The sequence below is a fragment of the Sphingobium sp. SA2 genome (assembly GCF_032227065.1).
GTDB lineage: Bacteria > Pseudomonadota > Alphaproteobacteria > Sphingomonadales > Sphingomonadaceae > Sphingobium.
Window position 1 is genome coordinate 2,716,817 of the sequence record NZ_JAPMXX010000006.1, and the last position, 113,148, is coordinate 2,829,964.

The following is a 113,148-nucleotide window of genomic DNA, read 5'->3' on the forward strand; positions in this document are numbered from 1 at the left end:
CACCAAAAGCGGTGGCTGCGCTGGATTGCGTATAAGCAAAGGAATTGAGCGCGGTGTGAAAAGCAAGCGTCTGTTGCGCGGTGAATTGTGAAAAGCCTTCATTCTGGGCACTGATGGTATCGCCGTCAGCGTCAGAATTATAGCCAGCCTGATAATCAGCGGCGGAATCCGTGTCGCTATAGTAGATTGTCTGGGCGGGATCCCATTTGATGCCGCTGAACAAGCCGTCGATGATCTGGTTGCCCGTAGCCGCCTGCGCTAGCGTCGTGTTGCCATTGCCATTTTCCTGCGGCGCGTCGAGGTCGCCCGGCGCGCCGGTGCTGACCGGTTCGGGCATGACGTCCTGCGGATAGAGCAGCCGGATTTCGCTGCGCACTTGTTCGTTGTTCGAAAGAGACCAGATGTCCGATACATCCGTGAAAGAGGACGGCGTGTCGAATGGCGACACTATGTCATCTTCGTCTCTCAACTTGGCCATTAGGGGGCCGCCCTCGGTGATCCTAAGCATACATCCTCCTGCAAAACTGCGTTGGATGACACGTTCACTGTGCCTTTTTTAGGCGACCACTATGGAGCGACGTAATGGCACCATTATAGGCAACTTCCAAGCGATAGATTTCTCAATCATTACAATATGATGCTAATTCAATATTTCTATGCTATTGAAATTCAACCTATTATTTCAAGGGCATGACCCGCCGAAAATGGAATTTATTTCAAAGATGTTGGGCGCGACTGGACCATGATGGGTCACTTCCGAAAACGGATAATGATCAGGATCGAAAACCGCGGGTGATGACGTGGCGAGACCTAATGCGGTCCGTCCTGGCGCAGACGCTCCGCCCGCCGTTCGGCTTCGCGCGCCAAGGCATGGCCAGGGTGCCGTTCGGCAAAGAGGCGATAGGCTGCCTCGCTATTGCGCCGTTGTGCGTCCTCAAACTGTTCGCGAACGGCGACTTCCCGGTCGCCGGGTGGTCGCATGATACCGCCTGTGCCAGGCGGCGCTTCATAAGATTGCTGGCGTGGGGCAGCCGGTCGCGCTGCGGCGCAAGCGGACAGGCTCAGGCATCCCGCTATCAAAACGAAACGAGCAATAAGATGACGCATAGGAAAATCCCTCGACAAGGGAGTGCGGCTTTACCAGATTTCGACGCCGCGCTCAATGAACGCCCCTATTCGCGAAACGCCGTTTCGCTCAGGCGGGTGATGGGGGTGAAGATGTAGGCGAGGATCGAGCGCTTGTCGCCCAGCAGATTGACTTCGGCCCCCATGCCGGGACCGATGGGCAGGTCGCGCCCGGCCGAGTCCTTCATCCCCGTGGCCGTGGTGCGAACGCGCACGACATAATGGCTTTCGCCCGTGCGTTCGTTCACCACCGCGTCGGGCGACACGGCAATGACGGCACCGGGCATCGATCCATAAACCGCGCTATCATAGGCGGAGATATGGACCTTTGCCCGCTGGCCGAGCTTGACCGACGCGATGTCCTTGGCCGCGACCATCGCCTCGACGATCAGCGTATCGCGCGCGGGCACCATTTCGAGCAGCGGGTCGCCGGGGCGCACGCTGCCGCCGACCGTCGTCACGAAGACGCGGTTGATACGCCCGTCCATCGGCGCCTTCAGCGTCGTGCGTTCGAGCCTGTATTTATAGGCCGGCATAGTCGCCTGGCGTACGGACATCTCCGCGCGCGCGGCGGTCAGTTCCCCAGCGGCGCGCGCCAGCCAGTCGCGCTTCTGCTGGAGCGCGCTGGCCTGCGCCTCGGCCAGCAGCGAATGGGCGCGGCTGAGTGCCGCAGCAGCCCCCTGCGCATCGCTGGTCGACATGCTGAAGGCATTTTGCGCCTGCAACAAGGTGCGGCGCGGCTCGATCCCCTCCTGCACCAATGGCCGCACCAGGTCGAGATCGGCGCGCGCGGTTTCGCGGGCGGAGATGCGCGCGTCCTGCGCGGCGCTGGCTTCGGCGATGGTGCGCGATGCCTGCGCGATGCGGGCGGTGCCGACGCTGGACAGGGCGGCAAGTTCGGCCATGCGCGACCGATAGAGGCTTTGCTCGACTTCGATCTGGCTCGCCATCTGGGCGTTGCGCGGCTGCGGGAAGCGCGGCGCGCGGCCCGTAATTTCGGCTTCCAGGCGGATGATCTTGAACTGCAGCGAATCGCTGCTGGCACGATTGCTCTCCAGCTCCGCGCCCGGCTGGATCGGGCTGAGCCGGACCAGCGCCGTGCCCTGCTTCACATCCTGGCCCGTGCGCACCATGATCGATTCGACCACACCGCCTTCAAGATTGGAGATGATCTGCAATTGCGAGCTGGGGATGACCCGACCATTGGCGCGGACGGTCCGGTCGATTTCCGTGAGCCAGGCCCAGAGCAGAAATATCAACACGAAGGCGGCGATGGTCCACAGGATGATGTTCGCGGGCACGCGGGGCTTGATATAGGTCGCAGGCTCCTGCGTCAGTGCCCGGCCGGTCATGCCGCTTTTCCTCTGGTCAGTTTTTGCAGCACGGCATCGCGCGGACCATCCGCCACGATCCGCCCCTTGTCGAGCACGACGATCCGGTCGACCAGCGCCAGCAGGGAGGTGCGATGGGTGATCAGCATCAGCGTGCGCCCCTGCACTTCGGGATGCAGGCGGGTGATGAGTTCGGCCTCGGTCTGCGCGTCCATGGAGCTGCTGGGTTCATCGAAGATCAGGATTTGAGGGCGACCCGCCAGCGCGCGGGCGATCGCGATCGACTGGCGCTGGCCACCCGACAGGCCATCGCCGCGATCGGTCAGGCGCAGGTCATAGCCATTGGTGATCGGCCCCATGAAACGATGCGTGCCGCTGATCTCCGTCGCGCGGATCATCTCCTCCTGATCCACGACGGCGCGGTCCAGGCAGATATTCTGGCGCACCGTCCCGGCGATCAGCACATTGTCCTGCATCCCCGCGCCGATCAGGCGGCGCAATTCGATGGGGTCATATTGGCGCACATCGATGCCATCGATCATGACGACGCCATCTTCGGGTTCATAGAGGCCGAGAACCAGTCGAGCGAGCGTGGACTTGCCGGACCCGACCCGCCCCAGAAAGCCGACCCGTTCGCCCGGTGCGATCGTCAGGTTGACCTGTTCCAGCGCCTTTTCGGGCGAACCGGGATAGCGGAAGCCGACATTGCGCAATTCTATCTGCCCACGCAGCACGCCGGGGTGGAGCGCATCGCCCTGCGGCCCTTCGCTCGGCGCATCCATCAGCGCGTTGATCTGCCGATAGGCGACGCGCGTCGCGGACAGACGCGACAGCAGCGTCGCGATCTGCGCCAGCGGCGCAAGCGCACGGCCACACAGGATGGAGCAGGCGAGCAGCGCCCCGGTCGTAATCTCGTTACTGCGCAGCAGGCCGACGCCCACGATGATGATGCCGCAATAGGCAATGGTCGATGCGCTGTTGGCGACCGTCATCGGGATGGAGGAGATCAGCCGCTGGCCAAGCGAGCTTTCCGAATGGCTGATCAGCGCCTTGCGCCAGCGGCCGCTCAGCATCGGTCCGGCCCCGATCGCCTTGACCGTTTCCAGGCTGCCGATGGTTTCGACCAGCACCGATTGCTTGAGCAGGCCATCGCCCAGGCTGCGCGACGACATGCGGTCGAGCGCGGGGGTGGTGACGATGCCCGACAGGATGACGAGCGGGATCATCGCCAGCGGCAGCACCACCAGCACACCGCCCAGCATGGCGATCACCGCGAGGGTGACGAAGATGAAGGGCACATCGATCAGCGCGGTCAGCGTCACCGAGGCGAAGAAGTCGCGCAACGTCTCCAACTCGCGCATCAGCCCGGTGAGCGCGCCGGTCGATCCCCGCCGATGGTCGAGCCGCAGCGCAAGCAGCTTGGCGAACAGCGTTTCGCCGACATCATGATCGATATTGGCCCCGGCGACATCAACGAAATAGACGCGCAGCAACCGCAGTACGAAGTCGAAGATGATGACGAAGACCAGACCGATGCTCAGCCCCACCAGCGAGGCCGCACCGTCATTGGGGACGATCCGGTCATAGACGGTCATGGTAAAGAGCGCCGACACGAGCGCGAAGATGTTGATCAGCGCGGCAGCGACCGCGACCTTCATATAGATGCCGCGATTGCGCATCATCGGTGCAATCAGCCAGGGGGCGAAGCGGCGCTTGCCGGTGGCGAGCAGAGGCTCTTCATTCATGGTCTGGCGGCCCCGTCGGAGGAATCGACCGCGATCGACAGTTCGTCCAGCAACTGGCCCGCTCTGGCCAGCAGGACGAAGCGCGACAGGTCGCGCTCCGCCAATGTCTGCACATAGGTCGCGATGGATGCGAAATAATTGTCTTCGGACGTGATGACATCGAACAAGGTGCCGCCCGACGATGCGAAGCGTGCGGCATAGACGTCGCGGCTGTCGCGGCTGGCGAGGTAGGTCGCCTGCGCCGCCTTCAACTGCGCGTCGAGCCCGCGCACGTCGCCCCAAGCCATCTCGGCATCGCGCAGCGCCTCGCGCCGGACGCGCGCGGCATAGGCATCGGCGGCATCGGCGCGCGCGGTCGCCTGATCGGCCTTCGCATTGATCCCCGCACCAAGCTGGGCGCGGATGATGAGGCGGCCGCGAATGTCATAGTCGCCGGGATTTTCGAACACGCCATAGCGGCCCGCATCCACCCCGGCGGCAATCGTCGGCAGTCGGTCGGACCGGACCGCACGCGCATCCTGCCGCGCGGCGCGCGCTTCGGCCTCGGCCTTCAACACGGTCGGCGAGCGCAGGATCAGCGTTTCCAGCGATTCGCGGCTGCTGGCGTCCATCGGCGGCAAGGGCGCGCGCATCAGGTCGACGGGGGCGTCATGCCCGGCCAGCGCGCGATATTGCGCTTCGGCACTGGCCCGGTCACGTTGATACATGGCGAGCCGGGTCTGGACCGAGGCGATCGAACTGTCGATGCGGGGCAGGTCGCCGCGCGCGGAGAAGCCCTGCTCGATGCGGCGCTCGACCGCGGCCCGCAGGCGCATCTGCCGCACGCCATAATCGATCGCTGCCCGCTCCATCAGCCGCTGCGCCAGGATCGAATACCAGGCGGTCACGGTGCGCAATGCGACATCGGTGCCATAGCCCATGATGCCGGACCGCGCCGCCTCGACCCGCGCATTGCCTGCATTGATGCGGCTCGACGCCGCGCCGAAATCGAGGAGCCGCTGCCGTAGCGAGGCCGTGGCGTCGGTACGCCCTTCGGGGCGGGATCGTTCGACGATATTGCCGGGATCGTTGGAGAAATTGCGCGCGAACGAGCGATGCGCGTCCACGCTGAGGTCCAGCGTCGGGAAGATCGCCGAGCGCGCCTGCACCCGCGCCGCCTGCGCCTCGCGCTCGCCCGCGCGGGCCTCGTCCATCAGCGCATTGGTCTGGACCGCCGATTCGATTTCCGCGCGAAACTGGTCCGGCGGTCCGACACGATCGACCAGATCGATCAATGGATCGGCCTGTACCGGATGGCTGAAAGGCGTGGGATTGGGCGGGAGGATGAGGCTGTCCTGCGCCCATGCGCCGGACGTACAGCCGCAGCAGGCCAACAACGCCATGCGCGTCATCATGCCCCTATGCCACCGGCCCAACAGGTTGGACCGCCCCCCAGGCAGCCTAGCGATCGACAAAAAACCCCACCCCAAAATCACATAATGGTTATCCCAACATGAGCTTTGCGACCCCAGTTAAGACCATGTTCGGGTGTAGTGCGACGCTATATGCCTGATGTGACGATTCCGCGCAACTTGGATCGCCAGCGAGAATAGCCGGTAATCATGCGGCTATTCAGGGGCTTTTCGTCAGGCTGCGACCTTCTCCAGCGCGGCCTTGACCGCCTCCAGCGCGGCCTGTGCCTTGTCGCCATCGGGGCCGCCGCCCTGCGCCATGTCGGGACGCCCGCCGCCGCCCTTGCCGCCCAGCGCCTCCACGCCGATACGGACGAGATCGACGGCGCTCAGCGTGCCGGTCAGGTCGTCGGTGACGCCCACGGCGATGGTCGCGCGACCATCGACCACGGCGAGGATGGCGGACACGCCGCTGCCCAGGGCCTTCTTGTTGCCATCAACGATGCCGCGCAATTCCTTGGGGTCGAGGCCGTCGATGACCTGACCCAGGAAGCTGACATTACCCACCTGCTCCGGCCCGGCCGCCTGAGCCGCCCCGCCGCCGCCCAGCGCAAGCGCCTTCTTGGCTTCAGCGAGTTCACGCTCCAGACGGCGGCTCTGGTCGACCAGCGCGGCGATGCGCGTCGGCACATCTTCGGGCGTCGTCTTGAGCGCCGCGGCCGACTGGCGCAACTTATCGTCGCGATCGGCCAGCCACAGGCGCGCCGCCTCGCCGGTCAGAGCCTCGATCCGGCGGACGCCGCTCGACACGGCGCTTTCCGATACGATCTTGAACAAGGCGATATCGCCCGTTGCGCGGACATGGGTGCCACCGCACAGTTCGACCGAATAGTTGGCGTCATCGCCGCGCCCCATCGAAAGGACGCGGACTTCGTCGCCATATTTCTCGCCGAACAGCGCCATCGCGCCCGCGCCGATCGCATCGTCGGGGGTCATCAACCGGGTGGTGACTTCCTCATTATGGCGGATCTGCGCGTTCACGTCCGCCTCGACCTGCGCGATCTGCGCGTGGGTCAGCGATTCGGGGTGCGAGAAATCGAAGCGCAGCCGATCGGGCGCGACCAGGCTGCCCTTTTGCGTGACATGGCCGCCGAGGCGATGGCGCAGCGCCGCATGGAGCAGGTGGGTCGCGCTATGGTTGGCGCGCACGCGGTCGCGATGATCGACATCGACCGTCAGTTGCACCGTGTCGCCGACCTTGACGCTGCCCGCCTCGATCGTCGCACGGTGCGCATGGAGGCGGCCGAGCGGCTTGGCGGTATCCTCGACATTGGCGATCAGGCCGCCCTGCGTGCTGATGCGGCCGGTATCGCCCATCTGCCCGCCGCTTTCGCCATAAAAGGGCGTCTGGTTGGTGAGGATGATGACGCTGTCGCCGACGGTCGCGGAGTCGACGTTCGCACCGTCCTTGACGATGGCCTGCACCTCGCCCTCACCCACGGTCGAGCTATAGCCGATAAACTCGGTATTCCCCGCCTTCTCCGCGATATCGAACCAGATTTCATCCGATGCCTTGTCGCCCGACCCCTTCCAGGCAGCGCGCGCAGCGGCCTTCTGTTCGGCCATGGCGCTGTCGAAGCCGGTACGATCGACGCCAAGGCCACGCGAACGCAGCGCATCTTCGGTCAGGTCATAGGGGAAGCCGAACGTGTCATAGAGCTTGAACGCGGTTTCGCCGGGCAAGGTGCCGCCCTCGGCCAGATCGACCGTCGCTTCGTCAAGCAGGCGCAGGCCATTTTCCAGCGTCTTGCGGAAGCGGGTTTCCTCCCGCAGCAAGGTTTCCTCGATCAGCGGCTGGGCGCGCACCAGTTCAGGGTAAGCCGCGCCCATTTCGGACACGAGGCTACCGACCAGACGATACATTAACGGGTCTTTGGCACCGATAATATGCGCGTGGCGCATGGCGCGGCGCATGATCCGGCGCAGCACATAGCCGCGCCCTTCATTGGCGGGCAGCACGCCATCGGCGATCAGGAAGCTGGTCGAGCGCAGATGATCGGCGATGACGCGGTGGCTGGCCTGATGGTCCCCATCGGTCGCGGTGCGCGTGATCGCGCCGGACGCTTCGATCAGCGCCTTGAACGTGTCGGTATCATAATTGTTATGCACGCCCTGCATGACGGCGGCGATGCGTTCCAGGCCCATGCCGGTGTCGATCGAGGGCTTGGGCAGCTCGCTGACGATCTCATTGGCTTCCTGCTCATATTGCATGAAGACGAGATTCCAGATCTCGACGAAGCGGTCGCCATCCTCCTCCGGGCTGCCGGGAGGGCCACCCCAGATATGGTCGCCATGGTCGTAGAAGATTTCCGAACAGGGACCGCACGGGCCGCTGTCGCCCATCGCCCAGAAATTATCCTTGGTCGGGATGCGGATGATGCGGTGATCGGGCAGGCCCGCAATCTTCTTCCACAGCGCGAACGCCTCGTCATCGGTATGATAGACGGTGACGGTCAGCTTGTCGGCGGGAAGCCCCCATTCCTTGGTCAGCAACGTCCAGGCATGGGTGATCGCCTGTTCCTTGAAATAATCGCCAAAGCTGAAATTGCCGAGCATTTCAAAGAAGGTGTGATGCCGCGCCGTGTAACCGACATTGTCCAAGTCATTATGCTTGCCACCGGCGCGCACCGACTTCTGGCTCGACGTCGCCGTCTTGTAGGGGCGGGTTTCAAGCCCGGTAAAGACATTCTTGAACGGCACCATGCCCGCATTGACGAACATGAGCGTCGGATCGTTGTGCGGCACCAAAGGCGCGGACGGGACGATGGTGTGGCCGTTAGCCCCGAAATAGTCGAGGAAAGAGCGGCGAATGTCGTTGGTCGAGGTCATGATGGCGATTTAGGGGGAAGCGGCCCATCGCACAAGCGGGGCTTTTCGGCGTTTCCCTTTAACGCCGTCCCGGTCTCCCTTCTGCCCCCACCCAGGCAAAGGCTCAAAAACGACTAGACGCCCGGCCCCCAAAGCCGCTACACCCTGCTCATCATGCAGAGCGCGACGCTTCTTCCCCTGCTACGACTTACACGCCCTTAGGCGTGGTTTTTGTGTTGCCTTTCGATTATGGGCAGCGACGATACGCCTAAGGGCTTCCTTTTCGCTGATAGTCGTTAACCGGGCCGTTCCTGCACGCCCGTTCGCATAAAGAAGTAGCTGTCCCATGATGCTGACCGATCCTGCCCAGAAATACCGCGCCTTTCCGCAAGTCGACCTGCCCAATCGCCAATGGCCCTCGCAAGTCATCACGTCGCCCCCGCGCTGGCTCTCCACCGACTTGCGTGACGGCAATCAGGCGCTGATCGACCCCATGAACGCGGAGAAGAAGAGCCGCTTCTTCGACCTGCTGGTCCAGGTCGGCGTCAAGGAGATCGAGGTCGGCTTCCCGTCGGCCGGCGCGACCGAGTTCGACTTCATCTCCAGCCTGGTGAAGGAAGGCCGCATCCCCGACGATGTGATGGTCCAGGTGCTCACGCAAGCCCGCGAAGACCTGATCGCCACCACCTTCGAATCGCTGCGCGGCGCGGAGCGGGCGATCGTCCATGTCTATAACGCCGTCTCGCCCGCCTGGCGGCGGATCGTGTTCGGCATGGACCGGGCGCAGGTCAAGGACATCGCCGTCCATGCCGCCAAGCTGCTGCGCGACAATGCCGCCAAGCAGCCCGACACCGACTGGCATTTCGAATATAGCCCGGAAACCTTCTCGACCGCCGAGCTGGATTTCAGTCTGGAGTGTTGCGAGGCGGTGATGGACATTCTCCAGCCCACGCCAGAGCGGCCGCTGATCCTCAACCTGCCCGCGACGGTCGAATGCGCCACCCCCAACATCTATGCCGACCAGATCGAATGGATGTGCCGCCATATCAGCAAGCGCGACAGCGTGGTCATCTCGCTGCACCCGCATAATGATCGCGGCACCGGCGTCGCGGCGGCGGAACTCGGCCTCATGGCGGGTGCCGACCGGGTCGAAGGCTGCCTGTTCGGCAATGGCGAACGCACCGGCAATTGCGATATCGTGACCGTAGCGCTCAACATGTACACGCAGGGCATCAATCCCGGCCTCGATTTCAGCGACATCGACAACGTCATCCAGACGGTCGAATATTGCAACCAGCTGCCCGTCCACCCGCGCCATCCCTATGCCGGCGAGCTGGTGTTCACCGCCTTTTCCGGCAGCCATCAGGACGCGATCAAGAAGGGCTTTGCCGCGCAGGAAGCGCGCAATGACCTCATCTGGGACGTGCCCTATCTGCCGATCGACCCCAAGGATCTGGGCCGCGACTATGAAGCGGTGATCCGCGTCAATTCGCAGTCGGGCAAGGGCGGCGTCGCCTGGGTGCTGCAACAGGATAAGGGCTTCAAACTGCCCAAGCGGATGCAGGCCGACTTCTCCCGCGTGGTGCAGGGGCTGGCCGACCAGTCGAGCCGCGAACTCAACGCCGCCGACATCTGGGCCGCCTTCCAGGACCATTATCGCCTGGCCGGGGATCAGGCCTATGCGCTGATCGACTATCATGAAAGCGGCGCGGCGGGCGACCGCATCTTCACCGGCAAGATCGCCTATAAGGGCGGCGAACGCAGCATCTCCGGGCGCGGCAATGGCCTGCTCTCCTCGGTGCTGGCCGCACTGCGCGACGAACTGGGCGTGGAGCTGGAAATCGCCGACTATAGCGAACATGCGATCGGTGCAGGCAGCAACGTCAACGCGGCCGCCTATGTCGAATGCCGCACGCCGGACGGACGGACGGTGTTCGGCGTGGGGACGGACGCAGACGTCGCGACGGCTTCGGTGCAGGCGGTCTTGTCGGCGGCCAATGCGGTGGCAGTGCGGACCTAAAACTCCGTCATCCCAGCGAAAGCTGGGATCTCTCTTTTCTTCCGCGCATGGTTGAAGAAAGTGAGATCCCAGCGTCCGCTGGGATGACGATGCATTTGCCCCTGGTTACTTCGCCAAAGCCCGCAACACAGCATCCCACTGCGCCAGCGCCGCGCCGATCCCCGCGACCGGCGCCCGCTCGTTCAGCCCATGGGCAAAGCCGTCCTCCGCCTTCATGAACAGGCTCGACACGCCATAGCTCGGCACGCCAAGCGCGCGGAAATGCACGCTGTCGGTGGCGCCGCCGGACATGCTCGGCATGATCGGGATGCCCGGTGCTCGTGCGGAAACGGCCGCGACCACTGCCTGCATCACATCCGCGCGCAGCGGCGAGGCGTCGCTCGCCAGCGGATCGCCCAGCGTCGTGACGGTCGCGCTCTCGTCCGCCACCACCCGCACCAGTTCCGCCTTCACCGCGTCGATCGCCACGCCCGGAAAGATCCGGCAATTCACCTGCACCTTGGCGCTCTGCGGCAAAGCGTTGAGCGCATGGCCCGCCTGCGCCATCGTCGCGACGCAGGTCGTGCGCACCTGGCCGACAAATTCCGGTCGGCCCGACAGCAGGTCCGCCGCCGCCGCGTCCCCCGTTTCTGCATAGCGCTTCATCGCCGCACCGACTTCGCCACCGATCCGGTCGGCCGACAGCGCCAACGACGCCTTGGTCAGTTCATTGCGCATCGGCGCAAACTGGTACGCCGCGATCCTGTCGATCGCCCGCGCCAGCCGATAGAGCGGATTGCCCGCCGTCGGCGCGCTCGAATGGCCACCAGGATCGGTAAAGCCGATCTCGAAATCGGCATAGGTCTTCTCGCCCGCCTGCAACTGATACAGCACCGGCTCGCCCGCCTCGTTCAGCAGCCCGCCGCCGCCATCGCCGTTCAGCAACAGTTCCGCGTCCTTATATTGCGCCGCCAGCGCCCGCGTCGTCACCATCGCGGTCTCTTCGTCGCCCGACAGCAGTAGCGTCACGGTGCGGCGCGGCGTCCACCCGTCCTTCTTCAACTGCGCCAGCGTCGCGACCATCATCGCGACATCATATTTATTATCCTCCGCGCCTCGCCCGAAAATATAGCCCTTCTCTTCCACCGGCACGAACGGGTCGCGGGTCCAATCCTTCGGGTCGGCCGCCACCACATCCATATGGCCGATCATCAGCAGGGGCTTGAGCGTCGCATCCCGCCCCCGGATCGTCGCAGCAAAGGTCGCCGTCTCCCCCATCGGCGTGATGACGATGTCCGCATCGGCAAAGCCCGCCGCCTTCAGCACCGACGCATAATAGGCCGCGAGCTTCGGCACCTCGCCCGCCCCCTCGACGGTGCGAAAGGCGACGGAGCGCATCAAGATATCCTTCGCCACCACCGGGTCCGCCGCCGCCATAGCCACCTGCGGCAGCATCACCGCCACCCCCGCCAACAACCCGCACCGCCACCCCATAAACCTGCCCCTCGATTTCGTCAGGCAACCAATGTGGCACAGGCACAAGCCCCCGCCAATCCTCCGCACCCATCCTCCCCTGGCAGGGGAGGTGGCTGGCCGCAGGCCAGACGGAGGGGTGTCACCCTCTCGATAGGGCAACACCCCTCCGTCAGCACTACGTGCTGCCACCTCCCCCACCGGGGGAGGATGTAAAGACCACCCCCCGCCAAAAACTAAACCCCGCCCAACTATTGCTTGCGCGCAATCCCGCGCCACTCCCCCATATGCTACGCCGTTCGCCCAAAGGATTTGCGCCCATGACCCTCCCCTATCGCAGCTTCGGATTCCAGGTGCTGGTCGGCATGGTCGCAGGGCTGGCGCTCGGCCTCCTCGCCCGCACCATGGGCACGGGGCCGGATGGCGACCTCAACTGGCTCGCCACCGCGCTCCAGACCGTCGGCACCATCTTCGTCGCGCTGCTCAAAGCGATCGTCCCACCGCTCGTCTTCGCCGCCATCGTCGCGTCGATCGCCAATCTGCGCGCGCTCGACAATGCCGCGCGGCTGGCGGGGCAGACCTTGCTCTGGTTCGCCATCACCGCACTCATCGCGGTCAGCATCGGCCTTGCCATCGGCATCATCGTCCAGCCCGGCATGGGCCTTGGCACCGCCGCGCTCGCCGCCAAACAGCCCGATGCGGTCGGCGGCTGGCTCGATTTCCTCAAGGGTCTCGTCCCCGGCAACAGCCTGGCGCTGAGCGGCAGCACCAAGATCGCGCCAGACGGCACCGCCAGCACCAGCGTCTCCTTCAACATCCTGCAACTGCTGGTCATCGCCATCGCGGTCGGCCTCGCCACGCTCAAAGTCGGGGAGAAAGCCGAACCCTTCCTCGCCTTCGTTCGCTCGCTACTGGCGGTCGTGCGCGCGCTGCTCGGCTGGGTCATCCGCCTGACGCCGATCGGCTCGGCGGGCCTGATCGGCGCGGCGGTCGCCACCTATGGCTGGGACGCACTCGCAAGGCTCAGCGTCTTTACCGGCGCCATCTATCTGGGCCTCGGCATCGTGCTACTGATCGTCTATCCGACGCTGCTGCTCGCCCATGGCCTCAAGCCCCTGCCCTTCTTCGCCAAGGCCTGGCCCGCCATCCAGTTGGGCTTCGTCTCGCGCTCCTCGGTCGGCACCCTGCCCGTCACCGAAGCCGTCACCGCACGGCTCGGCGTGGACAAGGCCTATGCCGCCTTCGCGATTCCCCTCGCGTCCACCACCAAGATGGACGGCTGCGCGTCGATCTACCCCGCGCTCGCCGCCATCTTCGTTGCAGGCTTCTACGGCATTCCGCTTGGGGTACTCGACTATGCCCTGATCGCCCTCGTCTCGGTCATCGGCTCCGCCGCGACCGCAGGCCTGACCGGCGCCGTCGTGATGCTCACCCTCACGCTTTCGACGCTGGGCCTACCCCTGGAAGGCGCAGGCCTGTTGCTCGCCATCGACCCCATCCTCGACATGGGCCGCACGGCCGTCAACGTCGCGGGGCAAGTGCTGGTCGGCGTGGTCGTCGCGAAACGCGAGGGGATATTGGACGAAGCGGCTTATTATGGGGAGGGGGCGTTGGTGGCGGCCGAATAAGCCAGCCCCCTCATGCCGCTTCGACGACCCTGATTTCCAGCGTCAGGCCCGATTGCGTGGCCAGATTGACCAGCGCATCGAGGGAAAATTTGCCCAGCTTCCCCCGCAGCAGATCGTTCAGGCGCGGGCGCGTGATGCCCAATCGCGCCGCCGCCGCTTCCTGCGACATGTCCCACGCCTGGATGCGCCGTTTCAGCGCCGACAGCAATTCGGCCCGCGCCTTCATATTGGCGGCCTCCACCGGCGTATCGGCCAAGGCGTCGAACACGCTGTCAAATGTCTGAATGTCCATCGCCTATTCCTTTTCTCCCCAGGCCCGCAACCGCTTTGCGGCCAGATCAATGTCCTTCTGCGCCGTCGCCTGGCTTTTCTTCTGAAAGGCGTGGAGCACCAGCACCACGTCCTCCACCGTCGCCAGATCGATCACCCGGAACGCGCCAGACTTGTCCCTGATCCTGATTTCACGCACACCCGGACCAATGCTCTTCATCGGCTTCCAGTCGTCAGGATCATGGCCGCTCTGGACTTCGCTTAACTGATAGCCAGCCTCCGACCGCGCCTCATCGGGAAAATCCCGAAGCCGCGCGAGGCTGTCCCCAAGAAACGCAATTCGCTTCATGACAAGGGTGTATCAAATTCGATACATTTTTGCAAGTCGTGTGTTCTGGGAGACCGCTTCAGATGGAGAGGTGACAATCGCCCTCGTAACGCCCACTCTGTCAACGTTCGGACTCCGCTCGAAGGCGCAGGCCTATTGCTCGCCATCGACATCATCCTCAACATAGGCCGCGCAGCGGTCCACGTCGCGGGCAAAGTGCTGGTCAGCGTGGTCGTCGCGAAGCGCGAGGGATATTGGACGATGCGGCTTATTATGGACAGCGAGATTTGGTGGCGGCTTGAGGGGCAATTATACAAGGCCGTGATATTTCGAGATACTCCTGTGAGTGGAGTCAACAAATCTGGAAAGGGAAGGGCACCCTTACGGGCGCCCTTTTTCTTAACTATCCGCGATTGGAACCGCCCTTCGCCAATCGAGCGAAGATTGAGGTGATTTGATGGAGGGTGGAGTAGCATGCCTTGCTCTTCCCCATCGTCTGGGGATTACTGCCAGCAATCTCCATATAAGCCTGCTTCGCAACATCGATCAGTTCAGCATCTGTCAGTGCGTCGGGTTTGCGCATCACCCACGCGCTCTTCTTAGGCTTTACAACGAAAGCTGAATGGGCCGCTAGAATGGGAAAAATGACTCCATCTGGCACTTCTACTATCACACCGTCTTCCCTTGTGATCGAGCGGATGCGCGTTCCTTTGAAGCCCTGATGAGATTTCCACTTTTCATATAAGCCCCATGCAGTAGGTGCGAGGTCCATGAAGGCCTCATACACTTCTACTGGACCGTTATCGACAACATTCTGAAACAACTTAAGGCAGCGAGTTTTCTGCGAATAAGTAAAAACCTTATTTGCGCTATCAAGGCGGTCCAATTTATCCAAAACTTCTTCCGGAAGAATAGCAAAAAGAACTTGTATCAGCTTTTCTGTATCGATGTATTCGCCATCATTTGTGAGATCAGTTTCAGATTTACGTAACTTAGCCTTTGGATACACAGCCTGAAGCGCGGACTCAAGTTCATCAAGCTGCCCACGACGACCAGCGATTGATATTGCGCGAACGTCATTCTGGAAGTTACGGGCGATCGAAATCTCTGCGATCAAATCCCGGTCCTTCGTTATGATCAGTTCAAACTTAACGCTTGGATCAACGCCAGTTTCATCTTTTACATGATCGTTAAAGAAGCGCTTCAATTCACCTTGCGTCTGAGAGCCATTAATAATGCTCGGCTTCTCAAGACGAACGATCTTTTTCGCATCGTCGACGGTTGCACTCCGCGCCACGATTACGAGGCCTCCATTGAGGATATTAAACTGATCCGGATGGTCCCGAAGAGTTTTCCGAATAGCCTGATGGACCAATGTGGGAGAGTGCTTTTGCTTCCCCTTGGCTTCCACTAAATATTCTCGGACGTTTTCATCGTCTTCAAGGTCGAGAAGGCTGGATGCCGGCGCTTGTCCGGTATAGACCTTACGATCATCTGCATCGTCTTCGGGTGCGCTTATGTTCCGAAGGACACGATACTCTAGGGTATAGCTCTCTTGCTTGGCAGTAGAAGCCATTTCATATTCCTTTCATCTAACGATCGCCCACTGCTTGGCGCATCCACCAGGATGACCGGAACGAATCGTGTTTATTCCTATCGGCTTATTTACCTCATCTCTCAAGGCCTTATTAGGGATGCTGCTTATTTTTCGCCTTGCCCTCTACACTCGGTAAAAATCAGCCTCGTTCGCGGAAAAGAAGCCGCCCCCACACTTCGCAAAAACCCTCCTATTGCGAAGTCCGTCCTGCAAACCCCAACCCCAGCAAAATCGAACCCTGCAACGGTGTGAACTTCACAAGCTTCGCACAGCACCACCCCCCCCGCCACCCCACCCCAAAAGCCACCCACGCCGCCCTGTCCTACTGCGCGCCCATCGGCTATAGGCCTTGGCCCGAACGGCAGAATTGCGACATCAAGGCGAATATCAGTGGCAGACTATCAGGTGCATATCATCGGCGGCGGGCTCGCCGGGTCCGAAGCGGCGTGGCAGTTGGCGCAGGCGGGGATCAAGGTGCGCCTGTCGGAAATGCGGGGCAGCGGGGACATGTCGCCCGCACACCAGACCGAAGGCTTGGCCGAACTGGTCTGCTCCAACAGTTTCCGTTCCGACGATGCCGACAAAAATGCCGTGGGCCTGCTGCATCAGGAAATGCGGCGGCTGGATTCGCTCATCATGGCGAGCGCCGAACCGGCCAAAGTGCCCGCAGGCTCGGCGCTGGCGGTGGATCGCCATGTCTTTTCCGGTGCCGTCACCCGCGCGTTGGCCGATCACCCTAATGTCGAGATCATCCGTGAACGGATCGACACGCTGCCCACGACAGGCATGACCATCATCGCCACTGGCCCCCTCACCGCGCCCGCGCTCGCGACCAGCATTGGCCAGGCGGCGGGGATGGAGCATCTCGCTTTCTTCGACGCGATCGCCCCGGTCATCCACCATGACAGCATCGACATGGACCAGTGCTGGATGGCCAATCGCTGGGACAAGATCGGCCCCGGCGGCGGCGAGGGGAAGGATTATATCAACTGCCCGATGGACAAGGAGCAATATCAGGCCTTCGTCCAGGGGCTGCTCGACGGCGAAAAGACCGAGTTCAAGGAATGGGAGGCCAACACCCCCTATTTCGAAGGCTGCATGCCGATCGAGGTGATGGCGTCGCGCGGGCCGGAAACGCTGCGCCATGGGCCGATGAAGCCGATGGGGCTGGACAATCCGCGCACCGGCCGCTGGCCCTATGCCGTGGTGCAGTTGCGGCAGGATAATGCGTCGGGCACGCTTTGGAACATGGTCGGTTTCCAGACCAAGCTGAAGCACGGCGCGCAGGTGGAATTGTTCCGTACTATCCCCGGCCTCCAGAACGCCGAGTTTGCGCGGCTGGGCGGGCTGCACCGCAACACCTTCATCCAGTCGCCAAAGCTGCTCGACGCCACGCTGCGCCTCAAAAGCGCCCCGCATATCCGCTTTGCCGGGCAGATGACGGGCTGCGAAGGCTATGTCGAAAGCGCGGCAATCGGCCTGATCGCCGGGCGCTTCGCCGCGGCCGAATTGCTGGGTCAGACGTTGACGCCGCCGCCCGCCGACACCGCGCTCGGCGCGCTGCTCGGCCATGTGACGGGCAATGTCGCAACGGCGGACTATCAGCCGATGAACGTCAATTTCGGCCTCTTCCCGACGCTGGATGACGTCAAGAAGAAGCAGCGCAAGGAAGCCTATACCTCCCGCGCCCGCGCCTCCTTCGGCGCGTGGATGGGCGAGATGGCGATCGCCTAATGCCATCCTGCAATGAGGCTGACTTATGAGCCTTGTTCCCCGGCGAAGGCCGGGGTCCAGTTCTGGCCGTGGGACTGGACCCCGGCCTTCGCCGGGGAACAGCCAACCACAGGTTTCGATTAATGCACTTTGCTACAACCGATCACACCGGCAAGGCGGTGGTATATTTGGTGGTCGACAGCGCAAAGTGCGAAGCCGCCCCCGCCACCGTCGGCTGGGCCAACAAAGTGTGCATCAGGAACTGGTTATAATCGGCGACGTCCGCCACCACGACCCGCAACAGATAGTCCCACTCGCCGGACATGGAGAAGCATTCGACGATTTCCGGGCACTCATCGACAAAGGCCTCGAAGGCGCTGCGCGGTTCGCGGGCATGGCTGCGCATGCGGATATTGCACAGCACATTGACCCCGCGATCAACCTTGGCGGGATCGACCAGCCGCACCGCGCGGGTCAACACCCCCGCCGCCTCCAGCGCCTTGATCCGGCGCCAGCAGGAGGCGGTCGATGCGCCGACCTGTTCGGCCAGTTGCGCATGGGGAATGGCGGCGTCGGCCTGCAATATGGCGATGATCCGCCGGTCGATCGCATCGATCTGATAGTCCTGTTTCATATCTGGCCCATATTTGATGAAATCATGTCCAATATTGCGCAGCAAAGCAGGAGATTGAAACCCTTTTTCACTTGAACCATGCAATATTATCGTCATGGCCCAAACCGACATAGAGCGCCCCGCAGGCACCGCCGAGGACTGGACGATCCCGCAGGATTGGGCCGCCTACACGCCTCAGGAACATGCGCTGTGGGACAAGCTCTTCGCCCGCCAGGCGCAGATGCTCCCTGACCGCGTCGTGGCGGAGTTCATGAACGGGCTGGACGTGCTGCGGATGACCCGGCCGGGCATCCCCGATTTCGATGAGCTATCCGAACGGCTGATGAATCTGACCGGCTGGCAGGTCGTCGCCGTCCCCGGCCTCGTCCCCGACCGGCTGTTCTTCGATCACCTCGCCAACCGCCGCTTCGTCGCCGGGCGCTTCCTGCGCACGCCCGACCAGATTGATTATCTGTCCGAACCCGACATCTTCCACGACGTCTTCGGCCACGTCCCCCTGCTCGCCAACCCCGCCTTCGCCGACTATATGCAGGCCTATGGCCAGGGCGGCCTGCGCGCCGATGGTCTGGGAGCCATCGACCGGCTGGCCCGGCTCTATTGGTACACCGTGGAGTTCGGCCTGCTCCGCCAGGGCGACGACCTCAAACTCTATGGCGCGGGCATCGTGTCGTCGCATGGCGAGTCCATCTACGCTCTAGACGATCCCTCCCCCAACCGGCTGGGCTTCGATCTCAAACGGCTGATGCGTACCCGCTACCGCATCGACGATTATCAGCAGAGCTATTTCGTCATCGACAGTTTCGAAGATCTGCTGCGCCAGACGGTCGAGACCGACTTCGCCCCGCTCTACGCTGAACTCGACGGCCTGCCCGATCTCGACACCGATACCATCCTGCCGACCGACCGGGTCTACACCCGCGGCACGCAGGCCTATGCCAAGATAAAAAAGGAAGAGGAGCCGCAATGACCGCTACCATAGACAATCCCCTGGGCCTCAACGGCTTCGAATTTGCCGAATTCACCTCGCCGGATCCGGCGGCGATGGCGGCGCAGTTCGAACAACTGGGTTTCGTGCCGACGCACCGCCACCCGACCAAGAATATCACCCGCTACAAGCAGGGCCGCATCAACCTGATGCTCAACCGCGACGATGCCGGGCGCGTCGCCGCCTTTCGCGGGGTCCATGGTCCCTCCGCCAGCGCCATGGCCTTCCGCGTCGCCGATCCGCAGGCTGCGATGCGCTGGGCGCTCGACCATGGCGCGCAGGCGACCGAGGAGGATGACACCGTCATCCAGGGCATTGGCGGCTCCTACCTCTATTTCATGCCCGATGGCCAAGACCCCTATGCCGACTGGGCCGAATTCCCCGGCTGGCAGGAAGCGGAAGCGAAGAACAATGTTGGGCTCGACCTGCTCGACCATCTGACCCACAATGTCCGGCGCGGGCAGATGCAGGTGTGGAGCGAATTTTACCGCACCCTCTTCGGCTTCGAGGAGCAGAAATTCTTCGATATCAAGGGCAAGGCGACCGGCCTCACCAGCCAGGCGATGATTGCGCCTGACCGCGCGATCCGCATCCCGTTGAACGAGAGCCAGGACGACAAGAGCCAGATCGAGGAGTTCATCCGCGACTATCATGGCGAAGGCATCCAGCATCTCGCGCTCACCACCGACAATATCTACGACACGGTCGAAAAATTGCGCGCGCGCGGCGTGCGGTTGCAGGACACGATCGAGACCTATTATGATCTGGTCGACAGGCGCGTCCCCGGCCATGGCGAGGATCTGGCCCGGCTGCGCGCCAACCGCATCCTGATCGACGGCAGCGTCGAGAATGGTGAGGGCATTTTGTTGCAGATCTTCACCGAAAATATGTTCGGCCCGATCTTCTTCGAAATCATCCAGCGCAAGGGCAATGACGGGTTCGGCAACGGCAATTTCCAGGCCCTGTTCGAAAGCATCGAGCTCGACCAGATCCGGCGCGGCGTCGTGTCGGTCGATGCCTGAACGCGACAGGGGGCGGCACCACCGCCCCCTGCCCTGACGTCAGGCCCGCCGCCCACCGAAGCGCGCATAGAGCGTCGGCAGCACGAACAGGGTCAGCAGCGTCGCCGACACCAGCCCACCGATCACCACCGTCGCCAGCGGCTTCTGCACCTCCGCGCCCGATCCAGTCGCCAGCGCCATCGGCACGAAGCCGAGCGAGGCGACCAGCGCGGTCATCACCACCGGCCGCAGGCGGCGCATCGCCCCCTGCTCCGCCGCCCGCGCCCGGTCCATACCCTGCCCGATCAGTTCCTGAATCGCCGTCACCATCACCAATCCGTTGAGCACGGCAATGCCCGACAGCGCGATGAAGCCCACCGCAGCCGACACGGAAAAGGGCATGCCCCGCAGAAACAGCGCCAGCACGCCCCCCACCAGCGCCAACGGCACGCCGGTAAAGACGATCATCGCGTCCCGCACATTGCCCAATGCTCCGTAGAGCAGCAGCAAAATCAGCACGAAACAGGCAGGCACCACCAGCAACAGCCGATCCCGCGCAGACGCCAGATTTTCGAACTGCCCACCCCATTCGAGATAGGCCCCCGCCGGCAAGCGCACATCGGATGCGATCTCCGCCTGTGCATCCGCCACCACGCTCGCGACGTCGCGCCCGCGCACATTGGCCTGCACCACGATCCGGCGCTTGCCATTTTCGCGGCTGATCTGGTTGGGACCAGTCGTCACCGCGATCTCCGCCACGCTCGCCAGCGGTACGAAGGCGCCATCGGGTATCGGCACAGGGATCTGCCCCACCGCCTCGATATCGGCCCGCTGCGCATCGTCGAGCCGGATCGTCACCGCAAAGCGTCGATCCCCTTCGAAGATCATGCCCGCATCACGCCCGCCGATCGCGGCGGCCACCACATCCTGCACCGCCTTGGCCGACAGCCCCATCGCCGCCAGCGCCTCGCGCCGGGGGCGGATGTCGAGCATCGGCAGCCCCTCGGTCTGCTCGACCCGCACGTCCACCGCGCCGTCCGTCCGCCGCAGGATCGTCGCGACCTGATTGGCGGTGCGGGCCATCGCATCGGCATCGTCGCCAAAGACTTTGACCGCCACGTCACCCCGCACGCCCGCAATCAGTTCGTTAAACCGCATCTGGATCGGCTGGCTGATTTCGAAGGCATTGCCGGGCAGCACCGCCAGCTTCTTTTCGACCGCTTCCACCAGTTCCGCCTTGGGCAATTTCGGGTCGGGCCATTCCGCACGCGGCTTCATGATGATGAACGTGTCCGAGATATTCGGCGGCATCGGGTCCGATGCCAGTTCCGCCGTCCCCGTCTTGGAAAAGACGAAGCGGACCTGCGGCAAAGTAGCGATCGCCTTTTCGACATCGAACTGCATCGCCTGGCTCTGTTCGACCGACGTGCCCGGAATGCGCAGCAATTGCGCGGTCATGTCGCCCTCGTCGAGCTGCGGCAGAAACTCCTGCCCCAGCGTCAGGAACGCGCCGATCGCCAGTACGAACGCGGCCACCGCGACCCCCATGGTCCGGGTCGGCCGCTTCATCGCCTTGTCGAGGCCGGGTTCATAGCGGGTCTTGAGCCAGCCCATGATCCGCCCTTCCTTCTCCTCCACCGGCTTCGACAACAGCACCGCAAGCAGGGCCGGCACGAAAGTCAGCGACAGGATGAAGGCGCAGACCAGCGCCAGGATGACCGTCAGCGCCATCGGCGTGAACGTCTTGCCCTCGATTCCCGTCAGCGTCAGCAGCGGCACATAGACGAGGATGATGATCGCCTGGCCATAGACCGACGGCCGGATCATCTCCCGCGCGGCGCCCACGACCACGGCCAGCCGCTCGTCCAGCGTCAGTACCCGGCCTTCACGATGCTGCCCTTCGGCGATCCGCCGCAACGCATGTTCGACAATGATGACCGCGCCATCGACGATCAGGCCGAAGTCGAGCGCGCCCAGGCTCATGAGATTGGCCGACACGCCCCCCTGCAACATGCCGAAGCTGGTCATCAACATGGTGATCGGGATCACCAGCGCCGCGATCAGCGCCGCGCGGAAATTGCCGAGCAGCACGAACAGGACGACGACGACCAGCAACGCGCCTTCGGCCAGATTCTTGGCCACCGTGTTGATGGTCGAATGCACCAGCGCGGTACGATCCAGCACCGGCTGGACGATGACGTCGGTCGGCAGGGAAGCGTTGATCTCCTCCAATCGGCGGGCGACCGCCGATGCCACGGTGCGGCTATTCTCGCCCACGCGCATGACCGCCGTGCCAACCACGACCTCGCGCCCGTTTTCGGACGCCGACCCCATGCGGATTGCCTGCCCCGTCCGGACCGTTGCGACCTGGCTCAGCAGGATCGGCACGCCCTCGCGCGTCGCGATCACGGTGCGGGACAGATCCTCCGCCCCGGTCAGCCGCGCATCGGATCGCACTGCCAGCCCCTCGCCATTGCGATCGACCACGCCCGCGCCAACCGCATTATTATTATCTTCCAACGCGCGCGCCAGATCGTCGATGCTGATCCGCAACGCCGCCAGCCGCGCCAGATCGGGCACGACCTGAAATTGCTTCACATAGCCGCCGATCGAATCGACCCCGGCCAGGCCCGGCGTGTTCTTGAGCAGCGGCGCGACGATCCAGTCCTGCGCGGTGCGCAGATAGGTCGCCTGATCCGCCTGGCTCACCAGCCGCTCGCCCTCCGGCGTGATATAGCTGCCATCGGGTTGCAGCCCCGGCTCGCCCGGATCATGCTGGTCATCCTTGCGATGGGCGAGGTGGACGGTCCACATATAGACCTCGCCCAGCCCCGTGGCGATCGGCCCCATTTCCGGCGTCACACCCGCAGGCAGGCTTTCGGCCAGCCCTGCCAGCCGCTCATTCACCTGCTGCCGGGCGAAATAGATGTCGGTGGAATCGGTGAAGACGGCGGTGATCTGGGCAAAGCCGTTGCGGCTCAGCGAGCGACTATATTCCAGCCCCTCAATCCCCGACAGCGCGGTTTCGATGGGAAAGGCGACCTGTTTCTCAACCAGTTCGGGCGAGAGCGACGGCGCGCGGACATTGACCTGCACCTGGTTGTTGGTGATATCGGGCACCGCATCGATCGGCAGGCGCTGAAGCGCCCAGCCGCCGATGAGGCAGGCGATGAGGGTCAGCAGCAGCACCAGCCAGCGCCGCGCGACCGCGAAGGTGACGATCCGGTCAATCATCGATCAATGCCCATGTTCCGCTTCGCCCTTGCCGAGTTCGGCCTTGAGCGTGAAGCTGCCGGTGGCGGCGATCCGCTCGCCGCCTTTCAATCCCTTGGTGACGATGACGCGATCCCCACTCACTGGCCCCAGTTCGACCGGAACCGCCTGAAACCCGGTGCGGGTGCGCACGAACACGCTGCTCTTGCCCTCGACCGTCTGCACCGCGATCTGCGGCACGGCGATGGCGCGCCCGCCATCCCTGGACGGCAGATCGACGGCGGCGGTGACATTCTCGCCGACGCGCCATTGCCCGTCGCGATTGTCGATCGTGGCGATGATCGGGACCAGCCGGGTCGGCGCGTCGAGGATCGGCGACACGAAGCTGATCCGCGCCTGCGCCGTGCGCCCTGGCGCGGTCACCGTGACCGTGCCGCCCGGTCTCAAAGTTCCGGCATCGGCCGCCGACAGCGACAAGGTGACTGAGAGCTTGCCAAGATTGGCGACGCGATACAGTTCGGTATCGGCCGCTACCACCTGCCCCAGCATCGCGCTGCGGCCAACCACCTGCCCGCCAATCGGCGAGGGCAGGCTGATGCGGTTGAGGCCACCGCCCGCGCGGCCCGTCGCGGCCAGTTGCTGCTGCGCCAGCCGCAGCGCAATCCCCGCCTCGGTCGCGCTCGTGCGCGCCGCGATCAGATCCTGTTCGGGCGATACTTTCTCCGCGAACAGCCTCTGCTCCCGCCCCAAATTGCTGCGCGCCAGCGCCAGCCGGGCGCGGGCCGCCTCGATCTCGCCCTGCATCTGCGCCGCCTCGCGGCTTTCGATCACCGCCAGCGGATCGCCCCGCCGCACCGCCTCGCCCAGATTGCGATGGAGCGCGACCACGCGCCCGCCCACTGCCGCCGTCACCACCTGCATGCCCTGCGGATCGGCCTCGATCGTCGCGGGCAGGCTCGCCGCCCCGCCTGATCCCGCCATGCCGACCGGCACCAGCAATATGCCTGCGCTACGGATCTGCGCTTCGGACAGGGTGATTGCCCCCTCCTCTTCCGCATGATCCTCCTCGCCTTCCTCGTCATGGTCTTCGGCGTGGCCCGCCTCATCATGCGCTTCATTCTGCGGTGCCGTCTCGCCACAGGCGGCCAGCAGCAGGAACAGCGGCAAGGCCGCCGATAATGTCCATTGTCTCATCGGATCAATCTTTCACGAACAAGGATGCCGGGGCGACCAGCCGGTCGCGGCGCGCCGAAGCATCATGATAGGTGGCCAGCGCATCGATCGCGGCCATGCGGGTGTCGAGCAGCGCGCGTTCGGCTTCGATCAGGTCGATCTGCCCGAACTTGCCCTCGCGATAGCCGATGCGCGCGATCCGCGCCGCCTCCTGCGCGGCGGCAAGCGCCGGGCCGCTGGCGATGCGTGCGGCGGTTTCGGCATTGGCGACCTCCGCGTCTGCCGAAGCGATGGCCTGGTCGAGCTGGATTTCGGTCATCCGCCGGGTCGCGTCGGCGCGTTGCCGTTCGGCCCGCGCCTGCGCCTGCGCCGCGCCGCCATTGTCGAATATCTGCAAGGGGATGTTGATGCCCATCAGCAACGCAGTGTCGTTGCTGCCCGACAGGCGGCGAGGGCCAGCGAACAATTGCAGGTCAGGCACCCGTTGTGCGCCCGCCAGCCGCACTTGCGCGTCGGCGGTCACCACATCAAGCGCTGCGGCCCGTGCAGTCAGCATGTCGCGCACCGCCGCCCGATCGACCGGTCCGGCCGCCGCCAGCGTCTCGAACCAGCGCAAATCTAGCGCGCCTGCTACTGGCGCGCCGATCAACCGGCCCAGATTGGCGCGCGCGACATTCGCCAACCGTTCGGCTTGTTCCTGCGTTGCCTGCGCATTGAGATGCGCCAGTTCGGCCCGTTGCGCCTCCAAAGGCGAGGCACGCCCCGCCCGCACGCGCACCTGCGCCGACCGCAGCGCTTCCGCCGCAATCGCCACCTGCCGCTGCGCCACGCTCGCCCGCTCCACCGCCGAAACGGCAGTGACATAGGCTTGCGTCACCGCCAGCCGCAGGTCGGCGGCAATCACCGCCTGCTCGATTTGCGCGCGATCCTGCTGCGCATTGGCCAACGCAACCCGCGCCGGCCGCTTGCCGCCCAGTTCCAGCGGCAGCGTGACCTGCGCCGTCGTCTCGGCGCTGCGAAAGCCGCGATAGTCGCCGCTGCCCGCGACATTTTCGGTCTGGATATTCAGTTCGGGATTGGGCCGCAGCCCCGCCACGGTGCGCGCCGCCTGCGCGACCAGCACGCCCGCCGCGCCGCTTTCGATGGCGGGCGATGTCGCACCCGCGCGTTCTAGCGCTTGCGCCAAGGTAAAAGATGGTTCGTCCGCCCGCGCCACGAAGGCGCTGGTGCAGCACGACACGGCCAGACAGGCCGCAAGGATGCGTTTAATGAAGATAATTCCTGAAATCAACGAGAAAGGAACCGCGACGCCAGGCGAGCGCGGCCTATTCGGTCGATGTCAGGCGATGGGTGGGCGCAATGTTCGAGCAGGCTCGATGGCGGACAGGCGCGGCGCCGGGGGGATCATCAGCTGGTCGCGGGTGGCCACCGTCCCATCAAAGGAAACGCGCGATCCCGCCGTGCCGACATGATGGCCATGGCAGCCGCCATGATGATGCGGCAGGCCATTATCCGCGTCGCCGGGTTGCAGGTCGCCATGCATGTCGGCCGCGCTGATCGACAGGCTGGTCTCATCTTCGACACAGCCCAAGGCCTCGGTCGCATGCGCAAGCGTTCCCATCCCCATGGAGAGGAGAATCATGACCGCCGCACAGAAAGACAGCAAACCCCGCATGGCTTGCCCTTAACAGTCTTGCACGCGCCTGTCATCGTCCGCTGATAAGGGCGGCTGCTTATCGAAAACTTTACCCTGTCCGCGCTAGGACGGGGGCCTGTTTGGATTGCCGGGATTGCCGATGCGCTTTGTTCTGACCCTGCCCCTGATCGCCGCGCTGGCCGCGCCGCAAGCCGCTTATGCCCAGATCGCCGTTGCCGACAGCGGCGACACCGGCTGGATGATGGTCTGCGCGCTATTGATCCTGCTGGCGGCCTTGCCGGGATTGATGCTGCGCCATGCGGGCCAGGTCAATGTCCGCAACGCGCTCTCGGTCATGGCGCAGGGCGCGGGCGTCATCGCGACCGTGTCGCTGGCCTGGGCGATCGTCGGCTACAGCCTCGCTTATGCACCGGGCAGCGCCTGGCTCGGCGGCGGCGCGAACCTGTTGCTCGCCAATCTCGCGCAGTTGCGTGACGGGTTGACGGTGCCTGAATCCGCCTTCGTCCTGTTTCAGCTTGCCCTTGCCCTGCTCGCCGCCTGCCTGCTGGTCGGCACCGTCGCCGAACGCACGCGGATCGGCTGGTTCTTGGGCTTCGCGCCGCTCTGGCTGCTGCTCGTCTATGCGCCGATTACCCATGCGGTGTGGGGCGGCGGCTGGCTCGCGGACTTGGGCGTCATGGATTTTGCCGGCGGCCTGGTCGTCCATGGCGTCGCGGGCTTCTCCGCCCTTGCCCTCGCACTGATCGCCGGGCGCAGGCGCGATCCCGCCAGTGTCGGCCATGCGCCGGTGCTTAGCCTTGCGGGTGGGGCGCTGCTGTGGATCGGCCTGTCCGGCATGGTCGGCGGCTGGGCGCTCGGCGCGACCGACGATGCCGCGACCGCACTGCTCAACCATCATTTCGCCGCCTGCGCCGCTGCGCTAACCTGGGCGCTGCTCGACCATGTGCTGGGCAAGCGCACCTCCGCCACCGGCATATTGTCCGGCGCCCTGGCCGGAATCGCCGCCATCGCCGCATCGGCCGCGCTGGTCGGCACCGGCGGCGCGATGCTGATCGGTGTGATCGCCGCGTTCCTCTGCCGCCTGGTTCAGCCCCTTGTCGCCCGCCATGTCGATGACAGCGCCAGCGTCTTCGCCATTCACGGCCTTGGCGGCGCGACCGGCATGCTGCTCCTGCCCGTCTTCGCCCTGCCGCTGATGGGTGGGGTCGGCTTCGACATCGGCATCACCCTGACCGGCGCACTGACATCGCAAGCCATCGGCCTCGTCATCGTCGCGCTCTGGGCCATGGTGGGCAGCGCCATCGCTGCGCTGATCGTCTCGATGCTGATCCCCATGCGCGCCACCGCGCAGGAGGAAGCAGACGGCCTTGATCTGGCCCAGCATGGCCAGCAGGGCTGGGACTTCCGCTAGACGCCATGGCCGTCGCCGTCGCTATCTTCGCCCATCAGGAGGAGCGCCGGATCGGCGCCTGCCTGGGTTCACTGCCGCTCGACCGGCCCGACACGCTTTTTCATGTGCTGGTCAACGGCACGACCGATGCCACCGTCGCCCGCGCCACGGCGGCGGCGGGCGGGCGCACCAACGTTATCGTCCACGACATACAGGTGGGCGGCAAATCGCGCACCTGGAACCATATGGTCCATGGCCTGCTGACCGGGACGGAAGACGCCGTCATCTTCATGGATGGCGACGCGCAGATCGTCGCCGGGTCGATCGACGCGCTGGTCGCGGACCTCGCCGCCAACCCCCAAGCCAATGCCAGCGCAGGCATGCCGATGAACGGCCGCATGGCGGATTTCTATCGCCGCAATCTCAAAATCGAAGGCGGCCTGTTCGGCGATCTCTATGCTTTGTCGGGACCGTTCGTCGCGGCGATCCGCGCGCGCGGCCTGCGCCTGCCCGACGACCTGATCGGCGACGATGGCCTGGTCGCCGCCTGGGCGCACACCAACCTCGCCAGCGATGCCGACTGGCAGCATGGCCGCGTGCTGGCCTGCGACGCGGCCGGCTTTCTGTGCGAGCAGGTCAGCCTCGCCCGCCCCTCGACCTGGACGATGCAATATAAGCGGCTGATCAATTATTCGGTGCGCTTCTTCCAGAACCGCATCGTGTCGGACATCATGACGCGGGAGGGGCCGGACGGCCTGCCCCCGCGCCTCGCCAGCCTCTATCCCGACTGGCTCCCCCGCTTTCGCCCGCGCCCCGGCCTCACTGGTTGGTTCGACCGCAAGGCCCTGGCGCGGATGCGCCGATCTTCCTGAAAAAGCCCCGGATGCGCCGTGCGATTTAGCGATCGCGGCCCGCCAGTTCCTTGTTCACGAACAGGGCAAAGCCCGTAACGATCGCCCCGGACAGCAGATAAGCGCCCGACGCCGCCAGCCCGAACTCGGTCGAGATCAGCAGCGCTACCAGCGGCGCGAACCCTGCGCCCACCAGCCAGGCCAGGTCCGACGTCAACGCCGATCCGGTATAGCGCGTCGCCGACCGGAAGTTGGACGCCACCACGCCGGACGACTGGCCAAAGCTGAGGCCCAGCAGGATGAAGCCGATCACCATGAACGCCACTTCGCCCAGATCGCCGCCATTGAGCAGCAACGGCGCGGCCACCGCGAAAAAGGCCGTGCCCACTGCCGAATAGCCGAGCAGGCGACGTCGCCCGATCATATCCGCGACAAAGCCCGACACGATGATCGCCAGCACACCCACGAACGCGCCGATGACCTCGATCATCAAAAAGCGTTCCAGCGGCTCGTCGGTGTAGAGCGCGATCCACGACAGCGGAAACACCGTGACCATATGGAACAGCGCAAAGCTGGCCAGCGGCGCAAACGCCCCGATCACGATATTGCGCCCTTCGCTGCGCACGGTTTCGATCACCGGCGAAGGCTGCAATTCGCGCGCTTCATAGAGCCGCGCAAATTCCTCCGTCACCACGATCCGCAACCGCGCGAACAACGCCACCACGTTGATCGCAAACGCAACGAAGAAGGGATAGCGCCAGCCCCAGCTCAGGAAATCAGCGGTGGATAGGGTGGAGAGGAAGAAGGCGAACAGCCCCGCCGCCACGATCAACGCCAACGGCGCGCCCAATTGCGGCATCATCGCATACCAGCCACGCTTGGCCTGTGGCGCGTTGAGCGACAGGAGCGAGGCCAGCCCGTCCCATGTCCCGCCCAGCGCAACGCCCTGCCCGGTCCGGAACAGCGCCAGCAGCACCGCCGACCAATGGCCGATCGTCTCATAACCGGGCAGGAAGGCGATGGCCGCCGTCGATCCGCCCAGCAGGAACAGCGCGATGGTCAGCTTCACCCCGCGCCCGAAGCGACGATCGACCGCCATGAAGATGAGCGACCCGATCGGCCGCGTCACGAAGGCGAGCGCGAAAATGGCGAACGACCAGAGCGTCCCCTCCAGCGGCGACAGATAGGGGAAGACATGCGCCGGGAAGACGATGCACGAGGCGATTGCATAGACGAAGAAGTCGAAAAATTCCGATGTTCGGCCGATGATCACGCCGATGGCGATCTCGCCCGGCGCGATCTTCTTGCCGTCATGGGCGTGAAGGTTGCGCATGTCGCGTTCCGCCTGGGTGGAGTTGGTCTCCAGGTCAGGGCCGGGCGTGGTCGTCGCGGAGGTCATAGCGTGAAACGGGCCTTCATGCTGCGGGAACGATTCGGGGCCGCACAAGGCTGCACGACGAATCATTCTGGTGGTCAAATATACCCATGCCCTATTTCGCCACTGCGCAGGGATAGGACAAAAGGTCCAATGTCACCCCGGAATTTTCCCGACTAGACGAGCCTCATGATCGCCCGCACGCCCGCCCCAAGCCGCGCATTTCTGCGCCGATTCGCTCCCCTCCTGCTGCTGCCGCTAGGCGCATGCGACTGGGTGGTCATGGCCCCGTCGGGCGATGTTGCAATGCAGCAACGCGACCTCATTTTGATATCGACAGCGCTGATGCTGCTGATCGTCCTGCCCGTCATGGGCACGATCGGCTGGTTCGCCTGGAAATATCGCGCCAAGGCGCAAGCGGAAGATTATGATCCCGACTGGGATCATTCCACCAGCCTGGAATTGCTGATCTGGTCGGCGCCGCTACTCATCATCATCGCGCTGGGCGCGGTGACCTGGACCAGCACCCATTTGCTCGACCCCTATCGTCCGATCGAACGCATTGATTCGGCGCGCAAGGTCGATCCGGCGGCCAAGCGCCTGCAGGTCGAAGTGGTAGCGATGGATTGGAAGTGGCTGTTCATCTACCCCGAACTCGGCATCGCGACAGTCAATGAACTGGCCGCGCCGGTCGATCGGCCGATCGAGTTCAAGATCACCTCCTCGACCATCATGAACAGCTTTTTCGTGCCTGCGCTGGCTGGCCAGATCTATGCGATGCCCGGCATGCAGACGACGCTGCACGCCGTCGCCAACAAGCCCGGCACGTTCGATGGCTTTTCCGCCAACTATTCCGGCGCAGGCTTCTCCAACATGCGCTTCAAGTTCCACGCCATGGATCAGGGCGGGTTCGACCAGTGGGTCGCCCGCGTGAAGGCCAGCGGCGCGACGCTCGACCGCGCGACCTATGTGAAGTTGGAACAGCCAAGCGAGAAGGTGAAGCCCCTGTATTTCGCGGGCGTCGAGCCCCGCCTGTTCCACGCCGCGCTCAACATGTGCGCGCAACCGGGCAAGCGCTGCATGGACGAGATCATGATGACCGACATGCATGGCGGCGCTGGCAAAGAATCGGCCCACGATACCAAGGGCCTGCGCCATGACGGCACGATCGACGTCGGCGGCTACCACCCGGTCGAACCCGGCAAGAAGGGCGAGATCGCCCAGCCCGCAGGCATGACCCCTGCTGCCAAGCAGACCCCCGCCGCGCAGGGCAACCAGGCCCCGGGTCAGCAGGACCATGAAGGGCACGGAGCGCATCATGGGAATTAAGGCACCTGCTCCCCTCCCCTTCAGGGGGGGGGCCGGGGTGGGGGCCATCCTCTTGGCATTGCACCTGCCGCACGCCCCCACCCCAACCCCTCCCCTGAAGGGGAGGGGCTTTATAAAACCCGAGTCTCCCCTTCTCTCTACATCAAGGCCGTAACGCCCATGTCCCCGCATCCCGCCTCCGAAAATAGTGGCATCTGGAAGCTGATCTTCGGTCGTCTCGACTGGAGTTCGCTCCCGCTGCATGAGCCGATCGTCGTCGGCACCTTCCTGATGGTCGCGCTGGGGGGCGCGGTAGTGTTCGGGCTGGTTACCAAATATAAACTCTGGGGCACGCTCTGGAACGACTGGTTCACCACCGTCGATCACAAGCGCATCGGCATCATGTATATGATCCTGGGGCTCATCATGTTCCTGCGCGGCTTCGCCGACGCGATCATGATGCGGTTGCAGCAGGCGATGGCGTTCAACGGTTCCGAAGGCTATCTCAACGCCCATCATTACGACCAGATTTTCACGGCGCACGGCGTCATCATGATCTTCTTCGTCGCAATGCCGATGATTACGGGAATCATGAACTATATCGTCCCGCTGCAGATCGGCGCGCGCGACGTGTCCTTTCCCTTCCTTAATAATTTCAGTTTCTGGATGACCACGGCGGGCGCGATCATCGTCATGATGTCGCTGTTCGTCGGCGAATTCGCCCGCACCGGCTGGCTCGCCTATCCGCCGCTGTCGGGCATCGCTTACTCACCGGGCGTCGGCGTCGATTATTATATCTGGGGCTTACAGATAGCGGGCATCGGCACCTTGCTGTCCGGCGTCAACCTGATCGCGACCATCGTCAAGATGCGCGCGCCCGGCATGACCATGATGAAGATGCCCATCTTCACCTGGACCTCGCTCTGTGCCAACGTGCTGATCGTCGCCGCCTTCCCGGTGCTGACTGCCGTATTGGCGCTGCTCAGCCTCGACCGCTATATCGGCACGGCCTTCTTCACCAACGACATGGGCGGCAACCCCATGATGTATGTGAACCTGATCTGGATCTGGGGCCACCCGGAAGTCTATATCCTCATCCTGCCGCTGTTCGGCGTCTTCTCCGAAGTCACCTCGACCTTCTCGTCCAAGCGCCTGTTCGGCTATAGCTCGATGGTCTATGCGACGATCGTCATCGCGCTGCTCAGCTATCTCGTCTGGCTGCACCATTTCTTCACCATGGGGTCGGGCGCCAGCGTCAACAGCTTCTTTGGCATCACGACGATGGTGATTTCCATCCCGACCGGGGCCAAGCTCTTCAACTGGCTGTTCACCATGTATCGCGGCCGCATCCGCTATGAACTGCCGATGATGTGGACGGTCGCCTTCATGCTGACCTTCACCGTGGGCGGCATGACCGGCGTACTGCTCGCCGTGCCGCCAGCCGACTTCGTGCTGCACAACTCGCTGTTCCTGATCGCGCATTTCCACAATGTCATCATCGGCGGCGTCCTGTTCGGCCTGTTCGCGGCGATCAACTATTGGTGGCCCAAGGCATTCGGTTTCCGCCTGGAAACCACCTGGGGCAAGCGCAGCTTCTGGCTCTGGGTCGTCGGCTTCTGGACCGCCTTCATGCCGCTCTATGTGCTGGGCCTGATGGGCGTCACCCGCCGGATGCGCGTGTTTGATGATCCGAGCTTGCAAATCTGGTTCCAGATCGCGGCGCTGGGCGCGGTGATGATCGCGGCGGGTATCGCCTGCATGTTCATCCAGTTCGCGGTCAGCATCAAGAATCGCGACCAACTGCGCGATACGACCGGCGATCCCTGGGACGGCCGCACGCTGGAATGGGCGACCAGTTCGCCCCCGCCGGACTATAATTTCGCCTTCACGCCCGTCATCCATGATGGCGACGCCTGGGCGGACATGAAGAAGCGCGGCTATCAGCGTCCCCTGACCGGCTACAAGGCGATCCATATGCCGTCCAATACCGCGACCGGCCTGATCATCGCCGGCCTGTCCGTGGCCTTCTCCTTCGGCATGATCTGGTACATCTGGTGGCTGGCGGGCCTGTCTTTCGTCGGCATCCTCGCCGTCGCGATCGGCCATACCTTCAACTATAAGCGCGACTTCTACATCCCGCAGGATGTGGTCGAGCGCACCGAGGGCGAGCGCAGCGCGCTGCTCGCAACACAGGGCTAACATCATGGCCACACGCTCCAAGATCGACCCCGCCTTCCTCGATCAGGACGGCAAGCCCCTCTTCCATTTGGGCGAGGAACCGCACCATCCCGAAGGCTCCAGCACGTCGCTGGGCTTCTGGATCTACCTGATGAGCGACTGCCTCATCTTCGCCTGCCTGTTCGCCACCTATGCGGTGCTGAGCGGCAGCTATGCCGCGGGGCCAGGGCCGCGCGACCTGTTCGACCTGAACCTCGTCGCGCTGAACACCGCGATGCTGCTCTTCTCGTCCATCACCTATGGCTTTGCCATGTTGTCGATGGAAAAGAACAAGGTCGCCGCGACCCAGGGCTGGCTGGCCATTACCGGCCTGTTCGGCCTCGCCTTCCTCGGCATCGAACTCTATGAATTCGCGCACCTCATCCATGAGGGCGCGACGCCGCAGCGGTCGGGCTTCCTGTCCGCCTTCTTCGCGCTGGTCGGCACCCATGGGCTGCACGTCACTTTCGGCATCATCTGGCTGGTGACGCTGATGGTACAGGTCGCCAAAAAGGGGCTGATCCCCGCCAACCAGCGCCGCCTGATGTGCCTCAGCATGTTCTGGCACTTCCTCGACGTCATCTGGATCGGCGTCTTCACCTTCGTCTATCTCATGGGGATGCTGCGATGAGCGCGCACGATCACGACACCCACGCGCATGGCGCCCACGGCACGATGGGCAGCTATATGATCGGCTTTGGCCTGTCGGTCCTGTTGACGGCCATCCCCTTCTGGCTGGTGATGACCGGCTATTTCGCCAATACACAGACCACCGCGCTCGTCATCATGGCCTTCGCGGTCGTGCAGATCGTCGTCCACATGATCTACTTCCTGCACATGAACACCCGTTCGGAAGGCGGCTGGTCGATGATGGCGCTGATGTTCACTTTGGTCCTGGTGGTCATCACCTTGTCCGGTTCGATGTGGGTCATGTATCATCTCAACACCAACATGATGCCCGCCATGACGCATGACATGAGCCAGATGCCGTGACATCTACATGCTTCTAGCAGACATCCAGAACCACAACGGTTTGGCATTGGCGATTGTGTAGTTCACAAACCTGGCAGCAAAATCCTCCCCTGGAAGGGCAGGGGAATCGCATATGGGCTTGAACGATTGATCGAATGGGATTCTTGGGTGGTCTCCATAGTTGGAGGCGACCGATGGATGATTTTTCGGCATATTTCGGTGAGGTTGACGATCCGCGCGCGGGCAATGCGCGGCACAATCTTCTCGAACTGATCTTCGTTGCGCTTGCGGCGGTTCTGTGCGGTGCCGAAGATTGTACGGATATGGCGGAGTTTGCCCGTGCCAAGCTGGGCCTGCTGCGTCAGGTGGTGGATCTGGAGCATGGTCCACCGAGCCACGACACGTTCAGCCGGGTCTTCCGGTTGCTCGATCCCGAGCCGTTCGAAGCGGCGTTTGCACGCTTTACGGCGGCATTCGCAGGTGCCCTCGAAGGCGTGGTGGCGATTGATGGCAAGGCGTTGCGCGGGGCGTATGAACGTGGGCGCAAGGCGACGCCGCTGCATCTCGTCAATGTCTGGGCAGCCGAGAAGCGTCTGGTCATTGGCCAGCGGCTGGCACCCGGTCGCAATGAAGTCGCCGGCGTGCTGGAGGTGCTGACGCTGTTGCGTCTGGACGGCTGTATCGTCACCGCCGATGCCCTGCATTGCCGACCCGACACAGCGCAGGCCATTCTCGCAACCGGTGCCGACTATGCCCTGGCGATCAAGGAAAACCGGCCAAAGCTGCTAGCCAGCGCCAAAGCGCTGATCGCAATGGGCGAGCAGGCGGATGTCGCCACGATCCGGTCAGGCCCGGCCCATGATCGCACGGAAATCCGACACGCGATCGTGGTGCCCGCCGAAGCCCTCGACTTCCCCGGCATCGCGGCGGTGGGGCAAGTGGAAACGTGCCGCCGCAACGCTGGTCGGGACGAGCCACCGGTCAAACGCTGGTTCCTTCTGTCCCGACCTTTGACCGCCAAACGGCTGATCGAAGTCGCGCGTGCGCATTGGACCATCGAAAACCAACTGCACTGGGTGCTCGACGTCACCTTCGAGGAAGACGCCGCGCGAAGCCGAAAGGACTATGCCCCGCAAAACCTCGCGCTAATCAGGAAACTTGCGCTCAACATCTTGAGAACCCACCCGGACAAGGGATCAATCAAAGGCAAAATCAAACGGGCGGGCTGGAACGATGCATTCCTTCTCTCAATGCTTGGTCATATGCGATAGCCCTGCCTACTAGGGGAGGATGACCGATGACATCGGCACATAGAGCGATATTTCCGATCGGCCTGACACTGATCGCCGCCTTGCTGTTTACGACCCTATGTACGCTTGGCATTTGGCAGGTCGAACGGCTGGCGTGGAAACGCGATTTGATTGTCCGGGTCGCTGTCCGCATTCACGCGCCACCGGTGCCAGCGCCCGCCATAGCGACCAAATCCGACGAATATCGCCGCGTCGCCGCGACCGGCACATTCATCCACGACCGCGCGACTCTGGTCCAGGCGTCGACTGTCCGCGGCCCCGGCTTCTGGGTGCTGACCCCGCTCCGACGTGCGGACGGCACGACGCTGCTCATCAATCGCGGCTTCGTGCCGCCCGACGCCCGCACCAGTTACACCCGCCCGACGGGGCAAGTCCGCATTACCGGCCTGCTGCGCCTGACCGAACCGGGCGGCGGCTTCCTGCGCGACAATGACCCCGCCGCCGACCGCTGGTATTCGCGCGACGTCGCCGCCATCGCCGCCGCCCGCGCCCTGCCCGCCACGCTGCCTTACTTCATTGACGCCGATGCCGGGGCGCAGCCCGACGCCCTGCCCATCGGCGGGCTGACCGTCGTGCAATTCCCCAACAACCATCTTGTCTACGCCATCACCTGGTTCGCGCTGGCGGCGATGGTCGCGGGTGCCTATATCTTCGTCATGCGCCAGTCAGGAAAAGATCGCCGGGCATGAAGGGCAGCACGCCCCTGCGCGCGCGCTGGCTCCCCAGCCAATGGTCCGCCGATGCGGCGGGGCGCAAGAATATGGCGCTGCTGGTCCAGTTGCGCTGGATCGCGATCGCGGGGCAGGTCGCGACCATCCTGATCGTCCATTATGCCATGGACATCCGCCTGCCCTTCCCGTCCATGCTGGTAGTCCCCTGCATCGCGGCCGCCATGAACCTTGGCAGCATGATGGTGTTGCGGCGGCGCACCGACATCTCTCATGCCGAACTCTTCCTGGCGCTGCTGTTCGACGTGCTGGCGCTGACCACGCAGCTGTATCTCAGCGGCGGGGCGACCAACCCCTTCATCTCGCTCTATCTGGTGCAGGTGGCGCTGGGCGCTGTGCTGCTCCACCGTTGGAGCGTATGGGGCATCGTCGCCATATCCTCGCTCTGCGCCGCGATGCTCTCGCTCTTCTACCGCCCGCTGGATCTGAGCGAAGCGTTCGAGGGCCGCCTGTTCGACCTGCATATCATCGGCACCTGGATCTGCCTCACCATGATCGCGGTGCTGCTGGTCCTGTTCATGACCCGCATCACCCGCAACCTGCAACAGCGCGAAGCCTATCTCGCCCGGTTGCGGCAGCAGGCGGCGGAGGAGGAGCATATCGTCCGCATGGGCCTGCTCGCATCGGGCGCGGCGCATGAACTCGGCACCCCGCTCGCCCAACTGGCCGTCGTGCTGGGCGATTGGCGCCACATGCCCGAAATCACCGGCCATCCCGCTTTGGTCGAGGAAGTCGGCGAGATGGAAACCGCCATCAAACGCTGCAAGGCGATCCTGTCGGGCATATTGATGTCGGCCGGCGAAGCGCGCGGCGAAGCCCCGCAAATCACCAATGTCCGCGACTTCGTCGATGCCATCGCCCGCGACTGGCGCAGCGCCAATCCCGGCATGCCGCTGCGCTGCGACTTTGGCCCGCACGATTATCCGCGCATCGTCGCCGATCCGGTGATCCGCCAGGCCGTCACCAACCTGCTCGACAATGCGCGTGAAGCGGGCGCGACCTATATCGACATGCTCGTCAGCCGCGACAATCGCTGGCTCCATATTGCCGTGCGCGACAATGGCCCAGGCTTTAGCGAAGAGATGCTGGCTGATGTCGGCAAACCCTATCGGTCGAGCAAGGGCAAGCAGGGCGGCGGCCTCGGCCTCTTCCTGGTGGTCAATGTCGTGCGCAAGCTGGGCGGACGGGTCAATGCGAGCAACAGCGTGGAGGGTGGCGCGATGATCCTGCTGCGCCTGCCGCTAGCAACTCTGGCTTTGGAGGAGGGCAAGAATGACGTCTGAACGGCTGTTGCTGATCGTCGAGGATGACGAAGCCTTCGCCCGCACGCTCAAACGCTCGTTCGAGCGGCGCGGCTATAGCGTCCTGCTCGCCGACAGCCTGGAATCGGTCAACGCCCGCCTCGCCGACCATCGCCCCGGCTTTGCCGTCGTGGACCTCAAGCTCGGCCCCCAGTCCGGCCTTGCGTGCGTCCAGGCACTGCATGCCCATGACCCCGCGATGCTCATCGTCGTGCTGACCGGCTTTGCCAGCATCGCGACCGCCGTCGATGCGATCAAACTGGGCGCCACCCATTATCTCGCCAAACCGTCCAACACCGACGACATAGAGGCCGCCTTCGCCCGCTCCGGCGGCGACCCCGACACCCCGCTCGCCCCCCGCCCGACGTCCATCAAGACGCTGGAATGGGAACATATCCACGAAGCGCTCAAAGACAGCGACTTCAACATCTCAGAAGCCGCCCGCCGTCTGGGCATGCACCGCCGCACACTCGCGCGCAAACTGGCCAAGCGCCAGGTCGGTTGACGGCGCATTTCCGCCGTGGCAATGGGCGATCGAACGCGGGTGTAGCTCAATGGTAGAGCAGCAGCTTCCCAAGCTGACGACGGGGGTTCGATTCCCCTCACCCGCTCCACCTTCACCGATAGATTAATAAGGCGCATCCCCATCCCGCGCAGGAATCGCGCCACGCCGTCCGATATTCCATCCCGCCAGCCGATGCCCGGCCAGCGCGGCGTCCGCCGGTGTCACGCCGCTCAGTCGGGCGTGCAGATAGCCGCCGTTGAAGGCATCGCCCGCGCCGCTCGAATCCACGACGTCCAGCGATCGGGGAATGGGCACCACCTGCCCGTCGACCAGGCAGCCATCGCCGCCCAGCTTGACGATGATCTCCCGGCCCTCGCCTGCGCCCCAGCGGGTCGCGGCATCCTGCGCATCGTCCGCCTCGCCCATTTCGACTTCGTCCGCCAGCGTGGGCAGGCCGATATCGGCGAGCGCGATCGCCCGGTCGCGCCAGTGCCGCGCAGTGGCCGCATCGTCCCACAAGCGCGCCCGGTAATTACCATCGAAGGCCACCTTGCCGCCGCGCGCCCGCACCGCCGCGCACAGGTCCAGCAACGCTTCCCGTCCCTCATCGGGCAGGATGGCGAGCGTGATCAACGAGAAATAGAGCAGGTCCGTTTGTGCTGCCGCCGCGACCATCGCTGCGCTGCCGGGCAGCACGAACATCCGCCGCGCCGCCGCTTCGCTGCGCCAATAATGGAAGCTACGTTCGCCGCTCGCATCCGTCTCGATCGCATAGAGGCCCGGCAACCGGTCGGCAGCGCGCAGAACGAGTGACGTATCCACGCCCTCGGCTTCCCATGCCGCACACAGCTCGGCGCTCATCGGGTCGCTGCCCATCGCGCTTGCCAGCCGCACCCTGTCGCCGGATCGCGCCAGATGCACGGCGGTATTGATGACATCGCCGCCATAGCGCAGGTTCCAGCTGTCGCCCGTCCCCCGGCTCAGCTCCAGCATGGCTTCGCCAATCACCGTGACCGTCACACCCTCGCCCATGCCCACATCCCGTCCAGCCAAACCCGTCTATGCCGGGGCGTGGTGGCGCAGAGCGGCCGCCCAAGTCAAGCCATCCCACCGTTCACATGTCCGCCTTCCTACCATGTGGAACGATCGGGCTGCTTTGGCGTTTGCCTAAAGGCAAGGGGATGACGTCATGATCATGACGTCCTGATCGGGAATATAATGAACAAGGGTCTATCCGGTTATACGGGCAACCGCTTCGAACTGCTGGTTCAGAGCGTTACCGACTATGCCATCTACATGCTCGATGCCGATGGCGTGGTGGTCAGCTGGAATGCGGGCGCGGAACGGTTCAAGGGCTATGCCGCCGACGAGATCATCGGCCAGCATTTCTCCCGCTTATACACGCCGGAAGATCAAGCCAACGGTATCCCCGCGCTCGCCCTCTACACCGCCGACCATGACGGCCGGTTCGAAGCCGAAGGCTGGCGCGTCCGCAAGGACGGCACGCAATTTTGGGCCAATGTCGTCATCGACCCGATCCGCGATGCGCAAGATGGCCAATTGCTGGGCTTTGCCAAGGTCACCCGCGACCTGACCGAACGGCGCGCGGTGCAGGACGCGCTCCGCTCCAGCGAGGAGCGGTTTCGCCTGCTCGTCGAAAGCGTCACCGACTATGCCATCTACATGCTCGATCCGGTGGGCACGATCACCAGCTGGAACATGGGGGCCGAGCGCTTCAAAGGCTATAAGGCCGACGAAATCCTCGGTCAGAATTTCGCCCGCTTCTATTCGGAAGAGGATCGGATGGCGGGGCTGCCCTCGCGCGCGCTGCATACCGCCGAACGCGATGGCCGGTTCGAAGCCGAAGGCTGGCGCATCCGCAAGGATGGATCGCGTTTCTGGGCCAATGTCGTCATCGACTGCATTCGCGATTCCCATGGCCAGTTGCTGGGTTTTGCCAAGGTCACCCGCGACCTCACCGAACGGCGCGAATCGCAACAGGCGCTCGACGCCGCGCGTGATGCCATCATCCAGACGCAGAAGATGGACGCAATCGGCAAGCTGACCGGCGGCGTCGCCCATGATTTCAACAATCTGCTCGCCGTCATCGTCGGCAGCCTCGACCTTGCCCGCCAACGCATGGCGAACGGCGCGGATATCAGCCGCTATCTCGACAATGCCATGGCCGCGGCCGAGCGCGGCGCGACGCTGACGCAGCGGATGCTGGCCTTCGCCCGCAAGCAGGAACTGAAACTGCAAAGCGTCGATCCGGTCGCGCTGGTGCTCGGCATGGCCGAACTGCTGCAGACAACGCTGGGCGGTGCCATCGACATCGAAACCCGTTTCCCGATGTCGCTTGCCAACGTCCATGCCGACCCGGCGCAGTTGGAACTCGCCATCTTGAACCTCGCGGTCAATGCCCGCGATGCCATGCCCAATGGCGGCGATATCATCATCGCGGCGCAGGGCTGGACCATTGAACAGGGCGACCGGCCAGACCTGTCGCCCGGCGCCTATGTCGAGCTGTCCGTCGCCGACAATGGCGAAGGCATGGACGCCGCCACGATCGAGCGCGCCCGCGAACCCTTTTTCACGACCAAGGGCGTCGGCAAGGGCACGGGCCTTGGCCTGTCGATGGTGCATGGCTTCGTTCAGCAATGCGGCGGATCGCTCACCATCACCAGCCAACCGGGCGAAGGCACGACCGTCTCGCTCTGGCTCCCCGTGTCGCAGGCTGGTCCCGCCGCCGACATCATAGCGCCCGTCGATTACAGCAATAACCCCAGCGTCCCCCTCGTCATCCTTGCGGTGGATGATGACGAACTGGTGCTGACCAACACCGCCGGCATGTTGGAGGATCTGGGCCATACCGTGTTCCGCGCGTCGAACGCCGCCGAAGCCCTGCGGATGCTGGAGCAAGGCGATGTCGATCTGGTCGTGACCGACCATGCCATGCCGGGCATGACCGGCGCGCAGCTTGCCGACAGGATCGATCAGATGCGGCCCGGATTGCCGGTCGTCATCATCACCGGTTTCGCCGAATTGCCACCCCATGCGAGCCACCGCCCGCGCCTCGACAAGCCGTTCCGGCAAGCCGAACTGGCACGGATCGTCGCCACGGCCGGGCATGCCGCCGCCGCCGCGCGCACGGCCCTTATCCTGCCGCCGGTCGACGGCGAATAGCGGGGCAGCAAGGGATCGACCGACCGCTATCATCGCCCAAACATCGGAAAATTGCGCGATTTTGGTCGCTCCGCCCTTGCAAGCAGGGGCGAGTTCGCCAAAGGGGGTGGCAAACGCCCCACCTTCTCCTCCGGCCAGCAGGACTGCATGGACACGCCCACCGCCCTGACCCCGACCTCGCATTTCTTCACATCGCTGCGCACCCGGCTCCACTATCTCGATTGGGGCAATAGCGCCGCGCCGGTGCTGATCCTCGTCCATGGCGGCTTCGATCATGGGCGCAGCTGGGACTGGACGGCGCGCGCGCTGGCGAAGGATTATCATGTCATCGCGCCGGACCTGCGCGGCCATGGCGACAGCGCCTGGTCGCCCGACGGCTCCTATATGATGGCCAATTATCTCTATGATCTGGCCCAGTTGGTCGACCTGCTCGACCGCCCGCCCGTCACCATCGTCGGCCATTCGCTCGGCGGATCGATCGCGCTGCGCTATGCGGGCCTGTTCCCGGACAAGGTCCAGCGCATCGTCGCTCTCGAAGGGCTTGGCCTGTCACCTGACCGGTTAAAGGAAAAGGCCGAGGAAGCATCGCTCGATGTCTGGCGGCAATGGATCGACACGCGCCGCGCCAATGCCCGCCGCACGCCCAGACGTTACGCCACGATCGAGGCCGCGATCGGCCGCATGCGCGAACGCAACGAGCATCTTTCGGTTGAACAGGCGCTTCACCTCACCATCCACGGCGTCAACCGCAATGAGGATGGCAGCTTCAGCTGGAAGTTCGACCCTTATCTCAGCAGCGCAGCGCCGCAGGCGGGCAGTGACGCCGACCTGCCCGATTTCTGGTCGCGCATCACTTGCCCGACCCTGCTATGCCTGGGGCAGGATAGCTGGGCGTCCAACCCGGCGAAGGACGGCCGCATGGCGCATTTCGCCGATGCGCGGCTGGTGGAATTTCCCAATGCTGGCCACTGGCTGCATCACGACCAGTTCGACCGCTTCATCGCCGAGTTGCGCGCCTTCCTATGAGGTAAAGCCGTCGATCGCCGACCGATATTGCGCCTTCAACTGTGCGATGAAGTCGGCGGCGGGCTGTACCTGGTCGATCGCGCCGATCCCTTGGCCACATCCCCACACGTCGCGCCAGGCCTTCTTGTCGCCGCCGGTCATGCTGGCAAAGTCCATCTCCGTCGCCTTGGGCAGATTGTCCGGGTCCATGCCCGACGCGACGATGCTGGGGCGCAGATAATTGCCATGGACGCCGGTAAACACGTCGGAATAAACGATGTCGCCCGCGCTGCTGTCCACGATCATCTGCTTATAGGCACCATCCGCATTGGCCTCGGTCGTGGCGATGAAGGGCGACCCCATATAGCCAAGGTCAGCCCCCATCATCCGCGCCGCAGCGATCGCGCGCCCCGTCGCGATCGACCCTGCCAGCGCCAGCGGCCCGTCGAACCAGGCGCGGATTTCCTGCACCAACGCAAAGGGCGAGAGCGTGCCGGCATGGCCCCCCGCCCCGGCCGCAACCGCGATCAGGCCATCAGCCCCCTTCTCGATCGCTTTTCTGGCAAACCGGTCGTTGATGACGTCGTGCAACACCATGCCGCCATAGCTATGCACCGCCGCATTCACCCGCTCCTGTGCGCCCAGCGACGTGATGATGATCGGCACCTGATATTTGACGCACAGGTCGAGATCCTCGTCCAACCGGCTGTTGCTCTTGTGGACGATCAGATTGACCGCGAACGGCGCATCCGCGTCCGTCAATTCCGTGCCCAGCCGTTGCAGCCATTGTTCGAATATGCCCGATGGTCGGGCGTTGAGCGATGGAAAAGCACCGACAATCCCCGCACGACATTGGGCGATCACCAGTTCGGGCTGCGAAATGATGAACATCGGCGATCCGATCAGCGGCAGCGACAAGCGGCCTTTGAGCGCAGACGGCAGGGTCATGGGCGGACTTTCCTCTCTCTTTTGCTCCACCGCGCTATCATCGCGCAGCGTCCCGAAAAAGAGCAAAAGGAACTGTGTTGATGACATAATACAGTTGTGGTAGCGTCGCGGTGTCGAAACCGACAGGAGAGTTGGACGATGTATAGCGAAGGCGACTTGCAGGATGCCGTTACGGCGGGCGTCCTGTCACCGCAGGCTGCGCAGGCGCTGCGCGATCATGTCGCACAACTGCGCGCCAGCCCCGTGGTCGATGAAGAAAGTTTCCGCCTCCTGACCGGCTTCAACGACATATTCGTCGCCATCGCCGGTATCATCCTGCTCGTCGCAGTCGGCTGGCTCGGCAACAGCGTGCGACTCGGTGCGGCGGAACATCATCCCTCCTTCATGTCGGGCGCGCTGGTCGCGGCGGTCAGTTGGGGTCTGGCGGAATATTTCACCCGCCAACGGCGCATGGCGCTGCCCTCCATTCTGCTGCTCGCGGGCTTTGTCGGCGGTGTCGCCTTCGCGCTGGGCGCCTTGGCGGCCCAGATATTCCCCGACGTCGGCGATCGGGTGGCTTCGCTGATCATATCGGGCGTCGCGGCCGTCAGCGCGCTGGCCGCCTGGATGCACTGGCGGCGCTTCATGGTGCCGATCACGGTCGCGGCGGGCGCGGCCGCCGCCGCTGGCGTCGTCGGCGGCCTCGTCCTTGCCGCCTTCCCCGGCGATATAAGGCTGGCTTATCTGCTGCTGCTCGCCGGAGGCCTCGCCATTTTCGCGCTCGCCATGCGCTGGGACATGAGCGATCGGACACGCACCACGCGCCGCGCCGATGTCGCCTTCTGGCTGCACCTGACCGCCGCACCGATGATCGCCCATTCGCTGTTCAATCTGCTCGGCGTGTTCCGGGGCGACGACATCAGCATCGGCAAGGCGGTCGTCGTGATTTTGCTCTACATTGCATTCGGCCTGGTCGGCCTCGCGATCGACCGACGCGCGCTTCTCGTGTCGAGCCTAGCCTATGTCCTCTTCGCCCTTTACGCCCTGTTTAAACAGGCCGGAGCGGTTGAACTATCAGCCGCTTTCACGGCGCTGGTAATCGGTTCGTCCCTGCTGCTGCTCTCGGCGCTCTGGCACCATGCCCGGATGCTCGTAATGGGCACCCTGCCGCCATCCCTCACCAACCGCCTCCCTTACGCTTAACCCACCCCCTCCCGCCAGCGGGAGGGGCAGCGAGACTTACCGAGCCGAAGGCGAAGTTAGTCGCAGCGGGGTGGGCCAACGCCCACTTTACCCCTCGACCACCCGCATCAATTTCCGCTCCACCGGGGCCAGCACATTCTGCAGATCCTGCCCGCGCTTGAGTATTTGACCACCCTCACCCACCAGCACCCACATACCCTGCCGATGGCGCAGCGCAGGTCGCTTCTCGATGCGATATTCAGGCCGCTCGGCGGTGCGGCGAAAGGCGCTGAAGATCGCGGCCTCGCGCCCCATGTCCATCGCATAGTCGCGCCAATGTCCGGCGGCGACCATCCGGCCGTAGAGGTCCATGATCCGCTGCAACTCCAGCCGTTCGAACCCCACCTGGCGCTCGCCCGGCCCCGTTCCTGAATGGGGAAACGGCGTCACATTGCTCATCAGGCCCGGTCACGCTCCTGAAACAGGCTGGCGTCATCGGGCAGCGACGGCCGCTGCTTTTCGACCATCAATTCGGCCAGCCGCTTCTGCAACTGCTCGACCTCGCACTGCAGCAATTCCAGCTTCTGCTTTTCGGGATCGAAACAGTCCGAACAGGGCGTGCCATAGGGCATGAAATCACGCTGATAGGCCGTGACGTCGACCAGCATGGCGCGCGCCGGTATGCCGACCATGGTCGCGCCTTCGGCGACATCCTTGGTCACCACGGCATTGGCACCCACGCGCGCGCGCGCGCCGACCGTCACTGGCCCCAATACCTGCGCGCCCGACCCGATGATCACGCCATCGCACAAGGTCGGGTGCCGCTTGCCCGCAATCCCGTTTGCCGGGTCAGTCCCGCCCAACGTCACATTCTGATACAGCGTCACATCGTCGCCAATCTCCGCCGTCTCGCCGATCACGGTAAAGCCATGGTCGATGAAGAAGCGCTTGCCGATCTTCGCACCGGGATGAATGTCGTTCCCGGTCAGAAAACGCGACAGATGGTTGACCAGGCGCGCCAGGAAATAGAGCCGCGCCCGATAGAGCCGATGCGCAATGCGATGATAGCCGAGCGACCAGACGCCCGGATAAAGCAGGATTTCCGCGCGGGAGCGGGGCGCAGGATCGCGGCTCTTCACCGAATCCAGATAGGAAATGAGATTGCGCAACATCGACGCGCCCCTGCCTGACAAAAACTAAAGCTGGCCCCGATATAGAGGAGCGACGCCAGTTTTTCCAGAGAGGCGAGAAAGAGGCCATATCTGGCCCCAAACGGAACCTTGCTTTACAGGAAGCGATATGCCTATCATCTGAGTAGACAATCAGGTCAAGGGAAACGGATGATCGACGCCTTCATCGCCAATTTCGGTGACATTTTGCCCTTCATCCTGATCGGCTTCGGCGCGCAGATGATCGATGGCGCGCTCGGCATGGCCTATGGCGTGATCTCCAGCACGCTGCTGCTGGCGCTTGGCGTACCACCCAGCCGCGCTTCGGCCAGCGTCCATGCCGCCGAAACCTTCACCACCGGCGTCTCGGCGATCAGCCATATCCTGCACAAGAATATCGACTGGCGATTGTTCGCTCGCCTCATCATCCCCGGCGTCATTGGCGGCGTCGCAGGTGCCTATCTCCTCTCCAATATCGACGGGGCGGTCATCAAGCCGTTCGTCCAGGTCTATCTGGCGTCCATCGGCGTCTACCTCATCTGGCGCGGCTTCCATCTGCCGCCCAAGGCGCGCGATCCCAAATGGGTGGCCCCGCTCGGTCTGGTCGGCGGCTTCATGGATGCGACGGGCGGCGGCGGCTGGGGGCCGGTTGTCACCTCCAATTTGCTGCTGCAGGGGGCCAGCCCGCGCCACACGATCGGCACGGTGAACAGCGTCGAATTCATCCTCACCCTCTCGATCAGCATCACCTTCCTGTTCCATCTCGGCTGGGAAACCTTCACCACCTATACGGTCGGATTGCTGATCGGCGGCGTGGTCGCGGCCCCCTTTGGCGCGATCCTTGCCCGCCGCGTGGCCCCCCGCGTCCTGTTCACGGCGGTCGGCATCATCCTGACGCTAACGTCGCTGTTCGGCGTCGCCAAATGGCTTGGATTTATCGGCTAAGGAACTTATATTCGACTTTCTGATCGAGGAAGCCGATAAATGTCCAGTTACCTGCCCACCCTCAAACAGCTGCAATATCTTGTCGCGCTCAAGGAACAGGGGCATTTCGGCAAGGCCGCCGAAAGCTGCTACGTCACCCAGTCCACCCTGTCGGCCGGCATTCGCGAACTGGAATCGCTGGTCGGGGTAACGTTGGTCGAACGTACCCGCCGCGTCGTCCGCTTCACGGCGCTCGGCGATCGCATCGTCGCCAAAGCCCATCGCGTGTTGCGTGAGGCGGAGGAACTGGCCGCCATCGCCGAAGCATCCGGCAAGCCGCTCACCGGCGAATTGCGCATGAGCGTCATCCCGACCATCGCCCCCTTCCTACTGCCGCGCATGCTCCCCCGCCTGCGCGCCGACCGGCCCGAACTCAAACTCTATCTGCGCGAGGAAACGACCCAGGCAGGCGTCGAATCGCTGCGCCACGGCAATGTCGATTGCGTGCTGATGGCTCTGCCCTTCCCAATCGGCGAACTGGACAGCGAAATCCTGTTCCAGGACCGGCTCTTCGTCGCCTTCCCGCATGACGAGCCGGTAGACCTGCCAGAATGGATCGGCCCGAACATGATCGATGAGAGCAAATTATTGCTCTTGGAAGATGGCCATTGCCTCAAGGATCATGCGCTCGCTGCCTGCAACCGCCCCGAACTGCGCGCCAGCGCGACGATGATGGGCACCTCGCTCCACACGCTCATTCAGATGGTCGATAACGGGCTGGGCGTCACGATGATCCCCGAAATGGCGATCGCGGCGGGCATATTGGAACATACCCGCATCGCCGCCCGCCCGCTCAAATCCGAACGCGCCTGGCGCGACATTGCCCTCGTCTGGCGCAAGAACAGCCCGCGCGAAAAGGAATTTCACCTGCTTTCCGCAATCCTGCGCGATGCCGCCGCGCTTAACTGCCGCCTGCCCGAAGCCGCCTAGCTGTCCCAGCCCTGCGCTTTGACCGCATCCTCGTCGCGCGCCGCCACCCACTGAGTCGCGCCGCCCGCAAAATGCTCCTTCTTCCAGAAGGGCGCATCCGACTTCATCCAGTCGATCAGGAAAGCGCAGCTTTCGAGCGCCGCCGTGCGATGGCGCGACGCCGTGCCGACGAACACGATCCGCGCGCCCGGCTCCAGCCGCCCGAAGCGATGGATGACGCTCACGCCCAGCAGCGGCCAGCGCCCCATCGCCTCATCGACGATCCGCCCGACCTGCGCCTGCGTCATCGCCGGATACTGTTCCAGTTCCAGCGCCACCAGCCCGTCGTCGCCGCGCACCACGCCGGTAAAGCTCGCCACCCCGCCGCCGCCCAAGGCTTCGAGCGCCGCCAGTTCGCCGCCGACATCGAAATCTTCCGCCTGGATCGCGACCCGCTTCATCCGCCGGTCACGGGCGGGAACAGCGCCACTTCCTTAGCCTCGCCGATCAAACTGTCCATCGGCACGAATCGCTGATCGACCGCCGCGCGCAACCGTGCGGTATCGCCCAGCGCCTCGGCATAGCCGCCCCCCCGCGCCGCCAGCATGGCCACTATATCCGCAACCGTCATGCCCGGATCAGGCCGCTCGACCTGCTCCTCGTCACGCCCAATGGCCTCGCGCACCCACGCGAAATAGACGATCGACAGCATCGCCATCGCCTCAGTCCATATGCCGGATGCCGACGCGCAGATAATCCCAGCCCGTGATCAGCGTCAGGATGGCGGCGGCCCACAGCGTCACGATGCCCACGGTCTGCACGAACAGCAGATGCGGCACCGCCCCCGCCAGGATCAGCGCGCCCAATGCGACGATCTGGCACGTCGTCTTCCACTTCGCCAATCGCGACACCGGCATCGACACCTGCAACCCCGCCAGAAATTCGCGCAGGCCCGACACCGCAATCTCGCGCAGCAGGATGACCATGGCCGCGATGATATGCGGCCCGGTAATATCGCGCGTCGCCGCCAGCATCAAAATAACGGCGCCGACCATGATCTTGTCGGCGATGGGATCGAGGAAGACGCCCAGTTTAGACACCGTCCCCTGCGCCCGCGCCAGATAGCCGTCGAAATAATCGGTCACACCCATCAAGCAATACAGACCGAAAGCCAGCGCATAGCCGGTGGTCCAGCGCGCGCCCATCTCCGCAGGCCAAAGCAGCGCGACGAGCAACGGCACCGTGACGATACGCGAAAGCGTGAGCAGATTAGGCAGCGTCAGCATAGCCGCCGCCTGCCACAGTCGGGCGCGGCACACAAGCCAGACAGCATATCGACCTCCATACAAGGGGCATTGGACAGGGACGCCGCCAACGGCTAGACCCCGCCCCGGTCGCTAACGGGAAAGAAGACGCCCCTATCCATGCAAGCCTCTCTCAGGCTCTTGAACAAGCGCCGATTCCTGCCGCTGTTCGTCACCCAGCTGCTCGGCGCGTTCAACGACAATCTGTTCAAGAACGCGATGGTGCTGTTCGTCGTGTACCAAGTCTATAATGACGAGCGTTCCGAAACCTGGTTCAGCGCGCTGGCGACCGGCCTGTTCATCCTGCCCTTCTTCCTGCTGTCCGCCCTGTCGGGGCAACTCGCCGATCAGCGCGACAAGGCTCTCATCATCCGCTGGGTAAAGGCGGCCGAAATCCTGATCATGCTGGTCGGCGCAGTCGGCCTCGGCCTCATCTGGAGCGGCATCGGCGTGCATACGATCGCCATCCCTTTGCTGCTCGCCGCGCTGTTCGCCATGGGCATCCACTCGACCTTCTTCGGCCCGATCAAATATGCGATCCTGCCCCAGCATCTCCATGATGAAGAAGTGCTGGGCGGCACCGGGCTGGTAGAGGCAGGCACCTATATCGCGATTCTGGCCGGCACGATCCTGGCGGGAATCATCCCGATCGAGGCTGCGGCGGTGTGCATCATCATCACCGCGCTGGTCGGCTATGTCGCCGGGCGTCAGGTGCCACCGGCCCCGTCGCTCCTTTCCGCACAGCCGATCGACTATCATATCATCCGCTCGTCGGTCGCGCTGGTGCGCGGGACGATGCATATCCGTCGGCTGTTTCTGGCGATCATGTCGATCAGCCTGTTCTGGGCGGTCGGGTCGATCCTGTTCATCCAGTTTCCCCCCTTGGTCAAAAATGTCCTGACCGCCGAAAAGGCCGTCGCCAGCCTGTTCCTTGCCATTTTCTCGATCGGCATCGCCATCGGCTCGGTGGCGATCAACCGGCTGCTGCGTGGTCATGTGTCGGCCAAATATGCCCCCGCCTCCGTGATCGGCATGGGCCTGTGCATCGTCGCCTTCCATTTCGTCTGCGCCATCTGGCCGCCTGCACCCGAAGGACAGATGCTCTCGCTGCAGGGCTTCATCGCCCATCCGCTCGCCATACCGCTTTCGCTCTGCCTGCTGGGCGTGTCGACCTTCGGCGGCATGTTCGTCGTGCCGCTCTATGCCTTCCTGACCACCACCGTCGAAAAATGCGAAGCGGCGCGCACAGTGGCGGCGAATAATATCGTCAATTCCGGGGCAATGGTGGTGGGATCCCTCTGCGCGATCGGCCTCAGCATCGCTGGCATGTCGGTGGTGATGCAATTGCTGCTGGTGGCGTTCCTCACCCTGCCCTGTGCGGCGATGGCGTGGAAACTGCACAAGGCCTGCGACGGCCCGCTGTGCCATTAAAACAGGCGGCATCCCGGCACCAACCGGGGTCCAGCGCCGCCCCGGCTTTCAGGGCTTCAGGAAATGAAGCTGTAGAAAGCGGTGAAGAAGGCGCAGAAGCTCAGGCCAAACAGCTTCCAGTCGCTATCGTCGTCCACCGCCCGCGCTTTGCTCTTGGGCATCTTGTCCATGACGCGCAGCAAATGGGCGGGGAGGCTCTGGCGAAAGGGATGCCGGGCCGATTCTGTGGTGAGGACGAGGGTTCGGTTTCTCATAATGTTGGGTTAACGCATTATTTACCATTTGTGCCATCACTTATGATGGCCAATTTGCGCCTGTCCCGCTGCGGGACAGGCTTGACTGTATCATCTGAATAACACAGCATGGCCGCACCGATGAACGAGTCCGCCCCCGCCGAACCGCCAGCGCCGCCCCGCGAATTCGGCGCCGGGCCGCCCAGCGCCTTTGCGCCGCCCACGCCATGGCGGCGACGGCTGCAGATATTGGGCTGGATCATGGCGGCGGGCCTCGCCTTGCTCATGATTGCCATCGCGTGGCTCGCTATCACCGCGCCGCTGTCGCAATCGCTCAAGCCCATCGCCCCGCCCAGCCTCAGCCTGATGTCGGCCGATGGCCACCTTATCGCCCGGCGCGGCGCGGTCATCGATACGCCGGTGACGATGGCGGACCTCCCCGCCCATGTGCCCCAGGCGTTCATGGCGATCGAGGATCGCCGCTTCGCCAGCCATTGGGGCATCGACCCGCGCGGCATCGCGCGCGCGGCCTGGCATAATCTCTGGTCGGACGGCTCGTCGCAGGGCGGCAGCACCATCACCCAGCAACTCGCCAAGGGCGTGTTCCTGTCCAGCGACCGCACCATGGGGCGCAAGGCGCGCGAGGCGATGATCGCGCTCTGGCTGGAGGCCTGGCTGACCAAGGACCAGATCATGGAACGTTATCTGTCGAACGTCTATTTCGGCGATAATGTCTATGGCCTGCGCGCGGCCGCCCGCCATTATTTTAACCGCTCGCCCGACCGCCTCACCATTCCGCAGGCCGCGATGCTGGCGGGCCTGCTCAAAGCCCCTTCGCGCCTTGCGCCGACAAGCAACCTCAAGGGCGCGCGCGCGCGCGCCGCGCTGGTGACGCAGGCGATGGTCGATGCGGGCTATCTGACCCAGGCGGAGCGTAACGCCCTGCCGCCCGCCCGCCTCAACGTCCATGATGTGCCCGACGCCACCACCGGCACCTATTTCGCCGACTGGGTGCTGCCCCAGGCGCGCGACCGGGCCGGCGCGGTCTATGGCGAGCAGAAGATCGAAACGACGCTCGACTGGCGCATCCAGCGCCTCGCCGAAGCCGCCGTCCGCCGCGCGCCTTTGGGCGGCGCGCAGGCCGCGCTCGTCGCAATGAAGCCCGACGGCAGCGTAGTCGCCATGGTCGGCGGCAAGAATTACGGCAAGAGCAGCTTCAATCGCGCGGTGCAAGCGAAGCGCCAGCCCGGATCGACCTTCAAGCTGTTCGTCTATCTCGCCGCCTTCCGCGCGGGCATGACACCCGAAGACATGATCGACGACACGCCGATCACCACCGGCAGCTATCGTCCGGCCAATCATGGTGGCAAATATCGCGGGCGCATCAGCCTGCGTCAGGCCTTCGCCGCGTCGAGCAATGTCGCCGCCATCCGCCTGACGCAGAAGGTCGGCGTCGATGCCGTGATCAAGGTCGCGCGTGACCTGGGCATCACCGCGCCCTTGACCGAGGATTTGAGCCTCGCGCTCGGCACGTCGGAAATTCCGCTGATCGAACTGGCTGAAGCCTATGCGGCGGTCGCGGCCGGGGCCTATCCCGTCCTCGCCCACGGCCTGCCGCCCGAAGAACGGGGCTGGTTCGAACGGCTGATGGAGCGCCAACGCTCCTTCGATGACGATGAACTGTCGATGATCCGCGACCTGCTCTCCTCCGCCGCCAATCGCGGCACGGGCAGCGCAGCCGCCCTGCGCACCAGCACCTTTGGCAAGACCGGCACGACGCAGGACAGCCGCGACGCCATTTTCGTGGGCTATGCGGGCGGCCTCGTTACCGCTGTCTGGGTCGGCAATGACGATAACAAGCCGCTCCCCGGCGGCGCAGCAGGCGGCGGCATGCCCGCGCGCATCTGGCGCAACTTCATGAGCGGCGCGATCAACGAACCGGTCGCGGACGCCCCCGAAGAAACCCAGGACGCCGACCTCGTCAACGCCATCGCCAACATCACGGTGGAAACCGGCATCGGCAATGTCGGCGTGGGCGTCGATGACGGCGGGATGACCGTCAATATCGGCGGCAGTCAGATCCGCCTGCCCATCGACGAACCTGTCCCCGGCGTGCCCGATACACTTCCGCCGCCGACCGTCCCCACAAGGCCGGACAGCGAAGCGGACAATGTCCCATGATGACCTGAACTAGCGCCGTCCCGCCAGATAGTCGTTCAACACCTCATGGAAATAGCGAACCCGCGTTTCCTGTGCGCTTAGGTAAGCGTCGCCATAGCCGCGCGAATGCATCCCCCGCTGCATCCCTTCGGCCAGCATCATGTCCTGATAGACGATCTGCCCCTCAATCTCCGGCACGCCCCGGCCATTGTCGAAATCACGCCAAAGCATGTCCGCTTCGCTGAACGGTTGTGGCCCCGCCATGATCGATTCCACCTCCGTCTGCCCCGCCACTGGAAAGGCCATGCACCATAGATCGAAGGTGCATTTGCCCGGATCGTCGGCATGGGGTTCGGTGCGGAAGAACAGGATATTGTCGGGCAGGAAGGAAATGGTGACATTGGGGAAGATCACCGTATGCGGACTGTCGGTGATCTGCTCATCATCCATATGTTCATAATGGAGATAGCCCCGCTCGCGCCATAGCCGCCGCTTGGCGGCCTTGAGGTCCAGCCACCCCTGCATCGCCTTGGTCTCATAGTCCGGGTAGCTGTCCGGATCGATGTCCCACTGGCGCAGGATATGGTCGAACGGGTGCGGCACGCCGTCGGGTAGCCGGTCGCTGAGCGAGGGCCGCATCGGCTGGACGGTGCGCCCATGGCCTGCTGGATACATTTCATGCCGGGCCGTATCGACATCCTGGTCGATCCATGGCGGCACCTGCGGATGAGCGGTGCGGGTGTGATAGCTTTCGGAAAAATTGTCGGTCGCGAACTTCCAATTGGTGTTGAGGTTGATCTTCATCCAGAACACCCGGACGCCCGTGTCCATCGGGTAATTTTTGTAAAGCTCAGGCATCGGCGCAAGATAGTCGAGCAAGTCGGGCGCGGCGTCATCCATCGTGTACCAGACGAACCCGCCCCAGGTAGCGCAGCGCAGTTCCTTGAGCTTCAACTTGCCGCAGGGGTTGCCTTGCGGAAAATCATGCGGGTCCTGCGCATATTGGAGCATGCCGTCCTTGCCCCATTTCCAGCCATGATAGGGACAGGTGAAGGCCTCGGCAAAAGCGCTGCCATCGGTCAGGCGCATGCCGCGATGCCCGCAGGCATTGTAGAAGGCCTTGATGCTCCCATCGTCCTGCCGGATGCCGATGACGCTTTCATGCCGGAAGTCGTGGACGACATAGTCGCCCGGCTCCTCCAACTCCGCCGTCCGCCCCGCGACATGCCAGATCCGGGTCCACAGATGGTCCCATTCCTGCTGCATGAATTCGCGACTGGTATAGCGGTCGCCGCTGATCGGATCGCCGCGCAGTGCGGCGGGATCGCGACCGTCCATGGTCAGCGGATGAATGGCGGGCTGGTCCATGCTGCTCTCTCCTGCTGGCATTCTTGAACCCAAGGGATAGGCGTCATGGCCTGCCCCGTCGCCTTGCACTTCTGTCAGGCGGCACGGGCTGGCACTTGTCGCAGGTGGGGCGGGACGATGTTCGACCGCATAAGAGGGCGATAACATCGATGGGAGATGGTGGCATGGATGGCGTCGAGACATTGCTGGCGATCGAGGCGATCAAACAGCTCAAGGCCCGCTATTTCCGCTTGATGGACAATAAGGACTGGGCCGGATTGCGCGACGTCTTCTGCGACGACGCCCTGTTCGACGCACGCGCATCACTCAGTATCGACGGCAAGGGCGACGAAGGCCGGGCGGCGGAAAGCAATGATTGGGTCTATGAGGGCGGCGACACCATCATCGCCTTCATCCAGGCCGCGATCGGCACGCAACGCACCGTCCATCATGGCCATTGTCATGAAGTCGAGATCGTCGGCGCGGATGACGCGCGCGGCGTGATCGCGATGGAGGACCAGATTTGGGATGCCAGCGGCACCAGCATGACCCTGCATGGCTGCGGCCATTATCATGAAGACTATAAGCGGGTGGACGGCCGCTGGCGCATCCACCGCTCGCGCATTTCGCGGCTGCAGGTAATGATCGGAGGCTGAGCCCTTAGCCGATCATCATCAGGCTGGCATTGCCCCCAGCCGCGGTCGTGTTGATCGAGGTGGAGACTTCCTCCAATAGCCAATCGAGGCAATAGCCATCCGCCGTTTCGGCATGGACCGGCACGATCCGGCCGGGCAGATCAGCAGCGGCCTGGACCGCAGCGGCGACGCGCTCGGCGTCCCCCTCGACCAATATCGCGGCAATGGGCGCATTGGCCTCTGCCGTGAAATGCGAGGCCACCTCCGGCGGCAGGCTTGGCGGGACCGTCATGCCCTGCACCGTGGCGCTGTTGCCGGTGGCGAGGATCGCGGCCATCTGACGGAACAGTCCGGCGCGGGTGGCAGGGCGCAGCAGCATGGCCCCACGCGGATGGAGGGTGTAGAGATTGCGCTCGCCGACTGGACCCGGCAGCGTCATTTCGACGCCCAGCGCCGACGCGTCGCCTGCCCGGCGCGCCTCGCTCGCGGCCTCGCCATAGCCCTGCGCATCAAGCCAGTCGGCAAAGGCGTGGAGCGGCGTTTGCAGGCGGCTGACGCGCGCCGCCAGAACCGGCGGCGTGGTGACCAGCCGCCCCAGATAGAGCGGCCCGCCTGCCTTTGGCCCAGTGCCGGACAGACCACAGCCGCCAAAGGGCTGAACCCCGACGATCGCGCCGATGACATTGCGATTGATATAGATATTGCCGACCTTCACCCGGCGCGTCACCCGCGCGACCGTTTCATCCAGACGGGTATGCAGCCCGAAGGTCAGGCCATAGCCGGTGGCGTTGATCGCACCGACAAGCGCGTCCAATCCGTCGCGACGGAAGCGCAGGACATGCAGGACCGGGCCGAACACTTCGCGTTCCAGGTCCGTCAGGCTGTCGATCTCGATGATGGTCGGCGCAACGAAGGTGCCATGCGCGGCTTCGGGCGGCAGCGGGCGTTGATCCACCGTCCGTCCCATCGCCCGCATGGCATCGATATGGGCGTTGATACCCGCTTGGGCTTCGGCCGTGATGACCGGGCCAATGTCGACCTTGAGCGCATCGGTGCGGCCGAGGCTGAGTTCGGCAAGTGCGCCCTTGAGCATCGTCAGCGTACGATCGGCGACATCCTCCTGCAGGCACAGGACGCGCAGCGCCGAACAGCGCTGGCCCGCGCTGTCGAAGGCCGAGGCGATGACGTCGGCGACGACCTGTTCGGCGAGCGCCGATGAATCCACGATCATGGCATTTTGCCCACCGGTTTCGGCGATCAATGGGATCGGTCTGCCCTGCGGCGACAGGCGGGTGGCAAGCTGGCGCTGGATCAGGCGCGCGACGTCGGTCGATCCGGTGAACATGACCGCAGCGGTCTGCGGCGCGGCGACGAGCGCGGCACCGATCGCGCCATCGCCCGGCAGAAGCTGGAGCGCGTCGGTCGGCACGCCCGCGGCGTGGAGCAGGCGGACGGCTTCGGCGGCGATCAGCGGCGTTTCCTCGGCAGGCTTTGCCAGGACCGCATTGCCCGCGACCAGCGCGGCGGCGACTTGGCCGGTGAAGATTGCCAGCGGGAAGTTCCACGGGCTGATGCAGGTGACCACGCCGAGCGGTTGCTGCTGCGGCCCGAAGGTGGTGCGGGCCTGCTGCGCATAATAGCGTAGAAAGTCGATCGCCTCGCGCACTTCGGCGATGGCGTTGGGGATAGACTTGCCCGCTTCGCGGACGATGAGGCCGAGCAGGATCGGCATACGCGCCTGCATCGCGTCGGCCGTGCGATCGAGCGCGGCGGCGCGATCGGCGACCGGCGTGTTGCGCCACAGCGATGCGGCCGCCCGGATCGCGGCGGCGCGGGCATCGTCCACCGTTGCTTCGACGACGGTGCCGACGATATCGCGATGATCGGCCGGGTTGCGGACGGGCTGCCCCTCGCCCGCTCCGCCTTCCGGTGCGGCGGTCCAGTCCAGCGTCGCGCTGTGCTGGAGCGCTTGCGTCAGGCTCGCCAAGGCCTTTTCATCGCTAAGGTCGATGCCATCGGAATTGCGACGATCAGGGAAGATGGCGGCCGGGAGCGCGATCTGGTCGTGACGGGCACCGGGATGGGGCATGGCGCGGACGGTATCGACAGGGTCGGCGATCATCTCGTCCACCGATACGGCCGGATCGGCGATGCGATTGACGAAGCTGCTGTTCGCGCCATTTTCGAGCAGGCGGCGGACGAGATAGGCGAGCAACGTCTCATGGGTGCCCACCGGCGCATAGATGCGACACGGGCGATCCAGCTTGCCTGCGCCGACCACCTGTTCGTAAAGCGGCTCGCCCATGCCGTGAAGGCACTGAAACTCATAAGTGCCGATACTGAAATCCGGCCCGGCCATCGCATGGATGGTGGCGAGCGTCTGGGCATTATGGGTGGCGAATTGCGGGAAGACCGCGTCCTTGGCGGCGAGCAGCTTTTGCGCGCAGGCGATATAGGCGATGTCGGTGTGCAGCTTGCGGGTGTAGACCGGAAAATCGGCAAGGCCATCGACCTGCGCGCGCTTGATCTCCGCATCCCAATAGGCGCCCTTGACCAGGCGGACCATGATACGGCGATCGGCGCGACGGGCGAGATCGATGATCCAGTCGATGACGAAGGGGCAACGCTTGCCATAGGCCTGGACCACAAAGCCAAGCCCGTTCCAGTCGAAGAGAGCAGGATGCAGCGCCAGGCTTTCGAGCAGGTCGAGCGACAGGTCGAGCCGGTCGGCTTCCTCCGCGTCGATGTTGAAACCGATATTATAGCTTTTGGCGAGCACGGCGAGTTGCTGCACGCGGGGCAGAAGCTCGGCCATGACGCGGTCGGCCTGGGCGCGGGCATAGCGCGGGTGTAGCGCGGACAGCTTGATCGAAATGCCGGGACCGGCATAGACGCCGCGCTTGGCCGACGCCTTGCCGATGGCATGGATCGCCTGTTCATAATCGGCATAATAGCGGGCGGCGTCGTCCGCCGTCGTCGCCGCTTCGCCCAGCATGTCATAGCTATAGGCGAACCCCTTGGCCTCCATCACCTTGGCGCGCTTGAGCGCTTCCTTGATGGTTTCGCCGGTGACGAACTGTTCGCCCATCATCCGCATGGCGAGGTCGACGCCGCGCCGGATGACCGGCTCGCCCGCGCGTGCGACGAGGCGCGTCAGCGCTGCGCCAAGGCCGCGATCATCGACGCTGCCGACCAGCTTGCCGGTGACCACCAGCCCCCAGGTGGCGGCGTTGACGAACAGCGACTTATCGGTGCCCAGATGCGAGCCCCAGTCGCCGTCGGCGATCTTGTCGCGGATCAGCGCGTCGCGGGTCGCAGCATCGGGGATGCGGAGCAGCGCTTCGGCAAGGCACATCAGCGCGACGCCCTCCTGGCTGGACAGCGCATATTCCTGCACCAGGCCTTCGACGCCGGTGCCTTTGTGGTTAGCGCGCAGGGCCGTGACGAGCTTGTGAGCCGTTTCCCGCGCTGAGGCGCGGGTCGCATCGGGCAGTGTCGCCGCTGCGATCAACGGGGCGAGCGCCTCGGCTTCATCGCGGCGATAGGCGTCAGTGATCGCCTGCCGCAACGGAGATTGGGCGCGGATGGCAGGAGCGAAGGCGGCAAAGGGGGGCTGGACGGTCATACCGTGCATCATATCGCATATGATGGCGCCGATCTGCCTTATCAGGTCTGTTTGTGCGGCGGATGTGACTTATTCATGCCTCTCTGTTAGGCAGCAATGATGGATAAAGCCGCCTCAACAGTCGATCTGGACGAATTCGACCGCAAGATCATCGCCGCTCTGGTGGAAGACGGCCGCATGACGGTGACCGATCTGGCGGCGCTGGTCGGCCTGTCCAAGACGCCATGCCAGGTGCGGCTGAAGCGATTGATCGAAACCGGCGTGATCCATGGGTTCCGCGCGATCGTCGATCCGGCCAAGCTGGGGATGGATCATGTCGCCTTTGCCGAGGTCAAGCTGAGCGACACCCGCGAAGCGGCGCTGCATGAGTTCAACATGGCGGTGCGGCGGATCGCGGAAGTCGAGGAATGCCATATGATCGCGAGCAGCTTCGACTATCTGCTCAAGGTGCGGACGGCGGATATTCGGCGCTATCGCATGGTGATGGGCGAGAAGATTTCCGCCCTGCCCCATGTTGCCAGTACCTCCACCTTCGTTGCGATGGAGACGGTGCTGGATGCCGGGGGGCGGCGGAAATAGCGTCTGCCGGTCAGTCGAACAGGTCCAGCGCGATCGCGTCGCCCATCGCCCGATAACCGCGCGGCGACGGGTGGAGCGCGTCGCCACTGTCATAGGCGGGCGCCAAGCGATCGGGCCGTGCCGGGTCGCGGGTCGTGGCATCGAAATCGATCACCGCGTCGAAATTGCCCGGCTGCCTGATCCAGGTGTTGACGGCCTGGCGGTCTGCTTCGTTCTGGGCATCGGCGTGATAATAATCATTGCCGACGAAGGGCATGACGGTCGCGCCGATCACCTTGATCCCCTTGGCGCGGGCGCGGGCGATGATCTGGCGATAGGCGCCGATGATGCGGGCGACATGGGCCTGATGCGCGGCGATGCTGACAGGCGCTTCGCGGGTGAGCGTGCCGAGATCGTTGATCCCTTCAAGCAGGATGAGATGGGTGACACCGGGCTGCGCCAGCACATCGCGGTCGAGCCGGGCGAGTGCGTTGGGACCAAGCCCATCGTCGAGCAGCCGGTTGCCACCGATCCCCTGATTGACGATCGCGATATGGCGGCGCTTCGGGTCGGCCTGCAGTCGTTCGGCCAGCCGGTCGGTCCAGCGATCATTGCCGTTGGTAGTGCTGTTCTTGCCGTCGGTGATCGAGTCGCCCAGCGCGACGATGAGTTGGGCGGGAGCGCAGCGTTCGACTTCGAGCGCGGCCAGGTTGAACCAATGGTCGAAACTCGCCGCTCCCGCAAATTGCGGGTTGGACAGATGGTCGCCGGGCAGATGCCAGGAGGTGGCGCGCGACCCCGGATGCGATGTCTGTTCGGGGTCGGCGGCGGCGTAGCGGATCGAGATGGCGAGCGTGTCGAGCGCTTTGGCCGATAGCGGGACCGGGTCGGACAGATAGTCCGCGCCGGGCGGGATGATGACGTCGGGCTTGCCATCGAAGCGGAGCGCGATCCGGGTGGCGGGATCGATGGTGGGCGCGGCGGAACTGGTGGCGCGGGCGATGCTGACGCCCAGGATGGGGAGCGGCCGGGTGCCAGCGAGATTGGACAGGCGGACACGGACGCGGTCGCCGCTGACCGAGGGGCGGACGACCTGGCGCAGGGTCTGGTTCGCCAGCGTGCCGGGCGGGAGCGCGGCGTCGCCGGTGGGGCGGAATTGGGACGAGGCCCAGCCAGCGACCCAGGTCGGGGTGCAGCTTTGCGCATGGGCAGAAGCGGTGGCCAAGGCGCTGGCGATGCAGGCCAAGCGGACAGCGACCCGTACACTGGTTGACGCTTTTTGCAGGAGGAGGAGCCGGGTCATGGTTCAGCCCTGATGGCGGCGCTATCGACGGTCTGATAGCGCGGGATGATGAGGTGGATGGTGGCGAGCGCGACGAGATAGGTGCAGGAGGCGACGGCGAAGATGGGACCGTAGCTGCCGACGGTTTCGAGGATGACCCCGGCGAACTTGGCCATCATCATGCCGCCGACAGCGCCCGCCAGGCCGCCGAGGCCGACGACCGACCCGGCCATCCAGCGGGGGAAGACGTCGCCCGGCAAAGCGTACAGGTTGGCGGAGAAGCCCTGATGCCCAGCACAGGCAAGCCCAATTAGCGCAACAGCGGCCCACATATTGGGCGCGTGCGTGGCAAAGGCGATCGGGACGGCGCAGAGCGCGGCGAGCAGCATCGCGGTCTTGCGCCCGCGATTGATGCTCCAGCCCCGGCCGATGAAGCGCGACGACGCCCAGCCGCCCGCGACCGAGCCGACATCGGCCAGCAGATAGACGGCGATCAGCGGCGGGCCGAAGTCGAGCATCTTGACGCCATATTGTTTGTTGAAGAAATCGGGCAGCCAGAAGAGGAAGGTCCACCAGACCGGATCGATGAGGAAGCGCCCGGCCATATAGGCCCAGGTCTGGCGCAGGCGGAACAGCGTCGCCCATTTGACGGGGCGTTGGGGTTCGACGGGGTCGGTTTCGATCCAGGCCAGTTCTTCGGCGGTGAGGCTCTTCTTCTCGCGCGGGCTGCGGTAGAAGCCGAGCCAGGCGACGAGCCATATGACCGTGAGCAGCCCGGTCAGGATGAAGGCCCAGCGCCAGCCGAGGGTGACGGCGATGATCGGGACGATCAGCGGGGTCAGGATCGCGCCGACATTGGACCCGGCGTTGAAGATGCCGATCGCGAAGGCGCGCTCCTTCTTGGGGAACCATTCGTTGGTTGCGGCGATGGCGGCGGGGAATGTCCCCGCCTCGCCGATCGCGAGCGGGATGCGCGCGAGCAACATGCCTGCCGTCGAGGTGAAGAAGATGTGCGCGACATGGCCGATGGTCCACAGCGACACCGCCAGCGTATAACCGGCCCGTGCGCCGATCTTGTCGATCAGACGGCCGAAGAAGACGTAGGAAATGCCGTAGCCCGCCTGAAACCAGATGGCGAGATCGGCATAGCCGCTCTCGCTCCAGTCATAGCGCGCCTGAAGATCGGGCTTGAGCGTCGGCAGGACGAGGCGATCGACATAGCTGAGCACCACGGCGAAGAAGAGCAGCGCGCAGACGATCCAGCGGACTTTGCCGGAGGGTTTGGGGATGGCAGTATTCATCGACTCATTCACCCGCCAGTTCCGCCTACATCCGTTCGCCCTGAGCCTGTCGAAGGGCGCGGACGTGCTTCGACAAGCTCAGCACGAACGGATGTGGGTGCCGTGAAAAACAACATGTGAATGGATAAACCTATCACCAATTGAACATCGTGCCGTCTTCCAGCCGGTTCACCGGCAGGAAGGCGCGGCTATACTCATATTTCGCGGCCAGTTCTTCGTCGATGTCGACGCCTAGCCCCGGCGCTTCGCCGGGATGCATCGCGCCGTCGGCGAAGCTGTAGGCGTGGGGGAAGACCGCGTCGGTTTCGGGGGTGTGGCGCATATATTCCTGTACGCCGAAGTTGGGCACGCTGAGGTCGAAATGCAGCGCGGCAGCCATGCAGACCGGCGACAGGTCCGTCGCGCCGTGGCAGCCGGTGCGGACCTGATAGAGATCGGCGAGGTTGGCGATCTTGCGCAGATGGCTGATGCCGCCGGCGTGGACCACGGTGGCGCGGATATAGTCGATCAGCTGGTTTTCGATCAGTTCGCGGCAATCGTGGATGGAATTGAAGATTTCGCCCACGGCCAGCGGCGTGGTGGTGTGCTGGCGGATCAGTTTGAACGCTTCCTGATTTTCAGCGGGCGTCGCATCTTCGAGCCAGAAGGGGCGATAGGGTTCGAGATCCTTGCCCAGTCGCCCGGCCTCGACCGGCGTGAGGCGATGATGAATGTCGTGCAGCAGGTGGACGTCCCAGCCCAGCGCTTCGCGCGCGGCTTTGAACAATTCGGGCACGACGCGCATATATTTGGACGTGTTCCAGAAATTTTCGGTCGGCAGGTCTGCATCGGCGGGTTCGTAGAAATATTTGTCCTTGCTGACGCCATAGGTGGACGCCATGCCGGGGACGCCGCACTGGATGCGGATCGCCTTATAGCCCTGCCGCTGATAATCGAGCGCGACCGCCACCGTATCCTCGATCGTGGTGCCGTTGGCATGGCCATAGACCATCACATTTTCGCGGCTGGCGCCGCCGAGCAGTTGATAGACGGGCAGGCCCGCCAGTTTGCCCTTGATATCCCACAGCGCGGTATCGACGGCGGCGATCGCCGACATGGTGACCGGGCCGCGCCGCCAATAGGCGCCCTTGTAGAGATATTGCCAGATATCCTCGATCCGGTGTGCGTCGCGCCCGATCAGGCAGGGGATGACATGGTCCTGCAAATAGCTGGCCACCGCCAGTTCGCGGCCGTTGAGTGTCGCATCGCCAAGGCCATAGACGCCATCTTCGGTGATGATCTTCAGGGTGACGAAATTGCGGCCGGGGCAAGTGATGATGACCCTGGCATCAAGAATTTTAGGCATGTGCGTGGTCCTGTTCAGAGGATTTCGAGCGTGACGGTCTGGAGATTTTCGCTGTCCGGCCCGACCATGATGTCGAACAGGCCGGGTTCGACCACTTCGTCCATGTCGAGATTCCACAGCGCGAAAGCATCCGGGCCGAGCGGCAGGCGGACGGTCCGGCTTTCACCGGGTGCGAGGGTGATGCGTTCGAAGCCTTTGAGTTGCTTGATCGGGCGGGTGACGCTGGCGACCTGATCATGGACGTAGAGTTGGACGACTTCGTCCCCGGCCCTGTCGCCCACATTGCGGACATCGACCTCGACCGTCACCTGTCCACCTATGCCGATGCGCGGCGCGGACAGGCGGGGTTGGCCAAATTCAAAGCGGGTGTAGCTGAGGCCATATCCGAACGGAAAGAGCGGGGTGTTTTCGGCGAACAGATAGCCTCGGCTCGCCGATGGCTTGCGGTTGTAGAAGATCGGGATCTGGCCCTCATCCCGCGCGACGCTGACGGGCAGTTTGGCGCCGGGATTGACGTCACCGAAGAGAATGTCGGCCATCGCCGTGCCGCCCTCCTGCCCCGGATACCAGCATTCGAGCAGCGCGTTCGCGCCTTCAACGACCGTGGGATAGCTGGGCGGGCGGCCGTTGATGGCGCAGACGATGACGGGCTTGCCGGTCGCCTTCATCGCCACAAACAAGTCATTCTGTTCACCCAGCAGGTCGAGGCTGGTGCGGTCGCCGAGATGGTTTTTGGCAAAGCCTTCGCGGCTGGTCTGTTCGGTGTCGCCGATCGCGAGGATGATGACATCGGCGCTGTTGGCGACCTCGACCGCCTGGGCGATCAAGGCGCGGTTCTTGGCGGGATCGGCGAGCAGCACCTCGTCGGCCGAGCGATCCTCGCTTTGGGTGATGAAGACGCCCTGGGCATGGACCACCTGCGCCTTGCCCTTGAGCTTGGCCTCAATGCCTTCGAGCAGCGACACTTCCTGACGCGGGATAGAGGAATAGCCGCCAAGGCGCGCGACGGCGGCATTGGGACCGATCACCGCGACGCGCTGCTGCGCGCCTGCGGTCAGGGGCAGCGTGCCGTCATTTTTGAGCAGCGCGATCGACTTGTGCGCGGCCTTCAAAGCCAGCGCGCGCGCTTCGGCATTGCCGGTCAGCGTGGCATAATCCTGACGCGGCCAGGGATTTTCGAACAGGCCGGCGCGGAATTTGAGCGTCAACATGCGGCGCACGGCCATATCGACGGCTTCGACCGGCACCTTCCCCGCGCGAACCTGGCTCACCAGCGTCCGATAGGTCAGGCCATCGGGCAATTCGCAATCGACCCCGGCGCGCAGCGCGGCACGGGCCGATGCTTCCGGGTCGGATTGGACATGGTGGATGGTGTCGAGTTCGTGGACCGCGCCATAATCGCTGACCACCGCGCCGTCGAAATGCCATTCGCCGCGCAAGATATCGCCGAGCAGCCACTTGTTTTGATGGCTGGGGACGCCATCGATCTCATTATAGCTGGGCATGACGGCGGCGATGCCGGTGCGGCGGACGACTTCGCGGAAGGGCGGGAAGAAATTCTCGCGCAATTCGCGTTCGGAGATGGACGCGGGCGCGATATTCTGGCCGCTTTGGGGCTGGCCATGGCCGGTCATATGTTTGAGCGTTGCCATCACCTTGTCCGGGCCGATCTGCTTGCTTTCGCCCTGCAGACCCAACACGGCGGCGACGCCCATTTCGCCACAGAGATAGGGATCTTCGCCAAAAGTTTCCTCGATCCGGCCCCAGCGCGGATCACGGGCGATATCGACCACCGGGGACAGAGCGAGATGCACGCCGCGGGCGCGGACTTCGCGGGCGGTGACGGATTGGATGTCGTGCATGAGCTGGCGGTCGAAACTGCCCGCCAGGCCGATCGCCATCGGGAAGCTGGTGGCCTCGGTCGCCATATAGCCGTGCAGCGATTCTTCATGGAAGAGGACGGGGATGCCGAGTCGGGTCTCCTCGATCGCCCATTTCTGGATCGCGGTGATGAAGGCGACGGTGTCCGCCGGGGTGCGCCAGCGTGCGCCGACGCCGCCTGCTTGCTGCGAGCCGTCGGGCGCGCCGCGCTTGTCGGACGGGCGGGTGATCTGGCCGAAGCTCGCGGGATAGGCCTTGCTCGCCTTGGCCGGGGAGAAGGTCAGGCCATCCATGATGTCGGCCTTGGTCGCCCAGAGCGCAATGATCTGACCGACTTTTTCCTCCAGCGTCATGCGGCCGAGCAGGTCGCGGACGCGCAGGTCGATCGGCGCGGTCGCGTCCTTATAGAGCGGGCCGGCTTTCTTCGCAGCGATGGCCGGGGCGGCGATGGCCGGGGTAGCGGCGACGAGCGAGCTGGACGCGAGCAGGCCGAGCGCCTGGCGACGGGCAAAGGCCATGGTCATCGCGCCGTCAGGACGATGTAAATCGTCGCCCGTTTCGCTATTGTGCGGGGATGGGTCATGATGCGCCTCTCCAATTTTACCGAGCTGTCACGTTTCTGCTTGCCGGATTATCGCTGATAGCGTTACCATTGGTAAGACAAGTCGCGATTGTCAATGCCCGATAACGGGCTGGCGACGCCGACGCGATGGAGAGGAAGACATGATCGCGCGCCTGATTTGCTGGATGATGGCTATGGCCATGACGGTCCTGACGCCCGTGGCGATGGCCGAGGATGGCTATGATCTCTGGCTGCGCTATGCGCGGGTGGACGGGGCGGCGGCGGCGCGGATTGCGGCGCATGCTAGCGTGATCACAGCACCCGGCGACAGCGCGACGATGCAGATCATCAGGGACGAGTTGCAGCGCGGCGTCACCGGTATGACCGGTACGGCCCCGATGATAGCGGATAGCATGCGTCCGGGTGCGCTGTGGCTGGCGACGCCGGAGACGGCCCCTGCCCTGCCGCTCCCATTGGAGGGGCTGGGCCAGGAGGGCTATGCGGTCCGGTCGATCCGGGTCGAGGGACAGCCGGTCACGCTGATCGCGGCGAATAGCGAGATGGGGCTGCTGCATGGTGCGTTCCATTGGCTGCGGCTGGCGCAATCGGGCGCGGCACTGGAGGCGATCGATGTGCGGTCCGCGCCGCGCATCGGCCTGCGCCTGCTCAACCATTGGGACAATCTGGATGGCACCGTGGAGCGTGGCTATTCGGGGTCGTCGATCTGGGATTGGTGGCGGCTGCCCGACTGGAAGGGGCCGCGTTATAGCGACTATGCCCGCGCCAATGCGTCGATCGGCATCAACGGCACCGTCCTCAACAATGTGAATGCCAAATCGGACAGCCTGACCGCGCCCTATATCGCCAAGGCGGCGGCGCTGGCCGATGTGTTCCGGCCCTATGGGATCAAGGTCTATCTATCGGTCAAATGGACCGCGCCGATGGAGCTGGATGGGCTGAAAACCGCCGATCCGCTCGATCCGGCCGTGGCTGCCTGGTGGAAGGCCAAGGCCGACGAGATTTACGCGGCGATCCCCGATTTCGGTGGCTTCCTGGTCAAGGCCAATAGCGAGGGGCAGCCGGGCCCGCAGGATTATAAGCGCTCCCATGCCGATGGCGCGAACATGCTGGCCGCAGCGGTGAAGCCGCATGGCGGGATCGTGATGTGGCGCGCCTTCGTCTATGCCCATGATAATCCCGACGATCGCGCCAAGCAGGCCTATGCCGACTTCAAGCCGCTCGACGGGCAGTTTGCCGACAATGTCATCGTCCAGGTCAAGAATGGCGCGATCGACTTTCAGCCGCGCGAGCCGTTTCATCCGCTGTTCGGGGCGATGCCCCGGACGCCGTTGATGATGGAGTTCCAGATCACCAAGGAATATCTGGGGCAATCGACGCATCTGACTTATTTGGGGCCGTTGTTCGAGGAGACGCTGAAAAGCGATACCTTTGCCAAGGGCAAGGGATCGACGGTTGCCAAGGTGATCGACGGGTCGCTGGACGGGCATAGGCTGACCGGGATTGCGGGCGTCGCCAATATCGGCACGGATCGCGACTGGAGCGGGTCGATCTTCAACCAGGCGGACTGGTATGCGTTCGGGCGGATGGCCTGGAACCCCGACCTGACCGCCGAGGCGGTGGCGCGCGAATGGGCGGCGCTGACCTTCACGCCCGACAAGGCGGTGGTGGAACCGGTGGTCGCGATGATGATAGGATCGCGCGAGGCGGCGGTGGACTATATGACGCCGCTGGGCCTGGCCCATGTCATGGACACCGGCCACCATTATGGACCCGGCCCCTGGGTATCGGACCTGGCGCGGCCCGAATGGAACCCGGTCTATTATCACAAGGCGGATGCGAGCGGCATCGGCTTTAACCGGACGAAGAGTGGCAGCAACGCCATCGCCCAATATGCGGCGCCGCTGGCCAAGCGGTTCGCCGATCCACGCACGACGCCGGAGCGGGATTTGCTGTGGTTCCATCATCTGCCTTGGGACTATCGCTTGGCGTCGGGCAAGACGCTGTGGGACGGGATGGTCCAGCGCTATGACCGGGGCGTTGCCTATGTTGCGGGGATGCGCGCGACGTGGGACGAACTGCGCCCGATGATCGATGCGGAGCGCTTTGTGCAGACGCAGACCTTCCTTTCCATCCAGCAAAAGGAGGCGCAATGGTGGCGCGACGCAAGCATCGCTTATTTCCAGTCGATCGCCAAGCGGCCCCTGCCGTCCGGTGCTGCGCAGCCGCGAGAGAGGCTGGAGGCCTATAAAATGCGCAAATTCCCCTATGCGCCCGGCAATCCGTGATTTTTCGCTTTAATCCGGCGGGGTGATGTCGCTACCACTCCGGCGACATCATTACCGACCCGAAAGCACCCCGCATTGACCGACACCCGATCCTCCCGCCGTCAGCGCAATGCCCCAACGATCAACGACGTGGCGCGCCACGCCGGGGTGTCGCCCATGACGGTGTCGCGCGTCATCAATGGCGAGCAGGTGGTGCGGCCGGCGACCAAGGCGAAGGTCGATGCCGCCATCATCGCGCTCAACTATGCGCCAAGCGCGGCTGCGCGCAGCCTGGCGGGGGGCGATGAACTGCGGATCGGCCTGCTCTACAGCAACCCGTCCTCCTCTTATCTGAGCGAATTTCTGGTCGGCAGCCTGGACCAGGCGAGCCGCAGCGGCGTCGATCTGGTCGTGGAGAAATGGGACGAGCAGACGTCGGTAAAGGCGGTGGTCGACCATCTGCTGCGCGGGCGGATCAACGGCGTCATCCTGCCGCCGCCGCTGTGCGATCTGGAGGAAATGGTGGCGGCGTTGAAGGCCGCCGATATTCCCGCCGTGGCGGTGGCGACCGGTCGGGCACCCGGCGATCTGGCTGCGGTCAGCATCGACGATTTTCAGGCCGCCTATGAAATGACGCGCCACCTGATCACGCTCGGCCATTCGCGCATCGGTTTCGTCAAGGGCAACCCCAATCAGACCGCCAGCGGCAAGCGCTTCGAGGGCTATCTCGCCGCGTTGAGCGAAGCGAACCTGCCGGTGTTGGACGAACTGATCGCGCAGGGCTATTTCACCTATCGGTCGGGGCTGGACGCGGCCGAACAGATATTGTCGCTGCTCGATCCGCCCACCGCCATCTTTGCGAGCAATGACGATATGGCAGCGGCCACCGTGGCAATCGCGCATCGTAGCGGGCTGGACGTACCGGGCGACCTGACGGTGTGCGGGTTCGATGACACGTCGCTGGCGACCACCATCTGGCCCGAACTGACCACCATCCGCCAGCCGATCAGCGCCATGTCGCGCGCGGCGGTCGAGGTGCTGGTCCGGTTGCTGAAAGGGCGGCGCGGCGCGGAGATGGCGTCCGAACATCTGGTGCTGGCGCATAAGCTGGTGCGGCGGCAGTCGGATGCGGCGCCGAGGATGCGGCCGAGGTTGGGCGTGCGATAACGGCGTCCGCCATCAGTCAACGGGGCGGTCTCGTTCAAATGTCATGGCATCGCGTGGCAATTGTGCACGCAGGACAAGCGGCAGCGGCTCGATCGCCAGCGCGCGCAGTTGCGACCAAAAAATCGACAGTAGCACGGTGACAATGCCCAGTAGCGTTAGCGTCAGCGGAAATCCTACCGCCAGAAGCCCGTCGTTAAACTGCATCTTCACTAGAAAAGCCATTGCCGACATCAACAGCGCCCGACGATCGACGATCAGCGCTATCCAGCAGAACAGAACGAACAATAGCGTGGCGAAGGCAATTTCCGAGCCATTAGCGGCCATCGGCGTAAAGCTGTACAATCTGTCCCATCCCGCCGGCGCGCCCGCCACGCCGAACAGCAGCCGGTAGGACGCGCCCGCAATCTGGAATCCGGCGGCGGCGTGCAGCCAGAATCCCACATCGCTGCGCACCGTTTCGCGCCGCACGTCGCTCATGTCCCACCACATGGCAAGTAGAAACAGGCACACGCCAATGAACAGCAACAACACGCCGACCAGCGACGCGCCGACATCGGGCCAGACGATCCGGGCGACGTGTACGAAGATGTTTATGAGAGCGATCACCGCCGCCGCATAGGCCATCGGCAAACGGAACCGCGTCCACCATGCTACACATGCCATGACCGCCGTAGCAGCCACGATGAGCGCAATGGTCGGGGGCATTCCGGTCGGCCGCATCGGCAGTACCCCGCCATTCTGACCGACGCCCATGATCAAAATACCAACGCCCAGCCCGACCATCGATACCAGCAGCACGAAAAAGATGAAGAGGACGACACTAGCGAGAATCTGGCGACGACGGTGGGTGAAATATTCCGCCAGTACCCAGCAAACGGGCGCAACAGCGCCTGCAGCGATAGGTGAAATCGTGACGGAAATAGCTGCCATCACAGAAAGAGCCATCCACAACCCGATACTGGCCATGACGTCAGCCAGAGCAATGGAGCCACTGAAACGTTCTTCATCAGCCGTCGGCGCTCTTCGCGCCTGAGCTGCGCGGTTGCGCAACATGCGCATTACATCGCGCGAAATCACGCCATCCCGGACGGCGTCCTCAATATCCTGATTGTCGAACATATCACCCTCCGCTCACCATTGCCCTAGTGTGCAATGTTGAATGGAAAGTTGAAGATCACGCCTTGCCGAAGACGCGGTGGAAGATCGTGTCGACTTGCTTGAAGTGATAGTCGAGGTTGAATTTTTCCTCGATCTGTTCGGGCGGCAGCGCGGCGGTGACGTCGGTGTCGGCTTTGAGCAGTTCCAGCAGCGATAGCTGGCCGTCCGATTCCCACACTTTCATCGCGTTGCGCTGGACATAGCGATAGCTGTCTTCGCGGCTGACGCCGGCTTGGGTCAGGGCGAGCAGCACCCGCTGCGAGTGGACGAGACCGCCCATCTTGTCGAGATTCTTCATCATCCGCTCAGGATAGACGAGCAGTTTGTCGATCACCCCGGTCAGGCGCGCCAGCGCGAAGTCGAGGGTTATGGTGGCATCGGGGCCGAAGAAACGCTCGACCGACGAATGGCTGATATCGCGTTCGTGCCAGAGGGCGACATTTTCGAGCGCGGGCACGACGGCCGCGCGCACGACGCGGGCAAGGCCGGTGAGGTTTTCGGTCAGCACCGGATTGCGTTTGTGCGGCATGGCCGACGAACCCTTTTGGCCGGGCGAGAAATATTCTTCTGCTTCCAGCACTTCGGTCCGTTGCAGATGACGGACTTCGACGGCGAGCCGTTCGATCGAGCTGGCAATGACGCCGAGCGTCGCGAAGAACATGGCGTGGCGGTCGCGCGGGATGACCTGGGTCGAGACGGGTTCGATCGCGAGGCCGAGCTTTTCGGCGACATGTTCTTCGACGGCGGGATCGATATTGGCGAAGGTGCCGACCGCGCCCGAAATGGCGCAGGTGGCGACTTCCGCGCGGGCGGCGATCAAGCGCGCCTTGCAGCGGGAAAATTCCGCATAGGCTTCGGCCATTTTGAGGCCGAAGGTCACGGGTTCGGCATGGATACCGTGGCTGCGGCCGATGGTCGGGGTCAGCTTATGCTCAAAGGCGCGACGCTTGATGACGGCGAGCAACTGGTCGATGTCCTCGATCAGCAGGTCCGACGCGCGGGCGAGCTGGACCGCGAGGCAGGTGTCGAGGACGTCGCTCGACGTCATCCCCTGATGCATGAAGCGGGCTTCGTCGCCCACCTGTTCGGCGACCCAGGTGAGAAAGGCGATGACGTCATGCTTGGTGACAGCTTCGATCGCGTCGATCGCGGCGACGTCGATCACGGGGTTGGTGGCCCACCAGTCCCACAGCGCCTTGGCAGCCGAGGGCGGCACGACGCCCAGTTCGCCCAGCTTCTCCGTCGCATGCGCCTCGATCTCGAACCAGATCTTGAACCGGGCTTCCGGCTCCCAGAGGGCGGTCATTGCGGGGCGGGAATAGCGAGGGACCATGAGCGAATCCTGCAACTGGAGGAGATAGGATGCCGCGCCGCCTAGCAGCGTCGGCAGCGCGGGGCAAATCGGGCGGTGGTGTGTGGACGGCAGGGGCGCACGAGAAGGCCGCACAGACAAACAAGATGAATTGACGGCATTTACAAGACGAATGGGTCAAGATGAACGCATGTTCAGGAACAATCGGGCGGTTTCAACTCTTCTTATGGCACTATTCATGCAGCATGGAAGTCAAACACAGGCTGCACCTTATGGGTCGTAAAATAGGAGATTGTCATGATCCGCACGCTTTTGTTTACCACGGCTCTGGCCGTTGCCGCGCCCGCCATGGCGCAACAGACGATGACGCCGGATACTGCCACGCCACAGGCGGCACCGGCAGCGCCGGTACAGCCGGACGCAGCGACGCCGCAGGCCGCAACGCCTGAGGCAGCGACACCGCAGGCAGCGACGCCCGCCAACCCCGGCAATGCGGTCGCGACCATCGTGGATACCGAGTTTCCGGCCTATGACGCCGATAGCGACGGCGAGTTGAGCCAGGCCGAGTTTTCGCGCTGGATGGTGGCGTTGAAGGCGCAGGAGACCAAGGCGACCGGGCAAACATTGCCGGAAGCCGAAGTCACGGCCTGGGCCAATGGTGCCTTTGTGACTGCGGACACGGATAAGAATGCGACGATCAGCAAGCCCGAACTCGTCACCTACCTAAGTGGTGGAACGGCCTAACAGGCGCTATAATCCCCGAACTGTCACGAGGGACGGGAGATAATCTAGTCGGGTCGCACCGACGGCGGCATGGCGCGAAGGCCATGCCGTTTTTTTTTTGGGCCGCTCAGGGCCGCTTTCGCGTGTAGAGCAATGCCGCGACGATCGCGGCCGAACCGATGCCGACCGCAGCGCCGGTCCAGGCCGACTTGCTCATCGAGCGACGGACGGCGGCCACCATGTCCAATGTCGTGGGTTCCTCGTCCGGCTGTGCCGCCGCCGGGGAAATGTCGGCGCCATCCTGGGGCGCGCTCATGTCTGCGTTATCCATAGTCGGACAGATATGGCAAAGTCCGGCACGCAGGGGAAGACGGGAGATGCGTTTCCCGCCGCGCTCCGATGATTTTTCGCTGCGCGCTGCAACGGCGCGCGCCAGGGGGACAGGGTTCGCCGAAGAATCGCGATGCCCCCTCTTGACTTCATCGCTGGATTTATGTTGGTAGCGCTATCAATCAAGAGTAGTTGTTTAGGAGTTGATGATGCCGGGGGACCATGTCTTGCTCGACGCCCTGCCCGCCGATTGGCGCGCGGGCCGCTTTCTCGGTCGCGTGGCTACGGCCGCTGGCCCCAGCCCGATCATGGTCGATCAAGGCATCGCCTATGACATGAGCCGGGTTGCGCCGACTGTGGCGCAACTGGTCGAGATGTTTCCGGTGGACGCCCAAAGCGGCGAAGCGCTGGCCCCCCTCGACACGCTGACCCTGCCGCTGCTCAGCCCCGTCGACCTGCAATGCGTCAAGGCGGCGGGCGTGACCTTTGCCCTGTCGGCGATCGAGCGCGTGATCGAGGAGCGAGCGCGCGGCGATGCTGGTGCCGCTGCCGCCATTCGCGGCCGGCTGGAAGAACGGGTCGGCGGGTCGATCCGCGCTGTGGTGCCGGGATCGCCTGAGGCCGCCGCGCTCAAGACCGCGCTGATCGAGGACGAGCTATGGTCGCAATATCTGGAGGTCGCGATCGGCCCGGATGCGGAAGTCTTCACCAAGGCGCCAGTGCTGGCGACCGTGGGTGCGGGCGCGCAGATCGGCATCCGGTCCGATTCCACTTGGAACAATCCTGAACCGGAAATCGTGCTGATCGGCAATTCTGGCGGGAGCGCTATCGGCGCGACGCTGGGCAACGACGTTAATCTGCGCGATTTCGAAGGCCGATCGGCGCTGCTGCTGGGCAAGGCGAAGGATAATAATGCGTCCTGCGCGCTGGGGCCGCTCATTCGCCTGTTCGACGAAGACTTCACCATCGACGATGTGCGCAATGCCGAAGTCGCGCTGACCATCGACGGGCCGGAAGGCTATCGCCTGGAAGGCAGCAGCAGCATGAACCAGATCAGCCGCGATCCGCTGGACCTGATGCGCCAGACCATGTCGGAGCATCAATATCCCGATGGTTTCGCGCTGTTCCTGGGCACTTTGTTCGCGCCGGTGCAGGACCGGGACGAGCCGGGTCGCGGCTTTACCCATAAGGTCGGCGATATCGTCGCCATCTCCACCCCGCGCCTCGGCAAGCTGGTGAACGAAGTCGTGACGTCCAAGGACGCGGCGCCATGGACCTATGGCCTGACCGCGTTGATGATGAACCTGGCCGAACGCGGCCTGCTGAACGCCGCCAAAGAGAAAGCCGACGCATGAAACGCGCATCCTACCCCAGCCTGGCGGGCAAACGGGTGTTCATCAGCGGCGGCGGCAGCGGGATTGGCGAGGGACTGGTCGAGGGCTTTGTCGCGCAGGGTGCGCATGTTGCCTTTTGCGACATTGCGGTGGCCGAGAGCGAAGCGCTGGTAGCGCGCCTCAGCGATGCGGCCTTAACGCCGATTTTCCACGCGATCGACCTGTGCGACATCGATGCCGTGCAGGCGATGATGGCGCAGGTCGAGGCGGAGCTGGGCGGCATCGACATCTTGATCAACAATGCCGCCAATGACGACCGCCACACGATCGAGGAGGTCACGCCGACCTATTGGGACGAGCGGATGGCGGTGAATTTGCGCCATTTGTTCTTTGCCGCACAGGCAGCCGTTCCGGCGATGAAGCGCGCGGGCGGTGGTGTGATCCTGAATTTCGGGTCGATCAGCTGGCACCTCGCTCTGCCCGAACTGGTGCTGTACCAGACCGCCAAGGCGGCGATTGAGGGGCTGACCCGCAGCCTGGCCCGCGACCTTGGCCGCGACAATATCCGCGTCAACACCATCATTCCGGGCAACGTCAAAACGCCGCGCCAGATGAAATGGTATACGCCCGAAGGCGAAGCGGAGATCGTCGCCGCGCAATGTCTGGACGGGCGGATCATGCCGGTCGATGTTGCCGCGCTGGCGATGTTCCTGGCGTCGGACGATGCGCGCTATTGCACCGGCCATGATTATTTCATCGATGCCGGTTGGCGCTGACATGAGCAGCGCGACGCCCCAGAGTGTTTTGAGCGTCGGCGCGATATTGGGCGAAGGCCCGATCTGGGTCGCGCGCGACGCGGCGCTATGGTTCGTGGACATCAAGGGCCATTGCATCCATCGCTACGATCCGGCGCTCAATGTCGCGCGCAGTTGGACCGCGCCGGGACAGGTCGGATGGATCGTGCCGACCGACGACGGCCTGTTCGCGGTCGGGCTGCAGTCGGGCATCCACCGGTTCGACCCGGCCAGTGCCAGCTTCCGGTTGCTGCACGCGCCCGAAGCGCATGTACCTGGCAACCGGTTGAACGACGCGACGGTGGCACCGGACGGCGCGCTATGGTTCGGGTCGATGGACGATGGAGAGGCAGAAGATAGCGGTCACATTTATCGGCTGCATCGGGGCCTGTGCGCCAATGTGGGATTGCCGCCGGTGTCGATCACCAACGGCCCTGCCCTCTCGCCCGATGGGCGGACGCTCTATCATACCGATACGCTTGGCCGTCATATCTGGCGCACCGCGCTGACCGACGACGGGGCGATCGGCGAGACCCACCTGTTCACGACGATCGAGGATGGCGCGGGCTATCCCGATGGGCCGTCGGTGGATGCCGAAGGCTGTTTGTGGACCGGGCTGTTCGGCGGCTGGGCCGTGCGGCGCTATGATCCGGCGGGCGCGCTGATGCGCGAAATCCGCTTTCCCGTCGCCAACATCACCAAGATCGCGTTCGGCGGAGATGACCTGTCGATCGCCTATGCGACGACCGCGCGCAAGGGAGTGGACATGACAGCGTTGACAGAGCAGCCCCTTGCGGGTGATCTGTTCGCCTTCGACCCCGGCGTCGCAGGATTGCCGGGCCACGTCGCAACGATATAAGATTTGGGAGAATGACGGATGAATGAGGGGAGCGCCGAGAAGGTCAACATGGCCTTCATCGCAGCGATCGTCGCGGTGGCGACGATCGGCGGGTTCATGTTCGGCTATGATTCGGGTGTCATCAACGGCACGCAAAAGGGGCTGGAAAGCGCCTTCGACCTCGGCAAGCTGGGCATCGGCATCAATGTCGGCGCGATCCTGGTCGGGTCGTCGGTCGGTGCGTTCATGGCCGGGCGCATGGCCGACCTGATCGGACGGCGCGGCGTCATGATGCTGGCGGCGGTGCTGTTCCTGGTCAGCGCCCTACTGGCGGGTGCGGCGAGTTCGTCGGTCCTCTTCATCTTCGCGCGCATAATCGGCGGTCTGGGCGTCGGCGCGGCGAGCGTCATTTCGCCGGTCTATATTTCCGAAGTCACGCCAGCGGCGGTGCGCGGGCGGCTGTCCAGTATCCAGCAGGTGATGATCATTTCCGGCCTGACCGGGGCGTTCATCGCCAATTTCGTGCTGGCACGCTATGCGGGCGGATCGACCGCGCCCTTGTGGCTCGATTTTCCGGCGTGGCGCTGGATGTTCTGGTTGCAGGCGATTCCTGCCGCCATCTACCTCGTCGCGTTGCTGTTCATCCCTGAAAGCCCCCGTTATCTGGTCGCGCGCGGCCGGGATGCGGACGCCGAAGTGGTGCTGACCCGCTTGTTCGGTCCGCTCGAAGCGGCGCGCAAGGTCGCGGAAATCCGTGCCAGCCTGGCCGCCGATCATCATCGGCCGAAATTGTCCGACCTCATTGAAAAGACCAGCGGCAAGATCCGTCCGATCGTGTGGACCGGCATTGGCCTGGCGGTGTTCCAGCAGCTGGTCGGCATCAACGTCGTCTTCTATTATGGCGCGACGCTGTGGGAAGCGGTCGGCTTTTCCGAAGACAATGCGCTGCAGATCAACATCCTGTCGGGCGTGCTGTCGATCGGCGCGTGCCTTGGCGCGATCGCGCTGGTGGACAAGATCGGCCGCAAGCCGTTGCTGCTGATCGGATCGGCCGGTATGGCGGTAACGCTGTCGGTCGTGGCCTATGCCTTCTCGACAGCCGTGACCGGCGCGGACGGCGCGGTGTCCCTGCCCGGCTATAACGGGTTGATGGCGCTTATTTCCGCCAACCTCTATGTGATCTTCTTCAACCTCAGCTGGGGTCCGATCATGTGGGTGATGCTGGGCGAGATGTTCCCGAACCAGATTCGCGGATCGGGCTTGGCCGTCGCTGGCTTTGCCCAGTGGATCGCCAATGCGGCGATTTCGGTCAGCTTCCCCTCGCTGGCCGTCTCGCCGGGGCTGGTGTGGACCTATATGGGCTATGCGCTGTTCGCGGCGATCTCCTTCTTCTTCGTGCGCAAGATGGTGTATGAGACCAAGGGTCGCGAGCTAGAGGATATGGTCGGCTGAGTAACGAGACGATCCTGTTGCGGGCGGGAGGGCTGGAGGCAGCGCTCTCGCCCGCTGTCGGTGGGGCGCTGCGCTGGCTGGCGCTTGATGGCGTCGACCTGCTGCGGCGCGCGCCGGAGGGGAGCGTCGATCCGCTCGCCATGGCGAGCTTTCCGCTGGTGCCCTATGCCAATCGCATTGCCGATGGGCGCTTTCATTTTGGCGGGCAGGATTATCACTTGCCGCTCAATTTCGGCGATCACCCGCACAGCCTCCACGGCCATGGCTGGCAAAGCGGCTGGGCAGTGACGGACCAGAGCGATGATGCCGCGCAGTTGACGTTTGTGCATTGCCCGGATGCGCGCTGGCCCTGGGCGTTTACGGCGCGACAGCATGTTGCGCTCAGCGCGGATGCGATCGTCCTGACGCTGGCGCTGACCAACGACGCCGAGGACGATGCGCCCGTTGGCCTTGGTTTCCACCCCTATTTCCGCGCCGATGCCGACACGCGGTTGCAGTTCGCGGCGCGCAGCCTGTGGCTTTCTACCCCTGACATGCTGCCCGAACGATCCGTGCCTGCCGATGGGCTTGGCGACTGGTCGCACTTGGCGGCCGTGCAGGGCGAGAGCCTGATCGACAATGTCTATGGCAACTGGGACGGGATGGCGACCGTGGAACGCGGCGACGGGCTGCGCCTGACGCTGACGGCGAGCGGGGCGGACTGGCTGCATGTCTATCGCCCGCCCGGCTCCGATGCCTTTTGCCTGGAGCCGGTCAGCCATATGCCCGACGCGCTGAACCGGCCCGGCGGCATGGCGATAGTGGCGCCGGGCGCGACGCACAGCCTGTCGATGCGGATCGAAATCGGCAAAAGCGATCAGGTGCTTCCGAAATCCGCCGGGATCGCCTAAGCTGCATCGCAACAGCAGCATGAGGTAAAGCCGATGCAATTTTTGCGGACCGCCTTCTGGGTCGTCATCGCCGTCGCCCTGGCCTTTTTCTGCATGGCGAATTATGTCCCCGTGACGGTGCGCCTGTGGGGCGATCTGGTGATGGAAACCAAGCTGCCGGTCCTGTTGATCGGCGCGTTCCTGCTGGGGGCGCTGCCCTTCTGGATCATGGCGCGGGCGACCCGCTGGCGCTTGAAGCGACGGTTGGACAGCACGGAGCGCGCGCTGGCAGCGGTCACCACGCCGCCTGCACCACCGGCAGCGTCGGTCGCGTCTACGCCGCCCGCACACTCGCCTATGTCCTCGACGCCGCCCGTGGCCGACGCGACGGACCTGGCCACGCCCCCGCCCTCCCCTCTTTCGCCCGCAGGACCAGCATGAGCAGCCCCATCTATGTCGCCATCGACACGCCCGATCTCGCCAAGGCGCAGCATCTGGCCGGGCAAGTGCGCCATCATGTCGGCGGGCTGAAACTGGGCCTCGAATTTTTCTGCGCCCATGGCCATCATGGCGTGCATGAGATGATGAAGTTCGACCTGCCGATCTTCCTCGACCTCAAATTGCACGATATTCCCAATACGGTGGCGAAGGCGGTGCAGGCGCTGCACCTGCTGGAACCGGCGATCCTGACCGTCCATGCGGCGGGCGGCCGCGCCATGCTGGAGGATGCCAAGGCGGCGGCTGGGGTGAATACGAAGGTGGTGGCGGTGACCGTGCTGACCAGCCTGGACGATGGCGACCTGCTCGACATCGGTGTCGGCGGGAAGGCCGAGGATCAGGTGCGGCGGCTCGCCGACCTGGCGCAGAGCGCCGGGCTGGACGGCATCGTCTGTTCGGGCGAGGAAGTGGCGATGGCCAAGAAGGCCTGGCATGACGGCTTTTTCGTGGTGCCGGGCGTGCGGCCAGCCGGTGGCGCGATGGGCGACCAGAAACGCGCCGTGACCCCGCGCCAGGCGCTGGACCGGGGTGCGTCGATATTGGTTGTGGGGCGGCCCATCAGCCTGGCGGAAAATCCCGACCTGGCGGCGCGCGAGATCGAAGCGACTCTGTAAGGGGCGAAGTTCACACCGTCGTTGGGTGATTGCGGGCAATCGTAACGGTGACGTTGCTGCGAGGGCGCGGTGACGTAAGGCTGAGGTCACATGTGGGTCATGGTGGCGCGACACGGATGCGCCATGTGTGCGGCGGTTGTGCAGACGGAATGCTTGGGCGGTGGTGGCGCGAGGGGGGCGAGCGGGTTGGTCCATCGGACAGGATAGATCAGAAGATTTCCTACATTGGAAGGGTTGGAGGGGTGTCACCCTATCGAGAGCGTGACACCCCTCCGTCTGGCCTACGGCCAGCCACCTCCCCTGCCAGGGGAGGATGACTTAAAACCGCCATTTTGCCATTGCTCATCAAAGCGGTCTAAGAAAAGCAGAAATTAGGTATGTAGCCTTTACACCGCTAGCCTGTGTTCACATGTTTGGAGACGGACGCATGCGTAAGGGTATCAAGGTTTCGTTGGCTATCCTTATTGGCGCTTTCGTCGGTCCATTGGCTTACGGAGCGGCGGGTTCCACTTGTTGGACGGCCTCGTCCAGCCGTGACGACAAGGGCGCCGTGGCGCGAAGACTATATTCGAGAACGGATTTGAATCCGGGATATGATGCCGTCACGACCTATTCGAGCAGGAATTGCGAGGAACCGAAAGACACCGCCGGATGGGATGTGCGGCTCCGCGCTTTCTCCAATTATCATTTGTTGTGGATTTCCTCTCGGTATGAGGACGCCATAGTCACCGATCTGCACGCGTTGCCATCCCCAATATTAGGTGCATTAGACGGGTGTATCGGCGGATCGCCGCTAAGTTCTCTGTGCAAACATTATGTTGCGCAACGCATTGCCCGCACCATTGAGTCATTGGAAACCCAAAAAGCCAAATGGCTGGTGGAAGGCGAAAGGCATATTCGGCGGGCTTGGCCCGAATGGTGCGTGGAGGCGGTGCCTGTGTATACGCGCTAAATAATCACTCCGAACCGAACATTCCGCTCCCCATCATTGCCGTCATGCCGGGCTTGACCCGGCATCTATTGGCTCGACGGTAGAGCGTCATTGAGGGGGTGAGGCTCATGGACCCCGGATCAAGCCTGTCCTGAGCCTGTCGAAGGGTCCGGGGTGACGGTGTTTGTGGGGGGCCGTCTTTCACCCGTGGTCATCGTCGTTGGTATAGGGAACATCATCGCTACGTCGCGTAGGGGCGATTTGGGGAGATGGGTTCCCGCTTTCGCGGGAATGACGGGGGGTGTGTGGGGCATGACGGAGGTGTGGGTCGCCGCCGTTTGGCTTTCCCCGACACCCGTGCCTATTGTGCGGCTTTTTCTTCCGGGGCGAAGAAGTGGTCGATGACGTCGCGTGTCAGTCGCGCGGGGCGCAGGCTGCTGGCGTCTATGCAGCACCAGCTGGATTTGACTTCGGCCAGCACTTCTTCGCCGCGGCGGATGATGGTTTCGTAGAAGGCGCGCGCGCCCTGCACTTTTTCGAGCAACACGGTGGCGATCACATCGTCGTCGAGGAAGGTGGGCTTGCGATAGGTGATTTCATGTTTGAGCGCGACCCAGAGGTGCCCGGCGACAGCCTCCGACGGGGCCAGGGCGCGCCAATGGTCCAGCACCGCTTCCTGCACCCATTTAAGGTAGCTGGCATTGTTGACATGACCCATGAAGTCGATGTCGGCGGCATCGATGCCGATGGAATATTGATGGGGAATCGCGTTACTCACATCAATGTCAATATCATCCTTGCGCCCGTCGCGCTAGGGGGATGCACCTTTGGACGGCGATACTGCGCGGCGCTGAGAAATTTTCCCCCTGCTTCACCGGCTTATGCTGCATTGCAGCAAATGGCGTTGACTTGGGCGGGCTAATCTTCATCCTGACGGGACCGAAATGATGGAGGGAATCATCATGGCGATCACGAGCGACACGGCGGCCCAGGTGGCCGCGCAACTGACTCAGGCGTGGGCGATCCGGTCCGGGGTGAAGAAGCCCGATCCGACCAAGCCGATCGAGGATCAGGTCATCACCATCTACAAGCGCTTTATGGACATAGTGCAGAAGGGCTGAGCGATAGTGTCGTAGAAACGTGAAAGGGGCCGGTCTTGTGAACCGGCCCCCTCCCTTGTTTAGCGGCTTTTAGAAGCGCCAGCCGACGCTGGCGACGACCTGATGCCGGTCGGTGTCGATGCCGAAATCTTCGGTGGTCGCGCCATTGGCGAACTCGATATTGGCGTCGCTATATTTGGAATAGCGATATTCCACCTTGGCAAAGGTGTTGGTGTTGATCGCGCGTTCCACGCCGCCACCGATGCGCCAGCCGTCCAGCTTGAACGCGGTGTCGGTGGTTTCGTCGGTGTTGCCGGCCAGCACGTTGAGCTTGCTGTTGGTATAGCCGCCCTTGACGTAGACGAGCGTCGAGGGATTGGCGAGGATACCGGCGCGCGCCCCGACATAGAGGTCACGGCCCTGGCTGACGCGGCCGAAACCGAACTGGTCGGTGGGATCGCGACGATCGGACTTGGCGGTGGAGTCGGTCCATTCGCCTTCGACGCCGACGACGGCGCTGCCGAGGTTCACGTCGTAACCGGCGCCGATGCCGTAGAGCAGACCGTCGATCGACTGGTCATCGCGGTCGTTATTATTGTCGACATCGCTGCCGGCGCCGACATGGTCATAGCCCAGGATCGCTTCGACGCGGGGACCGGTGAAGGTCGGGCCGACATCCTGTGCCATGGCGGGGGCGGCGACTGCGGCGCTGCCGAGAAGGGTTGCGACCATCAACTTACGCATATTCTAAACTCCATTGTCATCCCCTGTAGGGGAGAGACGCTGAAAGCCGCGGGGAGCCGTAAGTTTCATGAACCTAAGATAAACAAGGACTTATGTTGCAGATATGACACAATTGCTGTCGTTTCGTCGCAGATTTGACGGCGCAAAGCGACGAACGGAAGGAAAGTGCCTCAGCACTCCACAACATTGACGGCCAAGCCGCCAAGCGAGGTTTCCTTGTAGCGGCTGGCCATATCCTCACCGGTCTGGCGCATGGTTTCGATGACGGCATCGAGGCTGACGATATGATGGCCGTCGCCCTGGAGCGCGAGATAGGCGGCGTTGATCGCCTTGACCGCGCCCATGGTGTTGCGTTCGATGCAGGGGATCTGGACGAGGCCGCCGATCGGGTCGCAGGTGAGGCCGAGATTATGTTCCATGCCGATCTCGGCGGCATTTTCGACCTGGCCGTTGGTGCCACCCAGCACGGCGGCGAGGCCAGCGGCGGCCATGGAGCAGGCGACGCCGACTTCGCCCTGGCACCCCATTTCGGCGGCGGAGATGGAGGCGCGCTTCTTGTAGAGGAAGCCGATGGCGGCGGCGGTGAGCAGGAAGCGACGCTCGCCATCGCGATCCGCGCCGGGGACGAAGCGGCGATAATAATGCAGGACCGCCGGGATGACGCCTGCCGCGCCATTGGTCGGCGCAGTGACGACGCGGCCACCGGCGGCATTTTCCTCATTCACGGCCAGCGCGAACAGACTGACCCATTCGAAAATCTGCGCCGGGCCAAGCGCGTCCTGTTGCAGGCGCAGCCGCTGATGAATGGCGCGGGCGCGGCGGCGGACCTTGAGGCCGCCGGGGAGCAGGCCTTCCTGCTGGAGGCCGCGGTCGATCGAGGCGCTCATCGCGTCGATCACGCTGTCGAGGAACGCGTCGGTTTCCGCCTGGGTGCGCCACGCGCCTTCGTTGCGCAGGACGAGGGTGGCGATGGAAAGGCCGGTCGCCTCGCCCTGCGCCAGCATCTCCGCGCCAGACGAGAAAGGATAGGGCTGGACGACATTATGGCCGAGCGGGGCGTCGTCGGCGACGCGCTCGCCGGGCAGCACGGCGCCGCCGCCGATCGAATAATAGTCGCGCACCAGCGGTTCGCCTTGCCCGTCGAGCCAGGCGGTGAAGCGCATGCCGTTGCTATGGGCTTCGAGAAATTCGCCCATGTGGAAGAGGAGGTCGCGCGCTTCCTCGAAGGCGATCCACTGGTGATGGGCGCTGCCCGCGCGGATGCGGCCATCAGTGCGGATCGCGGCGAGGATGGCAGGGATGGCGTCGGGGTCGAGCGCTTCGGGGCTGTAGCCCGACAGGCCGAGCAGGATCGCGGTGTCGGTGGCATGGCCGCGTCCGGTCAGTGCCAGCGAGCCGTAGAGATCGCACGAGACCCGCACCGGCTGCGCGGGGAGAGAGTCCATGAACAGGCGCGCGGCGCGCATCGGGCCTACGGTGTGCGAGCTGGACGGGCCGATGCCGATGGTGAACAGGTCCATCACGCTGATCGCGGCGGCAGCGTCGATGCGGGACTTGGTCATGGCTTAATAATCCCGCGACACGCGGACGTTGGCGCTCTGGCGGCCGAGCGTCGAGATGGCGCCGAGCAGCGACAGCCAGCGCGTGACCTGATATTCGATGCGGGTGGCGCTATAGCCCTGCCCGTCGGTGATGAGTTCGACATAGGTTTTGCGGGTGAGATATTTGCCCGCAGCGATCGACGTCCCCTGCCCCTGGGTCGGATCGGCGGCGATGATCCGCAGCCGGTCCAGCCCCGCCGCCTTGCGCACGGCGTTGATCGGGTCGAGCCCGCCGCCACCCTGTAGCGAGCCGACCGCCGAGGCAAGTTGCAGCGCTTCGGGCGCGGACAGGTTGGTGATCGACGTGCCGAACAGGATGCGCGAGAGCAGTTCGTCCTGCGGCAAGGCGGGGATGCTGTTGAAGGTGATGTCGGGTTTGAGGCCGGTGCCGCCGACATGGATGGTGGCGGTGAGGTCGCTGACATCGGCGACGGCGTCGATGTCGAGCGTCGGGTTGATGGGCGTCTTGCCATCGAACTGGATGCGGCCTTCGCGCAGCTCGAAGCGGCGGCCGGCAAATTCATAATTGCCGCGCACCAGCTCCGCGCGCCCGGCAATGGCCGGGTTGGTGACGGTGCCGCCAAGGTCCAGGTCTGCGCGCCATTCGCTGTCGAGGCCAAGCCCAGTGACGGTCAGGCGGTTGCGCGCGCGCGCCTTGATTGCCAGCGCCCAGGGGACGGTGGTGCGGACGGTTTCGATTTCCTCGCCGCGCCGGTTGATTTCAACGACGCGCAATTCGGGGATGGCGGCGACGGCGGCGGCGCGGCCCAGCGTGAAGCGGCTCTTGTTGAGGATGACATCGCCGCCGATCGTCCCGCCCGTGCCATCGGATCGCAGGGTGATGGGGCCGGTGACGGTCGCGGCGATATCGTCGCGCTCCAGCAGCGCGGCATTATCCGCCTGCATCGCCAGGTCCATGCCGACGCCCGCTATGCCGTTGAAGGTGAAGCGGCCGGTGCCGGTGACCGACCCGCCATTTTGCGACGCGGCGGCGAAGCTGGAGATGACGAGTTGCGCGCCGGAGAAGCGGCCGCGTGCCTTCACCTTGGCCAACCGCATACCGGTAACCGGGCTGTTGATCGTGCTGTTATCGGTCGCGAACGTGCCGGTGATGCGGGGATCACCGAGCGTCCCGCGCATGTCGGCGGAGACGTTGACCGGCCCGCCCATATCGACGATCTCCACCCCGGTCAGCCGCCACAGCGTATCGGCCGCGCCGCTATAGCGTAGCTGCGCGAACAGGGGTGCGGCGTTCAGCCGTTCGACCAGGTTGCCCGTGCGGCCAAGCGGGGTGAGCAAGGCCTGCCCCCGGCCGATCGTCTTGCCATCGGCGACGAACACCATGCGGGTGGCGAGGCGATCCGCGCCCAGCGCCGCATTGACGCCGACATCGACGGGACGCGAGCTGAGCGACAGGCCGGAGCGCGACAGGCCGCGCAGGCGCAGTTCCGCCGTGCCGGTGGGCAGGCCGCCGCGCGGCTGCGCATAGCTGAGCGAGCCGGTTGCGATGCCGCCGAGTCCCAGATTGTCATAGGCGATATCGAGCAGGCCGAGCGGCAGCTTGTCCATGCGCGCTTCGATATGGTTGGCGGTCGCGCCCAGTTCGCCCGAAAGCTGTAACGACCCGCCTGCATAGCTGATCGTCGCCGGCGACAGGCGCCAGCCATCGTCGGTGCGGGTCAGCAATGCCGAGCGGGTCAGCCGGATCGGGCGCTTGTCGATGGTGCCGCCAGCGGTGACGCGGATGCGGTCGGCATCGACCTGCGCCTCTCCCTGTAGTTCGAACAGACGGCCGCGCTGGCCCGACAGGCTGCCGCGGATGGTGCCGCGCCCATCGACCAGATCGGCATTGGCGGCGAAGCGACCGACCAGCACGCCGCCGACGCGCAGCCCGCGCGCCTGCGCCGTCGCCTTGAGCGTGGTGCCCGACGGATCGAGCAGGATCGTTGCGTCGAGCGTGCCGCGCCGCACGGTGATGATCGTCGGCCCTTCGAAACTGGCACCGTTGGCGGTCAGTTTGAGCTGGACTTGCTGGATGTCGCCCACCGGCTTGAAGCCGACATAGCCGGTGACGGGGCCGCTGACCGCCAATTGACCGTCGAGGCCGCCGGTGACCGGGCGGATGTCGCCGCTGGCGGTGACGCCCGACACGGCGAGATTGGCGACGCGCACCACCGCCTGCCCCCCCTGGGGCAGCAGGATGACGCCGCGCCCGGTGAAGGGGCCGAGCGTCGATCCGCCCTCCGCCGTGTAGCTATAGCCATTGGCGTCGGGAATGAGGTGGGCATGGACATCGCGCAGGCCAAGCGCATCCATCGGCCGGGTGAGCATCAGGTCGATCGTCGGCCGTTCGATATTGCCGTCGAGCGTCAGGGTGAGCGGGCCATATTGATCATGCTGCCCCTTGCCCTCCAGATGGAGCGTGCCGTCGCGGAAGCGCACGCCATTGCCCGCCAGCGTCAGCAATGGCGCGGCGAGGCGCATGTTGGTGAGCGCCAGCGTGCCATCCGGCCGCAGCGTCAGGTCGCTGCGCGCCGTGGGCAGGCCGCCGCCCAATGTGCGCAGGAAATCATTGTCGAGCCGCCGCACCCGCGCCGCTGCACTGCCGCTGAGGCCAAAGCCGCCATCGGCGCGCGGCATGGCGCGCAATTTGGAGGTGACGTCGACCACCCCGAAGCCGCGGATCGCGAGGCCGACGATCTGGCCATCCAGGCCCATATCATAGCGGCCGGTCTTGAGATCAGCGAGGACGGTCAGCTTGCCGCGCAGCTTGTCGGAGCGCAGCTCCATGGGATTGCTGACGATCTGCTGCCCGTTGAGTTGCAGCACGCCGTCGAGCGCGAAATTGCGCACGATGCCTTCGACCAGATCGCCCTGCCCGTCCAGGCGGCGGGCGCGCAGGCGCAGCGGGATCAAGGTCGGGCCGGACCCAGCCGTGCGGCCCTTGCCCTCGGCGCGAACGTCGCTGATGCGGGCCTTGTCGAACGTCAGTTCGCGCGCGGTGAGGAGATATTCATAGCCAAGCTGCGACAGCGGGCCGTCGAGGCGGATCTTCGCCACGACATCGCGCCCGCGCATCGTCTTGAGCAAGGCTTCGGGGCGGGCGAGTGTGAGGTCGAGCCGCATATTGTCGAGCGCATTGTTGCGCAGGTCGATCGCGCCGTCCGCGCTCAGGTCGATCGCGGCGGAGCGGAGCGAGGCGGTGCCGTCGATCACTCGGTCGACCAGGGTGCCATTGGCGCGCACGGTTAGGCGGGGCGAGGACAGGCGCTGGATCAGGCTGCCCCCGGCAATGGCAGACCCTTCGACCGTGCCGCGGGCCGAATAGGCACCGCTGCGCGCCGCAAGAACGAAGTCGGCGGCGGGCGCGGCATCGAGCGTGGCGGACAGGCGGCCGTCCCACCGGGTCCAGCTGCCCTTGCCACCGATGCGCAGATTGCCATCCTGTGTGAGCCCCGCCATCGTCGCCAGCACGCCGCCCTTGGGCGCGTTGACGGTGACGTCGAGGCGGAAGCGATCATCGTCGGGGCGGCTGTCGAGCGCGATGCTGAGCGCGTCGCGGCCATCGAGCGTGCGCGCGGCCAGATCGATGATCGCGCGGCCGCCGCGAATATCGGCGTCGCCCGCGATCGTCGCGGTCTGGGCGCGGCCGGTGACGCCGGGCGCGATCGCCAGCTGGCCGACCGAAAATTGCATCAGGCGAATGTCGAAGCCAGGCAGGATCGGTCCCTGCCGCTGGGTCGGATTGAGTTTGGGCAGTTTGTGCAAGGTGGCGCGCGGGATCACCAGCCGGTCGATATCCAGCCGGTTGGACAGCCAGGCAAAGGGCCACCATTCCAGTTCGACCCTGGGCGCATCGAAGAAGCGGCCATTGGGGTCGGACAGGACCAGGTCATGCAGGACCGCCTTGCGATAGATGCTGCCGTCGATCCGGCCCACGCTGATCTGCAGGCCGGACCGGGACTTGATGGTCGCGATGCGCGACACGAGGAAGCGATGCCCCGACCCCGTATCGAGCCAGGCGAGCGATCCCGCCACGATCAGCAGTAGCGCGGCGAGCAGCCCCGCGACCCAGCGTTGCCAGCGCCCGTCCCAAGCGCGGCGGCGGATCGGCGCGGCGGTGATGGGGGCGGTGGGAGCTTCGTCCGTCATCAGAAGGCCTGGCCGAGCGAGACATAGACGGCGATCTTGGGATCACCCGATTGCGGATTGATCGGCGTGCCGACATCGACGCGGATCGGGCCGAAATTGCTGTAATAGCGCAGACCGAGGCCGGTGCCGATGCGCAGGTCGCGGAAGCGCGGCAGGAAGCTCGTTGAGATATTGCCCGCGTCGATGAAGGGCACGACGCCGAAATTGCCGAAGCGCACCCGCGCCTCCAGCGAAAATTCGGCGAGGCTCTTGCCGCCGACGGGATTGTCATCCTCGCCGAAACGCGGGCCGATCGCCTGATAGCCATAGCCGCGCACCGATGCGCCGCCGCCTGCGTAGAAACGGCGCGACGGCGCGATCTGCTCGACCGTCGAGCCAAGGATGCTGCCGAAGCGGGCGCGGGCAGCGACCACCAGCTTTTCGCCCACCGGCTGATAAAGGCTGCCGTCGAGTTGCACCTTGGCATAGCCGAAGGTTTCGTCCTGAAAGGAGAGTTCGGGGCTGATCCGGCCGCCGAGGCGAAAGCCCTTGGTCGGGTTGAGCAGGTCGTCGCTGCCGTCATAGGTGAGGCTGAGCGGCACCGCACCGATGAGGAAGGTGCGGCGTGAACCGCCGGAAAAGGCATCGGCTTCGTCCGATGCGATCAGTTCCGCGCCGACGCGCCAGACCCAGTCCTTTTGGAATAGGATGTTGGTGGTCCGCTCCAGTGCCCCAGAGAGCGTGATGGTCCGCGCATCAAAGGCTTCGCGTCGGATGTTGCTGACCGACAGCAGGCCGGTCAGCACATTGTCGCGGCGGCGGAAATTATTGCGGCGATAGGTGAAGGAGGCGGTCTGTTCCTGCGTGCCGACGACCCCGCGCACCGTCACTGCGCCTTCGGGCGGGAAGAAATTGCGATGCTGCCAACTGACTTCGGCGCGATAGCCCTCGCCGGTGCCATAGCCCAGTTCGCCCGCGATCGTGCGCAGCGGTGCGGGGCGGACGTCGATCGCCAAGTCGACATGCTCGCCATCGCCTGCGTCGGTCGGCTTCAACGTCACCGATGACACCAGGCCGGTCGCGACGATGGCGCGGCGCAGATCCTCCACATCAGAGGCCATATAGGGGTCGCCCGGATCGAAGCGGGCGATATTCTGGACATGGCGGGCGCTGAACAATTCCGCATTGCTCAGGCGGATCGCGCCGAAGGTGCGATAGCCACCGGGCGTGACGATGAGGTCGAGGTCGCCCTGCCGTTCCTCATGGTCGATCCGCACTTCGGGTTCGTCCACCCTGGCGAAGGGATAGCCGCTTTCCGACAAGGCGGTGGCGAGCGCGTCGCGCCCTTCGAGTATCTTGTCGGCATCGACCGGGTCGCCGACCTTGGGCGGGAAGGCGGCGCGCAGCGTCGGTTCGCGGCTGGCGGTTTCGGCGAGGCCCGCGACATCCACCGAGGCGAGCAGATATTGCGTGCCGGGCGTGATGGCGAACCGCACGGCCAGCCGATCGCTGCCCGCGGGCGGGGCGGAGACGGCACCGCGGATGCGCGCGGCATAATAGCCCTTGGCGCGCAGCAGCCGGTCGAGCAGGTCGCTATCTTCCTTGATACGGCGGTTGATCTGCGCGAGGTTGGCGGCCTTGTTCTCGCCCTGGCGCAGGACCGACAGTTCATCGAAGCGCAGCTTAAACTGCGCGTCGGTGATGGCGTCGATGCCGTTCAGTGTGACGGTATAGCGGCGTTCCTCGCCGATTTCGGCAAAGGCGGCGACGGCTTCTTCCGGCTCGGCATCGGGGGCGACGATGGGGACAGGCATGTCCGGCCCGGCGGTCTGCACATCGGCGGGGTCGGCGGGCAGCGGCACGACGGTATCGGCCTGCCCCATGTCCGGCCAGTCGAGACCGATGTCGGGCATGGCGTCTAGCTGGGTATCGACATCGGACATGGTGCCGTCGGGGACGGAGGGCGGCGGCGACGCATCCTGCGCCCACGCAGCGCACGGGGCGGCGAGCAGCAGTGGCGCAAGAAGGAGCCGGGCGGCTTGCGGGCGGCCAGCAAAGCGGCGTCGGGTCCGCAAACCATGGGTCATGGCGCGGGTCTAGACCAGATGCTGGCCCAAGCGCCAGTCCCATAGCGCCGTTGAAGCGGGGTTTCGTCGCTATTTATCGCTAATTGCGCCGGACTGGTATCGGGCCGACGTTAGAAGACGGTGTTGAGACGATCCAGCAAGGCGCGCGCGGGGTTGATCATCGACATGGCGAGCGAACCGGTCATGCGGTCGAGCCGATCCTGCAACCGCGCCACCCGGTCGTACAGATCATGGCTCGCCTCGATCAGCGCGCGCGCGGCGAAGGGGAAGGTCGCCACCAGCAGCGGATCGCTTTCGCTGGCCTTTCCCAGCCGATATTTCTCGTCGGACAGGTCCGCATCGCCGATCTCGCCGCGTTGCCAGGCGCGCTGGCTGAGCAGCCAGGCGATGATGTGCATCAGCCGGGTCGTCACCTTGAGCGATTCGCAGGCGAAGGCGACCCGGCGGAGCGGATCGTCCATGCCGTCTTCCGCTACGTCACGGCCGTCGAAATAGGATCGCGCCTCGTCAGCCATCAGCATGGCTTCGAGATAGAGGCCGTCCACGAGGCCGCGATGCAGGCCGCGATCAAGAGATATTGCACTGGGCATGGGCGATCACTGACATGAATTTGCAACCTTGTCAGGCCCGACATTGCGCCCGTTTTAGCGTCCTGTCCCATTTAAGATCGGTTAGCGCGACGTTAACCATGATCGCCGGGTCAGGCGATGATGTCGGGCACCAGTTCGTCTTCCAGTTGGGCGATTTCGTCGCGCAGCCGCAGCTTGCGCTTTTTCAGCCGGGCGATCTGCATCTGGTCGCCGCCGCCGCTATCGACCAGCGCGGCGATGGCCGTGTCGAGATCGCGATGCTCCACCCGCAACAGTTCCAGTCGGCGCATGATGTCTTCCCGGCTCACGGCGCTCCCTTGCATCCAAAAACGTGGCAGATGGTGGACTGATAGCGGGGCGAGCCCATGCGGGCCATCGCAAATTTTCGCGCGACCATCGCAAAGCCCGAATCGACGCGAGACAAGGCGGACGAATCATGATTTACTTCTACGTCCATCACCCCTCGTAAGGAGAATGTCATGGAGAACAGCCATATTTCCGCTCTTTCGGCAAAGCATGCCGGCCTTGATGCCCGAATCAAGGCCGAAACGAGTCGGCCCATGCCCGACGCCACGTTGGTGGCTTCGCTCAAAAAGCAGAAATTGCGGCTGAAGGAGGAGATGTCGGCCAAGCATTAAGCCGCATCTTCGCCAGGGAGGAGGTCAGGATCCGGCAGCGTCCGACTGCCGATCCGACCTCACCCCAGGCCTGCATTCAAGACCCCGAAAAGCAAAACGCCCCGCATCCATGAGGATGATCGGGGCTATTTTATGCGATTGGGAGGCGCGCCGTGGGGCGCGGGGACGTCAACGGCGCAGCAGCGGGTTGGTGCGCAGATAGTCGGGCAGCCCCTGCTGATTGCTGGTCGATACGGGCTTGCGTGCCAGTTGCGGATCGATCGGCGCGTCGAAGGCGATACCGATCTTGTCGTCGCGCGACCAGGCGACCACGCCGCTGACCTTGCCGACGCCGCGCAATTCAAATTCGACCCGGGCATCTGCCGGTATGGCGCGCTCGCAATCGGCCATCAGGCCGGTGGCGGAGAGATTGCGGATGCGGGCCTTGCCCAGCGGCGCCCCTTCGGGCGTGGCGAAGCTGGTGAGCAGGAACAGGCTGTCGCGCGGCGCTGTGCGTGCCGGCCCCCGATCAGCGATATTCCGTTCGTCGTTCATCATCCAACCTGCGCGTAAAATGTCAGTAGAATGCCAAATGTCTACGCGCGAGGGATGGAAAAACCGTTAATCGTCGCGGGAGATTTTTTCGTGGCGTTCATGCCGTTCCTGCGCTTCGACCGTCATCGTCGCGATCGGCCGCGCTTCCAGACGACCCAGCGAGATCGGTTCGCCCGTGACTTCGCAGTAACCATATTCGCCATCGTCGATCCGGCGGAGCGCGGCTTCGATCTTCGAAATGAGCTTGCGCTGGCGGTCGCGGGTGCGCAGTTCGATCGACCAGTCGGTCTCGCTCGATGCGCGGTCGTTGAGGTCGGGTTCGCGGAGCGGTTCGTTCTGAAGGACGGCGAGCGTGCCTTCGGAATCGGCCAAAATCTGCTTCTTCCAACTCCACAGTCGCTGGCGGAAATATTCCAGCTGGAGTGGATTCATAAACTCTTCGTCGGGCGAAGGACGATAGTCGGCGGGAAGCGTTACAGTCGATTTTGGCGGTTTTTCACCGTCTTTATCGGAATTTAGGACCGATGCCATGTTGGCTCTCCGACTCGCAAGGCCCCGGCGTTTGAACGACCGATCGCCCGTGATAATGCAGTGGGGGCGCTCATAGCCATCGGCTGGCAGCGACACAAGCGGCCATTCCAGAGACTCGCATGCGGGAGGGCGGATTTTTGCCCATGGGCGGACGGAGGGCGTTCCCGCCTCGCTCTTTACCCATCCCTCAAGCGCCGTTCCATAGTGGGACGTTAACCATATCGCTTCGCAAAAATATGGATTACCGCTCGACAGGCGACTGCTATTGAGGGTTAACGCCGTTGCAGTTAACGCTTTATTTTGCGTTGTTGCGGATAGGGAATACCCGCCAGCCTGTTTTCCGGATTTGCCGGTAGCGGGCGGCAAGGTAACATAAAAGAAGAGTGGAACCTATGTCGGTACGGATGGCATTGGCTAAATTATGCGCCTGCACCTGCGGCGGCGCGATCATTGGCGGCGGTGCCGTCCATGTGGCCGAAAGCGCGCGCCCGGCAGTGGTCCATAGCTCCAAAAGCACCAAGGCTGCGCCCAAGAAGCGCTATGCCGTGCGGACGGTGAAGCGCAAGGTGGTGAAGACCGCCATGACCTGCGCGCCCCAGACGGTGACCGTCACCAGCCAGCAGGCGCCCATCCCCCTGCCCGCTCCCATCCCGATGGCACCGGCAGAAATGCCGATGATGTCGGGCGGCGGCGGTGCCGTGCCGATCGTCATGGGCGGCGGCGGCGGATTTGGCGGCGGCGGTTTCATGGGCGGCTTCTTCGGTGGCGGCGGTGGCGGCAGCGGCGGGGGTTCGGTCGTGATCTCCTCGACCAGCAGCTCGACCGGCGGCATCAGCAGTTCGACCAGTTCGACGACCGGCGGCGTGTCCACGTCTACCGGCGGCGTTTCGACATCCACAGGCGGCGTGTCCACATCGACCGGGGGCGTTTCGACCTCGACCGGTGGCGTGTCGACATCCAGCGGCAACGTGTCCACATCGAGCGGTAACGTATCGACATCGTCGGGCGTCAGCAGCAGTTCGTCCTCGTCCAGTTCCAGCTCGTCGTCCTCTTCGTCCAGCTCCTCCTCCAGCAGTTCGGGTGGATCGAGCGGCGGCAAGCCCGACAAGCCGGATCATCCCGGTTCGACGGGCGGCAGCAGCGGGTCTTCGAGCAGTTCCTCGTCGGGCAGTTCCTCATCCTCGTCGTCCGGTGGCTCGTCCAGCTTTGGCAGCACCGGCAGCACGTCGTCCTCGACATCATCGAGCAGCGCGTCGTCGAGCAGTTCCTCGTCCAGCGGTGGTTCGAGCAGCACGGGTGGCACCGATGTCCCCGCCCCGCCGATGGTGCTGCTGTTCGGCGCGGCCGCCGTCGCGCTGGTCGCCCGTCGTCGCTTTGCCGATCGCAAGGCGCAGGTCGCGGCCTGACGCTTTCGACACAGGTCACGAAAAAGGGCGGCTTCCGGTATCGGAGGCCGCCCTTTTCGTATGTGTGCCGTCAGCGCCGGATCAATTGTCCGCGATGATCTTTTCGATGTCGGCGATCGGATGGTTGACCAGATCCTTGGCGATCTCGCCGGCCAAGCGGTCCTGCACTTCCTTGTGATAATGTTTGCGCATTTCTCCCAGCGTGCCGGGCGGTGCGACGATGATCAGCTTTTCATAGTCGTTGGCAAAGGCGCGATGCTTGAGGATGTCGGCGGCCTGCGCGGCGAACCGGTCTTCCTCCAGATCGTGGAAATTGGTTTCCGACATGGCGCTGCGATGACCGCCGACCGAGTTGAAGGCGCGGCCGGGCGTATCGGTGCCCTGATCGCGATCGGCGGGGTTATCCTGCTTTTCGACCTGTTCCGTTTCCAAATTGGGGATGGCGGCATCGCCCTTGTTTCGGAAAAACAACATCTTGCGGCCGTCGGCTACCAGCACAAGTGCGCCTGGATCTATTTGCATCGCCTTTTCCTTCTCTCTTTTTCAGGGGATAGACCTGTAACGGATGACAGCGCGCAGGGTTGCGTGGCCGATCGCAGGGCGGCATAGGACTGGCCATGCATGACATCCGTTTCATCCGCGAAAATCCCGCCGCTTTCGACGCTGGCCTTGCCCGGCGCGGAGCCGCCCCCCTGTCCGCGCAGATATTGGCGCTCGATGAGCAGAGCCGGGCGATCAAGACGCAGTTGCAGGTCGGGCAAGCCCGCCGCAACGAGGCGAGCAAGCTGATCGGCCAGGCCATGGCGGCTGGCGACAAGGACAAGGCCGAGGCGCTGAAAACCGAAGTGGCGGCGCTCAAGGATGGCACGCCCGCATTGGAGGCGCAGGAGCGCGAACTGGGCGATGCGCTGACGGCGATGCTGGCGGCGATCCCCAACCTGCCCGCCGACGATGTGCCGGAGGGAGCGGATGAGGACGCCAATGTCGAGGTAAGTCGCTGGGGCACGCCGCGCGACTTTGACTTTGCGCCGCAGGACCATGCGGATTTCGGCCCGGCGCTGGGGCTGGATTTCGAGGGCGGTGCGAAGCTGTCGGGGGCGCGCTTTACCGCGCTGCGCGGGCAGATGGCGCGGCTGCATCGGGCGTTGGCGCAGTTTATGCTGGATACGCAGACCGGCGTGAACGGCTATGAGGAAACCAACCCGCCGTTGCTGGTGCGGGATGAAGCGCTGTTCGGCACCGGGCAATTGCCGAAGTTCGCCGAAGACCTTTTTGCAACGAGTCGAGCCATTTTGCAATTTCGCGAAACGTTCGGAGCATTAAGTAGGGTTATAAAGGACAATACGCCTGGACAGGCTGTTATCCAAGACATGGCCATGAAGTGGGCAGAACAGTTACCTACAATTAACGAACGCCTCTGGCTGATCCCTACCGCCGAAGTCTCGCTCACCAATCTGGTGGCCGATCAGATCGTACCGCTGGCTGACCTGCCGGTGCGGCTGACCGCGCTGACCCCCTGTTTCCGTTCCGAAGCCGGGTCTGCGGGGCGCGATACGCGCGGGTTCATTCGCCAGCATCAGTTCGAGAAGGTCGAACTGGTCACCATCTGCGCGCCCGACGAGTCGCCAGCCGAGCATGACCGCATGTGCGCGGCGGCCGAAGGAATATTGCAGGCGCTCGCCCTGCCCTATCGCAAGATGCTGCTCTGCACCGGCGACATGGGCTTTGGCGCGCGCAAGACATGGGATCTGGAAGTGTGGCTGCCGAGCCAGAAAACCTATCGCGAGATCAGTTCCGTCTCCAACTGCGGCGACTTTCAGGCGCGGCGCATGAATGCGCGCTACAAGCCGGAGGGTGAGAAGCAGACGCGCTTCCTGCATACGCTGAACGGTTCGGGGCTGGCGGTCGGGCGGACGCTGGTGGCGGTGCTGGAAAATTATCAGCAGGCCGATGGCAGCGTGATCGTGCCGGAGGTGTTGGTGCCGTATATGGGTGGGGTGACGGTGTTGGAGCCGCGCAAATGACCTTGCCTAGCAAGGCGGCGGGCCGCGGGCGCTGTGCTTGGGGCAATCCCCCTCCACCACGCCCTTCGGGCGCGGTCCCCCTCCCCGTGCCGGGGAGGAATTGATTTGCGCATTCTCTTGACCAATGATGATGGCGTGCATGCGCCCGGCCTCAAGGTGTTGGAGGCAATCGCGCGCACCCTGTCCGACGATATCTGGATCGTCGCGCCGAGCGAGGAGCAGTCGGGGGCCGGGCATAGCCTGACGCTGACCCGGCCGCTGCGCATCCGCCAACATGGCGAGAAACATTATAGCGTCACCGGCACCCCGACCGATGCGGTGATGATGGCGGTCGGACATCTGATGAAGGATGCCAAGCCCGACCTCATATTGTCGGGCGTCAATCGCGGGGCCAATCTGGCCGAGGATGTGACCTATTCGGGCACGGTCGCCGCCGCGATGGAGGGCACGATTTCGGGCATCCGATCCATCGCGCTGAGCCAGGTCTATGCCCGATCGGGGATGGGCGACGATGTGCCCTTCGCTGCGGCGGAAGCCTGGGGCGAGAGGGTGCTGCGCCCGCTGATCGCGCTGCCCGTGACCCCGCGCATGTTGTTCAACGTCAATTTCCCGGCGATCGACCCCGACGCGGTCAAGGGCATCCGCGTGGTGCGGCAGGGCTTTCACGATGTCGATCGCACGAAGATCGTCGAGGGCACCGACCCGCGCGGCTATCGCTATTATTGGTTCTCGCTGGGCAGCAGCGACGCGGTGCCCGAAGGCAGCGACCTGGCGGCGATCGCGGAGGGTTATATCACGGTCACGCCGCTGCACTATGACCTGACGCAGGACAGCGCCATGGTGGTGACGGCGGCTGCCTTTTCCGCCTGACAGCGCAGGGGGTGGCAAGTTCGCACGATTGCGATAGACAGGCGTCGATGTCTCGCGCGCGCTTACCTTTTATCCTCCTGCTGCTGAGCGGCTGCATCCCGACCGAAAGCACCCGCACGGGCGGCGACACGCCGCCGCCGCGACTGGACGCCGATGCATCGAGCGTGGAACTGGTCGAGCCGGAACCGGTATGGACCGCGCAGCAAGTGGTCGCCAATGCGCAGACGGTCGCGGCATCGCGCTATGTCGTGCAGCCGGGCGATACGCTGCGCGGCATCGGCAACCGCACCGGCGCGGGGTCGGAAATGATCGCGCGGGTCAATGGGCTGACCCCGCCCTTCGCCCTGCGCGCAGGGCAGGCCCTGTCCATTCCCGGCGGCCGCTATCATCTGGTGGCGGAGGGCGAAACGGGGATCGCGATCGCCGCTGCCTATGGCGTGCCATGGAACCAGATAGTGGCGGTGAACGGGCTGGAAGAGCCCTATATGCTGCGGCGGGGACGCCGCCTGCTGCTGCCCGGCAATACGCCTGCAAGCGCGCCCGACCTGGAGCAGCGCGCCGCCGCCTTTCGCATCGACATCGATGACGTGCTGACCGGGGGCCAGCCGGCGGCAGCGGAGAATGCGCCGGTGGCGGTGGCGTCGGCCGCGCCCCGCCCGCTGCCGAGCAATGTGCCGATCGCCCAGCCGAGCCGCCTGACCGGCCGCTTCGCCTGGCCGGTCAAGGGCAGCATCGTCTCGCGCTTCGGCCCCGGTGCCAGCGGCGCGAAGAATAACGGTATCGACATCGGCGTGGCCGATGGCACCCCGATCAAGGCCAGCGCCGATGGCGTGGTCGCCTATGCCGGGGACAAGGTGGCAGTGTTCGGTGGGCTGGTGCTGATCAACCATGGCAGCGGCTGGGTCAGCGCCTATGGCCATGCGTCGCGCGTCGATGTGATGCGCGGGCAGAAGGTGACGCGCGGCCAGGTGATCGGCCTGACCGGCGATACCGGCTATGCCAGCCAGCCCAAGCTGCATTTCGAACTGCGCAAGGACCGGGTGCCCGTGAACCCCCTCACCCAGTTGCCGACGCCATGAACGTCAAGCCCCGCGCCACCTCCCCCAGTACCGAGGGTTTCCTGCGGCGGCGTTCGTCGATGCCGATGTGGGTCGATATCAGCTGGCGCGTCGGGCTGGTGTTCGGGCTGATCACGCTGGTGTTGGGGCTGCACTGGATCGGCCGCGATGGGTTGAAGGACAATCTCGACGATCATATCAGCTTCATCGACGTGCTGTATTTCACGACGGTCACCGTGACGACCGTTGGCTATGGCGACATCGTCCCGGTCACGCCCGAAGCGCGGCTGTTCGAAGCCTTGTTCGTTACGCCGATCCGACTGTTCGTCTGGCTCATCTTTCTGGGCACGGCCTATAATCTCTTCCTCCGCAATATCCTCTACAGGTGGCGCATGGCACGTATTCAGGCCGATCTGCACAATCATATCGTCGTCACCGGTTTCGGCACCAGCGGGCAGGAAGCGGTGCGCGAATTGCTGGCGCGCGGCACCAACCCGCGCGAGATCGTGGTGATCGACGGCAGCGACAAGGCGCTGGAACTGGCCGAATCCAAGGGGTGCAATGTGTTGTGCGGCGATTCGACCCGCGACAGCGTGTTGAAGGATGTGGCGATCCACCGGGCGCGCAGCATGATCGTGTCGGCCGGGCGCGACGATACGTCGATCCTGATCACTTTGACCGCGCGGCATCTGGCCCCGCGCATTCCGATCAGCATCGTGGTGCGCAACGAGGATAATGAATTGCCCGCGCGTCAGGCTGGCGCGACCACCGTCATCAATCCGGTCAGCTTTGCCGGACTGTTGATGGCGGGCAGCACCAGCGGCAAGCATATCGCCGATTATATGGCCGATCTGGCGGCATCGGGCGGGCGCGTGCGGTTGAACGAACGACCGGTGTTCCCGGAGGAAATCGGCAAGCCGCTCTCCGCCGTTACCACCGGCCTTGGCGTGCGCATCTATCGCGACGACCGGCCGATCGGCTTTTGGGAGCCGGAGGCCAAGAGCCTGCAAAGTGGTGACCTGATCATCGAAATCGCCGAGGGCGACGGCCAGGACCGGGCGTAACCCGGCAGGTCGATGGCGGCGCGTGACATTTGGCGCACAAATCCCTATGTGCGCGACCATCATGGCAACCAAATTTCCTGACGCGCCGAAGATCGGCATGGTTTCGCTCGGCTGTCCGAAAAACCTGGTCGACTCCGAACGCATCCTCACCAAGCTGCGGTCGGACGGCTATCAGATGTCGGCGGATTATGCCGGGGCCGATGTCGTGCTGGTCAACACCTGCGGCTTTCTCGATTCGGCGAAGGAAGAATCGCTGGAGGCGATCGGCGAGGCGATGGCCGAAAATGGCCGCGTCATCGTCACCGGCTGCATGGGCGACGAGGCGGATCTGATCCGGGCGAAATTCCCGCAGGTGCTGGCCGTCACCGGCGCGCATCAATATGAGCAGGTGGTCAATGCGGTGCATGATGCATCGCCGCCGATCCCCAACGCCTTTGTCGACCTGGTGCCCGAAGGTGGCCTCAAACTGACGCCGCGCCATTACAGCTATTTGAAGATTTCGGAGGGCTGCAACCATCGCTGCTCCTTCTGCATCATTCCCTCGATCCGGGGCGATCTGGTATCGCGGCGGATCGACGCGGTGCTGCGCGAGGCGGAAAAGCTGGTGTCGGCGGGGACCAAGGAATTGCTGGTCATCAGTCAGGATACGTCGGCCTATGGCGTCGACACCCGGCATGAGCCGCGCCAGTGGAAGGGCCGCGAGGTGCGCGCGCATATGACCGACATGGCGCGCGAACTGGGGCAGTTGCGCGACGCGGACGGCAAAGCGCCCTGGGTCCGGCTGCACTATGTCTATCCCTATCCGCATGTCGATCAGGTCATTCCGTTGATGGCGCAGGGGCTGCTGACGCCCTATCTCGACATTCCGTTCCAGCACGCATCGCCGTCGGTGCTGAAGGCGATGAAGCGCCCGGCCAATGAAGCCAAGGTGCTGGACCGCATCCATAAATGGCGCGCCATCTGCCCCGACATCACGATCCGGTCGAGCTTCGTCGTGGGCTTTCCGGGCGAGACCGAAGCCGATTTTCAATATCTGCTCGACTGGCTGGACGAGGCGCAACTCGACCGCGTCGGCGCGTTCCGCTTCGAACCGGTCGAGGGGGCTGCGGCCAACGCCCTGCCCGGCGCGGTGCCGGAAGCGGTCAAGGAAGAACGCTATCAGCGGATCATGGCAAAGACCGCCGCGATCAGCGCCGCCAAGCTGGCGGCCAAGGTCGGGCGCGTGCTGCCGGTGATCGTCGATGAAGTCGGCGAACCGGACGAAGAGGATGGCAGCATCGGTGCCACTGCCCGGTCACAGGCCGACGCGCCGGAAATCGACGGCAATGTGTTTTTGCGCGATGTCGGCGAGGGGCGGAAGGCTGGCGATATTTTCGACGTGCTGATCGAGGATGCCGATGAGCATGATCTTTATGGCGTGCCGGTTTAGATCATGAATAGCCGTCATCCCGGCGAAAGCCGGAATCTCGCTTCTTCTGTGGTGGTAGAAGGAAGATAGAGAGATCCCAGCTTTCGCTGGGATGACGGGGTTATTTTACCGCCACGAAGGCATCGCGATAGTCCGGTTTGATCGCGTCGCGCATGGCCGCGTCTACCGGCAGGGTCACTTCATAACTGCCCTCGGCATAGGGACCGGCGCTATAGGGGCCGACCACCACGGTCAGGCCGTCGATCAGCTTGCCGTCCTTCGATGTCGGCACCAGTACCTGTTCCATCGGATCGATACATTGGGTGAAGTCATCATCGCCGCGCACGACGGGGGCGCCGCGCTTTTCGGCGCGCTGCTGGTCGAGTATGGCGCAGAAGCGGTCGCGGATCGCGGTGGAGAAGGCGGCGGGCGCGGCCATCAGCGCCTTGACGCTGCTTTCCTGTTTGCGCGCCTTGTCCCACAGCACGGCGTCATAGCCGGTCATCCCATGCGCGCCGCCGGTATAGACATAGGTTTGCGATTGGAGCGCGAGGAAGCGGGGCGTGTCGGCCGCGACGCTCCAACTTGTTTCCAAGCTGTGCGGGCGGAAGGGATAGCCGGACTGTTTAGCGCTGGCGCTGTCTTCCTTCGCCATTTTCAGCGCGTCGGCCTTGGTCGCGGCCATGTCGCGCGCGAACTTATCGACCAGCGCAGGGAAGGCGGCGGCTTCCGCGGGATAGGCATAGGCGAATTCCAGGCCACCCGCCGTTTCCTTGACCGCAAAGGGCTTGGATGGCGGCGCGGGGGGCGGCGTGCCCGCCATGCGATCGGCATAGCGGGCGGCCGCTTCATTCTCGGCGGCATTGCCCACGGGGGCGTCGGACGACGGGGCGCAGGCTGCAACCAGCAGCAGCGCGATCAGGCCACTTGGTGCGAGCGCCCGCCGCATCAATGCGCCTTTGCCATGCGGCAGCGTTCGCCGACCGCCTTGCGTGCATATTCGCTGTCCAGCGCCTGGGCGGCATTGGGCCAGCCCTCGGCGATCAGCGCCTGTTCGACGGCGCGGATATTCTCAAAATGGCCTGTTTCCGCGAGCGTGTAGGCGCGCGCGCGAAGGGCCTGTAGGCCACGATCGTCTGCATGAAGCATCGTCACTCTCCTTGGCTGTGATTATGCCGTCGAAACTAGGCCCACGCGCGCGATAGTGCAAAGGAAGAAAGGGCCGACCGTGCGGTTGGGGCGACGAATAAATTACGCCTTCCCTTGGCTCGGCGCTTTCCCTTACATGCCTGCCATGACCGATTTTGCCGACTGCATCAAAGCCGACACCGCGCAGCCCGCCCATCCGATCCATCTGGTCGAGGCCAAGGCGCTGGATGCTTGGCTGGCGAGCCGCCCGGAACAGAGTCGCGCGCTGCTGGCGGCGCAGAAATTCCGGGCAAAGCCGCAGGAGACGGCGATCCTGCCGGGCGAGCGGGACGGCGACTGGATGGTCGTGGCCGGGGTGGCGGACAAGGGGGCGCTTGGCCCCTGGTGCCTGGCGCGCCTCGCTGAGACGTTGCCCGAAGGGCGCTATCGCCTGGCGGAAGGATCGCCCGGTGCGGCGATGCTGGGATGGATGCTGGGGCAGCATCGGTTCGACCGTTACCGCCGCGAGGATGTTCCGGTCGGGCCGCGCCAATTGCTGACCAGCGACGTCGCGCGGATCGCGCCAGCGGTCGATCTGGCGCGGGCGGTCTCACTCGTGCGGGATCTGGTGAACACACCCGCTGCCGATATGGGCCCGGCCGAATTGGAAGCGGCGACGGAAGCGGTCGCCAAGCCCTTTGGCGCGACGGTCGTGGTGACGCGCGGCGATGCGCTGGCGCATGACTATCCGATGATTCACGCCGTCGGGCGGGCCGCCGACCGGCACTTCGCGCCGCGCCTCATCGAACTCAATTGGGGCGATCCGGCTGCGCCGCGCATCGCCATCGTCGGCAAGGGCATCAGCTTCGACAGCGGTGGCCTGGACATCAAACCCTCGTCGGGCATGCGTCTGATGAAGAAGGATATGGGCGGCGCGGCGCATGCGCTGGCGCTGGCGCAGCTCATCATGGCGGCGCGGTTGCCGGTGCGGTTGCACCTGCTGATCCCGGCGGCGGAAAATGCGATCAGCGGCAATGCTTTCCGTCCCGGCGACATATTGCGCAGCCGCAAGGGGCTGACGGTCGAGATCGGCAATACCGATGCCGAAGGGCGGCTGGTGCTGGGCGACGCGCTGGCCCGCGCGGCGGAGGAGAAGCCCGAACTGATCGTCGATTTTGCGACGCTGACCGGCGCGGCGCGAGTCGCGGTCGGGCCGGACCTGCCCGCCCTGTTCGCCAACGACGACCGGCTGGCCGCCGATATGGCGCAGGCGGGGACCGACGTGGATGATCCGACCTGGCGGCTGCCCTTATGGGAGGGCTATGCCGACATGTTGAAGTCCGACATCGCCGATATCAACAATGCGGGCGAAGGCGGCTTTGCCGGCGCGATCACCGCCGCTCTGTTCCTGCAACGCTTCGTGCCCGACGATACGCCCTGGCTGCATCTCGATACCTTCGCCTGGCGGCCATCGACCAAGCCCGGTCGTCCCAAAGGCGGCGAAGCTCTGGGGCTGCGCGCCGCGTTCAAGCTGTTACAGCAGCGTTACCAGCCCGCTAAGTAAAGCGTCACATTCCGCAGGACCGTTACGCAACCCGATTGGGCATCGTGCGTTAAGCCCGCATGAACGTCCACACAGCACAAGATCAGGTTGCCGCCATTGAACGCCCCGGAGTTCAGCCGCTTCGCCAATGGATGCGGACGCTGGTGGATTATGTCCGGTCGGGCAAACCTGACCTCACCAACCGGCAAATGGCGCTGATGATGACGGTCTATATCGGTGCCGGGCCGCATACGGTGCGCGGCCTTGCCGAAGCGCTGCATGTGTCCAAGCCCGTCATCACCCGCGCGTTGAACAAATTATCGGCGCTGGGCTATCTCCGCCGCGAGCGCGATGTGGCCGATCGACGCAATATTTTCATCACCCGGACCCCCAAAGGGGCGGAATTCCTTGACGCCTTTCATCATTTCATCGCAGGAACCGCGCGCGATGATAGGCACGACAACAGCAAAGCGGAACGCACCGCCTGAAAGAAGCCGGTTCAAGCTGGATGGCCGTTCGGTCGCGCTTGACCGCCGTATCCATGCTGCGCGCGGCGACCTGGCCGACCTGGCGCTGGCGGGCATTCTCTTTTCCGCCCATTATGCGCGCGCGGTGCCCTTTACCTGCGTGATGCCGGGCACGCCGATCCTGTCGGCCCCCTCCCCCAGCGCCGAAGCCGTGACCGAGTTGTTACGCGGCGAGACATTCCATGCGCTCGACGTGATGACCGACTGGGCCTGGGGCTTTTGCGGCCATGACGGCTATGTCGGCTATATCCGGCGCGAGGCGCTGGACGTCGCCGAAACGGTGACGCACCGCATCATAGCGCAGACCGCACCGCTGTTCCGCAAGCCCGACATCAAGGCGCAGGTGCTGGACTATTGGCCGATGGGCGCGCAGTTCACCGGCGAAGTGGAAGGCGCGTTCGTCAGCTGCGCCGAAGGCTATATCCATAGCCGCCATGCCAAAGCGATCAGCGAAGCGGACAGTGATTGGGTCGCGGTCGCCGAAGCCTATCTCGGCCAGCCCTATGTCTGGGGCGGACGCGGCCATCGCGGGATCGACTGTTCGGGGCTGGTGCAGGCGGCGCTTGGCCAATGCGGCATCGCCGTGCCGCGCGACACCGACCTGCAGTGCGAGGGCATCGGCCTGCCGATCGAAAGCGACGCGGCGTTGCGGCGGGGCGACCTGATTTTCTTTCCGGGCCATGTCGGCATCATGACCGATGGCAAGACGCTGCTGCACGCCAATGCGCATTGGATGGCGGTGGTCAAGGAGCCGCTCGCCGATGTCGTTGCGCGGCTGACGCACGACCATGCCCAACCCATTATCGCACGGCGGAGGATCGGCGCATGAGCCACACAATCTTCATCGACGGCGGCGTCGGTACGACCGGCATCGAAATCGGCGACCGGCTGGCGGGACGCCCCGAATTGTCGCTGATCACGCTGGACGAGAAGGACCGCAAGGATGCGGCGGCGCGGCGCGATGCGCTGAACGCGGCCGATATCGTCATCCTGTGCCTGCCCGACGATGCCGCGCGCGAAGCCGTGGCGCTGATCGACAATGATCATACGCGGGTGATCGACGCATCGACGGCGCATCGGGTGGCGGACGGGTGGACCTATGGCTTTCCCGAACTGGAGCCGGGCCATCGCGAAAAGCTGGCAGCCTCACGCTTCGTCGCCAATCCGGGCTGCTGGCCGACCGGTTTTCTGGCGCTGGTCCGGCCGCTGACGCTGGCAGGACTGGTGCCTGCCGACTGGCCGGTCACCGTGTCGGGCGCATCGGGCTATTCAGGCGGCGGCAAGGCGATGATTGCCGAATATGAGGGCACAGACGGCGCGCCGACCGCGTTCCGCGCCTATGGGCTTGGCCTGGGCCATAAGCATGTGCCGGAAATGACCCGCTATTCGGGGCTGGTCCATCCCCCGCTGTTCGCGCCAGCCGTGGCCAATGGCTATCGCGGCATGGTGGTGGAAGTGCCGCTGCAACTGCGCGCCATGCCCGGTGCGCCGTCGCTGGCCGATATCCATGCCGCTTTGGCAGCCGCCTATGCCGGGTCGCCGCTGGTCAGCGTTGCGCCCTTGAGCGAGAGCGCAGCGATGGGGCAAGTCGAGCTGGAGCATGTCGGCGCGACCGACCGGCTGGCGCTGTTCGTGTTCGGCAATGCGACAAGCGGTCAGGCGCGGCTGGTGGCGGCGCTCGACAATCTGGGCAAGGGCGCGGCTGGCGCGGCCGTGCAGAATCTCAACATATTGGCGGGCCTGCCTGAAATAGCGGGCTTGCGCCTCTAACGCCGTCGGTCAGTGAATGGTGCCGGCCGGCTGGTCATCCGCCAACAGGATGATCAGCCGCTCGATCTGACGCCAGTGGCAAAAATGGATATGATTGCCAAGGTCCAGGCTGCGGTCGGCGCGGGCGGCGGCTTCATAACCTGCATCGGCACCGAATATCGCCATCAGTTCGGTCGCATCGTCATAGCTCTTTCGATCCGAAAGATATGGTAGCTGCATGATGATCCCCCGACGATTATAGCGATACTCTGTTCGGGCAAGCGCTTCAATTGCCGTGCCATTTCCCCGCTGTGGCATGGGAGGCGGGTTAGCAGCGTAAACGATGCGTTAGCCAAGCCCCAGAGCGGGACAGGCTGCTCCAGTCTGGCACAACCTGTCCCGAAACGGTCCCGGCGGGATCGCCGCGCAAAGCCGCTGGCATTGGCCGCCGCGCCGTGGCAAGGGCGGGGCATGACGAAGCGCAAGAAAGACCCCACCGGCGCGGGCGCCATCATCGCTTTCCTGATCCTGGGCGGCGCGATCACCGGCGGATTGATGGGACAGCCCAGCATCGGCCTGCTGTCGGGCCTGGCGCTCGGCATCCTCATTGCCCTGCTGCTCTGGCTGCGCGAACGCGGCAAATAAGCCCGCTCGTCCGCCTTGCCCGGCGCGGCACGGCGACATAGATGGGAAGGCATGAACAAGCATGTCATCGCCCTCCCCCTCATCGCCATCGTCGTAGCCGGTGGCGCGTTCCTCTACCTGGCGCAGGGGGACACGTCGCAACTGCCGCCCGGCGCGGATACGGGGCGCGAACCGGTCTTCACCAAGCCACGCAGCGAGATGGTCCCGACGATCAACATCGCCGAAGTGAAGCCGTGGACCGGCGGTGAACAGCCGGTCGCGGCGCAGGGGCTTGCCGTGGCGCGCTTTGCCGATGGCCTTGTCCATCCCCGCTCCATGATGCGCCTGCCCAATGGCGACATATTGGTGGCCGAAACCAACAGCCCGCCCCGGCCCAAGGACGGCATCGTCCAGCGGGTGATGAATTATCTGATGGCGAAGGCTGGCGCGGGCGATCCGTCGGCCAACCGCATCACCCTGTTGCGCGACGCCGATGGCGATGGCCGCGCGGAGACGAAGACGGCGTTCCTGACCGGCCTCAACTCGCCCTATGGCATGGCCCTGGTCGGCGACATGCTTTATGTCGCGAATAGTGATGCGCTGATGGCCTTTCCCTATAAGCCGGGCGACCTGAAGATCAGCGTCGCGGGCCGCAAGATCCTGAACCTGCCTGCCCAGACCCCCAATATGCATTGGACCCGCAGCCTGACGGCTGGCCCTGATGGGCTGCTCTATGTCGGTGTCGGGTCCAATAGCAATATCGGCGAAAACGGGATGGAGACCGAGACCAACCGCGCTTCGGTGCTGGAGGTCAATCCCAAGGATGGCAGCTATCGCATATTCGCTTCGGGCTTGCGCAATCCGGTCGGCCTGGCTTTCGAGCCGACGAGCGGCGCGCTTTGGGGCGTGGTCAATGAACGCGACATGCTGGGGGCCGATCTGGTGCCCGATTATCTGACGCGGGTGGAATTTGGCGGCTTTTACGGCTGGCCGTGGAATTATTGGGGCGGTTATGAAGATCGCCGGGTCCAGCCGCAGCGGCCGCAACTGCGCGAATATACCAAGCGGCCCGATTATGCGCTGGGCAATCATGTCGCGCCGCTGGGGCTGACTTTCGCCGACAAGGTGACGCTGGGCGCACCCTATGCCCAGGGCGCGTTCGTCGGCCTGCATGGCAGCTGGAACCGCAAACCAGCGGCGGGTTACAAGGTCGTGTTCGTGGGCTTTGCCGATGGCGAAGCGGGCAAGGCCAAGCCGGTCGATGTGCTGACCGGCTTTCTGGATGCCGATGGCAATGCCCGCGGTCGTCCGGTCGATGTGACCGCCGACGCCAAGGGCGCACTGCTGGTCAGCGACGATGTCGGCGGCGTGGTGTGGCGGGTGACGAAGGCGCAGTAGCGCCTAGACCGTCAGCCGTTGCCGCCCACCAGTCGTTGAGATGGACCGCCCTGCACGGTTCGGCATCCTCCCCTGGCAGGGGAGGTGTCAGCGCGTAGCGATGACGGAGGGGTATCACCCTATCGAGAGGGGTGACACCCCTCCGTCTGGCCTTCGGCCAGCCACCTCCCCTACAAGGGGAGAATGGTTTTACTTCTAGACTGTCAGCCCGTGCCGCCCGGCCAGTTCGACCACATATTGCCAGGCGACGCGGCCTGATCGGCTGCCGCGCTGGGTCGACCATTGGATCGCTTCCAGCGGGTCGAATGCCACGCCCAGCTTGGCCGCATAGCCGCGCACGATCGCCACATAGGCGTCCTGGTCGAGCGCGTGGAAGCCGAGGCTGAGGCCGAAGCGGTCGGACAGCGCCATGCGGTCGTCCACCACGTCGCGCGGGTTGATCGGGTCGTCCTGCTCCGACAGGTGCCGGGGGACGATGTGGCGGCGGTTGGAGGTGACATAGAGGCGGACATGCGGCGGGCGCGCTGCCGTGCCGCCCTGTAGCAGCGATCGCAACGTCCGGGCGTCGCCCACGCCCTCGTCGAAGCCGAGGTCATCGAGAAACAGGATGAACGGCCGGTCAGTGCCGCGCAACAGCGCGAACAGCGCAGGCAGGCTGGCCAGCGCGTCGGTCGCGCATTGCAGCAGGGCGATGCCCTGCCCTTCGCGCTGCAACCGGCCGACCACCGACGCCACTGCGGCCGACTTGCCCGTGCCGCGCGCGCCCCACAGCAGCACGTCATGCGCGGCATGACCAGCGGCCAGGCGGCGGCTATTCTCCAGCAAGGCGCTCTTTTGCGCATCGATGCCGGTCAGCAGGTCGTAATCGACCGGCGTGAAGTCATCCACCGCCTGGATGGCTTGGCCGTCCCACATATAGGCGGGCGATGCGGTAAGATCGGCGCAAGCGGCTGGCGGCGGGGCGAGCCGGTCGAGCGCGTCGGCGATGCGGGTCAGGAGGGCGTCGTTCATGCGCCGGGCTTAGCCAGCGATGATCGCTGCGGCAAGCGCAGGTCCACCAATGTCATTCTCCTGTCGCAATGGACTTTTACTTGGGTTTACTGAGGTCTATATCGCGGGGACCGTGACCATCGCCAATCCAGCCTATTCCACTAAATCCTGCCGCTATGGCGCCGAGGCGCTGCGGGAGGCGGCGCTGTTGATCCGCGCCGGTGAGCCGGTGGCGGTCCCCACCGAGACGGTCTATGGCTTGGCCGCCGATGCCACCGACAGCCATGCCGTTGCGGCAATCTACAGCGCCAAGGGGCGTCCGAGTTTCAATCCGCTGATCGTCCATGTGTCCGACCGGGCCATGGCCGAGCGGTTGGCGGATTTCTCCCCGGTCGCCATGCGCCTTGCCGACCGTTTCTGGCCGGGGCCGTTGACATTGGTGCTGCCGGTGCGGGCGGATAGCGGGCTGTCGCCGCTGGTGATGGCGGGCTTGCCCACCGTCGCGCTGCGCCTGCCCGCGCATCCGGCGATGCGCGCGCTGATCCGCGAGAGCGGGCGGCCGCTCGCCGCACCGTCCGCCAATCGCAGCGGGTCGATCAGCCCGACGCGCGCCGAGCATGTTCTGGCCAGCCTGAATGGCAAGGTGCGGATGATATTGGATGAGGGGCCGACCAGCGAAGGCGTGGAATCGACCATCGCCGCGCCGGACGCCGACCAAGTGCGGCTGCTGCGCCCTGGTCCGGTGACGGCGGCGATGCTGGAGGAGGCAAGCGGGCTTCCCGTTGTCATTGGCAATGGCGCGCACAAGATCGAAGCGCCCGGCCAGTTGGAGAGCCATTATGCGCCGTCCAAGCCGGTGCGATTGAATGCGTTGCGGGCGGAGAAGGATGAATATCTGATCGGCTTCGGCCTGATGCCCTGCCACATCAACCTAAGCCCCGATGCCAATGTGCGGGAGGCCGCCGCAAGCCTGTTCGCGGCGCTGCACATCGCTGACGCCAGTGCTGCGGTGAAGATCGCGGTTGCGCCCGTCCCAATGGAGGGGATCGGCGCGGCGATCAACGACAGGTTGAAACGCGCGGCGGCGTGAGCTTAAAACATAGGATAATAATCTTAGATTGAATCAACCCCGTTCGTGCTGAGTAGGGGCTGAGCTTGTCGAAGCCCCGTATCGAAGCATCAGTCCTTCGATACGCCATTTGCCCTTCGGTCGTCTGCGACTCCGACTTCGCTCAATGGCTACTCAGGACGAACGGGGTTGAAAAAACCAGCTTTCAGCCGCAATTATCGTAGCCGGCCTCGCGGCATTGTTTGCGCCGTTCCTTGTCGGCTTTCTTGCGCGCCTTGCCTTCGCGGGCTTCCTGTTCGCGCATCTTGCGGCCGTAGTTGCGGTCGGATTCGTCCTGGCTGGTCGTGGCCCAGTCCGCGGCCTGCGCGCCCGCGCGCACGGGCAGGGTCACGACGTCCAGCGCAGCCTTCGCCACGCAGCCGGTCAATGTGACCAGCATCAGCGGCGCGGCGATCCATGATAGCTTCGTCATCTGCATTTCCCCCGGCCTCGGTCCACCACCGCCATGCCATGGTGCCTATTAACCGCAGCCTAAGGACGAAGCAAAGCGCAATGAACCGTCGCGGGGTGATCAGGCCTCGATGCGCTCGGCAAAGCCCTTGCGCAGCTTGGCGAGCTTGGGCGGGATCACGGCCACGCAATAGGGATTGCTCTCGCCGACCCGCTCCCAATATTTCTGGTGATAATCCTCCGCCGGATACCAGGGCGCGTCATCCTCGATCGTGGTGACGATCGGGTCGGTCTGATCGGCCTGGGCGCGGTCGATGGCGGCGCGCGCCTGTTCCGCCTGTTCCGGGGAATGCGGGAAGATGGCGGAGCGATATTGGGTGCCGACATCATTGCCCTGCCGGTTCAGCGTCGTCGGATTATGCGTGGCGAAGAAAATGTCCAGCAGGTCGGCATAGCTGATGACCGACGGGTCGAAGCTGATGCGGATCGCTTCGGCATGGCCGGTCGTGCCCGAACATACCTGTTCATAGGTCGGGTTCGGGCGCGCGCCGCCGATATAGCCGCTTTCGACGCCACTGACGCCCTTCAAATTCTGGTACACCGCCTCGGTACACCAGAAGCATCCACCGGCCAGCGTTGCGATTTCCTGCGTCATATCGTCATTCCTATCCATGTTCGATGCCATAGATAGGAAGGGTCAGGCGCCGCTTCCAGTCGCCAATTCGGCGGCCTTCGCCCGTTCCTCCGCGACCAGTTCCTTGCGCGACAATTTGCCCACCAGCGTCTTGGGCAGGGTCAGCCGCACTTCGACGGCCTTCACCCGTTCATGCTTGCCCAGTTGCGGGTTGAGCCAGGCCTTGAGCGCTTCGTCATCGATATCGAACCCGTCATTGAGGGTGACGAAGGCCTTGGGCTGTTCGCCGCGATAATGGTCGGGCACGCCGATCACCAGTGCCTCCTTGACGGCGGGGTGGTGATAGAGGACTGATTCCACCTGGCTGGGGAAAACCTTGAACCCGCCGACGGAGATCATGTCCTTTAGCCGGTCAACGATGCGGACATAGCCGTCCTCGTCGATTTCGCCGACATCGCCGGTGCGGATGAAGTCGCCCATGAACACTTCGGCGTCGGCATCGGGGCGGTTCCAATAGCCTTTCATCACCTGCGGTCCGGCGAACAGCAATTCGCCCGGCTCGCCAGGCGGTGGCGGCTTGGTCGGGTCTTCGCGATCGACGATCTTGACCCGCGTGCCCGGCACGGGCTGGCCGACCGTGCCGGTCTTGTTCAGCCCTTCATAGGGGTTGGTACAGACGATCGGGCTGGTTTCCGTGAGGCCATAGCCTTCGATCAGCTTGGCCCCCGTCGCTTCCTCAAAGCGTTGCCGCACTTCCAGCGGCAGCGGCGCACCGCCCGAAATACAGGCGCGCAGCGAGGAAAAGTCGATGTTGCGGATCGCGGGATGATCGAGCAGCGCCTGGAACATGGTCGGCACGCCGGGGAGCGAGGTCGCCTTGACCCTTTGTACGGCGGCCAGCACCTGCGCTGCGTCGAAGCGCGGCAGCATCACCATTTCGCCGCCGTTCAGCACTGTACGGTTCAAGGTACAGGTATTGGCGAAGACATGGAAAAAGGGCAGCACCGCGATGATGCGATCCGGCTCGTTGGCGTGCGGGTCGATCACCTGCGCCTGGCGCGCATTGGCGGTCAGATTCTGGTGCGTCAGCATCGCGCCCTTGGGCGTGCCGGTGGTGCCGCCGGTATATTGCAGTAGGGCGATGTCCTGTTCCGGGTTGATGTCCGCCACGGTGCAGGCACCCGGATTGGCGATCAGCTTGTCATAGCGCAGCACGCGGGGATCATGCGGCAGGGCGGCCGTCTCCGCGGCCTTGAACCAGCGGAACAGCAGCGATTTGACCGGCGAGAGCATCTCGGCGACCGAACCAACCACCAGCTTTTCGAGGCTGCTATGGTCCAGCACCTTGAGCGCGGTCGGCAGCAGCGCCTTGGCCGACAAAGTGAAGAGGATCTTGGTCCCGCTATCTTCGACCTGATGTTCGAGTTCAGCGGCGGTGTAGAGCGGGGAGAAGTTGACGACGATGGCACCGGCCATCAGCGCGCCATAATAGGCGGCGACATAATGAGGGGTATTGGGCAGATAGAGGCCGACCCGGTCGCCCTTTTGCACCCCCATCGCCTGCAGGCCGCAGGCGATGCGCTTGATCTGGCCGAACACCTCCGCATAGGTGAATTTTCGGCCCATGAAATCAATCATGATGGCGTCGGGATGGGCCAGCGCGCTGTCGGTGACCATGTCCCCCATCGATAATGGCGGGAAGGTCTGGTCCCACAAAGCGGGGTGGCGGTAATTCTCTCTCCAGAGCTTTTCTATGTTCTCCATGGCCCAAAGTGTATGGCCATCGCCCGCTTTACGCAAGCGTCAAGCACAGCAAAAAGGGCCGCACCGAAAGCCCGGCGCGGCCCTGAAAAAATGCTGCATTGCAACGACCTGTCCCGGTCGCCGCGTGACGCTACGGCATCACACCTCGCCCTTGTTGTTGCTGAACGGATCGATGATCGTGGCGACGCTCGAAATCAGGTCCGTCTCGCTCTTGAGCGCGTCTTCGGCGCGCTGCAACGCGTCCTTCCGTTCGCGGCGCAGCTCTTCGATCAGCGCTTCGCGATCGCCATCCAGGCGCGAATCGGTCGGCGCTTCGATGCCGAGTTTCTTCGCCGCCTTGGCCACCAGCGCGTCCAGTTCACGCTGCGAACAGAGGCCCAGCGTCACCGGATCCTTGGGCGTGATGTTGGAGATGTTCCAGTGGGTGCGGTCGCGGATCGCGGCGATGGTGGTGCGGGTGGTGCCGATCAGCTTGCCGATCGCGCCATCCGAGATTTCCGGGTGATTGCGCAGGATCCAGGCGATGCCATCGGGCTTGTCCTGCCGCTTGCTGACCGGGGTGTAGCGCGGCCCCTTGGTCCGGCGAACCGGCTCTGGTCCCTTGAGCATCTTCAAGCGATAATCGGGGTTCTGTTCGCCCTTGTGGATTTCTTCCATCGTGATTTCATGCGCGCGGACGGGATCACGGCCGGTATATTTGATGCTGGCGGTGTCATCGGCGATCGCCTGCACTTCGAGGATGTGCAGCCCGCAAAATTCGGCGATCTGGTCGAAGCTCAGAGCGCTATTGTCGATCAGCCAACTGGCGGTCGCGTGGGGCATAAGAGGCTGGGACACGGGGCTTCTCCGGCACGTAAAAACGATAAGGGCCGCCCAAGCAGGGCGGCCGCGACCGTTGGCAGATAGTCCATCCCGCCCCGTTCGGCAAGGAAAAGCGTCAGGCGGCGCTGTCGATCAGCAAGGGGTCGATGGCGTGCAGGCCGGAGAGAAATTCCTGCGCGCTGCGTTCCCAGCTGAAACTGCGGCCATAAGCGGCGCAGGCCGCGCGGTCGCACGGCAGGGCCTGCGCGATGGCGGTGCCCAGATCGTCGGACAGCGCGCCGGTTTCTGGCGTGACGATATCGATCGGCCCGGTGACGGGATAGCCCGCGACCGGCGTGCCGCAGGCCAGCGCCTCGATCATCACCAGGCCGAATGTGTCGGTGCGGCTGGGGAAGACGAAGACGTCAGCGCCCGCATAGGCCCCGGCGAGGTCCGCGCCGAACAGCGCGCCCAGGAAGCGCGCCTGCGGATAGGCGCGTTCCAGCGCGGCGCGGATGGGGCCGTCGCCGACGATGACCTTGGTGCCGGGATGGTCGGTCGCGAGGAAGGCCTCGATATTCTTCTCCACCGCGACCCGGCCGACATAGAGCTGGATCGGGCGGGGCAGGTCCGCAAAGACGGCAGGGGGCACTGCGTCGGGGGTGAAGGCGGTCAGGTCCACCCCCCGGCCCCAGGGGCGCACATTGGCGACGCCATGGGCGCGCAACTGATCGCGCACCGACTTGGTCGAGACCAGCACCGCCTGCGCCGGGCCGTGGAACCAGCGGATATAGCGCCAGAACCAGGCCGCCGGTAGCCCGGTGCGCTGGGCGACATAATCGGGGAAATGGGTGTGATAGGCGGTGGTGAACGGCACGCCGCTGCGCAGGCACCAGCGCCGGGCCGCGACGCATAGCGGCCCTTCGGTCGCCAGATGCACCGCATCGGGGCGGAAGGCGGCGATCGCCTGACCCACGACGGCGGGACGCACCAGCGCGAGGCGGATTTCGGGATAGGTCGGACAGGGAATGGAACCGTAGAGATCGGGCGAGATCACCATGATCCCATGCCCCATCTGTTCCAGTTCGACCTGGATCGTCTGGAGCGTGCGGACGACGCCATTGACCTGCGGTGCCCAGGCATCGGTGACGATCGCTATCCGCATGTCCCCTGCCCCCTTATGCCGCCATCCGCGCCGATGGCTGCACGCCCTCTGCGGCGGTGCGCTTCGCAATCTCGTCGGCCCAGTGCAGCACCTGCATCTGTCCG

Annotated in this window: 104 protein-coding genes, 1 tRNA gene and 1 pseudogene (2 of these 106 only partly in view); 51 read left to right on the forward strand and 55 right to left on the reverse strand. The window is 64.3% G+C overall.

Annotation, left to right across the window (positions count from 1 at the left end):
• From OVY48_RS20725 to alaS, 6 genes are all read right to left on the reverse strand, one after another.
• Nucleotides 1-478: the start of a M10 family metallopeptidase gene (locus OVY48_RS20725; protein WP_313924272.1), read on the reverse strand. 2,753 nt of this gene lie to the left of the window's left edge; the window shows 478 of its 3,231 coding nt (coding positions 1-478); the start codon lies at nt 476-478; its stop codon lies off the left edge, out of view.
• A 332-nt stretch (nt 479-810) separates the two neighbouring features.
• A complete protein-coding gene (locus OVY48_RS20730; protein WP_313924273.1) occupies nt 811-981 on the reverse strand; it encodes a hypothetical protein in 171 nt (56 codons plus the stop codon).
• A gap of 191 nt (nt 982-1,172) precedes the next feature.
• Nucleotides 1,173-2,477, reverse strand: a complete 1,305-nt coding sequence (locus tag OVY48_RS20735; protein ID WP_313924274.1) for an HlyD family type I secretion periplasmic adaptor subunit — start codon at nt 2,475-2,477, stop codon at nt 1,173-1,175.
• Entirely contained in the window at nt 2,474-4,201 is a 1,728-nt protein-coding gene (locus tag OVY48_RS20740; protein WP_313924275.1) for an ATP-binding cassette domain-containing protein, read from the reverse strand. Before OVY48_RS20740 ends, OVY48_RS20735 begins: the two co-directional genes overlap by 4 nt.
• Nucleotides 4,198-5,595 (reverse strand): TolC family protein, encoded by a 1,398-nt coding sequence (locus OVY48_RS20745; protein ID WP_313924276.1) that lies wholly within the window; start codon nt 5,593-5,595, stop codon nt 4,198-4,200. The genes OVY48_RS20740 and OVY48_RS20745 overlap by 4 nt, the downstream gene beginning before the upstream one ends.
• 231 nt (nt 5,596-5,826) lie before the next feature.
• Nucleotides 5,827-8,481, reverse strand: a complete 2,655-nt coding sequence (gene alaS, locus OVY48_RS20750) for an alanine--tRNA ligase (protein WP_313924277.1) — start codon at nt 8,479-8,481, stop codon at nt 5,827-5,829.
• A gap of 325 nt (nt 8,482-8,806) precedes the next feature.
• Here alaS and leuA point away from each other — a divergent pair, with 325 nt between their 5' ends.
• Complete coding sequence (gene leuA / locus OVY48_RS20755; protein WP_313924278.1) at nt 8,807-10,480, forward strand: 2-isopropylmalate synthase; 1,674 nt, start codon at nt 8,807-8,809, stop codon at nt 10,478-10,480.
• Nucleotides 10,481-10,585: 105 nt separating this feature from the next.
• On the opposite strand, the gene OVY48_RS20760 is transcribed toward leuA, so the two are convergent.
• Complete coding sequence (locus OVY48_RS20760) at nt 10,586-11,953, reverse strand: M20/M25/M40 family metallo-hydrolase (protein ID WP_313924279.1); 1,368 nt, start codon at nt 11,951-11,953, stop codon at nt 10,586-10,588.
• A gap of 299 nt (nt 11,954-12,252) precedes the next feature.
• Between OVY48_RS20760 and OVY48_RS20765 the strand changes: the two genes are divergently transcribed.
• Nucleotides 12,253-13,560 (forward strand): dicarboxylate/amino acid:cation symporter, encoded by a 1,308-nt coding sequence (locus tag OVY48_RS20765; RefSeq protein WP_096062882.1) that lies wholly within the window; start codon nt 12,253-12,255, stop codon nt 13,558-13,560.
• 10 nt (nt 13,561-13,570) lie between these two features.
• Here the strand turns inward: OVY48_RS20765 and OVY48_RS20770 are convergent, their stop codons facing one another.
• Entirely contained in the window at nt 13,571-13,852 is a 282-nt protein-coding gene (locus OVY48_RS20770) for a helix-turn-helix domain-containing protein (RefSeq protein WP_096062883.1), read from the reverse strand.
• A gap of 3 nt (nt 13,853-13,855) precedes the next feature.
• Complete coding sequence (locus OVY48_RS20775) at nt 13,856-14,179, reverse strand: type II toxin-antitoxin system RelE/ParE family toxin (RefSeq protein WP_313924280.1); 324 nt, start codon at nt 14,177-14,179, stop codon at nt 13,856-13,858.
• A gap of 85 nt (nt 14,180-14,264) precedes the next feature.
• Between OVY48_RS20775 and OVY48_RS23920 the strand changes: the two are divergent.
• Nucleotides 14,265-14,460 (forward strand): annotated as a pseudogene (locus OVY48_RS23920) (cation:dicarboxylate symporter family transporter); the annotation flags it as partial.
• 101 nt (nt 14,461-14,561) lie between these two features.
• Here OVY48_RS23920 and OVY48_RS20780 read toward each other — a convergent pair.
• Complete coding sequence (locus OVY48_RS20780; RefSeq protein WP_313924281.1) at nt 14,562-15,734, reverse strand: AIPR family protein; 1,173 nt, start codon at nt 15,732-15,734, stop codon at nt 14,562-14,564.
• Between the two features lie 411 nt (nt 15,735-16,145).
• Between OVY48_RS20780 and trmFO the strand changes: the two genes are divergently transcribed.
• Nucleotides 16,146-17,489, forward strand: coding sequence for a methylenetetrahydrofolate--tRNA-(uracil(54)-C(5))-methyltransferase (FADH(2)-oxidizing) TrmFO (trmFO, locus tag OVY48_RS20785; protein ID WP_313924282.1), 1,344 nt, complete (start codon nt 16,146-16,148; stop codon nt 17,487-17,489).
• Between the two features lie 142 nt (nt 17,490-17,631).
• Here trmFO and OVY48_RS20790 read toward each other — a convergent pair whose 3' ends face one another.
• Nucleotides 17,632-18,102, reverse strand: coding sequence for an Lrp/AsnC family transcriptional regulator (locus OVY48_RS20790; protein WP_313924283.1), 471 nt, complete (start codon nt 18,100-18,102; stop codon nt 17,632-17,634).
• A gap of 94 nt (nt 18,103-18,196) precedes the next feature.
• Between OVY48_RS20790 and phhA the strand changes: the two genes are divergently transcribed.
• Nucleotides 18,197-19,069 carry a phenylalanine 4-monooxygenase gene (gene phhA, locus OVY48_RS20795; protein WP_313924284.1) on the forward strand — a complete coding sequence of 291 codons (873 nt, stop codon included), beginning with the start codon at nt 18,197-18,199 and terminating at the stop codon, nt 19,067-19,069.
• A complete protein-coding gene (gene hppD / locus OVY48_RS20800) occupies nt 19,066-20,109 on the forward strand; it encodes a 4-hydroxyphenylpyruvate dioxygenase (protein WP_313924285.1) in 1,044 nt (347 codons plus the stop codon). The genes phhA and hppD overlap by 4 nt, the downstream gene beginning before the upstream one ends.
• A gap of 39 nt (nt 20,110-20,148) precedes the next feature.
• Here the strand turns inward: hppD and OVY48_RS20805 are convergent, their stop codons facing one another.
• The 4 genes from OVY48_RS20805 to OVY48_RS20820 all read right to left on the reverse strand — a co-directional run bounded on the left by OVY48_RS20805 (nt 20,149) and on the right by OVY48_RS20820 (nt 26,149).
• Nucleotides 20,149-23,322: a CusA/CzcA family heavy metal efflux RND transporter gene (locus OVY48_RS20805; protein ID WP_313924286.1), complete on the reverse strand. Its 3,174-nt coding sequence runs from the start codon at nt 23,320-23,322 to the stop codon at nt 20,149-20,151.
• Between the two features lie 3 nt (nt 23,323-23,325).
• On the reverse strand, nt 23,326-24,495 hold the full coding sequence (locus OVY48_RS20810) for an efflux RND transporter periplasmic adaptor subunit (RefSeq protein ID WP_313924287.1): 1,170 nt from the start codon (nt 24,493-24,495) through the stop codon (nt 23,326-23,328).
• A 4-nt stretch (nt 24,496-24,499) separates the two neighbouring features.
• Nucleotides 24,500-25,660 (reverse strand): TolC family protein, encoded by a 1,161-nt coding sequence (locus OVY48_RS20815; RefSeq protein WP_313924288.1) that lies wholly within the window; start codon nt 25,658-25,660, stop codon nt 24,500-24,502.
• A 153-nt stretch (nt 25,661-25,813) separates the two neighbouring features.
• Nucleotides 25,814-26,149: a hypothetical protein gene (locus tag OVY48_RS20820; protein WP_313924289.1), complete on the reverse strand. Its 336-nt coding sequence runs from the start codon at nt 26,147-26,149 to the stop codon at nt 25,814-25,816.
• A gap of 121 nt (nt 26,150-26,270) precedes the next feature.
• On the opposite strand from OVY48_RS20820, the gene OVY48_RS20825 reads away from it, so the two are divergent.
• The gene (locus OVY48_RS20825; RefSeq protein ID WP_313924290.1) at nt 26,271-27,542 is read left to right on the forward strand and encodes an ammonium transporter; all 1,272 of its coding nucleotides are present in this window, start codon (nt 26,271-26,273) and stop codon (nt 27,540-27,542) included.
• A gap of 5 nt (nt 27,543-27,547) precedes the next feature.
• Nucleotides 27,548-28,393, forward strand: coding sequence for a glycosyltransferase (locus OVY48_RS20830; protein ID WP_313924291.1), 846 nt, complete (start codon nt 27,548-27,550; stop codon nt 28,391-28,393).
• A gap of 25 nt (nt 28,394-28,418) precedes the next feature.
• On the opposite strand, the gene OVY48_RS20835 is transcribed toward OVY48_RS20830, so the two are convergent.
• The gene (locus tag OVY48_RS20835; protein ID WP_313924292.1) at nt 28,419-29,771 is read right to left on the reverse strand and encodes an MFS transporter; all 1,353 of its coding nucleotides are present in this window, start codon (nt 29,769-29,771) and stop codon (nt 28,419-28,421) included.
• A gap of 165 nt (nt 29,772-29,936) precedes the next feature.
• Between OVY48_RS20835 and cyoA the strand changes: the two genes are divergently transcribed.
• From cyoA to OVY48_RS20880, 9 genes are all read left to right on the forward strand, one after another.
• Nucleotides 29,937-31,076 carry a ubiquinol oxidase subunit II gene (cyoA, locus tag OVY48_RS20840; RefSeq protein ID WP_313924293.1) on the forward strand — a complete coding sequence of 380 codons (1,140 nt, stop codon included), beginning with the start codon at nt 29,937-29,939 and terminating at the stop codon, nt 31,074-31,076.
• Between the two features lie 159 nt (nt 31,077-31,235).
• Complete coding sequence (gene cyoB / locus OVY48_RS20845) at nt 31,236-33,254, forward strand: cytochrome o ubiquinol oxidase subunit I (protein WP_037472343.1); 2,019 nt, start codon at nt 31,236-31,238, stop codon at nt 33,252-33,254.
• 4 nt (nt 33,255-33,258) lie between these two features.
• The gene (gene cyoC, locus OVY48_RS20850; RefSeq protein WP_096062897.1) at nt 33,259-33,903 is read left to right on the forward strand and encodes a cytochrome o ubiquinol oxidase subunit III; all 645 of its coding nucleotides are present in this window, start codon (nt 33,259-33,261) and stop codon (nt 33,901-33,903) included.
• Nucleotides 33,900-34,265, forward strand: coding sequence for a cytochrome o ubiquinol oxidase subunit IV (cyoD, locus tag OVY48_RS20855; protein WP_037472347.1), 366 nt, complete (start codon nt 33,900-33,902; stop codon nt 34,263-34,265). Before cyoC ends, cyoD begins: the two co-directional genes overlap by 4 nt.
• Before the next feature lie 173 nt (nt 34,266-34,438).
• Entirely contained in the window at nt 34,439-35,515 is a 1,077-nt protein-coding gene (locus OVY48_RS20860; protein WP_313922367.1) for an ISAs1 family transposase, read from the forward strand.
• Nucleotides 35,516-35,541: 26 nt separating this feature from the next.
• Nucleotides 35,542-36,243, forward strand: a complete 702-nt coding sequence (locus tag OVY48_RS20865) for an SURF1 family protein (protein ID WP_313924294.1) — start codon at nt 35,542-35,544, stop codon at nt 36,241-36,243.
• Nucleotides 36,240-37,565, forward strand: a complete 1,326-nt coding sequence (locus tag OVY48_RS20870) for an ATP-binding protein (protein WP_313924295.1) — start codon at nt 36,240-36,242, stop codon at nt 37,563-37,565. The genes OVY48_RS20865 and OVY48_RS20870 overlap by 4 nt, the downstream gene beginning before the upstream one ends.
• Nucleotides 37,555-38,088: a response regulator transcription factor gene (locus tag OVY48_RS20875; RefSeq protein ID WP_310223721.1), complete on the forward strand. Its 534-nt coding sequence runs from the start codon at nt 37,555-37,557 to the stop codon at nt 38,086-38,088. The genes OVY48_RS20870 and OVY48_RS20875 overlap by 11 nt, the downstream gene beginning before the upstream one ends.
• A gap of 35 nt (nt 38,089-38,123) precedes the next feature.
• Nucleotides 38,124-38,197 (forward strand) — tRNA-Gly (locus tag OVY48_RS20880).
• 14 nt (nt 38,198-38,211) lie between these two features.
• On the opposite strand, the gene OVY48_RS20885 is transcribed toward OVY48_RS20880, so the two are convergent.
• Complete coding sequence (locus OVY48_RS20885) at nt 38,212-39,120, reverse strand: sugar kinase (RefSeq protein ID WP_313924296.1); 909 nt, start codon at nt 39,118-39,120, stop codon at nt 38,212-38,214.
• Nucleotides 39,121-39,306: 186 nt separating this feature from the next.
• Here OVY48_RS20885 and OVY48_RS20890 point away from each other — a divergent pair, with 186 nt between their 5' ends.
• Both OVY48_RS20890 and OVY48_RS20895 read left to right on the forward strand, forming a co-directional pair.
• On the forward strand, nt 39,307-41,271 hold the full coding sequence (locus OVY48_RS20890; protein WP_313924297.1) for a PAS domain S-box protein: 1,965 nt from the start codon (nt 39,307-39,309) through the stop codon (nt 41,269-41,271).
• 147 nt (nt 41,272-41,418) lie between these two features.
• Nucleotides 41,419-42,297 carry an alpha/beta hydrolase gene (locus tag OVY48_RS20895; protein ID WP_313924298.1) on the forward strand — a complete coding sequence of 293 codons (879 nt, stop codon included), beginning with the start codon at nt 41,419-41,421 and terminating at the stop codon, nt 42,295-42,297.
• On the opposite strand, the gene OVY48_RS20900 is transcribed toward OVY48_RS20895, so the two are convergent.
• Nucleotides 42,292-43,224: a nitronate monooxygenase family protein gene (locus OVY48_RS20900; protein WP_313924299.1), complete on the reverse strand. Its 933-nt coding sequence runs from the start codon at nt 43,222-43,224 to the stop codon at nt 42,292-42,294. The genes OVY48_RS20895 and OVY48_RS20900 overlap by 6 nt on opposite strands.
• Before the next feature lie 138 nt (nt 43,225-43,362).
• Here OVY48_RS20900 and OVY48_RS20905 point away from each other — a divergent pair, with 138 nt between their 5' ends.
• On the forward strand, nt 43,363-44,406 hold the full coding sequence (locus OVY48_RS20905; RefSeq protein ID WP_313924300.1) for a hypothetical protein: 1,044 nt from the start codon (nt 43,363-43,365) through the stop codon (nt 44,404-44,406).
• An 87-nt stretch (nt 44,407-44,493) separates the two neighbouring features.
• Here OVY48_RS20905 and OVY48_RS20910 read toward each other — a convergent pair whose 3' ends face one another.
• Complete coding sequence (locus tag OVY48_RS20910) at nt 44,494-44,844, reverse strand: DUF2794 domain-containing protein (protein ID WP_069066595.1); 351 nt, start codon at nt 44,842-44,844, stop codon at nt 44,494-44,496.
• The gene (epsC, locus tag OVY48_RS20915; RefSeq protein WP_069066594.1) at nt 44,844-45,557 is read right to left on the reverse strand and encodes a serine O-acetyltransferase EpsC; all 714 of its coding nucleotides are present in this window, start codon (nt 45,555-45,557) and stop codon (nt 44,844-44,846) included. The genes OVY48_RS20910 and epsC overlap by 1 nt, the downstream gene beginning before the upstream one ends.
• A 168-nt stretch (nt 45,558-45,725) precedes the next feature.
• Between epsC and OVY48_RS20920 the strand changes: the two genes are divergently transcribed.
• Nucleotides 45,726-46,499, forward strand: coding sequence for a sulfite exporter TauE/SafE family protein (locus OVY48_RS20920; RefSeq protein WP_313924301.1), 774 nt, complete (start codon nt 45,726-45,728; stop codon nt 46,497-46,499).
• A gap of 39 nt (nt 46,500-46,538) precedes the next feature.
• Nucleotides 46,539-47,468: a hydrogen peroxide-inducible genes activator gene (locus OVY48_RS20925; RefSeq protein WP_313924302.1), complete on the forward strand. Its 930-nt coding sequence runs from the start codon at nt 46,539-46,541 to the stop codon at nt 47,466-47,468.
• On the opposite strand, the gene OVY48_RS20930 is transcribed toward OVY48_RS20925, so the two are convergent.
• The 3 genes from OVY48_RS20930 to pgsA are packed head-to-tail and all read right to left on the reverse strand — an operon-like array spanning nt 47,465 to nt 48,733.
• Nucleotides 47,465-47,908: a molybdenum cofactor biosynthesis protein MoaE gene (locus OVY48_RS20930; RefSeq protein WP_313924303.1), complete on the reverse strand. Its 444-nt coding sequence runs from the start codon at nt 47,906-47,908 to the stop codon at nt 47,465-47,467. The two genes, OVY48_RS20925 and OVY48_RS20930, sit on opposite strands and share 4 nt — an antisense overlap.
• Nucleotides 47,905-48,159, reverse strand: coding sequence for a molybdopterin converting factor subunit 1 (gene moaD, locus OVY48_RS20935; protein ID WP_313924866.1), 255 nt, complete (start codon nt 48,157-48,159; stop codon nt 47,905-47,907). The genes OVY48_RS20930 and moaD overlap by 4 nt, the downstream gene beginning before the upstream one ends.
• Before the next feature lie 10 nt (nt 48,160-48,169).
• Nucleotides 48,170-48,733 carry a CDP-diacylglycerol--glycerol-3-phosphate 3-phosphatidyltransferase gene (pgsA, locus tag OVY48_RS20940; RefSeq protein ID WP_313924304.1) on the reverse strand — a complete coding sequence of 188 codons (564 nt, stop codon included), beginning with the start codon at nt 48,731-48,733 and terminating at the stop codon, nt 48,170-48,172.
• Nucleotides 48,734-48,871: 138 nt separating this feature from the next.
• Between pgsA and OVY48_RS20945 the strand changes: the two genes are divergently transcribed.
• On the forward strand, nt 48,872-50,182 hold the full coding sequence (locus OVY48_RS20945) for an MFS transporter (RefSeq protein ID WP_313924305.1): 1,311 nt from the start codon (nt 48,872-48,874) through the stop codon (nt 50,180-50,182).
• A 56-nt stretch (nt 50,183-50,238) separates the two neighbouring features.
• Here the strand turns inward: OVY48_RS20945 and OVY48_RS20950 are convergent, their stop codons facing one another.
• The gene (locus tag OVY48_RS20950) at nt 50,239-50,436 is read right to left on the reverse strand and encodes a hypothetical protein (protein WP_313924306.1); all 198 of its coding nucleotides are present in this window, start codon (nt 50,434-50,436) and stop codon (nt 50,239-50,241) included.
• A 108-nt stretch (nt 50,437-50,544) separates the two neighbouring features.
• On the opposite strand from OVY48_RS20950, the gene OVY48_RS20955 reads away from it, so the two are divergent.
• On the forward strand, nt 50,545-52,596 hold the full coding sequence (locus OVY48_RS20955; RefSeq protein ID WP_313924307.1) for a PBP1A family penicillin-binding protein: 2,052 nt from the start codon (nt 50,545-50,547) through the stop codon (nt 52,594-52,596).
• Between the two features lie 9 nt (nt 52,597-52,605).
• Here OVY48_RS20955 and OVY48_RS20960 read toward each other — a convergent pair whose 3' ends face one another.
• Entirely contained in the window at nt 52,606-53,943 is a 1,338-nt protein-coding gene (locus tag OVY48_RS20960; protein WP_313924308.1) for an aromatic ring-hydroxylating dioxygenase subunit alpha, read from the reverse strand.
• Between the two features lie 149 nt (nt 53,944-54,092).
• Between OVY48_RS20960 and OVY48_RS20965 the strand changes: the two genes are divergently transcribed.
• Nucleotides 54,093-54,578: a nuclear transport factor 2 family protein gene (locus OVY48_RS20965; RefSeq protein ID WP_313924309.1), complete on the forward strand. Its 486-nt coding sequence runs from the start codon at nt 54,093-54,095 to the stop codon at nt 54,576-54,578.
• Nucleotides 54,579-54,582: 4 nt separating this feature from the next.
• Here the strand turns inward: OVY48_RS20965 and putA are convergent, their stop codons facing one another.
• Nucleotides 54,583-58,182: a trifunctional transcriptional regulator/proline dehydrogenase/L-glutamate gamma-semialdehyde dehydrogenase gene (gene putA / locus OVY48_RS20970; protein ID WP_313924310.1), complete on the reverse strand. Its 3,600-nt coding sequence runs from the start codon at nt 58,180-58,182 to the stop codon at nt 54,583-54,585.
• A gap of 99 nt (nt 58,183-58,281) precedes the next feature.
• On the opposite strand from putA, the gene OVY48_RS20975 reads away from it, so the two are divergent.
• Complete coding sequence (locus OVY48_RS20975; RefSeq protein WP_037478016.1) at nt 58,282-58,761, forward strand: Lrp/AsnC family transcriptional regulator; 480 nt, start codon at nt 58,282-58,284, stop codon at nt 58,759-58,761.
• A 10-nt stretch (nt 58,762-58,771) separates the two neighbouring features.
• Here OVY48_RS20975 and OVY48_RS20980 read toward each other — a convergent pair whose 3' ends face one another.
• From OVY48_RS20980 to OVY48_RS20995, 4 genes are all read right to left on the reverse strand, one after another.
• Complete coding sequence (locus tag OVY48_RS20980; protein ID WP_313924311.1) at nt 58,772-60,043, reverse strand: SGNH/GDSL hydrolase family protein; 1,272 nt, start codon at nt 60,041-60,043, stop codon at nt 58,772-58,774.
• On the reverse strand, nt 60,040-61,323 hold the full coding sequence (locus tag OVY48_RS20985; RefSeq protein WP_313924312.1) for an MFS transporter: 1,284 nt from the start codon (nt 61,321-61,323) through the stop codon (nt 60,040-60,042). Before OVY48_RS20985 ends, OVY48_RS20980 begins: the two co-directional genes overlap by 4 nt.
• A gap of 133 nt (nt 61,324-61,456) precedes the next feature.
• The gene (gene manD, locus OVY48_RS20990) at nt 61,457-62,668 is read right to left on the reverse strand and encodes a D-mannonate dehydratase ManD (protein ID WP_313924313.1); all 1,212 of its coding nucleotides are present in this window, start codon (nt 62,666-62,668) and stop codon (nt 61,457-61,459) included.
• 14 nt (nt 62,669-62,682) lie between these two features.
• Nucleotides 62,683-65,073, reverse strand: a complete 2,391-nt coding sequence (locus OVY48_RS20995; protein WP_313924314.1) for a glycoside hydrolase family 3 N-terminal domain-containing protein — start codon at nt 65,071-65,073, stop codon at nt 62,683-62,685.
• A 199-nt stretch (nt 65,074-65,272) separates the two neighbouring features.
• Between OVY48_RS20995 and OVY48_RS21000 the strand changes: the two genes are divergently transcribed.
• Together OVY48_RS21000 and OVY48_RS21005 are read left to right on the forward strand one after the other, a co-directional pair.
• Nucleotides 65,273-67,417 carry an alpha-glucuronidase family glycosyl hydrolase gene (locus OVY48_RS21000; RefSeq protein WP_313924315.1) on the forward strand — a complete coding sequence of 715 codons (2,145 nt, stop codon included), beginning with the start codon at nt 65,273-65,275 and terminating at the stop codon, nt 67,415-67,417.
• Between the two features lie 75 nt (nt 67,418-67,492).
• Nucleotides 67,493-68,563, forward strand: coding sequence for a LacI family DNA-binding transcriptional regulator (locus tag OVY48_RS21005; RefSeq protein ID WP_069066580.1), 1,071 nt, complete (start codon nt 67,493-67,495; stop codon nt 68,561-68,563).
• Between the two features lie 12 nt (nt 68,564-68,575).
• On the opposite strand, the gene OVY48_RS21010 is transcribed toward OVY48_RS21005, so the two are convergent.
• Nucleotides 68,576-69,682 (reverse strand): hypothetical protein, encoded by a 1,107-nt coding sequence (locus OVY48_RS21010; protein ID WP_313924316.1) that lies wholly within the window; start codon nt 69,680-69,682, stop codon nt 68,576-68,578.
• Between the two features lie 55 nt (nt 69,683-69,737).
• Nucleotides 69,738-71,054, reverse strand: coding sequence for an adenylosuccinate lyase (purB, locus tag OVY48_RS21015; protein ID WP_313924317.1), 1,317 nt, complete (start codon nt 71,052-71,054; stop codon nt 69,738-69,740).
• Between the two features lie 276 nt (nt 71,055-71,330).
• On the opposite strand from purB, the gene OVY48_RS21020 reads away from it, so the two are divergent.
• The gene (locus OVY48_RS21020) at nt 71,331-71,777 is read left to right on the forward strand and encodes an EF-hand domain-containing protein (RefSeq protein WP_313924318.1); all 447 of its coding nucleotides are present in this window, start codon (nt 71,331-71,333) and stop codon (nt 71,775-71,777) included.
• A 106-nt stretch (nt 71,778-71,883) separates the two neighbouring features.
• On the opposite strand, the gene OVY48_RS21025 is transcribed toward OVY48_RS21020, so the two are convergent.
• Nucleotides 71,884-72,072 carry a hypothetical protein gene (locus OVY48_RS21025; RefSeq protein WP_313924319.1) on the reverse strand — a complete coding sequence of 63 codons (189 nt, stop codon included), beginning with the start codon at nt 72,070-72,072 and terminating at the stop codon, nt 71,884-71,886.
• 223 nt (nt 72,073-72,295) lie between these two features.
• Between OVY48_RS21025 and OVY48_RS21030 the strand changes: the two genes are divergently transcribed.
• The 8 genes from OVY48_RS21030 (at nt 72,296) to OVY48_RS21065 (ending at nt 79,437) form a co-directional block, all read left to right on the forward strand.
• A complete protein-coding gene (locus tag OVY48_RS21030) occupies nt 72,296-73,441 on the forward strand; it encodes a fumarylacetoacetate hydrolase family protein (RefSeq protein ID WP_313924867.1) in 1,146 nt (381 codons plus the stop codon).
• Entirely contained in the window at nt 73,438-74,196 is a 759-nt protein-coding gene (locus OVY48_RS21035; RefSeq protein WP_037474078.1) for an SDR family NAD(P)-dependent oxidoreductase, read from the forward strand. Before OVY48_RS21030 ends, OVY48_RS21035 begins: the two co-directional genes overlap by 4 nt.
• Nucleotide 74,197: 1 nt before the next feature.
• Complete coding sequence (locus OVY48_RS21040; protein ID WP_313924320.1) at nt 74,198-75,073, forward strand: SMP-30/gluconolactonase/LRE family protein; 876 nt, start codon at nt 74,198-74,200, stop codon at nt 75,071-75,073.
• 18 nt (nt 75,074-75,091) lie between these two features.
• The gene (locus OVY48_RS21045; protein ID WP_313924321.1) at nt 75,092-76,504 is read left to right on the forward strand and encodes a sugar porter family MFS transporter; all 1,413 of its coding nucleotides are present in this window, start codon (nt 75,092-75,094) and stop codon (nt 76,502-76,504) included.
• Between the two features lie 17 nt (nt 76,505-76,521).
• Entirely contained in the window at nt 76,522-77,394 is an 873-nt protein-coding gene (locus tag OVY48_RS21050) for an aldose 1-epimerase (RefSeq protein WP_313924322.1), read from the forward strand.
• Nucleotides 77,395-77,427: 33 nt separating this feature from the next.
• On the forward strand, nt 77,428-77,814 hold the full coding sequence (locus OVY48_RS21055) for a LapA family protein (protein WP_313924323.1): 387 nt from the start codon (nt 77,428-77,430) through the stop codon (nt 77,812-77,814).
• Complete coding sequence (pyrF, locus tag OVY48_RS21060) at nt 77,811-78,485, forward strand: orotidine-5'-phosphate decarboxylase (RefSeq protein ID WP_037474067.1); 675 nt, start codon at nt 77,811-77,813, stop codon at nt 78,483-78,485. The genes OVY48_RS21055 and pyrF overlap by 4 nt, the downstream gene beginning before the upstream one ends.
• A 427-nt stretch (nt 78,486-78,912) precedes the next feature.
• The gene (locus OVY48_RS21065) at nt 78,913-79,437 is read left to right on the forward strand and encodes a hypothetical protein (protein ID WP_313924324.1); all 525 of its coding nucleotides are present in this window, start codon (nt 78,913-78,915) and stop codon (nt 79,435-79,437) included.
• 340 nt (nt 79,438-79,777) lie between these two features.
• On the opposite strand, the gene OVY48_RS21070 is transcribed toward OVY48_RS21065, so the two are convergent.
• Nucleotides 79,778-80,194 (reverse strand): thioesterase family protein, encoded by a 417-nt coding sequence (locus tag OVY48_RS21070; RefSeq protein WP_313924325.1) that lies wholly within the window; start codon nt 80,192-80,194, stop codon nt 79,778-79,780.
• Between the two features lie 184 nt (nt 80,195-80,378).
• Here OVY48_RS21070 and OVY48_RS21075 point away from each other — a divergent pair, with 184 nt between their 5' ends.
• Nucleotides 80,379-80,537: a hypothetical protein gene (locus OVY48_RS21075; protein ID WP_313924326.1), complete on the forward strand. Its 159-nt coding sequence runs from the start codon at nt 80,379-80,381 to the stop codon at nt 80,535-80,537.
• 69 nt (nt 80,538-80,606) lie between these two features.
• On the opposite strand, the gene OVY48_RS21080 is transcribed toward OVY48_RS21075, so the two are convergent.
• The 6 genes from OVY48_RS21080 to OVY48_RS21105 form a co-directional block, all read right to left on the reverse strand.
• Entirely contained in the window at nt 80,607-81,260 is a 654-nt protein-coding gene (locus OVY48_RS21080; RefSeq protein WP_096061954.1) for an outer membrane protein, read from the reverse strand.
• 170 nt (nt 81,261-81,430) lie between these two features.
• A complete protein-coding gene (locus OVY48_RS21085) occupies nt 81,431-82,822 on the reverse strand; it encodes an L-serine ammonia-lyase (protein ID WP_313924327.1) in 1,392 nt (463 codons plus the stop codon).
• A gap of 3 nt (nt 82,823-82,825) precedes the next feature.
• Complete coding sequence (locus OVY48_RS21090; protein WP_313924328.1) at nt 82,826-87,013, reverse strand: translocation/assembly module TamB domain-containing protein; 4,188 nt, start codon at nt 87,011-87,013, stop codon at nt 82,826-82,828.
• Nucleotides 87,013-89,079 carry an autotransporter assembly complex family protein gene (locus OVY48_RS21095; RefSeq protein ID WP_313924329.1) on the reverse strand — a complete coding sequence of 689 codons (2,067 nt, stop codon included), beginning with the start codon at nt 89,077-89,079 and terminating at the stop codon, nt 87,013-87,015. The genes OVY48_RS21090 and OVY48_RS21095 overlap by 1 nt, the downstream gene beginning before the upstream one ends.
• 110 nt (nt 89,080-89,189) lie before the next feature.
• Nucleotides 89,190-89,669, reverse strand: a complete 480-nt coding sequence (locus tag OVY48_RS21100) for a DUF1465 family protein (RefSeq protein ID WP_313924330.1) — start codon at nt 89,667-89,669, stop codon at nt 89,190-89,192.
• A gap of 110 nt (nt 89,670-89,779) precedes the next feature.
• Nucleotides 89,780-89,959 (reverse strand): YdcH family protein, encoded by a 180-nt coding sequence (locus OVY48_RS21105; protein ID WP_043151224.1) that lies wholly within the window; start codon nt 89,957-89,959, stop codon nt 89,780-89,782.
• A 189-nt stretch (nt 89,960-90,148) separates the two neighbouring features.
• Here OVY48_RS21105 and OVY48_RS21110 point away from each other — a divergent pair, with 189 nt between their 5' ends.
• On the forward strand, nt 90,149-90,307 hold the full coding sequence (locus OVY48_RS21110; RefSeq protein WP_069064823.1) for a YdcH family protein: 159 nt from the start codon (nt 90,149-90,151) through the stop codon (nt 90,305-90,307).
• Between the two features lie 168 nt (nt 90,308-90,475).
• Here the strand turns inward: OVY48_RS21110 and OVY48_RS21115 are convergent, their stop codons facing one another.
• The 5 genes from OVY48_RS21115 to OVY48_RS21135 form a co-directional block, all read right to left on the reverse strand.
• A complete protein-coding gene (locus OVY48_RS21115; RefSeq protein WP_096061976.1) occupies nt 90,476-90,841 on the reverse strand; it encodes a PilZ domain-containing protein in 366 nt (121 codons plus the stop codon).
• Between the two features lie 66 nt (nt 90,842-90,907).
• The gene (gene dksA / locus OVY48_RS21120; RefSeq protein WP_069064824.1) at nt 90,908-91,372 is read right to left on the reverse strand and encodes an RNA polymerase-binding protein DksA; all 465 of its coding nucleotides are present in this window, start codon (nt 91,370-91,372) and stop codon (nt 90,908-90,910) included.
• A gap of 538 nt (nt 91,373-91,910) precedes the next feature.
• Nucleotides 91,911-92,480 carry a hypothetical protein gene (locus OVY48_RS21125; RefSeq protein ID WP_313924331.1) on the reverse strand — a complete coding sequence of 190 codons (570 nt, stop codon included), beginning with the start codon at nt 92,478-92,480 and terminating at the stop codon, nt 91,911-91,913.
• A 6-nt stretch (nt 92,481-92,486) separates the two neighbouring features.
• Nucleotides 92,487-92,759 carry a hypothetical protein gene (locus tag OVY48_RS21130; RefSeq protein WP_313924332.1) on the reverse strand — a complete coding sequence of 91 codons (273 nt, stop codon included), beginning with the start codon at nt 92,757-92,759 and terminating at the stop codon, nt 92,487-92,489.
• Nucleotides 92,760-92,859: 100 nt separating this feature from the next.
• Nucleotides 92,860-93,300, reverse strand: a complete 441-nt coding sequence (locus OVY48_RS21135) for a host attachment family protein (protein ID WP_037479872.1) — start codon at nt 93,298-93,300, stop codon at nt 92,860-92,862.
• A gap of 95 nt (nt 93,301-93,395) precedes the next feature.
• Here OVY48_RS21135 and serS point away from each other — a divergent pair, with 95 nt between their 5' ends.
• The 5 genes from serS (at nt 93,396) to rimO (ending at nt 99,223) form a co-directional block, all read left to right on the forward strand.
• Entirely contained in the window at nt 93,396-94,802 is a 1,407-nt protein-coding gene (serS, locus tag OVY48_RS21140; RefSeq protein ID WP_313924333.1) for a serine--tRNA ligase, read from the forward strand.
• 105 nt (nt 94,803-94,907) lie between these two features.
• Complete coding sequence (gene surE, locus OVY48_RS21145) at nt 94,908-95,672, forward strand: 5'/3'-nucleotidase SurE (protein ID WP_313924334.1); 765 nt, start codon at nt 94,908-94,910, stop codon at nt 95,670-95,672.
• Nucleotides 95,673-95,719: 47 nt separating this feature from the next.
• Nucleotides 95,720-96,751, forward strand: a complete 1,032-nt coding sequence (locus OVY48_RS21150) for a M23 family metallopeptidase (RefSeq protein ID WP_313924335.1) — start codon at nt 95,720-95,722, stop codon at nt 96,749-96,751.
• Nucleotides 96,748-97,794 (forward strand): potassium channel family protein, encoded by a 1,047-nt coding sequence (locus OVY48_RS21155; protein ID WP_313924336.1) that lies wholly within the window; start codon nt 96,748-96,750, stop codon nt 97,792-97,794. The genes OVY48_RS21150 and OVY48_RS21155 overlap by 4 nt, the downstream gene beginning before the upstream one ends.
• A 46-nt stretch (nt 97,795-97,840) precedes the next feature.
• A complete protein-coding gene (rimO, locus tag OVY48_RS21160) occupies nt 97,841-99,223 on the forward strand; it encodes a 30S ribosomal protein S12 methylthiotransferase RimO (RefSeq protein WP_313924868.1) in 1,383 nt (460 codons plus the stop codon).
• Between the two features lie 100 nt (nt 99,224-99,323).
• Here the strand turns inward: rimO and OVY48_RS21165 are convergent, their stop codons facing one another.
• A complete protein-coding gene (locus OVY48_RS21165) occupies nt 99,324-100,151 on the reverse strand; it encodes a DUF3298 and DUF4163 domain-containing protein (protein ID WP_313924337.1) in 828 nt (275 codons plus the stop codon).
• Nucleotides 100,151-100,351, reverse strand: a complete 201-nt coding sequence (locus OVY48_RS21170; protein WP_313924338.1) for a hypothetical protein — start codon at nt 100,349-100,351, stop codon at nt 100,151-100,153. Before OVY48_RS21170 ends, OVY48_RS21165 begins: the two co-directional genes overlap by 1 nt.
• A gap of 145 nt (nt 100,352-100,496) precedes the next feature.
• On the opposite strand from OVY48_RS21170, the gene OVY48_RS21175 reads away from it, so the two are divergent.
• From OVY48_RS21175 to argC, 4 genes are read left to right on the forward strand one after another with little or no spacing between them, the layout of a single operon-like run.
• Nucleotides 100,497-101,894 (forward strand): leucyl aminopeptidase family protein, encoded by a 1,398-nt coding sequence (locus OVY48_RS21175; protein ID WP_313924870.1) that lies wholly within the window; start codon nt 100,497-100,499, stop codon nt 101,892-101,894.
• Nucleotides 101,895-101,953: 59 nt separating this feature from the next.
• Entirely contained in the window at nt 101,954-102,361 is a 408-nt protein-coding gene (locus OVY48_RS21180; protein ID WP_069064834.1) for a MarR family transcriptional regulator, read from the forward strand.
• Nucleotides 102,321-103,229: a C40 family peptidase gene (locus OVY48_RS21185; RefSeq protein WP_313924339.1), complete on the forward strand. Its 909-nt coding sequence runs from the start codon at nt 102,321-102,323 to the stop codon at nt 103,227-103,229. Before OVY48_RS21180 ends, OVY48_RS21185 begins: the two co-directional genes overlap by 41 nt.
• Nucleotides 103,226-104,170 (forward strand): N-acetyl-gamma-glutamyl-phosphate reductase, encoded by a 945-nt coding sequence (argC, locus tag OVY48_RS21190; RefSeq protein ID WP_313924340.1) that lies wholly within the window; start codon nt 103,226-103,228, stop codon nt 104,168-104,170. Before OVY48_RS21185 ends, argC begins: the two co-directional genes overlap by 4 nt.
• A 9-nt stretch (nt 104,171-104,179) precedes the next feature.
• Here the strand turns inward: argC and OVY48_RS21195 are convergent, their stop codons facing one another.
• Nucleotides 104,180-104,389, reverse strand: a complete 210-nt coding sequence (locus tag OVY48_RS21195; protein ID WP_313924341.1) for a hypothetical protein — start codon at nt 104,387-104,389, stop codon at nt 104,180-104,182.
• A gap of 231 nt (nt 104,390-104,620) precedes the next feature.
• On the opposite strand from OVY48_RS21195, the gene OVY48_RS21200 reads away from it, so the two are divergent.
• Both OVY48_RS21200 and OVY48_RS21205 read left to right on the forward strand, forming a co-directional pair.
• A complete protein-coding gene (locus OVY48_RS21200) occupies nt 104,621-104,794 on the forward strand; it encodes a hypothetical protein (RefSeq protein WP_171899197.1) in 174 nt (57 codons plus the stop codon).
• 51 nt (nt 104,795-104,845) lie between these two features.
• Nucleotides 104,846-106,171 carry a sorbosone dehydrogenase family protein gene (locus OVY48_RS21205; protein ID WP_313924342.1) on the forward strand — a complete coding sequence of 442 codons (1,326 nt, stop codon included), beginning with the start codon at nt 104,846-104,848 and terminating at the stop codon, nt 106,169-106,171.
• A gap of 195 nt (nt 106,172-106,366) precedes the next feature.
• Here OVY48_RS21205 and OVY48_RS21210 read toward each other — a convergent pair whose 3' ends face one another.
• The gene (locus OVY48_RS21210; protein WP_313924343.1) at nt 106,367-107,182 is read right to left on the reverse strand and encodes an ATP-binding protein; all 816 of its coding nucleotides are present in this window, start codon (nt 107,180-107,182) and stop codon (nt 106,367-106,369) included.
• A gap of 112 nt (nt 107,183-107,294) precedes the next feature.
• Here OVY48_RS21210 and OVY48_RS21215 point away from each other — a divergent pair, with 112 nt between their 5' ends.
• Nucleotides 107,295-108,251: an L-threonylcarbamoyladenylate synthase gene (locus tag OVY48_RS21215; RefSeq protein ID WP_313924344.1), complete on the forward strand. Its 957-nt coding sequence runs from the start codon at nt 107,295-107,297 to the stop codon at nt 108,249-108,251.
• Nucleotides 108,252-108,435: 184 nt separating this feature from the next.
• Here the strand turns inward: OVY48_RS21215 and OVY48_RS21220 are convergent, their stop codons facing one another.
• The 6 genes from OVY48_RS21220 to OVY48_RS21245 all read right to left on the reverse strand — a co-directional run.
• Nucleotides 108,436-108,702 (reverse strand): hypothetical protein, encoded by a 267-nt coding sequence (locus OVY48_RS21220; RefSeq protein WP_313924345.1) that lies wholly within the window; start codon nt 108,700-108,702, stop codon nt 108,436-108,438.
• Between the two features lie 99 nt (nt 108,703-108,801).
• The gene (gene msrA / locus OVY48_RS21225) at nt 108,802-109,335 is read right to left on the reverse strand and encodes a peptide-methionine (S)-S-oxide reductase MsrA (RefSeq protein ID WP_313924346.1); all 534 of its coding nucleotides are present in this window, start codon (nt 109,333-109,335) and stop codon (nt 108,802-108,804) included.
• Nucleotides 109,336-109,377: 42 nt separating this feature from the next.
• Nucleotides 109,378-111,078, reverse strand: a complete 1,701-nt coding sequence (locus tag OVY48_RS21230) for a long-chain-fatty-acid--CoA ligase (protein WP_069064842.1) — start codon at nt 111,076-111,078, stop codon at nt 109,378-109,380.
• 138 nt (nt 111,079-111,216) lie between these two features.
• Nucleotides 111,217-111,900: a DUF1013 domain-containing protein gene (locus tag OVY48_RS21235; RefSeq protein ID WP_037476890.1), complete on the reverse strand. Its 684-nt coding sequence runs from the start codon at nt 111,898-111,900 to the stop codon at nt 111,217-111,219.
• A 115-nt stretch (nt 111,901-112,015) separates the two neighbouring features.
• On the reverse strand, nt 112,016-113,044 hold the full coding sequence (locus OVY48_RS21240; RefSeq protein WP_313924347.1) for a glycosyltransferase family 1 protein: 1,029 nt from the start codon (nt 113,042-113,044) through the stop codon (nt 112,016-112,018).
• 13 nt (nt 113,045-113,057) lie between these two features.
• Nucleotides 113,058-113,148: the final stretch of a UDP-2,3-diacylglucosamine diphosphatase gene (locus OVY48_RS21245; RefSeq protein WP_069064845.1), read on the reverse strand. The gene runs 785 nt beyond the window's last position; 91 of the gene's 876 nt are visible here — the last part of the coding sequence; its start codon lies off the right edge, out of view — the gene reads right to left on this strand; it ends in the stop codon at nt 113,058-113,060.

Excerpts from the sequence above, each read along its gene's own strand:
- epsC (WP_069066594.1), bottom strand. The coding sequence starts at position 45,557 with ATGTTGCGCAATCTCATTTCCTATCTGGATTCGGTGAAGAGCCGCGAT.
- OVY48_RS21035 (WP_037474078.1), top strand. The coding sequence starts at position 73,438 with ATGAAACGCGCATCCTACCCCAGCCTGGCGGGCAAACGGGTGTTCATC.
- rimO (WP_313924868.1), top strand. The coding sequence starts at position 97,841 with ATGTGCGCGACCATCATGGCAACCAAATTTCCTGACGCGCCGAAGATC.
- OVY48_RS21175 (WP_313924870.1), top strand. The coding sequence starts at position 100,497 with ATGACCGATTTTGCCGACTGCATCAAAGCCGACACCGCGCAGCCCGCC.
- OVY48_RS20735 (WP_313924274.1), bottom strand. The coding sequence starts at position 2,477 with ATGACCGGCCGGGCACTGACGCAGGAGCCTGCGACCTATATCAAGCCC.
- serS (WP_313924333.1), top strand. The coding sequence starts at position 93,396 with ATGCATGACATCCGTTTCATCCGCGAAAATCCCGCCGCTTTCGACGCT.
- OVY48_RS20790 (WP_313924283.1), bottom strand. The coding sequence starts at position 18,102 with ATGAAACAGGACTATCAGATCGATGCGATCGACCGGCGGATCATCGCC.
- OVY48_RS21115 (WP_096061976.1), bottom strand. The coding sequence starts at position 90,841 with ATGAACGACGAACGGAATATCGCTGATCGGGGGCCGGCACGCACAGCG.
- OVY48_RS20945 (WP_313924305.1), top strand. The coding sequence starts at position 48,872 with ATGCAAGCCTCTCTCAGGCTCTTGAACAAGCGCCGATTCCTGCCGCTG.
- OVY48_RS20875 (WP_310223721.1), top strand. The coding sequence starts at position 37,555 with ATGACGTCTGAACGGCTGTTGCTGATCGTCGAGGATGACGAAGCCTTC.
- hppD (WP_313924285.1), top strand. The coding sequence starts at position 19,066 with ATGACCGCTACCATAGACAATCCCCTGGGCCTCAACGGCTTCGAATTT.
- cyoD (WP_037472347.1), top strand. The coding sequence starts at position 33,900 with ATGAGCGCGCACGATCACGACACCCACGCGCATGGCGCCCACGGCACG.
- OVY48_RS21095 (WP_313924329.1), bottom strand. The coding sequence starts at position 89,079 with ATGACCCATGGTTTGCGGACCCGACGCCGCTTTGCTGGCCGCCCGCAA.
- OVY48_RS20775 (WP_313924280.1), bottom strand. The coding sequence starts at position 14,179 with ATGAAGCGAATTGCGTTTCTTGGGGACAGCCTCGCGCGGCTTCGGGAT.
- cyoC (WP_096062897.1), top strand. The coding sequence starts at position 33,259 with ATGGCCACACGCTCCAAGATCGACCCCGCCTTCCTCGATCAGGACGGC.
- OVY48_RS21020 (WP_313924318.1), top strand. The coding sequence starts at position 71,331 with ATGATCCGCACGCTTTTGTTTACCACGGCTCTGGCCGTTGCCGCGCCC.
- OVY48_RS20780 (WP_313924281.1), bottom strand. The coding sequence starts at position 15,734 with ATGGCTTCTACTGCCAAGCAAGAGAGCTATACCCTAGAGTATCGTGTC.
- OVY48_RS20925 (WP_313924302.1), top strand. The coding sequence starts at position 46,539 with ATGTCCAGTTACCTGCCCACCCTCAAACAGCTGCAATATCTTGTCGCG.
- OVY48_RS21240 (WP_313924347.1), bottom strand. The coding sequence starts at position 113,044 with ATGCGGATAGCGATCGTCACCGATGCCTGGGCACCGCAGGTCAATGGC.
- putA (WP_313924310.1), bottom strand. The coding sequence starts at position 58,182 with ATGACCGTCCAGCCCCCCTTTGCCGCCTTCGCTCCTGCCATCCGCGCC.
- OVY48_RS20995 (WP_313924314.1), bottom strand. The coding sequence starts at position 65,073 with ATGACCATGGCCTTTGCCCGTCGCCAGGCGCTCGGCCTGCTCGCGTCC.
- OVY48_RS21045 (WP_313924321.1), top strand. The coding sequence starts at position 75,092 with ATGAATGAGGGGAGCGCCGAGAAGGTCAACATGGCCTTCATCGCAGCG.
- msrA (WP_313924346.1), bottom strand. The coding sequence starts at position 109,335 with ATGACGCAGGAAATCGCAACGCTGGCCGGTGGATGCTTCTGGTGTACC.
- OVY48_RS20770 (WP_096062883.1), bottom strand. The coding sequence starts at position 13,852 with ATGGACATTCAGACATTTGACAGCGTGTTCGACGCCTTGGCCGATACG.
- OVY48_RS21105 (WP_043151224.1), bottom strand. The coding sequence starts at position 89,959 with ATGCGCCGACTGGAACTGTTGCGGGTGGAGCATCGCGATCTCGACACG.
- pyrF (WP_037474067.1), top strand. The coding sequence starts at position 77,811 with ATGAGCAGCCCCATCTATGTCGCCATCGACACGCCCGATCTCGCCAAG.
- OVY48_RS20950 (WP_313924306.1), bottom strand. The coding sequence starts at position 50,436 with ATGAGAAACCGAACCCTCGTCCTCACCACAGAATCGGCCCGGCATCCC.
- OVY48_RS20900 (WP_313924299.1), bottom strand. The coding sequence starts at position 43,224 with ATGACCCTGCCGTCTGCGCTCAAAGGCCGCTTGTCGCTGCCGCTGATC.
- argC (WP_313924340.1), top strand. The coding sequence starts at position 103,226 with ATGAGCCACACAATCTTCATCGACGGCGGCGTCGGTACGACCGGCATC.
- manD (WP_313924313.1), bottom strand. The coding sequence starts at position 62,668 with ATGCCTAAAATTCTTGATGCCAGGGTCATCATCACTTGCCCCGGCCGC.
- OVY48_RS21165 (WP_313924337.1), bottom strand. The coding sequence starts at position 100,151 with ATGCGGCGGGCGCTCGCACCAAGTGGCCTGATCGCGCTGCTGCTGGTT.
- OVY48_RS20830 (WP_313924291.1), top strand. The coding sequence starts at position 27,548 with ATGGCCGTCGCCGTCGCTATCTTCGCCCATCAGGAGGAGCGCCGGATC.
- OVY48_RS20810 (WP_313924287.1), bottom strand. The coding sequence starts at position 24,495 with ATGAGACAATGGACATTATCGGCGGCCTTGCCGCTGTTCCTGCTGCTG.
- cyoA (WP_313924293.1), top strand. The coding sequence starts at position 29,937 with ATGATCGCCCGCACGCCCGCCCCAAGCCGCGCATTTCTGCGCCGATTC.
- OVY48_RS21220 (WP_313924345.1), bottom strand. The coding sequence starts at position 108,702 with ATGACGAAGCTATCATGGATCGCCGCGCCGCTGATGCTGGTCACATTG.
- OVY48_RS20730 (WP_313924273.1), bottom strand. The coding sequence starts at position 981 with ATGCGACCACCCGGCGACCGGGAAGTCGCCGTTCGCGAACAGTTTGAG.
- alaS (WP_313924277.1), bottom strand. The coding sequence starts at position 8,481 with ATGACCTCGACCAACGACATTCGCCGCTCTTTCCTCGACTATTTCGGG.
- OVY48_RS21110 (WP_069064823.1), top strand. The coding sequence starts at position 90,149 with ATGGAGAACAGCCATATTTCCGCTCTTTCGGCAAAGCATGCCGGCCTT.
- OVY48_RS21090 (WP_313924328.1), bottom strand. The coding sequence starts at position 87,013 with ATGACGGACGAAGCTCCCACCGCCCCCATCACCGCCGCGCCGATCCGC.
- OVY48_RS20870 (WP_313924295.1), top strand. The coding sequence starts at position 36,240 with ATGAAGGGCAGCACGCCCCTGCGCGCGCGCTGGCTCCCCAGCCAATGG.
- OVY48_RS21135 (WP_037479872.1), bottom strand. The coding sequence starts at position 93,300 with ATGCAAATAGATCCAGGCGCACTTGTGCTGGTAGCCGACGGCCGCAAG.
- OVY48_RS21040 (WP_313924320.1), top strand. The coding sequence starts at position 74,198 with ATGAGCAGCGCGACGCCCCAGAGTGTTTTGAGCGTCGGCGCGATATTG.
- OVY48_RS21235 (WP_037476890.1), bottom strand. The coding sequence starts at position 111,900 with ATGCCCCACGCGACCGCCAGTTGGCTGATCGACAATAGCGCTCTGAGC.
- dksA (WP_069064824.1), bottom strand. The coding sequence starts at position 91,372 with ATGGCATCGGTCCTAAATTCCGATAAAGACGGTGAAAAACCGCCAAAA.
- OVY48_RS21025 (WP_313924319.1), bottom strand. The coding sequence starts at position 72,072 with ATGAGCGCGCCCCAGGATGGCGCCGACATTTCCCCGGCGGCGGCACAG.
- cyoB (WP_037472343.1), top strand. The coding sequence starts at position 31,236 with ATGTCCCCGCATCCCGCCTCCGAAAATAGTGGCATCTGGAAGCTGATC.
- OVY48_RS21030 (WP_313924867.1), top strand. The coding sequence starts at position 72,296 with ATGCCGGGGGACCATGTCTTGCTCGACGCCCTGCCCGCCGATTGGCGC.
- OVY48_RS21205 (WP_313924342.1), top strand. The coding sequence starts at position 104,846 with ATGAACAAGCATGTCATCGCCCTCCCCCTCATCGCCATCGTCGTAGCC.
- OVY48_RS21195 (WP_313924341.1), bottom strand. The coding sequence starts at position 104,389 with ATGCAGCTACCATATCTTTCGGATCGAAAGAGCTATGACGATGCGACC.
- OVY48_RS21180 (WP_069064834.1), top strand. The coding sequence starts at position 101,954 with ATGAACGTCCACACAGCACAAGATCAGGTTGCCGCCATTGAACGCCCC.
- OVY48_RS20960 (WP_313924308.1), bottom strand. The coding sequence starts at position 53,943 with ATGGACCAGCCCGCCATTCATCCGCTGACCATGGACGGTCGCGATCCC.
- OVY48_RS20930 (WP_313924303.1), bottom strand. The coding sequence starts at position 47,908 with ATGAAGCGGGTCGCGATCCAGGCGGAAGATTTCGATGTCGGCGGCGAA.
- OVY48_RS20825 (WP_313924290.1), top strand. The coding sequence starts at position 26,271 with ATGCGCTTTGTTCTGACCCTGCCCCTGATCGCCGCGCTGGCCGCGCCG.
- OVY48_RS20965 (WP_313924309.1), top strand. The coding sequence starts at position 54,093 with ATGGGAGATGGTGGCATGGATGGCGTCGAGACATTGCTGGCGATCGAG.
- OVY48_RS20860 (WP_313922367.1), top strand. The coding sequence starts at position 34,439 with ATGGATGATTTTTCGGCATATTTCGGTGAGGTTGACGATCCGCGCGCG.
- OVY48_RS20920 (WP_313924301.1), top strand. The coding sequence starts at position 45,726 with ATGATCGACGCCTTCATCGCCAATTTCGGTGACATTTTGCCCTTCATC.
- OVY48_RS21200 (WP_171899197.1), top strand. The coding sequence starts at position 104,621 with ATGACGAAGCGCAAGAAAGACCCCACCGGCGCGGGCGCCATCATCGCT.
- OVY48_RS20865 (WP_313924294.1), top strand. The coding sequence starts at position 35,542 with ATGACATCGGCACATAGAGCGATATTTCCGATCGGCCTGACACTGATC.
- OVY48_RS21185 (WP_313924339.1), top strand. The coding sequence starts at position 102,321 with ATGATAGGCACGACAACAGCAAAGCGGAACGCACCGCCTGAAAGAAGC.
- leuA (WP_313924278.1), top strand. The coding sequence starts at position 8,807 with ATGATGCTGACCGATCCTGCCCAGAAATACCGCGCCTTTCCGCAAGTC.
- OVY48_RS20765 (WP_096062882.1), top strand. The coding sequence starts at position 12,253 with ATGACCCTCCCCTATCGCAGCTTCGGATTCCAGGTGCTGGTCGGCATG.
- OVY48_RS21055 (WP_313924323.1), top strand. The coding sequence starts at position 77,428 with ATGCAATTTTTGCGGACCGCCTTCTGGGTCGTCATCGCCGTCGCCCTG.
- OVY48_RS21210 (WP_313924343.1), bottom strand. The coding sequence starts at position 107,182 with ATGAACGACGCCCTCCTGACCCGCATCGCCGACGCGCTCGACCGGCTC.
- OVY48_RS21075 (WP_313924326.1), top strand. The coding sequence starts at position 80,379 with ATGGCGATCACGAGCGACACGGCGGCCCAGGTGGCCGCGCAACTGACT.
- OVY48_RS20805 (WP_313924286.1), bottom strand. The coding sequence starts at position 23,322 with ATGATTGACCGGATCGTCACCTTCGCGGTCGCGCGGCGCTGGCTGGTG.
- OVY48_RS20820 (WP_313924289.1), bottom strand. The coding sequence starts at position 26,149 with ATGCGGGGTTTGCTGTCTTTCTGTGCGGCGGTCATGATTCTCCTCTCC.
- purB (WP_313924317.1), bottom strand. The coding sequence starts at position 71,054 with ATGGTCCCTCGCTATTCCCGCCCCGCAATGACCGCCCTCTGGGAGCCG.
- OVY48_RS21155 (WP_313924336.1), top strand. The coding sequence starts at position 96,748 with ATGAACGTCAAGCCCCGCGCCACCTCCCCCAGTACCGAGGGTTTCCTG.
- OVY48_RS20910 (WP_069066595.1), bottom strand. The coding sequence starts at position 44,844 with ATGAGCAATGTGACGCCGTTTCCCCATTCAGGAACGGGGCCGGGCGAG.
- OVY48_RS21230 (WP_069064842.1), bottom strand. The coding sequence starts at position 111,078 with ATGGAGAACATAGAAAAGCTCTGGAGAGAGAATTACCGCCACCCCGCT.
- pgsA (WP_313924304.1), bottom strand. The coding sequence starts at position 48,733 with ATGCTGACGCTGCCTAATCTGCTCACGCTTTCGCGTATCGTCACGGTG.
- OVY48_RS20760 (WP_313924279.1), bottom strand. The coding sequence starts at position 11,953 with ATGGGGTGGCGGTGCGGGTTGTTGGCGGGGGTGGCGGTGATGCTGCCG.
- OVY48_RS20745 (WP_313924276.1), bottom strand. The coding sequence starts at position 5,595 with ATGATGACGCGCATGGCGTTGTTGGCCTGCTGCGGCTGTACGTCCGGC.
- OVY48_RS20885 (WP_313924296.1), bottom strand. The coding sequence starts at position 39,120 with ATGGGCGAGGGTGTGACGGTCACGGTGATTGGCGAAGCCATGCTGGAG.
- OVY48_RS21100 (WP_313924330.1), bottom strand. The coding sequence starts at position 89,669 with ATGCCCAGTGCAATATCTCTTGATCGCGGCCTGCATCGCGGCCTCGTG.
- OVY48_RS21150 (WP_313924335.1), top strand. The coding sequence starts at position 95,720 with ATGTCTCGCGCGCGCTTACCTTTTATCCTCCTGCTGCTGAGCGGCTGC.
- OVY48_RS21080 (WP_096061954.1), bottom strand. The coding sequence starts at position 81,260 with ATGCGTAAGTTGATGGTCGCAACCCTTCTCGGCAGCGCCGCAGTCGCC.
- OVY48_RS21085 (WP_313924327.1), bottom strand. The coding sequence starts at position 82,822 with ATGACCAAGTCCCGCATCGACGCTGCCGCCGCGATCAGCGTGATGGAC.
- OVY48_RS20985 (WP_313924312.1), bottom strand. The coding sequence starts at position 61,323 with ATGAATACTGCCATCCCCAAACCCTCCGGCAAAGTCCGCTGGATCGTC.
- phhA (WP_313924284.1), top strand. The coding sequence starts at position 18,197 with ATGGCCCAAACCGACATAGAGCGCCCCGCAGGCACCGCCGAGGACTGG.
- OVY48_RS20975 (WP_037478016.1), top strand. The coding sequence starts at position 58,282 with ATGGATAAAGCCGCCTCAACAGTCGATCTGGACGAATTCGACCGCAAG.
- OVY48_RS20740 (WP_313924275.1), bottom strand. The coding sequence starts at position 4,201 with ATGAATGAAGAGCCTCTGCTCGCCACCGGCAAGCGCCGCTTCGCCCCC.
- OVY48_RS20955 (WP_313924307.1), top strand. The coding sequence starts at position 50,545 with ATGGCCGCACCGATGAACGAGTCCGCCCCCGCCGAACCGCCAGCGCCG.
- OVY48_RS20895 (WP_313924298.1), top strand. The coding sequence starts at position 41,419 with ATGGACACGCCCACCGCCCTGACCCCGACCTCGCATTTCTTCACATCG.
- moaD (WP_313924866.1), bottom strand. The coding sequence starts at position 48,159 with ATGCTGTCGATCGTCTATTTCGCGTGGGTGCGCGAGGCCATTGGGCGT.
- OVY48_RS20835 (WP_313924292.1), bottom strand. The coding sequence starts at position 29,771 with ATGACCTCCGCGACGACCACGCCCGGCCCTGACCTGGAGACCAACTCC.
- OVY48_RS21170 (WP_313924338.1), bottom strand. The coding sequence starts at position 100,351 with ATGCTTCATGCAGACGATCGTGGCCTACAGGCCCTTCGCGCGCGCGCC.
- OVY48_RS21065 (WP_313924324.1), top strand. The coding sequence starts at position 78,913 with ATGCGTAAGGGTATCAAGGTTTCGTTGGCTATCCTTATTGGCGCTTTC.
- OVY48_RS20905 (WP_313924300.1), top strand. The coding sequence starts at position 43,363 with ATGTATAGCGAAGGCGACTTGCAGGATGCCGTTACGGCGGGCGTCCTG.
- OVY48_RS21000 (WP_313924315.1), top strand. The coding sequence starts at position 65,273 with ATGATCGCGCGCCTGATTTGCTGGATGATGGCTATGGCCATGACGGTC.
- OVY48_RS21010 (WP_313924316.1), bottom strand. The coding sequence starts at position 69,682 with ATGTTCGACAATCAGGATATTGAGGACGCCGTCCGGGATGGCGTGATT.
- OVY48_RS20980 (WP_313924311.1), bottom strand. The coding sequence starts at position 60,043 with ATGACCCGGCTCCTCCTCCTGCAAAAAGCGTCAACCAGTGTACGGGTC.
- OVY48_RS20890 (WP_313924297.1), top strand. The coding sequence starts at position 39,307 with ATGAACAAGGGTCTATCCGGTTATACGGGCAACCGCTTCGAACTGCTG.